At 71.6% G+C, this 106943-nt stretch carries 100 protein-coding genes and 1 pseudogene; 45 read left to right on the top strand and 56 right to left on the bottom strand.

Going from position 1 to position 106943, the window contains the following annotated elements:
- Positions 1-108 precede the first annotated feature (108 nt).
- Positions 109-1149 (bottom strand): NAD(P)-dependent alcohol dehydrogenase, encoded by a 1041-nt coding sequence (locus tag AB0C62_RS26310; RefSeq protein ID WP_362977074.1) that lies wholly within the window; start codon positions 1147-1149, stop codon positions 109-111.
- Positions 1150-1331: 182 nt separating this feature from the next.
- Between AB0C62_RS26310 and AB0C62_RS26305 the strand changes: the two genes are divergently transcribed.
- Positions 1332-2246, top strand: coding sequence for a helix-turn-helix transcriptional regulator (locus AB0C62_RS26305; RefSeq protein ID WP_362977072.1), 915 nt, complete (start codon positions 1332-1334; stop codon positions 2244-2246).
- A 42-nt stretch (positions 2247-2288) separates the two neighbouring features.
- On the opposite strand, the gene AB0C62_RS26300 is transcribed toward AB0C62_RS26305, so the two are convergent.
- From AB0C62_RS26300 to AB0C62_RS26280, 5 genes are all read right to left on the bottom strand, one after another.
- Positions 2289-3059 (bottom strand): antibiotic biosynthesis monooxygenase, encoded by a 771-nt coding sequence (locus tag AB0C62_RS26300; protein ID WP_362977070.1) that lies wholly within the window; start codon positions 3057-3059, stop codon positions 2289-2291.
- A 68-nt stretch (positions 3060-3127) separates the two neighbouring features.
- A complete protein-coding gene (locus AB0C62_RS26295) occupies positions 3128-3811 on the bottom strand; it encodes an ABC transporter ATP-binding protein (RefSeq protein ID WP_351430260.1) in 684 nt (227 codons plus the stop codon).
- A gap of 35 nt (positions 3812-3846) precedes the next feature.
- The gene (locus tag AB0C62_RS26290) at positions 3847-5337 is read right to left on the bottom strand and encodes an ABC transporter permease (protein ID WP_362977068.1); all 1491 of its coding nucleotides are present in this window, start codon (positions 5335-5337) and stop codon (positions 3847-3849) included.
- Between the two features lie 200 nt (positions 5338-5537).
- Complete coding sequence (locus AB0C62_RS26285) at positions 5538-6800, bottom strand: Ig-like domain-containing protein (RefSeq protein ID WP_362977066.1); 1263 nt, start codon at positions 6798-6800, stop codon at positions 5538-5540.
- A 223-nt stretch (positions 6801-7023) separates the two neighbouring features.
- Positions 7024-7368 (bottom strand): hypothetical protein, encoded by a 345-nt coding sequence (locus AB0C62_RS26280; RefSeq protein WP_362977064.1) that lies wholly within the window; start codon positions 7366-7368, stop codon positions 7024-7026.
- Between the two features lie 110 nt (positions 7369-7478).
- On the opposite strand from AB0C62_RS26280, the gene AB0C62_RS26275 reads away from it, so the two are divergent.
- Both AB0C62_RS26275 and AB0C62_RS26270 read left to right on the top strand, forming a co-directional pair.
- Positions 7479-7847: a hypothetical protein gene (locus tag AB0C62_RS26275; RefSeq protein WP_362977062.1), complete on the top strand. Its 369-nt coding sequence runs from the start codon at positions 7479-7481 to the stop codon at positions 7845-7847.
- 56 nt (positions 7848-7903) lie between these two features.
- The gene (locus tag AB0C62_RS26270; protein ID WP_362977060.1) at positions 7904-8656 is read left to right on the top strand and encodes a DUF2625 family protein; all 753 of its coding nucleotides are present in this window, start codon (positions 7904-7906) and stop codon (positions 8654-8656) included.
- A 418-nt stretch (positions 8657-9074) separates the two neighbouring features.
- On the opposite strand, the gene AB0C62_RS26265 is transcribed toward AB0C62_RS26270, so the two are convergent.
- The 5 genes from AB0C62_RS26265 to AB0C62_RS26245 form a co-directional block, all read right to left on the bottom strand.
- On the bottom strand, positions 9075-10823 hold the full coding sequence (locus AB0C62_RS26265) for a DEAD/DEAH box helicase (protein WP_362977058.1): 1749 nt from the start codon (positions 10821-10823) through the stop codon (positions 9075-9077).
- A 135-nt stretch (positions 10824-10958) separates the two neighbouring features.
- Positions 10959-11162 (bottom strand): cold-shock protein, encoded by a 204-nt coding sequence (locus AB0C62_RS26260; protein WP_030794464.1) that lies wholly within the window; start codon positions 11160-11162, stop codon positions 10959-10961.
- A 257-nt stretch (positions 11163-11419) separates the two neighbouring features.
- A complete protein-coding gene (gene hutH / locus AB0C62_RS26255) occupies positions 11420-12958 on the bottom strand; it encodes a histidine ammonia-lyase (RefSeq protein WP_362977096.1) in 1539 nt (512 codons plus the stop codon).
- A 103-nt stretch (positions 12959-13061) separates the two neighbouring features.
- Positions 13062-14216: a sensor domain-containing diguanylate cyclase gene (locus tag AB0C62_RS26250; RefSeq protein WP_362977056.1), complete on the bottom strand. Its 1155-nt coding sequence runs from the start codon at positions 14214-14216 to the stop codon at positions 13062-13064.
- Between the two features lie 62 nt (positions 14217-14278).
- On the bottom strand, positions 14279-15118 hold the full coding sequence (locus AB0C62_RS26245; RefSeq protein ID WP_362977054.1) for an enoyl-CoA hydratase-related protein: 840 nt from the start codon (positions 15116-15118) through the stop codon (positions 14279-14281).
- Positions 15119-15322: 204 nt separating this feature from the next.
- On the opposite strand from AB0C62_RS26245, the gene AB0C62_RS26240 reads away from it, so the two are divergent.
- Entirely contained in the window at positions 15323-16822 is a 1500-nt protein-coding gene (locus tag AB0C62_RS26240; RefSeq protein WP_362977052.1) for a hypothetical protein, read from the top strand.
- Positions 16823-16875: 53 nt separating this feature from the next.
- Here AB0C62_RS26240 and AB0C62_RS26235 read toward each other — a convergent pair whose 3' ends face one another.
- Both AB0C62_RS26235 and AB0C62_RS26230 read right to left on the bottom strand, forming a co-directional pair.
- Positions 16876-18258 (bottom strand): adenylate/guanylate cyclase domain-containing protein, encoded by a 1383-nt coding sequence (locus AB0C62_RS26235; RefSeq protein WP_362977050.1) that lies wholly within the window; start codon positions 18256-18258, stop codon positions 16876-16878.
- Between the two features lie 260 nt (positions 18259-18518).
- Complete coding sequence (locus tag AB0C62_RS26230) at positions 18519-19385, bottom strand: biotin--[acetyl-CoA-carboxylase] ligase (protein ID WP_362977048.1); 867 nt, start codon at positions 19383-19385, stop codon at positions 18519-18521.
- A 135-nt stretch (positions 19386-19520) separates the two neighbouring features.
- Here AB0C62_RS26230 and AB0C62_RS26225 point away from each other — a divergent pair, with 135 nt between their 5' ends.
- Both AB0C62_RS26225 and AB0C62_RS26220 read left to right on the top strand, forming a co-directional pair.
- Positions 19521-21113 carry an acyl-CoA carboxylase subunit beta gene (locus AB0C62_RS26225; protein WP_362977046.1) on the top strand — a complete coding sequence of 531 codons (1593 nt, stop codon included), beginning with the start codon at positions 19521-19523 and terminating at the stop codon, positions 21111-21113.
- A gap of 32 nt (positions 21114-21145) precedes the next feature.
- Entirely contained in the window at positions 21146-21355 is a 210-nt protein-coding gene (locus tag AB0C62_RS26220; RefSeq protein WP_362977043.1) for an acyl-CoA carboxylase epsilon subunit, read from the top strand.
- Here the strand turns inward: AB0C62_RS26220 and AB0C62_RS26215 are convergent.
- Positions 21352-22518, bottom strand: coding sequence for an SGNH/GDSL hydrolase family protein (locus tag AB0C62_RS26215; protein ID WP_362977041.1), 1167 nt, complete (start codon positions 22516-22518; stop codon positions 21352-21354). The genes AB0C62_RS26220 and AB0C62_RS26215 overlap by 4 nt on opposite strands.
- A gap of 174 nt (positions 22519-22692) precedes the next feature.
- On the opposite strand from AB0C62_RS26215, the gene AB0C62_RS26210 reads away from it, so the two are divergent.
- Both AB0C62_RS26210 and AB0C62_RS26205 read left to right on the top strand, forming a co-directional pair.
- A complete protein-coding gene (locus tag AB0C62_RS26210; protein ID WP_266616068.1) occupies positions 22693-22821 on the top strand; it encodes a hypothetical protein in 129 nt (42 codons plus the stop codon).
- 64 nt (positions 22822-22885) lie between these two features.
- Positions 22886-23506 (top strand): nucleoside triphosphate pyrophosphatase, encoded by a 621-nt coding sequence (locus tag AB0C62_RS26205; RefSeq protein WP_362977039.1) that lies wholly within the window; start codon positions 22886-22888, stop codon positions 23504-23506.
- A 28-nt stretch (positions 23507-23534) separates the two neighbouring features.
- Here the strand turns inward: AB0C62_RS26205 and AB0C62_RS26200 are convergent, their stop codons facing one another.
- Complete coding sequence (locus AB0C62_RS26200; RefSeq protein ID WP_362977037.1) at positions 23535-24113, bottom strand: hypothetical protein; 579 nt, start codon at positions 24111-24113, stop codon at positions 23535-23537.
- Between the two features lie 354 nt (positions 24114-24467).
- Between AB0C62_RS26200 and AB0C62_RS26195 the strand changes: the two genes are divergently transcribed.
- Both AB0C62_RS26195 and AB0C62_RS26190 read left to right on the top strand, forming a co-directional pair.
- Complete coding sequence (locus AB0C62_RS26195) at positions 24468-26240, top strand: biotin carboxylase N-terminal domain-containing protein (RefSeq protein WP_362977035.1); 1773 nt, start codon at positions 24468-24470, stop codon at positions 26238-26240.
- Positions 26241-26747: 507 nt separating this feature from the next.
- Positions 26748-27293: a helix-turn-helix domain-containing protein gene (locus AB0C62_RS26190; protein WP_362977094.1), complete on the top strand. Its 546-nt coding sequence runs from the start codon at positions 26748-26750 to the stop codon at positions 27291-27293.
- A 56-nt stretch (positions 27294-27349) separates the two neighbouring features.
- Here the strand turns inward: AB0C62_RS26190 and AB0C62_RS26185 are convergent, their stop codons facing one another.
- Both AB0C62_RS26185 and AB0C62_RS26180 read right to left on the bottom strand, forming a co-directional pair.
- Complete coding sequence (locus tag AB0C62_RS26185; RefSeq protein ID WP_362977033.1) at positions 27350-28318, bottom strand: DeoR/GlpR family DNA-binding transcription regulator; 969 nt, start codon at positions 28316-28318, stop codon at positions 27350-27352.
- Between the two features lie 167 nt (positions 28319-28485).
- Complete coding sequence (locus AB0C62_RS26180; protein WP_362977031.1) at positions 28486-29934, bottom strand: NAD(P)H-quinone dehydrogenase; 1449 nt, start codon at positions 29932-29934, stop codon at positions 28486-28488.
- A 106-nt stretch (positions 29935-30040) separates the two neighbouring features.
- Between AB0C62_RS26180 and AB0C62_RS26175 the strand changes: the two genes are divergently transcribed.
- From AB0C62_RS26175 to AB0C62_RS26165, 3 genes are all read left to right on the top strand, one after another.
- Positions 30041-30478: a gamma-glutamylcyclotransferase gene (locus AB0C62_RS26175; protein WP_164369425.1), complete on the top strand. Its 438-nt coding sequence runs from the start codon at positions 30041-30043 to the stop codon at positions 30476-30478.
- Between the two features lie 152 nt (positions 30479-30630).
- Positions 30631-31455, top strand: coding sequence for a purine-nucleoside phosphorylase (locus tag AB0C62_RS26170; RefSeq protein ID WP_362977029.1), 825 nt, complete (start codon positions 30631-30633; stop codon positions 31453-31455).
- Positions 31456-31537: 82 nt separating this feature from the next.
- Positions 31538-33169, top strand: a complete 1632-nt coding sequence (locus tag AB0C62_RS26165) for a phospho-sugar mutase (protein ID WP_362977027.1) — start codon at positions 31538-31540, stop codon at positions 33167-33169.
- Positions 33170-33321: 152 nt separating this feature from the next.
- Here the strand turns inward: AB0C62_RS26165 and AB0C62_RS26160 are convergent, their stop codons facing one another.
- Positions 33322-34002 (bottom strand): PH domain-containing protein, encoded by a 681-nt coding sequence (locus tag AB0C62_RS26160; RefSeq protein ID WP_362977025.1) that lies wholly within the window; start codon positions 34000-34002, stop codon positions 33322-33324.
- A 248-nt stretch (positions 34003-34250) separates the two neighbouring features.
- Entirely contained in the window at positions 34251-34688 is a 438-nt protein-coding gene (locus AB0C62_RS26155; RefSeq protein WP_362977023.1) for a helix-turn-helix domain-containing protein, read from the bottom strand.
- A 75-nt stretch (positions 34689-34763) separates the two neighbouring features.
- On the opposite strand from AB0C62_RS26155, the gene AB0C62_RS26150 reads away from it, so the two are divergent.
- The 4 genes from AB0C62_RS26150 to AB0C62_RS26135 all read left to right on the top strand — a co-directional run bounded on the left by AB0C62_RS26150 (position 34764) and on the right by AB0C62_RS26135 (position 39640).
- Positions 34764-35627 carry a methyltransferase domain-containing protein gene (locus tag AB0C62_RS26150; RefSeq protein WP_362977021.1) on the top strand — a complete coding sequence of 288 codons (864 nt, stop codon included), beginning with the start codon at positions 34764-34766 and terminating at the stop codon, positions 35625-35627.
- 692 nt (positions 35628-36319) lie between these two features.
- Positions 36320-37270, top strand: coding sequence for a deoxyribose-phosphate aldolase (gene deoC, locus AB0C62_RS26145; protein WP_362977092.1), 951 nt, complete (start codon positions 36320-36322; stop codon positions 37268-37270).
- 6 nt (positions 37271-37276) lie between these two features.
- Positions 37277-38734, top strand: coding sequence for an aldehyde dehydrogenase family protein (locus tag AB0C62_RS26140; protein ID WP_362977019.1), 1458 nt, complete (start codon positions 37277-37279; stop codon positions 38732-38734).
- On the top strand, positions 38735-39640 hold the full coding sequence (locus AB0C62_RS26135; protein ID WP_362977017.1) for an aldehyde dehydrogenase family protein: 906 nt from the start codon (positions 38735-38737) through the stop codon (positions 39638-39640). It begins immediately after the preceding gene.
- Positions 39641-39794: 154 nt separating this feature from the next.
- Here the strand turns inward: AB0C62_RS26135 and AB0C62_RS26130 are convergent, their stop codons facing one another.
- Positions 39795-40202: a hypothetical protein gene (locus tag AB0C62_RS26130; protein ID WP_362977015.1), complete on the bottom strand. Its 408-nt coding sequence runs from the start codon at positions 40200-40202 to the stop codon at positions 39795-39797.
- A gap of 258 nt (positions 40203-40460) precedes the next feature.
- On the opposite strand from AB0C62_RS26130, the gene AB0C62_RS26125 reads away from it, so the two are divergent.
- Positions 40461-41099, top strand: a complete 639-nt coding sequence (locus AB0C62_RS26125; RefSeq protein ID WP_362977013.1) for a uridine kinase — start codon at positions 40461-40463, stop codon at positions 41097-41099.
- A 183-nt stretch (positions 41100-41282) separates the two neighbouring features.
- Here AB0C62_RS26125 and AB0C62_RS26120 read toward each other — a convergent pair whose 3' ends face one another.
- Positions 41283-42062 (bottom strand): SigE family RNA polymerase sigma factor, encoded by a 780-nt coding sequence (locus tag AB0C62_RS26120; protein WP_164369416.1) that lies wholly within the window; start codon positions 42060-42062, stop codon positions 41283-41285.
- A 295-nt stretch (positions 42063-42357) separates the two neighbouring features.
- On the opposite strand from AB0C62_RS26120, the gene afsQ1 reads away from it, so the two are divergent.
- The 5 genes from afsQ1 (at position 42358) to AB0C62_RS26095 (ending at position 46212) form a co-directional block, all read left to right on the top strand.
- The gene (afsQ1, locus tag AB0C62_RS26115; RefSeq protein ID WP_037625670.1) at positions 42358-43035 is read left to right on the top strand and encodes a two-component system response regulator AfsQ1; all 678 of its coding nucleotides are present in this window, start codon (positions 42358-42360) and stop codon (positions 43033-43035) included.
- On the top strand, positions 43032-44618 hold the full coding sequence (locus AB0C62_RS26110; protein WP_362977011.1) for a HAMP domain-containing sensor histidine kinase: 1587 nt from the start codon (positions 43032-43034) through the stop codon (positions 44616-44618). Before afsQ1 ends, AB0C62_RS26110 begins: the two co-directional genes overlap by 4 nt.
- On the top strand, positions 44615-45280 hold the full coding sequence (locus AB0C62_RS26105) for a hypothetical protein (protein WP_362977009.1): 666 nt from the start codon (positions 44615-44617) through the stop codon (positions 45278-45280). Before AB0C62_RS26110 ends, AB0C62_RS26105 begins: the two co-directional genes overlap by 4 nt.
- Positions 45281-45344: 64 nt before the next feature.
- On the top strand, positions 45345-45896 hold the full coding sequence (locus tag AB0C62_RS26100) for a VanZ family protein (RefSeq protein ID WP_362977007.1): 552 nt from the start codon (positions 45345-45347) through the stop codon (positions 45894-45896).
- Between the two features lie 112 nt (positions 45897-46008).
- Positions 46009-46212, top strand: coding sequence for a PspC domain-containing protein (locus tag AB0C62_RS26095; RefSeq protein WP_081219053.1), 204 nt, complete (start codon positions 46009-46011; stop codon positions 46210-46212).
- Positions 46213-46342: 130 nt separating this feature from the next.
- On the opposite strand, the gene AB0C62_RS26090 is transcribed toward AB0C62_RS26095, so the two are convergent.
- Entirely contained in the window at positions 46343-46696 is a 354-nt protein-coding gene (locus AB0C62_RS26090; protein ID WP_164369414.1) for an ATP-binding protein, read from the bottom strand.
- A 135-nt stretch (positions 46697-46831) separates the two neighbouring features.
- Entirely contained in the window at positions 46832-47986 is a 1155-nt protein-coding gene (locus AB0C62_RS26085; RefSeq protein ID WP_362977005.1) for an adenosine deaminase, read from the bottom strand.
- A 113-nt stretch (positions 47987-48099) separates the two neighbouring features.
- Between AB0C62_RS26085 and AB0C62_RS26080 the strand changes: the two genes are divergently transcribed.
- Positions 48100-48861, top strand: coding sequence for a prolyl oligopeptidase family serine peptidase (locus AB0C62_RS26080; RefSeq protein WP_362977003.1), 762 nt, complete (start codon positions 48100-48102; stop codon positions 48859-48861).
- Between the two features lie 26 nt (positions 48862-48887).
- Here the strand turns inward: AB0C62_RS26080 and AB0C62_RS26075 are convergent, their stop codons facing one another.
- Entirely contained in the window at positions 48888-49850 is a 963-nt protein-coding gene (locus AB0C62_RS26075; RefSeq protein ID WP_362977001.1) for a LysR family transcriptional regulator, read from the bottom strand.
- A 62-nt stretch (positions 49851-49912) separates the two neighbouring features.
- Here AB0C62_RS26075 and AB0C62_RS26070 point away from each other — a divergent pair, with 62 nt between their 5' ends.
- Both AB0C62_RS26070 and AB0C62_RS26065 read left to right on the top strand, forming a co-directional pair.
- On the top strand, positions 49913-51199 hold the full coding sequence (locus tag AB0C62_RS26070) for an MFS transporter (RefSeq protein ID WP_362976999.1): 1287 nt from the start codon (positions 49913-49915) through the stop codon (positions 51197-51199).
- Between the two features lie 210 nt (positions 51200-51409).
- Complete coding sequence (locus tag AB0C62_RS26065; protein ID WP_362976997.1) at positions 51410-52483, top strand: sigma-70 family RNA polymerase sigma factor; 1074 nt, start codon at positions 51410-51412, stop codon at positions 52481-52483.
- A gap of 39 nt (positions 52484-52522) precedes the next feature.
- Here the strand turns inward: AB0C62_RS26065 and AB0C62_RS26060 are convergent.
- Positions 52523-52762: pseudogene (locus AB0C62_RS26060) on the bottom strand (hypothetical protein); the annotation flags it as partial.
- A gap of 167 nt (positions 52763-52929) precedes the next feature.
- On the opposite strand from AB0C62_RS26060, the gene AB0C62_RS26055 reads away from it, so the two are divergent.
- A complete protein-coding gene (locus AB0C62_RS26055) occupies positions 52930-53850 on the top strand; it encodes an AEC family transporter (RefSeq protein ID WP_362976995.1) in 921 nt (306 codons plus the stop codon).
- 34 nt (positions 53851-53884) lie between these two features.
- Here the strand turns inward: AB0C62_RS26055 and AB0C62_RS26050 are convergent, their stop codons facing one another.
- The 13 genes from AB0C62_RS26050 to AB0C62_RS25990 all read right to left on the bottom strand — a co-directional run bounded on the left by AB0C62_RS26050 (position 53885) and on the right by AB0C62_RS25990 (position 69795).
- Positions 53885-54469, bottom strand: a complete 585-nt coding sequence (locus tag AB0C62_RS26050) for a Uma2 family endonuclease (protein ID WP_362976993.1) — start codon at positions 54467-54469, stop codon at positions 53885-53887.
- 94 nt (positions 54470-54563) lie between these two features.
- Complete coding sequence (locus AB0C62_RS26045) at positions 54564-55847, bottom strand: thymidine phosphorylase (protein ID WP_362977090.1); 1284 nt, start codon at positions 55845-55847, stop codon at positions 54564-54566.
- A 79-nt stretch (positions 55848-55926) separates the two neighbouring features.
- A complete protein-coding gene (locus AB0C62_RS26040) occupies positions 55927-56340 on the bottom strand; it encodes a cytidine deaminase (protein ID WP_362976991.1) in 414 nt (137 codons plus the stop codon).
- Positions 56337-57602 (bottom strand): ABC transporter permease, encoded by a 1266-nt coding sequence (locus tag AB0C62_RS26035; protein WP_362976989.1) that lies wholly within the window; start codon positions 57600-57602, stop codon positions 56337-56339. Before AB0C62_RS26035 ends, AB0C62_RS26040 begins: the two co-directional genes overlap by 4 nt.
- Positions 57599-58720, bottom strand: a complete 1122-nt coding sequence (locus tag AB0C62_RS26030; RefSeq protein ID WP_362976987.1) for an ABC transporter permease — start codon at positions 58718-58720, stop codon at positions 57599-57601. Before AB0C62_RS26030 ends, AB0C62_RS26035 begins: the two co-directional genes overlap by 4 nt.
- Positions 58720-60411 (bottom strand): ABC transporter ATP-binding protein, encoded by a 1692-nt coding sequence (locus AB0C62_RS26025; RefSeq protein ID WP_362977088.1) that lies wholly within the window; start codon positions 60409-60411, stop codon positions 58720-58722. The genes AB0C62_RS26030 and AB0C62_RS26025 overlap by 1 nt, the downstream gene beginning before the upstream one ends.
- A 243-nt stretch (positions 60412-60654) precedes the next feature.
- Positions 60655-61704: a BMP family ABC transporter substrate-binding protein gene (locus AB0C62_RS26020; protein WP_362976985.1), complete on the bottom strand. Its 1050-nt coding sequence runs from the start codon at positions 61702-61704 to the stop codon at positions 60655-60657.
- 320 nt (positions 61705-62024) lie between these two features.
- A complete protein-coding gene (locus AB0C62_RS26015; protein WP_362976983.1) occupies positions 62025-63077 on the bottom strand; it encodes a BMP family ABC transporter substrate-binding protein in 1053 nt (350 codons plus the stop codon).
- Positions 63078-63365: 288 nt separating this feature from the next.
- A complete protein-coding gene (locus AB0C62_RS26010; RefSeq protein WP_362977086.1) occupies positions 63366-64586 on the bottom strand; it encodes a M20 family metallopeptidase in 1221 nt (406 codons plus the stop codon).
- 444 nt (positions 64587-65030) lie between these two features.
- Positions 65031-66110 carry a hypothetical protein gene (locus AB0C62_RS26005; protein ID WP_362976981.1) on the bottom strand — a complete coding sequence of 360 codons (1080 nt, stop codon included), beginning with the start codon at positions 66108-66110 and terminating at the stop codon, positions 65031-65033.
- Between the two features lie 38 nt (positions 66111-66148).
- Positions 66149-67084 (bottom strand): N-acetylneuraminate synthase family protein, encoded by a 936-nt coding sequence (locus tag AB0C62_RS26000; RefSeq protein WP_164369400.1) that lies wholly within the window; start codon positions 67082-67084, stop codon positions 66149-66151.
- 13 nt (positions 67085-67097) lie between these two features.
- A complete protein-coding gene (locus AB0C62_RS25995) occupies positions 67098-68405 on the bottom strand; it encodes an N-acylneuraminate cytidylyltransferase (RefSeq protein WP_362976979.1) in 1308 nt (435 codons plus the stop codon).
- Between the two features lie 76 nt (positions 68406-68481).
- Entirely contained in the window at positions 68482-69795 is a 1314-nt protein-coding gene (locus tag AB0C62_RS25990) for a DUF6716 putative glycosyltransferase (RefSeq protein WP_362976977.1), read from the bottom strand.
- A 198-nt stretch (positions 69796-69993) separates the two neighbouring features.
- Between AB0C62_RS25990 and AB0C62_RS25985 the strand changes: the two genes are divergently transcribed.
- The 3 genes from AB0C62_RS25985 to AB0C62_RS25975 all read left to right on the top strand — a co-directional run bounded on the left by AB0C62_RS25985 (position 69994) and on the right by AB0C62_RS25975 (position 73891).
- Entirely contained in the window at positions 69994-70974 is a 981-nt protein-coding gene (locus AB0C62_RS25985) for a glycosyltransferase family 2 protein (RefSeq protein ID WP_362976975.1), read from the top strand.
- The gene (locus AB0C62_RS25980) at positions 70971-72305 is read left to right on the top strand and encodes an alpha-2,8-polysialyltransferase family protein (protein WP_362976973.1); all 1335 of its coding nucleotides are present in this window, start codon (positions 70971-70973) and stop codon (positions 72303-72305) included. The genes AB0C62_RS25985 and AB0C62_RS25980 overlap by 4 nt, the downstream gene beginning before the upstream one ends.
- 479 nt (positions 72306-72784) lie before the next feature.
- A complete protein-coding gene (locus tag AB0C62_RS25975; RefSeq protein ID WP_362977084.1) occupies positions 72785-73891 on the top strand; it encodes an acyltransferase in 1107 nt (368 codons plus the stop codon).
- Between the two features lie 40 nt (positions 73892-73931).
- On the opposite strand, the gene AB0C62_RS25970 is transcribed toward AB0C62_RS25975, so the two are convergent.
- Positions 73932-74600: a TetR/AcrR family transcriptional regulator gene (locus AB0C62_RS25970; RefSeq protein ID WP_362976971.1), complete on the bottom strand. Its 669-nt coding sequence runs from the start codon at positions 74598-74600 to the stop codon at positions 73932-73934.
- A 39-nt stretch (positions 74601-74639) separates the two neighbouring features.
- Here AB0C62_RS25970 and AB0C62_RS25965 point away from each other — a divergent pair, with 39 nt between their 5' ends.
- Positions 74640-76106, top strand: a complete 1467-nt coding sequence (locus tag AB0C62_RS25965; protein ID WP_362976969.1) for an FAD-dependent oxidoreductase — start codon at positions 74640-74642, stop codon at positions 76104-76106.
- A 9-nt stretch (positions 76107-76115) separates the two neighbouring features.
- On the opposite strand, the gene leuE is transcribed toward AB0C62_RS25965, so the two are convergent.
- Complete coding sequence (gene leuE, locus AB0C62_RS25960) at positions 76116-76766, bottom strand: leucine efflux protein LeuE (RefSeq protein ID WP_362976967.1); 651 nt, start codon at positions 76764-76766, stop codon at positions 76116-76118.
- A 301-nt stretch (positions 76767-77067) separates the two neighbouring features.
- Here leuE and AB0C62_RS25955 point away from each other — a divergent pair, with 301 nt between their 5' ends.
- Positions 77068-77913, top strand: a complete 846-nt coding sequence (locus AB0C62_RS25955; protein WP_362976965.1) for a L,D-transpeptidase family protein — start codon at positions 77068-77070, stop codon at positions 77911-77913.
- A gap of 302 nt (positions 77914-78215) precedes the next feature.
- Here AB0C62_RS25955 and AB0C62_RS25950 read toward each other — a convergent pair whose 3' ends face one another.
- The 9 genes from AB0C62_RS25950 to AB0C62_RS25910 form a co-directional block, all read right to left on the bottom strand.
- Positions 78216-79292, bottom strand: a complete 1077-nt coding sequence (locus AB0C62_RS25950; protein ID WP_362976963.1) for a hypothetical protein — start codon at positions 79290-79292, stop codon at positions 78216-78218.
- Positions 79292-79954: an RNA polymerase sigma factor gene (locus tag AB0C62_RS25945; protein ID WP_362976961.1), complete on the bottom strand. Its 663-nt coding sequence runs from the start codon at positions 79952-79954 to the stop codon at positions 79292-79294. The genes AB0C62_RS25950 and AB0C62_RS25945 overlap by 1 nt, the downstream gene beginning before the upstream one ends.
- Before the next feature lie 419 nt (positions 79955-80373).
- Positions 80374-80811 (bottom strand): hypothetical protein, encoded by a 438-nt coding sequence (locus tag AB0C62_RS25940; RefSeq protein ID WP_362976959.1) that lies wholly within the window; start codon positions 80809-80811, stop codon positions 80374-80376.
- Between the two features lie 80 nt (positions 80812-80891).
- On the bottom strand, positions 80892-81509 hold the full coding sequence (locus AB0C62_RS25935; RefSeq protein WP_362976957.1) for an RNA polymerase sigma factor: 618 nt from the start codon (positions 81507-81509) through the stop codon (positions 80892-80894).
- Positions 81510-81669: 160 nt separating this feature from the next.
- On the bottom strand, positions 81670-82050 hold the full coding sequence (locus tag AB0C62_RS25930) for a hypothetical protein (RefSeq protein ID WP_362976955.1): 381 nt from the start codon (positions 82048-82050) through the stop codon (positions 81670-81672).
- 289 nt (positions 82051-82339) lie between these two features.
- Positions 82340-82912 (bottom strand): hypothetical protein, encoded by a 573-nt coding sequence (locus AB0C62_RS25925; RefSeq protein ID WP_362976953.1) that lies wholly within the window; start codon positions 82910-82912, stop codon positions 82340-82342.
- Between the two features lie 86 nt (positions 82913-82998).
- The gene (locus AB0C62_RS25920; RefSeq protein ID WP_362976951.1) at positions 82999-83556 is read right to left on the bottom strand and encodes a hypothetical protein; all 558 of its coding nucleotides are present in this window, start codon (positions 83554-83556) and stop codon (positions 82999-83001) included.
- A gap of 106 nt (positions 83557-83662) precedes the next feature.
- Positions 83663-84421: a DUF4328 domain-containing protein gene (locus tag AB0C62_RS25915; RefSeq protein ID WP_362976949.1), complete on the bottom strand. Its 759-nt coding sequence runs from the start codon at positions 84419-84421 to the stop codon at positions 83663-83665.
- A gap of 251 nt (positions 84422-84672) precedes the next feature.
- Positions 84673-86211, bottom strand: a complete 1539-nt coding sequence (locus AB0C62_RS25910; protein WP_362977082.1) for a glycoside hydrolase family 20 protein — start codon at positions 86209-86211, stop codon at positions 84673-84675.
- A 456-nt stretch (positions 86212-86667) separates the two neighbouring features.
- Here AB0C62_RS25910 and AB0C62_RS25905 point away from each other — a divergent pair, with 456 nt between their 5' ends.
- The 5 genes from AB0C62_RS25905 to AB0C62_RS25885 all read left to right on the top strand — a co-directional run bounded on the left by AB0C62_RS25905 (position 86668) and on the right by AB0C62_RS25885 (position 90812).
- Positions 86668-87207: a 2-oxo-4-hydroxy-4-carboxy-5-ureidoimidazoline decarboxylase gene (locus AB0C62_RS25905; RefSeq protein WP_362977080.1), complete on the top strand. Its 540-nt coding sequence runs from the start codon at positions 86668-86670 to the stop codon at positions 87205-87207.
- A 170-nt stretch (positions 87208-87377) separates the two neighbouring features.
- Positions 87378-87758 carry a succinate dehydrogenase, cytochrome b556 subunit gene (gene sdhC, locus AB0C62_RS25900; protein ID WP_121405616.1) on the top strand — a complete coding sequence of 127 codons (381 nt, stop codon included), beginning with the start codon at positions 87378-87380 and terminating at the stop codon, positions 87756-87758.
- Positions 87759-87763: 5 nt separating this feature from the next.
- Positions 87764-88255, top strand: a complete 492-nt coding sequence (locus tag AB0C62_RS25895; protein WP_362976947.1) for a succinate dehydrogenase hydrophobic membrane anchor subunit — start codon at positions 87764-87766, stop codon at positions 88253-88255.
- Between the two features lie 23 nt (positions 88256-88278).
- On the top strand, positions 88279-90033 hold the full coding sequence (gene sdhA / locus AB0C62_RS25890) for a succinate dehydrogenase flavoprotein subunit (protein ID WP_362976945.1): 1755 nt from the start codon (positions 88279-88281) through the stop codon (positions 90031-90033).
- Positions 90033-90812, top strand: a complete 780-nt coding sequence (locus AB0C62_RS25885; protein WP_362976943.1) for a succinate dehydrogenase iron-sulfur subunit — start codon at positions 90033-90035, stop codon at positions 90810-90812. Before sdhA ends, AB0C62_RS25885 begins: the two co-directional genes overlap by 1 nt.
- 63 nt (positions 90813-90875) lie before the next feature.
- Here the strand turns inward: AB0C62_RS25885 and AB0C62_RS25880 are convergent, their stop codons facing one another.
- The 3 genes from AB0C62_RS25880 to AB0C62_RS25870 form a co-directional block, all read right to left on the bottom strand.
- Entirely contained in the window at positions 90876-91139 is a 264-nt protein-coding gene (locus AB0C62_RS25880; RefSeq protein WP_362976941.1) for a TM2 domain-containing protein, read from the bottom strand.
- 225 nt (positions 91140-91364) lie between these two features.
- Entirely contained in the window at positions 91365-91772 is a 408-nt protein-coding gene (locus AB0C62_RS25875) for a DUF2752 domain-containing protein (RefSeq protein ID WP_362976939.1), read from the bottom strand.
- Positions 91765-92277, bottom strand: a complete 513-nt coding sequence (locus AB0C62_RS25870; protein WP_362976938.1) for a TM2 domain-containing protein — start codon at positions 92275-92277, stop codon at positions 91765-91767. The genes AB0C62_RS25875 and AB0C62_RS25870 overlap by 8 nt, the downstream gene beginning before the upstream one ends.
- A 306-nt stretch (positions 92278-92583) precedes the next feature.
- Here AB0C62_RS25870 and AB0C62_RS25865 point away from each other — a divergent pair, with 306 nt between their 5' ends.
- From AB0C62_RS25865 to AB0C62_RS25850, 4 genes are all read left to right on the top strand, one after another.
- Positions 92584-92994, top strand: a complete 411-nt coding sequence (locus AB0C62_RS25865) for a VOC family protein (RefSeq protein WP_362976937.1) — start codon at positions 92584-92586, stop codon at positions 92992-92994.
- A 131-nt stretch (positions 92995-93125) separates the two neighbouring features.
- Positions 93126-93533, top strand: a complete 408-nt coding sequence (locus tag AB0C62_RS25860; protein ID WP_362976935.1) for a hypothetical protein — start codon at positions 93126-93128, stop codon at positions 93531-93533.
- A 5-nt stretch (positions 93534-93538) separates the two neighbouring features.
- Positions 93539-94051 (top strand): DCC1-like thiol-disulfide oxidoreductase family protein, encoded by a 513-nt coding sequence (locus tag AB0C62_RS25855; RefSeq protein WP_362976933.1) that lies wholly within the window; start codon positions 93539-93541, stop codon positions 94049-94051.
- 51 nt (positions 94052-94102) lie between these two features.
- Positions 94103-94858, top strand: coding sequence for a TetR family transcriptional regulator (locus AB0C62_RS25850; protein ID WP_362977078.1), 756 nt, complete (start codon positions 94103-94105; stop codon positions 94856-94858).
- A 112-nt stretch (positions 94859-94970) separates the two neighbouring features.
- Here AB0C62_RS25850 and AB0C62_RS25845 read toward each other — a convergent pair whose 3' ends face one another.
- A complete protein-coding gene (locus AB0C62_RS25845) occupies positions 94971-97388 on the bottom strand; it encodes an MMPL family transporter (RefSeq protein WP_362977076.1) in 2418 nt (805 codons plus the stop codon).
- 172 nt (positions 97389-97560) lie between these two features.
- Here AB0C62_RS25845 and AB0C62_RS25840 point away from each other — a divergent pair, with 172 nt between their 5' ends.
- From AB0C62_RS25840 to AB0C62_RS25830, 3 genes are all read left to right on the top strand, one after another.
- On the top strand, positions 97561-98250 hold the full coding sequence (locus AB0C62_RS25840) for a response regulator transcription factor (RefSeq protein ID WP_081219006.1): 690 nt from the start codon (positions 97561-97563) through the stop codon (positions 98248-98250).
- Positions 98247-99701 (top strand): HAMP domain-containing sensor histidine kinase, encoded by a 1455-nt coding sequence (locus AB0C62_RS25835; RefSeq protein ID WP_362976931.1) that lies wholly within the window; start codon positions 98247-98249, stop codon positions 99699-99701. Before AB0C62_RS25840 ends, AB0C62_RS25835 begins: the two co-directional genes overlap by 4 nt.
- Positions 99702-99929: 228 nt before the next feature.
- Positions 99930-102059, top strand: a complete 2130-nt coding sequence (locus tag AB0C62_RS25830) for a sulfatase-like hydrolase/transferase (RefSeq protein WP_362976929.1) — start codon at positions 99930-99932, stop codon at positions 102057-102059.
- Positions 102060-102109: 50 nt separating this feature from the next.
- On the opposite strand, the gene AB0C62_RS25825 is transcribed toward AB0C62_RS25830, so the two are convergent.
- The 3 genes from AB0C62_RS25825 to AB0C62_RS25815 all read right to left on the bottom strand — a co-directional run bounded on the left by AB0C62_RS25825 (position 102110) and on the right by AB0C62_RS25815 (position 105447).
- Positions 102110-103666 carry an ABC transporter substrate-binding protein gene (locus AB0C62_RS25825; RefSeq protein ID WP_362976927.1) on the bottom strand — a complete coding sequence of 519 codons (1557 nt, stop codon included), beginning with the start codon at positions 103664-103666 and terminating at the stop codon, positions 102110-102112.
- A gap of 144 nt (positions 103667-103810) precedes the next feature.
- Positions 103811-105190, bottom strand: coding sequence for a metallophosphoesterase (locus AB0C62_RS25820; RefSeq protein WP_362976925.1), 1380 nt, complete (start codon positions 105188-105190; stop codon positions 103811-103813).
- A 14-nt stretch (positions 105191-105204) separates the two neighbouring features.
- Positions 105205-105447: an SCO4848 family membrane protein gene (locus AB0C62_RS25815; RefSeq protein ID WP_081219002.1), complete on the bottom strand. Its 243-nt coding sequence runs from the start codon at positions 105445-105447 to the stop codon at positions 105205-105207.
- 112 nt (positions 105448-105559) lie between these two features.
- On the opposite strand from AB0C62_RS25815, the gene AB0C62_RS25810 reads away from it, so the two are divergent.
- On the top strand, positions 105560-106828 hold the full coding sequence (locus AB0C62_RS25810) for a D-alanyl-D-alanine carboxypeptidase (protein ID WP_362976923.1): 1269 nt from the start codon (positions 105560-105562) through the stop codon (positions 106826-106828).
- Positions 106829-106943 lie beyond the last annotated feature (115 nt).

Below are 106943 nucleotides of genomic sequence, written 5' to 3'. Positions count from 1 at the left end.
GCACCCCTCGGGGCGCGGCCGGGGGGGAGGCCGGGGTGGGGCGCCCAGGCTCACGAGGGTCAGGACGAGGCACCGCACCGCGGCACCACCCGACCCGGACGACAGGCCCTAGATGGTGGCCGTGTCGATCACGAAGCGGTAGCGGACGTCACTCGCCAGCACCCGCTCGTAGGCCTCGTTGATCTCGGACGCGGCGATCAGCTCGATCTCCGCGCCGAAGCCGTGCTCGGCGCAGAAGTCCAGCATCTCCTGGGTCTCCTGGATGCCGCCGATGCCGGAGCCCGCGAGGGTCTTGCGGCCGCCGATCACGGAGAACAGGTTGAGCCGGACCGGCTCCTCGGGCGCGCCCACGTTCACGAAGGCGCCGTCCGTGCGCAGCAGGGAGAGGTAGGCGTCCAGGTCCAGCGGCGCGGAGACGGTGGAGAGGATCACGTCGAAGGTGCCGCGCAGTTCCTCGAAGGTCTTCGGGTCGCTGGTCGCGTAGTAGTGGTCGGCGCCCAGCTTCAGGCCGTCGTCCTGCTTGCGCAGCGACTGGGAGAGGACCGTGACCTCGGCGCCGAGCGCGTGCGCGATCTTGACGCCCATGTGGCCGAGACCGCCCATGCCGAGGACGGCGACCTTCTTGCCGGGGCCGGCGTTCCAGTGCTTGAGCGGGGAGTACGTGGTGATGCCGGCGCAGAGCAGCGGCGCGGCCACGTCGAGGGAGATGCCCTCGGGGATGTGCAGGGTGTACTTCTCGTCGACGACGATCTTCTCGGAGTAGCCGCCGTAGGTGGGCTCGCCGTCCTTGCCGACGGCGTTGTACGTGCCGACGTTGCCGTTGAGGCAGTACTGCTCCAGGCCCGCCCGGCAGTTCTCGCACTCGCGGCAGGAGTCGACCATGCAGCCGACGCCAACCCGGTCGCCGACCTTGAACTTGGTCACGCCGGAGCCGATCTCGGAGACGATGCCGGCGATCTCGTGGCCGGGGACCATCGGGAAGATGGCCTCGCCCCAGCCCTCACGGGCCTGGTGGATGTCGGAGTGGCAGATGCCGGCGAACTTGATGTCGATCAGGACGTCGTGCTCGCCCACCTCGCGACGCTCGATGGTGGTGCGCTCCAGCGGAGCCTTGGCGGCGGGAGCGGCGTACGCAGCGACTGTGGTCATGCCGGGATTCTCCTCGGGGGGTGGTCCGTACCGTGCCCAGCTGTCCGGTCTCTTGCATCGGGCACGGCTTCAAGCCTGCCCCATGTCTCGGGATTCACCCAGGTCACGGCTCTGCGTACGTTCGCTGGTCCTACTACTGGCGGGGTCAGGCTCCCCGGCGTACGACCGGGAATACTGGACGTATGGATGAACAGCCCTCTGTGGGGTCCGCCGGTGAGGCGGGCATGCCGCTGGACCGACGTGCCGAACTCAGCGAGTTCCTCCGCACCCGCCGGGCCCGGCTGAAGCCCCAGGACGTCGGGATGCCGGACTTCGGCCGGCACCGCCGGGTGCCCGGACTGCGCCGTGAGGAGCTGGCGCAGCTCGCCGGGGTGTCCGTGGCGTACTACACGCGCCTGGAGCAGGGCAACGGCCGGAACGTGTCGGCGGAGGTGCTGGACGCGATCGCGCGGGCGCTGCGCCTCACGGACGCCGAGCACAACCACCTCACGCACCTCGCGAAGCCCAAGCAGCACAAGAAGAAGCAGACCGCGCGTCCGCAGCAGGTGCGGGGCGCGCTGCGTCAGCTGCTGGACACGATGGACGGCGTCCCCGCGTACATCACCGGGCGGCGCTCGGACCTGCTCGGCTGGAACCGGATGGCCGCCGCCGTCTTCGGTGACTGGTCGGAGCTGCCCGCGCAGGAGCGGAACTGGGCGCGGATGGTGTTCCTGCGGCCGGAGTACCGCGATCTGTACGTGGAGTGGGAGCAGAAGGCGATCGACATCGTCTGTCATCTGCGGATGGACGCGGGCTGCCATCCCGACGACCCGCGGCTGTCGGCCCTGGTCGGCGAGCTGTCGGTGAAGAGCGAGGACTTCCGCCGGCTGTGGGCGACGCACGACGTGAAGGAGAAGAGCCACGGGGTGAAGCTGCTGCGGCATCCGCTGGTGGGTGATCTCGCTCTGCAGTACGAGTCGTTCCGGCTGGTGGACGACGCCGAGCTGGCGCTCGTCACGTACCACGCGGAGCCGGGGTCCCCGTCGGCCGAGGCGCTGCGGCTGCTGGCGTCCTGGGGCACGGACGCGACCCGCGCGGGCGCCTCCGCACCCCAGTAGACCGTCGGTCCGGCGGGCCGGCACCCGCCGCCGTCGCACCCGTCACGGCTGGTACGGGGGTGCGGCTCCCCACGTCCACGTCGGTACGGGCTGTTCTCCGGGCGCGCTCGCGTCCGGGGCGGAGAAGAGAACGGCCAGCCGCGTGCCCCACTCCACGTAGGCGAGGAAAGCGGAGCGGAACTCGGCGTCGGTGGGCAGCCCTGCGTCGTCGGCCGCGTCCTGGATGAGGTTGACCCAGCGGCGGCGCTGGACCTCGGTGATGCCCTTGCCCATGTGCCTGGCGACCATGTGGCCGTGCCCGCCCTGGGTGTCGGAGTAGTCCGTGGGACCGCCGAAGACCTCGCCGAGCCAGGCGGCTACATGGGCGGCGTGCTCGGGCGCGAGATCGGCGAAGAGTGGTGCGAGGAGGTCGTCCTTGAGGACCTTGTCGTAGAACACCTCGGTGAGGCGGGTGAACGCCTCGGTGCCGCCGGCCCAGGCGTACAGCGTGGGGACGGCGGCGCCCCGGCCGCGTACGGCCGTCGGTTTGTAGTGGCGCATCTCCTCGATGTCGCCGACGTAGGGCCGGATCTCGGCGAGGAAGTCCTGGAAGCGGTCGGACTGCCGGAAGCCCTCCAGGTGGGCCTCGGTCGACGTCCAGGTGATCCGCAGGATGAAGTTCTCGAAGTTGTCCTCGCAGCGGGCGAGTTCGTAGTCCACGCACTCGGGGGCGGCGGCCAGCTGGACCGCGGCGCGGGTGTAGGCGGCCAGGAACTGGCCGGACTGGTCCTCGGGGATCCGGTACCGGATGTATTCGACTGTCGAAACGGTCATGCCTCACACAAACACGAACGGCCGCCGGAAGCCTCGCTTCCGACGGCCCGTTCGCTGCCGGCACAGTCCTACGCCTTCGCGTTCTCCTTGACGGTGATCCTCCCCTTGCGGATCGTCGCGACGCGCGGGGCCTTCTTCGCGATCGAGGAGTCGTGCGTGACCATGATGAACGTCAACCCGTGCTCCTTCCACATGGCTTCGAGCACGTCCATGATCTCGTCGCGCATGGACTCGTCGAGGTTGCCGGTGGGCTCGTCGGCGAGCAGCACCTTCGGCTGCTTGACGAGGGCGCGGGCGATCGCCACCCGCTGCTGCTGGCCGCCCGACAGTTCTGCGGGCAGGTGGCCGAGCCGCTCGGCGAGCCCCACCGACTCCAGTGCGGCGGCGGCGCGTTCACGCCGTTCCTTCGTCTTGACGCCGAGCGGTACGAGCGCGGTCTCGACGTTCTCCTGAGCGGTGAGGGTGGGGATCAGGTTGAAGCTCTGGAAGACGAACCCGATGTTCTCGCTGCGCACCCGGGTGAGCTTGGCCTCGGACAGCTTCGCCATGTCCGTGCCGTCGAGTTCGATGCTCCCGGCGGTGGGACGGTCGAGTCCGCCGAGCATCTGGAGGAGGGTGGACTTCCCGCCACCGGTGGGGCCCTGGATGACGAGCCGGTCGCCGTCCCCGATCGTCAGGTCGATTCCGGCGAGCGCGTCGATGGTCTCCTTGCCCCGCGTATAGCGCTTGGTGACGCCTCTGAGTTCGTACATGGTGCAACTCCTGGGATACGTGAGTACGGCGGGGCTTATTCGACGCGGCGCAGGGCGTCCGCGGGGCGCAGCCGGGAGGCGCGCCAGCCGCCGAAGGCACCGGCGATCAGACCGCCGGCGACGGCCAGGGCGACCGCGACGACGATCGTGTTGACGCTGACGGGCGCGGTGAGCGCGACGTCGAGGGCCTTGGACGCGGTCTGCCGACCCGGGCCGCCGAAGCCACCGCCGCCGCCACCGCCCCCTCCGAAGCCGCCGCCTCCTCCGCCGCCGCCGAAGCCGCCTCCGCCGCCCGTGCTCCCCAGCTGTGCCTGGAGATTGGGGCTGATCTCGGTGACGACGTAGGCGCCCGCGAGACCGAGGGCGATGCCGAGGACGCCGCCGACGAGGCCGTTGACGACGGCCTCACCGACCACCTGGCGGGTGACGCGGCTCGACTTCCAGCCGAGCGCCTTGAGGGTGCCGAACTCGCGGACGCGGCGGGAGACCGCGGAGGAGGTGAGCAGTCCCGCGACCAGGAACGCGGCCACGAGCACCGCGATCGAGAGCCACTTGCCGACGTTCGAGGCGAGGTCGGAGGCGGTGGACAGGGAGCCGGAGACGGTGTCCGCGAGGTCGGCGGAGGTGGTGACCGTGGTGCCCGAGATGTTCTTCTGGATGGTGCTCTTGACGCTGGAGATCTGCTGCGAGTCCGAGGCCTTGACGTAGATCGTCGTGACCTTGTTCTTGGAGTCGCTGAGCGTCTGCGCCTGCTGGAGCGGCATGTAGAGGTTGGCGGCGGCGTCACCGCTGTCCGGCGTCGCGATGCCGATGATCGTGTACTTGACGCTCTTGACGGTGACGGTCCCGCCGACCTTGAGCTTCTTCTCCTTGGCGTAGGAGGTGTCCGCGACGACGACCTTGGCGTTCGTCTCGGAGGTCTTGAACGTACGGCCGCTGGTGATCTTCGACGACGTCAGCGGGCCCAGGGCGGGCTTGGTGACGTCGGTGCCGTAGACCGAGTAGTTGTTGACGTCGAAGTCGGCTCCGCCGCCCTTGACGGTGCCCTGCGGCGAGGGCTGGGCGCCTCCGCGCCGGTTGCCGCCCTGCTGGCCGGGGGCCTGCTGGAACTGACCGCGCGTGAACTGGCCGTTGACCCGGATGACTTGGAGGCTCAGCCCGCCGACGGCGTCCGCCACGCCCTGCTGGGTGTCGACCTTGCCGACGGTCGAGGAGGCGAGGGTCTGGAAGCCCTGGACCATGACGCGGTCGCTGCTCTGCTTCTTGTCGGAGCCGTTGTCGTTCGCGTCGAAGTTGAAGCGAGGGCGCTGGCTGGTGCTGGTGGCCGGTTCGGCCGCCTTGGTGACCGTCATGTCGGTCCCCAGCCCGTACAGCGACTGGAGGACCTTGCCCTGGGCCTTCTCCATGCCCGAGGAGACGGAGCTGACCACGATGACCAGGGCGATGCCCAGGGCGAGCCCGGAGGCGACGACGAGGGCCGCCTTTCTGCGGCGGCGCAGTTCGCGCCTCAGGTAGGTGAAGAACATGGCCGCAAGCTAGGTACGGCGCGTGATGAAGGGATAAGGCCGAAATAAAAGAACGATGAGAAGGCTGTGGTTGGGCCCGGAAACCCTTGAGAACACGGCATGCGAACGCCCCGCGGGCCTCGTCGGGGAGCGCGGAACGCCGATGCGGCGGCGACCCCGTGGGGGCCACCGCCGCATCGGCGTGTGCTGGGTGAGCGGGATCAGACGGCCGAACCGGCCTTCCAGGCCGCCCAGTCCAGGTTCCAGCCGTTGAGGCCGTTGTCCGGGGCGACCGTCTTGTCGCCGGTGTTCTTGACGACGACGACGTCACCGATCAGCGAGTTGTTGTAGAACCACGCGGCAGGCGTGTTGGGGTCGCCCGCGCCCTTCGTGTCGGACATGCCGACACAGCCGTGGCTGGTGTTGGCGGAGCCGAAGATGGACTTCGCGCCCCAGTAGTTGCCGTGGATGAAGGTGCCGGAGTTCGACAGACGCATCGCGTGCGGCACGTCCTTGATGTCGTACTCGCCCTTGCCGTCGTCGTTCTTGAAGCCGACGGTCGAGCCGTCCATCCGGGTCTCCTTGAACTTCTCGGAGATCACCATCTGGCCCTGGTACGTCTTGTTCTCGGGCGAACCGGCCGAGATCGGGATGGTCTTGATCGTCTTGCCGTCGTGCATGACCTTCATCGTCTTCGTCTGGGCGTCGACGACGGAGACCTGGTTGCGGCCGATCTTGAACGTGACCGTCTTCTGCTGCACGCCGTACACGCCGTTGGCGCCCTGGACACCGTCGAGGTTCAGCTTCAGGGTGACGGTGGAGCCGCCGGTCCAGTAGTCCTCGGGGCGGAAGTCCAGGCGGTTGGCGTTGAACCAGTGACCGACGACCTCCTGGCCACTGCTGGAGGAGACTGAGATCCCCTTCTGCACCGCGGCCTTGTTGGTGATCGCCTTGTCGAAGTTGATCGAGACCGGCATGCCGACGCCGACGGTGGAACCGTCCTCCGGCGTGAAGTTGCCGATGAAGCTGTTCGCCGGGGAGACGGTGGCGAACGACGCGTTCTCGTGGGCGACGCGGCCCGAGGAGTCGGTGGCTTCGGCGGCGATCTTGTACGTCGTCGCGCGGCTCAGCTGGGAGGTGGGCTTCCAGCTCTTCTTGTCCGCGGATATCTGACCCGCGACGGCGGTGCCGGTCGAGGTCTGCATCGTGACGGACGTGAGCGAGCCCTTGCTGACCGTGACCGCCGTGCCGTTGTTGATCGAGGCGTTGTCGGAGCCGTCCTTGGGCGTGATCTTGATCTGGGCCTCGGAGGTCTTCTTGGCCGCGGCCTCGTCGACCTTGGCCTGCGACGAAGCTCCGTCGCCGCCGTCCGATGCGCTGGCCGTGCCGTCGTCGCTGCCTCCGCTGCACGCAGAGAGCACCAGCACCCCGCCGAGCAGTGCGGACGCGGTCATCAGACCCTTGCGCCGCTTACTGTCCGTCATCACACGCTTCTCCATCGTTGCCGAATCCCGAAAAGACACGAGAGCCCCGTAAGGACTGTCAACGCTACGACCGGTTCGTCCCGTTCCACTTCCCGCGGAAGTGTGGGGCACGCCACTCCAGCCATGGGGACGGAGCGGTACGCAGGTGGCCCGTGTGTCTGCTGAGACGAAGAAACCCCGGGCGGCGGTTGCCGCCCGGGGTCTGGTAATCGCCCGAACCGCGTCAGCCGCGCACGTCTTCCTCGTCGTCCTCGTCCGCATCATCCTCGTCGAGGTCCCAATCAGGCGAATCGGGGTCGTAGTCGATGGGCTCGCTGCTCCATGACGCCTGGGCCAGTTCCGTCCCCGGTACCTCGCTGACCAGGTCGAACGGATCGACGAGATAGGCGAGGGCCTCCGCCGTGTCTTCCGTCACTGCACTCTCGGCCTGCGCCCGCTCGTCCGCCGGCATGGCCGCGTCCTCGGCGATCCGGCCGAGCGCGGCCTTGGTGACCGCGCCGGCGTCACCGATCTCCAGCACCAGTTCGACACGAAGCCGGACAAACTGTGATGTCTCAGGGGTACTCATGGGAGGGAGCGTACGGCCCGTTGGTTACGCGACTTTCCCACGACCCGCGCCTTTCATTAGCATCGCCCCACACGGCCAATTCGCCAGCGCCACAAGGGGATCGATATTTCGTGTCCGCCGCACGTCGATCGTTGCTGACCGCCACCGCAGCAGGGACCCTCCTGGGTGCCCTCTGGTTCGTCCCGTCCGCCAACGCGACCCCGGACGTGCCGTCCCCGAGCGGGTCGGCACCGGCGTCCGCGCCGGCCGGCACCGCGACGAACGGGGCCTCCACACAGTCGGACATCACCTCGGACACCACGTCGGACACCGGGTCCGGCACCGCGCAGGACACGGCCACCGACGGTGCCGGGCCCCAACTCGCCGACACCGGCGCGGTGAACACGACGCCGTACGTCGTCGGCGGCACGGTGTTCCTCGGCCTCGGGGCCGGGTTCGTGGCGTACTCCGTGCGCCGCGAGCGCACGCTCGCCCACTGACACCACGACGCCCACCGGGCAAGCCCACCGCGTTCCGGACAACCCACGGGGAAGCCATGCGAGAGCTGAGCGAGCTGACCGACGTCGAGGAGCCGGCCTGGCCACTGCTGGCCAAGGCGCTCGACGCCAGCGGCGTGTCCATGGAGGTCCTTCCCGTGGACCCCGCCCTGGGCCGCGCCGGCCTGCTCCAGCTGCAGATCACCGCCCGGTCCTGGCTGGGCGGGATGGTGCTCAACTGCGGCGGGGTGGTTCTGGACAGCGGGTGGGTGCGGATCTACGGCAGTCCGGCCGAGGACGCGTCGGCGGGACTGCCGGGAGGCTCGACGGACCTGCCCTCGCTCGCCGAGGTCAACGGCTTCCCCGAGCGGTTCGATCCGGCCTGGCGCCCCCAGGACGGCGGGCTCGTCGTGGGCCATGACGTGCTGGGCGGGGTGTTCGTCCTGAACGGCGCCGACCCGGAGTCGGTGGGGCGTCCGGGGCATCCCGGCGAGATCGTGTACTTCGCGCCGGACTCACTGAAGTGGGAGGCGCTCGAAGTCGGCCACGGGGCATGGCTCCAGTGGCTGCTGAGCGAGGGCACGGACCAGTTCTACGACACGCTGCGCTGGCCCGGCTGGCGGGCGGAGTCCGGCGCCCTCACCGGCACCCAGGGGCTGTCCGTCGTGCCGTTCCTGTGGTCGGCGGAGGCCCGCCGCGACCTCATGTCCACCAGCCGCCGCGCGGTCCCCCTCGCCGAACTCCTCAATCTTCACCGGGAGTTCGGCCTGAAACTGGACAAGGTCGACCCCGGCTTCCTCGGCGACCTCTGAGCCCACCGGAGGCGGCCCGTTCCCGTACCGGGAGCGAGGCTCGCGCCCCGTGCCTCCCGGGACCGGCCGGCGCCGTGCCGCCCGAGATCGGCGACACCGGATGAAGATCCCGGGTACCCACCCCGGCCGCCGCCGGCCGCCTCACGTCCCCGGCGGGACCGGTCGCGACGGCCGGCACGCACTGCCGATGCCGTGGCCGGCCGGTACGACGGCCGTGAGGCATCCTCGCCGCGCCCACGCGACGGCTCCGTGCGGGGACCGCTCGATCGTGGCCCGCACGGTCTCGTCCCTCACACCCCGCACGACCCTTCACCGCGAACGGGCGTCGCCCCTCGGACAGGGGCCCGGCCCGGACACGGCTGCGGCCCCGCAAGCCCGGAAGGGGGTGCGGGGCCGCAGCCCTACTGTGTGGGTCCGGTCAGGCCGCCCTGCGGCCGCCGCCGCTCTGGCCGCCGCCGCGCTGCGGGGCGCGCCCGCGGCCGGTGCCGCCGGAACGGCCGGTGCCGGCGCCGCCGCCCTCGGAGCGACGCGGCGCCGCGCCACCCTCGGCACGACGGCCACCCGCTCCGGCGCCGCCTTCGGCGCGCCGGGGTGCGGCTCCGCCGCCGCTCGTGCGACGGCCGCCACCCGTGGCGCCCGTGGCCGGGCGGCCGGCGCCGCGCTGCTGGCGCGGCTGGCCGTCCGAGCCGGTGCCCTGACGGGAGGCCGAACCGGTGCCGGCGGTGGACGGACGCCTGGCGCCGCCACCGGTGGCGCGCCGCGCCTTGGGCCGCTGCTTGGGCTGTTCGGCCTGCTGCGGGACCTCGATGACGACCGGGACGCCGGAGGGCTCGCGGGCGCCGGTGAGGCGGGCGAGTTCTTCGTCGCTGGACGTGACGCGGGCGGTGCGCGGCGTGATGCCGGCGTCCGCCATCAGCCGGGTCATCTCGCGCTTCTGCTCGGGGAGCACGAGGGTGACGACGCTGCCGGACTCTCCGGCGCGGGCGGTACGGCCGCCGCGGTGGAGGTAGTCCTTGTGGTCGGTCGGCGGGTCGACGTTGACCACGAGGTCGAGGTCGTCGATGTGGATGCCGCGGGCCGCCACGTTCGTGGCGACGAGCGCGGTGACCTCACCGTTCTTGAACTGGTCGAGCGTGCGGTTGCGCTGCGGCTGGCTGCGCCCGCCGTGCAGGGCGGAGGCCCGGACACCGCTGGCGAGGAGCCGCTTGGTGAAGCGGTCGGCGCCACGCTTGGTGTCGACGAAGAGGATGACCCGGCCGTCACGGGCGGCGATGCGCGTGGCGACGGCCTTCTTGTCGGTCTCGTCGGCGACGTGCAGCACGTGGTGCTCCATGGTGGTCACCGCGCCCGCGGACGGGTCGACGGAGTGCACCACGGGATCGGTGAGGAACATCCGGACGAGCCGGTCGATGTTCTTGTCGAGCGTGGCCGAGAACAGCAGGCGCTGGCCGCCGGGCTCGACCTGGTTGAGCAGGGCGACGACCTGGGGCATGAAGCCCATGTCGGCCATCTGGTCGGCCTCGTCGAGGACGGTGATCGCGACCTGGCCGAGCGCGCAGTCGCCGCGCTCGATGAGGTCCTTGAGCCGCCCGGGGGTGGCCACGAGGACCTCGGCGCCGCGGCGCAGCGTGCCGGCCTGACGGCCGATCGACATGCCGCCGACGGCGGTGGCCACGCGCAGGTTGACGGCGGTGGCGTACGGCGTCAGCGCGTCGTTGACCTGCTGGGCGAGTTCGCGCGTGGGGACGAGGACGAGCGCGAGGGGCTGCCTCGGCTCGGCGCGGCGGCCGGCCGTGCGGGCGAGGAGGGCGAGCCCGAAGGCGAGCGTCTTGCCGGAGCCGGTGCGTCCGCGGCCGAGCACGTCGCGCCCGGCGAGGGAGTTCGGCAGGGTGGCGCCCTGGATCGGGAAGGGCTCGGTGACGCCCTGGGCCGTGAGGGTCTTCGTCAGGGCGGCGGGCATGTCCAGAGCGTCGAAGGACTCGACGGCGGGCAGCGCTGGGGTGATGGTCTCGGGGAGCGAGAACTCCTGAGGCGGCGTCACCTTGCGGGCGGGGCCGCGGCCCGCGCCCCGGCCGGTGGCGCGGCCGGCGCTCTTCGCGGAGCCGCCGGTCTGTGCGGCGCGTGCGTTTGCCGGCCGCTTACGGACGGGACGTTCGGATCGAGTCATGCTGGATCTGGATTTCCTTCCTGGGCCCCACGGACTGCACACACAAGCGCTCACCACCTGCATGAGCTGTCACAGCGCGAGCCGGGACCCGCACCCGAAGGCGCGGGACCCGGCTCTGGAAAAGCGCGTCGCGAACTAGGCGGGGATGATGTTCTCCGCCTGCAGGCCCTTCTGGCCCTGCGTGACCTCGAAGGAGACCTTCTGGCCCTCGAGGAGCTCACGGAAGCCGGAGCTCGCGATGTTCGAGTAGTGCGCGAAGACGTCGGGGCCGCCGCCGTCCTGCTCGATGAAGCCGAAGCCCTTTTCCGAGTTGAACCACTTCACGGTGCCGGTAGCCATGTTGTTCTCCTGAACAGGTAGTGGGCCCCCATCCGGAGCATGCACCGGGTAATGCCGGAGATGCCGGTAAAACAAAACGCGCCTGCGGAGGATTCCGATCAGGCGCACAAAGTAAATGGGTACCAAAAACGTATCAATGAGACAGTAGCACACACTGATACGCGAGTGCGAGGCGGGGCGCGTGGGCCGGGCAACCGCCCGGCCGGGTGGGCCGGCCAACCGCCCGGCCCACCCTATGCCTGTCCGCCCTACGCGACCTAGGCCAGCGGCCCGGTCACCGGCTCGACCGCGGTCACGACACCGCCGGCACGCACGAACGCGTCCGCCGCCTCCAGGTCGGGGGCGAGGAAGCGGTCGGGGCCGGGACCCTGGACGCCCGCCGCGCGGACGGCGGCGATGACCGCCTGCGACGCCGGGGCCGGGGTCAGGCCGGCGCGGAGTTCGATGGCGCGGGTGGCGGCGTACAGCTCGATCGCCACGATGCGGGCCAGGTTGTTCACCGCGGTCCGCAGCTTGCGCGCGGCCGACCAGCCCATGGAGACGTGGTCCTCCTGCATGGCGGAGGAGGGGATGGAGTCGGCGGACGCCGGTACGGCGAGCCGCTTCATCTCGCTGACCAGCGCGGCCTGCGTGTACTGGGCGATCATCAGGCCCGAGTCGACGCCGGCGTCGTCCGCGAGGAACGGCGGCAGTCCGTGCGAGCGGTTCTTGTCGAGCAGCCGGTCGGTGCGGCGCTCGGCGATCGAGCCGAGGTCGGCCGCCGCGATGGCGAGGAAGTCGAGGACGTAGGCGACGGGGGCGCCGTGGAAGTTGCCGTTCGACTCGACGCGTCCGTCGGGGAGCACGACCGGGTTGTCGACAGCGGAGGCCAGCTCGCGCTCGGCGACCGTGCGGGCGTGGGCGAGGGTGTCGCGGCCGGCGCCCGCGACCTGCGGGGCACAGCGCACGGAGTAGGCGTCCTGGACGCGCGGGGCGTCGTCCTGGTGGTGGCCGGTGAGCTCCGAACCCTTCAGCACGGCCAGCATGTTGGCGGCGCTGGCACCCTGGCCGGGGTGCGGGCGGATGGCGTGCAGCTCGGGGGCGAGGACCTTGTCCGTGCCGAGCAGGGCTTCGAGGGAGAGCGCGGCGGTGACGTCGGCCGACTTGTAGAGCGTCTCCAGGTCGGCGAGGGCCATGACCAGCATGCCGAGCATGCCGTCGGTGCCGTTGAGGAGGGCGAGGCCCTCCTTCTCGCGCAGTTCGACGGGGGCGATGCCGTGGGCGGCGAGGAGTTCACCGGCCGGCCGGACCACACCGTCGGGGCCTTCGGCGTCGCCCTCCCCCATCAGGGTCAGCGCGCAGTGGGAGAGCGGTGCGAGGTCGCCGGAGCAGCCGAGCGAGCCGTACTCGTGGACGACCGGAGTGACGCCCACGTTGAGGATGTCGGCCATGGTCTGCGCGACCTCGGGCCGTACGCCGGTGTGGCCGGAGCAGACGGTCTTGAGCCGCAGGAACATCAGCGCGCGGACGACCTCGCGCTCGACGTGCGGGCCCATGCCGGCGGCGTGCGAGCGGACGATGTTGCGCTGCAGTTGGGCGCGCAGTTCCGGGCTGATGTGCCGGGAGGCCAGGGCGCCGAAGCCGGTGGAGACGCCGTAGACGGGCTCCGGCTTGGCCGCCAGCGCGTCGACGATCTCGCGGGCCGCGGCGAGGGCCGCCACCGCTTCGCCGGAGAGTTCGATCCGGGCGCCGTCGCGCGCCACGGCGAGTACGTCGGACGCGGTCACCCCGGACGTCCCCACCACCACAGTGTGCATATCCATATTCAGGAGCGTACGCAGTGAATTCGATGATGTCACTAGTGGACGGCGGGTTGACCCCTTACTCCGACGTACGTCACAACTGCCTCCCCGTGGGCCGTCAGGAGCGGGGCGGGTCGTGCCGGCCCCGGAACCTACGGCGCTCGCCCGCAGGAGGTGCGGGGGTGTCCGCGAGACGGACGACCGGATCGTCGGGACCCTCACGCCCGGCGACCACCGGCTTCGCCGCCCGGACGGCCTTCGCCCGGTACTGGGCCGCGTCCGCCAGCCGGAACAGCCGGCGCGCCGACCGTACGGGCCCGATCGGGTCCTCGGTCGAGGCGACGCCGCACGCCACCCCCTCCCCCAGCTCCAACTCGGCGGCGCGACGGCAGAGTTCGTCGGCGATCCGGACCACCTCGTCCGCGGCGGGGCCGATCGCGAGGAGGCAGAACTCGTCGCCGCCGAGCCGTGCGGCGAGGGTGCCCGGCAGCATGGCCCCGCAGAGCGAGAGCACGGACCCGAACCGTTCGAGGAGCCGGTCGCCGACGGCGTGGCCGCGGGTGTCGTTCACGCGCTTGAGCCCGTTGAGGTCGCAGACGACGAGGCTGACCACGGTTCCGTCGATCCGGTGCCGCTCGACGGCCTCGTCGAGGCGTACGTCCACGGCGCGGCGGTTGGCGAGCCCGGTCAAGGCGTCGGTGTAGGCCAGCCGCCGGGCCTCCTCCAGGCGCTCGGTCTGGGCGATCCCGGCGGCGACGACGGAGGCGAGGACGGTCGCGAAGTCGGCGTCGGAGCGGGCGAAGACGGCGGCTCCGGCCCGCCGGGCCACGTAGAGCTCGCCCCACGCCCGCCCGTGCAGCACGATCGGCGCGACGACGCAGCAGCCGCGACCGCGCCTGCGCAGTGCGGCGACCCGCTGGTGGCAGTACCCGGCGGGGCCGGCGGCCGGACCGTCGGCCGTCTCCACCCAGGCGTTGGGCTCACCCCCGCCCGCCCACCGTTCGTGCAGGAACTCGGTGATCTCGGGGAACTGGTGGACGGGATAGGCCTCGTCGTCGGGGAACTCCGCCTCGTCCGGCGCGCGGTCGCCGACGTTGACGAGGACCCGCAGCCGGCCGAGCTCGCGCTCCCAGACGGAGAGCGCGGCGAAGCTCCCGGTCAGCGCGTGACACGCGCCGAACGCCGCGGCCCGCCACGACTCACGCGGCGTGTGCGCCGCGGCCATCCCCTGCGCCAGCGTCACCACGGCCCTCAGCCGCCTGTCCTCTCCCATCACCCCAGGTTAGGGACATTTACCTATATTCGGGATATTGGTGGGGCGAACAGGGGGCCGGGCTACTCCCCGGGCCAGTCCGCTGTGCGCTTCTCGTTGAAGGCGGCGACACCCTCGGCGCGGTCGCCGGAGAAGGCGACGGAGCGCCAGGCCGCGTCCTCGACCTCCAGGCCGGCCCGCAGGTCGAGCCCGTGCCCGAGGCGCAGGGCGCGCTTGGCCGCGCGCAGCCCGACCGGCGAGTTCGCCGCGATCCGGGCGGCCAGGGCGAGCGCCTCCGTACGGTCCTGTCCCGCCTCCACCAGCTCGTCCACCAGCCCCAACTCCCGCGCCTCGGGCGCCTCCAGACGGCGGGCGGAGAAGATCAGCTCCGCGGCGCGGGCGGCACCGACCCGGCGGGGCAGCAGTTGCGTGCCGCCACCGCCGGGGATCACCCCGACGGACACCTCGGGCAGTCCCACGACCGCCGTACGGTCGGCCACGATCAGGTCGCAGGACAGCGCCAGCTCGAAACCGCCGCCCAGCGCGAACCCGTGCACGGCGGCCACGGTCGGCATCGGCAGCTCCAGGACACCGGTGTAGGCGGACCGCGCGACGGGCCGCTGCCGCACCAGCTGGGCGTCCGTGAAGGAGTTCCGCTCCTTCAGGTCGGCGCCGACACAGAAGGCGCGCTCATGGGTGGAGGTGAGCACGACCACGCGGACGTCCCGGTCGGCGGCCAGCCCGTCGCAGGCCCCCGCGATCGACCGGGCCATCTCGGTGGACACCGCGTTCATGGCCTTGGGCCGGTCGAGGACGAGCTCGGCGACGTGCCCGTGCCGCCGTACGGCGACGAACTCGCCGAACCTCCGCTCGCCCGGCTCCCCGCCCTGGTCCGCGGGTCGCTCCGCCCCTTGCTCCGCCATGACACCCTCCCGGTTAACGCGGGTTAACAATCGACGCCCCGATCTTCGCAGCCGACGCCGTCCGGCGAAACCCACCTCTTCGTCGCGCACCCCCTCGTTCGGGTGACATCGGGCCCAACTCCCGTACCCCTGAACCGGGCCGGTGCTTAACCTGCGCACCGCCACAGCGCATGCGGGGCATCGGCACACCGGGGAGGGACGGCCATGACAGACCGCGAGACGCCGCAGGCCGGCGACGCCCGCCCGGACCCGGGGGCGGTACGCAGGACACCGTCCGGAGCGAATCCGGCCGGACCGGTCCCGCCCGCGTCGAAGGCCGGCCCGACGCCCGCGCCGACGCGCGCCCGCTGGGTGCGGGCGACCTCCCTCGGGGTGGCGACGAACGCCCCGTCGTCGTTCGCCGCCGGCGCCATCGACCCCGTCGGGGCGGGCACGGTACGGGCCCCCGTGAGGACCGCCGCGGCGGCACGGCCGACGGCCGACGCCCCGGCCGTCGGGGCTGCGGACCCGGCGGACACCCGCGCCGTCCGGGACAGGCGTGCCGGGCCCGGCAGGGCGGCCAAGGTGTGGGCCACGCCGCCCCTGGCCGTGGCGCCGCGGCCCGCGCCGTCCGTTCCGGCCCGGGACGCCGGGACCGGCGGGGTTCCGGCACCGAGGGGCGCGGCGGGAGCGGCCGGGTCGACGGGCACGGCTTCCGCGACGAGGGGGGTTCCGGGCGGCGCGGCCGGTGTCCCGGCGCCTCGGTCCTCCGACGCGGGCGGGCCCGGCACCGTACGGCCGCCGAAGACCCTCGCGAAGCCCGGCGGGGCCGTCGCTCGGGACGTCGCTGCGACGACGGGAGGCCGCGCCCCGGGCGCCTCCAGGAACGTTTCCGCCGCGATGGGAGCCGCCCCGCTCGGGCGCCTCGGAGGGCGGGCCGGCGTTCCGGCGGCGGCAGGCGGACCCGCCGGGGATCAGCCCCGGGACCGGGCCGGGGCGCGGCCCGGAGCCGTACCGGCGCCGAGGACCGTACCGATGCCGGCGGGCCGGCCGGACGAGGCTCCGCGGACACCTGGCGTCGTGGCCGCGATCGGGACCGATGCCGATCTCGGTGTCGACCCGCTTCCCCCGGGTTCCGGACGGGGACGGCATCGCAGGCCCCGGCGGCGGCGGGTGCTGTTCGCCGCGGGGGGACTCGCGCTGGCGGCGGGGGTGCTGAGCCTCGCGCGGATGGCGCCGGAGTCGATGACCGGGATCGGCGGAGGCGGCGGGCCCGCGGACGCGGAGCCACGGGGCGGGACGCCCACGGCCACGGACACCGACCCGGCGGACGACGCCGTCACCACCGTGGAGGCCGTACCGCCGCCCGCGCGTCCCGGTGTCGCCACGGCGACCGCCGTGATGGGGGGCGAGAGCCCGACCCCCACCCCGGGTGCCAGCCTGATTCCCGGTCCGTCCCCGGCGGTGTCGGGCGGCGCCGCCCCGGCGGGCCACGCCGACGCCCCCGACACCGGCGGGCCGGGGGCCACCGGCATCCCCACGGACACGTCCACGACCCGGCCGCCGCAGGCGCCGGATCCCGCGCCCACCGCCACGGCCCCGCACCACACGCCGACGCAGGCCCCGACCACCCGGGCACCGGCGCCGACGCACCGGCCGGGCGTGTGCGTACCGGTCGTGGGGATCTGCGTGGACGGACTGCTGTCACCCGGGCAACGGGGGTGACCGCGCGGGCCGGCCCCGCGCGGAGCGGCGGAGGCAGAGGCGCCGGGCGAGGGCTACGCGTCGGTGTCCCGGCGGGCCAGCAGCCAGGGTTCGATGACGCCGAGGCCACGGACCGGCCGCTGCCACATGGGCTGGAGCGCGAAGCGGTACGAGGGGGGTTCCTCGCCCTCCTTCTCGGCGGCGGCCGCGGCTTCCGCGGCCTCGGCCTCGGAGGCGGGGGCGTCCCCGGTGCGGGTCAGCTCCTCCGCGAAGGCCCCGTCGACGAGGACGGCGTCGCGTGGCGCTATCGACGTGAGGCGGCTCGCCAGGTTCACGGTCGTGCCGAACACGTCGCCCATCCGGGTGGTGACCGTGCCGAAGGCGATGCCCACACGCAGCTCCGGCATCGTCTCGTCGTTCGCCATCGTCTCGATGAGCCGCAGCGCGATCTCGGCGGCCACACCGGCGTCGTCGGCGGAGTAGAGCACCTCGTCGCCGAGCGTCTTGATGAGCCGGCCGCCGTGGGCGGCGACCAGGTCCGCCGCGGTGGTCTCGAAGGCCTCGACGAGTTCGCCGAGCTCCTCCTCCTCCATGCGGCGCGTCAGCCGGGTGAACCCGACCAGGTCGGCGAAGCCGACGGCGAGACGGCGGTCGACCATCTCCTCGTCGTCGGCGGCCTGCACGACCCGGCCGGTGGCGGCGGCGAGCTGGCGGCGCCAGACGTAGACGAGGAACTCCTCCAGCTCGGGCAGCAGCAGCTCGATCAGGGGGTACGTGACCTCGGTGCGGGTCATCCCCGGTTCCGGGGGCTCGGTCAGGCCCTCCAGGAAGGAGTCGATCTGCCACTCGGCCAGACGGGCGGTGGTCTGCCCGGTGGAGCGGGCGACCTGGACGGCCATGGCCTCGCTCAGCAGGCCCGCCTCGACGAGACCGGCGAGCCGGCGCAGCGCGAGGACGTCCGCCTCGGTGAGCGCCTTGGCCTGGCCGATGTCGGCGAAGCCCATCGCCCGCCAGAAACGGGACGCCAGCTCCATGGAGACACCCGCGCTGCGGGCCGCCTGGAACGGGGTGTAGCGCCGCTCGGCGCCCAGGATGAGTCCCTCGAGGCGCAGGGCGAGGGGGTCCTCGTCGGCGTCCGGGTCGGTCGGCGCGTCCACCCGGCCGTTCGCCTCGTGCCGCGCGTCCGACCTCACCTCGGGCCGTCCGTCGGGCCTGGCCTCCGCGCGCGTGTCGGTCGGGCCGTCCTCGCGGACGCCGCTCACCTCGCCGCGGTGGCCGTCGCCACGGGGGCCGGGATCCGCGTCCGTACGGTCGTCCGGCCGGGCCTCCCGCCCGGTGCCGCCACGCGCGGCGGCCCGTGCGGAGGTCGCGTCAGTGACCGGCTCGGCGGTACGGCCCGGCTCGCCGTCCGGGGCAGGGTGAGCACCCGTGCCGGAGCCGGTGTCGTCGACGGTCACGCCTGCTGCCCTTCCGATCTGCCGAGGTCAGGTATCGACCGCGCTCAACTCTACGGCAGGTGTGCGCTGGCTCACTCCCGATGGCGCGACCCGGCCGGAGACGGTGCCCGAAGGGCCCCAACGGACCCTGTTCCGGTCCCGCCAAGCGCCCCGCACACCCTTCGTACGGCACCGGCCACCCTCGGTACCCACCTCCCCGAAGACGCGGAGAAAACGTCCACGGGACCGGAGCCCGCCGGCAGGCCCCCGTCCCGTGCCCCTCAAACGGCCCGCAGGTGGATCACGTCGCCCGCGCCGACCGGTTCCTGCACTCCGTCCTCCGTGGCGATGACGATGCGGCCGTCGCCGTCGACGGCCACCGCCTCGCCGATGATCGAGCGGCCGCCGGGCAGTTCGGCGCGGACCACGCGGCCGAGGGTGGCGCAGCCGGCCGCGTACGCCTCCTGGAGGCCGGAGGCGACGGGGTCCCCGGACGCGTCGCGCCAGCGTCCGTACCACTCCTCCAGCGAGCGCAGCACCGCTCGCAGCACGGTGTCGCGGTCGGTGGTCGTCGCGCCCGCCAGCGCGAGCGATCCGGCGCCCGGTACGGGCAACTCGTCCGCGCGGAGGGTGACGTTGATGCCGATGCCGACCACGACCGCGTCGGTTCCCGCGCGCTCGGCGAGGATGCCGCCGGCCTTGCGCTCCTCGCCGTCCACGGTGACCAGCAGGTCGTTGGGCCACTTCAGAGCGGTGTCGACGCCGGCGGTGCGGGCGAGCGCGGTGGCGACGGCGACGCCGGTGAGCAGCGGCAGCCAGCCCCAGCGCTCGACGGGGACGCCGGTGGGCTTGAGCACGACGGAGAAGAAGAGCCCGGAGCGGGCGGGCGCCGTCCAGCGGCGGTCCAGCCGGCCGCGCCCCGCGTTCTGCTCCTCGGCGACGAGGACCGCGCCCTCGTCGGCGTTCTCCTCGGTGACGAGCCCGGCCAGGTCGCTGTTGGTCGACCCGGTGCGCTGCACGACCTCCACATCGGCCCACAGGCCGTCGTCGCGGACCAGCGCCCGCCGCAGGGCTGCGCCGTTGAGCGGCGGTCGGCCCAGGTCGGACCAGCGGTTGTCGTGCGCGTCTGAAGCATCTCGCGGCGTCATGCAACCCAGCCTAGGTGTGGTAAACGCCGCACTGCCGAACGGTAGGCACAGCACTACGCTACGGATGAGTAGCAAGTCCCCCTTCTGAGCACCGCCCCTCACGTCCCCTTAGAGCAGGCAGGGAGCCGCATCCCGATGTCCGAGCCGGAAGAGCTGCACCACCCCGACATCCACACCACCGCGGGCAAACTCGCGGACCTGCAGCGCCGCATTCAGGAGGCGACGCACGCCGGCTCGGAGCGCGCCGTCGAAAAGCAGCACGCCAAGGGCAAACTGACGGCCCGTGAGCGCATCGACCTGCTGATGGACGAAGACTCCTTCGTCGAGTTCGACGAGTTCGCCCGGCACCGCTCCACCGACTTCGGCCTGGACCAGAACCGTCCCTACGGCGACGGCGTCGTCACGGGCTACGGCACGGTCGACGGCCGCCCGGTCGCCGTGTTCTCGCAGGACTTCACCGTCTTCGGCGGCGCCCTCGGCGAGGTCTACGGGCAGAAGATCATGAAGGTGATGGACTTCGCCCTGAAGACAGGCTGTCCGGTCGTCGGCATCAACGACTCGGGCGGCGCGCGGATCCAGGAAGGCGTCAGCGCGCTGGGCATGTACGGCGAGATCTTCCGCCGGAACACCCACGCGTCGGGCGTCATCCCGCAGATCAGCCTGGTCGTCGGCCCGTGCGCGGGCGGCGCGGTGTACTCCCCCGCCATCACCGACTTCACGGTCATGGTCGACCAGACCTCGCACATGTTCATCACGGGTCCCGACGTCATCAAGACGGTGACGGGCGAGGACGTCGGCTTCGAGGAACTGGGCGGCGCCCGCACCCACAACGCCGTGTCGGGCGTGGCCCATCACATGGCGGGTGACGAGAAGGACGCCGTCGAGTACGTCAAGCAGCTGCTGTCGTACCTGCCGTCCAACAACCTCAGCGAGGCGCCGGCGTTCCCGGAGGAGGCGGACCTCACGCTCACGGACGAGGACCGTGAGCTGGACACGATCGTGCCGGACAGCGCGAACCAGCCGTACGACATGCACACGGTGATCGAACACGTTCTGGACGACGCCGAGTTCTTCGAGACGCAGCCGCTGTTCGCCCCGAACATCCTGACCGGCTTCGGCCGGGTCGAGGGACGTCCCGTGGGCATCGTCGCGAACCAGCCGATGCAGTTCGCGGGCTGCCTGGACATCGACGCGAGCGAGAAGGCGGCGCGGTTCGTCCGCACCTGCGACGCGTTCAACGTGCCCGTCCTGACGTTCGTGGACGTGCCCGGCTTCCTCCCGGGTGTCGACCAGGAACACACGGGCATCATCCGGCGCGGCGCCAAGCTGATCTACGCCTACGCGGAGGCGACCGTCCCGCTGATCACGGTCATCACCCGCAAGGCCTTCGGCGGCGCGTACGACGTCATGGGCTCCAAGCACCTGGGCGCCGACCTCAACCTGGCCTGGCCGACCGCGCAGATCGCCGTGATGGGCGCGCAGGGCGCGGTGAACATCCTGCACCGCCGCACGATCGCCGCCGCCGAGGATCAGGAGGGCACCCGTGCCCGGCTGATCCAGGAGTACGAGGACGCGCTGCTGAACCCGTACACGGCGGCAGAGCGCGGTTACATCGACGGCGTGATCATGCCGTCGCAGACCCGTGCGCACGTCGTCCGCGGTCTGCGTCAGCTGCGGACCAAGCGGGCATCCCTTCCCCCGAAGAAGCACGGCAACATCCCGCTCTAGACCGCCGCAGGCCCCGACCCCTGGGAGCAGACATGACGATCAAGGTCGTACGGGGCAATCCGACCCCGGAGGAGCTGGCCGCCGCTCTGGCGGTGGTCCGCGTGCGCGCCGCGGCGGCGGCCGCCGAGCCGTCGGGCGCGCCCCGGCCGCGGGACTCCTGGTCCGACCCGGCCCGGGTCGCCGCGCACCGGCTCCCGCAGCCGGGCGTGACGGCCTGGGGGCGTACGTACTGGCCCGGCTAGGACAGGACCGCCGCGGACCCGCCCTGGAGGACCTTCGCGACGGCCTCGGCCATCACCGCGTATCCGGCGTCGCCCGGGTGCAGGTGGTCGCCGATGTCGTACGCGGGGTGCAGCCGGTCCGGGTCCGCCGGATCGGCCAGCGCGCGGTTCAGGTCGACGATCGCGTCCCATTCCGCGTGCGCCGGGTCGCGCATCCACGCGTTCACCTCGTGGGCGACCTTCGCCGCGTGCTCGCCCCAGTGGTCTGAGCCGCCGAAGGGCAGCAGGGTCGCGCCGATCACCCGGAGTCCGCGGGCGCGGGCCCGGTGGATCAACCTGCGGTGTCCCGCGATGAGTTCGTCGGTCTCGACGACCGGGGCGGGCCGATAGGTCGGCTGGTCGTCCGTCTCGCTGAAACCGATGTCGTTGACGCCCTGGAGGACGACGAGGGTGTCCACGCCCGGGTGTTCGAGGACGTCCCGGTCGAGCCGGTGGACGCCCTTCTCGCCGTACCAGGACGAGTCGTTGAGCAGCAGGTTGCCGCCGATACCGGCGTTGAGGACGGGCCGGCCGGTGCGTTCGGCGAGTTGGTCGGACCAGCGCCGGTTCGCGCCCGGCGTGGAGCCGAAGCCGTCCACGATGGAGTCCCCGAAGAGCGCGACCCCGTCCCCGCGTCCGCCCGTGTCGACCTCGACGGCGGACAGGAAGTACCAGGACTCGGTGGCCTCCGTGAAGCCGTGTCCTTCGACGTCGTACAGACGGTCCCCGGCGCCCCGGTGACTGGCCGCGAAGGCCTGTGCGTGGAAGGTGGCAGGCCCGGTCACGGCGTCGAGGTGCAGGGTGACGGTCACCGACTCCAGCCGTTCCAGGGGCAGTTCGACGGGATCGCTGACGAGGTCGGCGCGCGCCGGGACCTCGGCGTGGGCGGTCCCCGCGAAGGTGAGCCGGCGTACCGAGCCCGGCTCGACGGCGGCACCGCGGGCGGTACGTGCGACGGTGGCACCCGCTATGCGCAGGGCCGAGGCGCCGTACGCGTTGGAGAGCCGGACGCGCAGCCGGTCGCCGCCCGCGGTCAGCCGGACGGACTGGCGCAGCGACTGGCGCCAGAAGCCCTCGCGCGACCAGTTCGGGGTGAAGCCCTCCGCGGGGAGCTGGGGTGGTGCGGTCCAAGCGGTGGTGAACATGACGGTTCCCTCTCCCGAGACACCCAAAGGGGACTGGAGTTCCTTTAGCAACACCCCAGACGGTAGCAGCATCGGGACCACTAAAGGGACTCAAGACCCGTTTATGTGAGGCGTGCGCAAGTTGAGTACGCGTACTCAGGCGCCCGGCGGCGCGGTCGTCGCACGATCGAGGACATGCTGTGGTCCGACCCGGAGAACGAGCCCCCCAAGGAGCTCCGCGACATGCAGACCATGTTGCGGCGCCTGGGGGTTCTCATGGCGCTGGCCATGGTGGTCGCGATGATCGTGCTGGGGGTGCGCTGAACGCTCCGGAGCGGATGAACGACGGCCGGCGCGCGGGCCGATCGGCGCCGATACCCTGAACGGCATGACCGATCAGCCGCGCCGCCGTCTCGTGCTCGCTTCGCAGTCCCCCGCCCGGCTCAACCTGCTGCGGCAGGCCGGACTCGCCCCCGAGGTGATCGTGAGCGGGGTCGACGAGGACGCCGTCACCGCGCCCACCCCCGCCGAACTAGCCCGCGCGCTGGCCGAGGCGAAGGCATCCGTCGTGGCGGCTCACCCGGAGGTCCAGGGCGCGCTGGTGATCGGCTGCGACTCAGTGCTGGACCTGGACGGCGAGGCGCTCGGCAAGCCCGCCGACGCCGAGGAGGCGACGGCCCGCTGGAAGGCGATGCGCGGCCGGGCGGGCACCCTCCAGACGGGGCACTGCGTCTGGGACACCGCGAGCAAGCGCTGGGTGTCGGCCACGGCGTCCACCGTCGTCCGCTTCGGTGAGCCGACGGACGAGGAGATCGCCGCGTACGTCGCCTCGGGCGAACCCCTGTACGTGGCAGGCGCGTTCACGCTCGACGGGCGGTCGGCCCCGTTCATCGAGGGCATCGACGGCGACCACGGCAACGTGATCGGCATCTCGCTGCCGCTGGTGCGCAAGCTGCTCGCCGAACTGGGCGTGGGCATCACGGAGTTGTGGGCGCCGCAGGACAAGTAGGGCTCCCCGGCGGGCGGGGAGCCCCCGCTCAGGAGGCCGAGGGAGCGGGCGGCGGGACGACCGCGGGTGCCCCGTCGCCGTGCCTGCCCTCGTCGGCGCCCTTCCCCAGGTCGACGGTGCCTCCCTGGTCGGCGCCCTGCCCGGCACCGTTCTCGTGCTGGAGGCCCTCGCCACCCCCTCCGCCGCCCGGCGGTACGGCGTCGACCGGACCGGCCTCCCGGCGGTCGTACGCCAGGAGGGTGAACACGATCAGCCCGAGCACGACCATCATGAAGACGAAGGCGCCCCAGCCGACCAGACCCACCGTGAAGGCGCCCAGCAGGGCGTGCACCACCGCGGCGCTGATCAGCAGGACACGCCCGACGAGACCGGGCGCGCGGTCACGCACGCCGACCAGCAGCGCGGACACGGCGCAGGCGACGAAGTACAGGCCGAAGACCAGACCGCCGATCTTCGACGAGACCGCCATCGTGTCGGAGTCGAGCCCCGCCAAGGACATGTCCTGACGGTCCACGACCACGCCGAGGAACCAGTTGAGGAGCGCGACGCCGATCGCCTCCGCGAAGAGCACGAGCGCCGTCACCCATGCCACCGGTCTGCGCACCACCGGTCCCACCCACTTCCGCGTGCTGTTACCCCAAGTACGTTCGAGACATCCCGAACGCTACTAACGGGTAAACCCCGGGACAAGGGTTCTGCCGAGGGCAAAGAATCGTTGGGCCATTCGTAGGGACTCCACAAAGAATCGCTGTGGGCCGCAGCACGGAGCCACAGAGACCTTGGCCACATCGGAGGGCTAGGGTTCAGCCAAGGACTCCCGCGTGCTGCGGTGCGACAAGGGATTTCGCGGGTAGGGCGAGCCTCGTATCACGCTCCGTGTGGGCAAGCTCACCACAGGGGACGGGTCGAAACGTCGTGTTGGCTGTCCCTAAACTCGGCTTGTTTCAAGGAGGGAGCCATCGTGCGCAAGGTGCTCATCGCCAACCGTGGCGAAATCGCTGTCCGCGTGGCCCGGGCGTGCCGGGATGCCGGGATCGCGAGCGTTGCCGTGTATGCGGAACCGGACCGGGACGCTCTGCATGTCCGTGCGGCGGACGAGGCGTTCGCGTTGGGCGGTGACACCCCGGCCACCAGTTACCTGGACATCGCCAAGGTGCTGCAGGCCGCCAAGGACTCGGGTGCGGACGCCATCCACCCCGGATACGGATTTCTCTCCGAGAACGCCGAGTTCGCACAGGCCGTTCTCGACGCGGGCCTGATCTGGATCGGCCCGCCGCCGCAGGCCATCCGCGACCTCGGTGACAAGGTCGCCGCCCGGCACATCGCGCAGCGCGCCGGCGCCCCGTTGGTGGCCGGCACCCCGGACCCGGTGTCGGGTGCCGAGGAGGTCGTCGCGTTCGCCGAGCAGCACGGTCTGCCGATCGCCATCAAGGCCGCCTTCGGTGGTGGCGGGCGCGGCCTGAAGGTCGCCCGCACCCTCGAAGAGGTCCCCGAGCTCTACGAGTCGGCCGTCCGCGAGGCCGTCGCGGCGTTCGGCCGGGGCGAGTGCTTCGTCGAGCGCTACCTCGACAAGCCGCGGCACGTGGAGACGCAGTGCCTGGCCGACACCCACGGCAACGTGGTCGTCGTGTCGACGCGTGACTGCTCCCTCCAGCGCCGCCACCAGAAGCTGGTGGAGGAGGCCCCGGCCCCCTTCCTCTCGGACGCCCAGGTGCAGGAGCTGTACGACTCCTCGAAGGCGATCCTGAAGGAGGCCGGCTACGTCGGCGCCGGCACCGTCGAGTTCCTCGTCGGCACGGACGGCACGATCTCCTTCCTGGAGGTCAACACCCGTCTCCAGGTGGAACACCCGGTCACCGAGGAGGTCGCCGGCATCGACCTCGTCCGCGAGATGTTCCGTATCGCCGACGGCGAGGCGCTCGGTTACGGCGACCCCGAACTGCGGGGTCACTCTTTCGAGTTCCGTATCAACGGCGAGGACCCGGGCCGCAACTTCCTGCCGGCCCCCGGCACCGTCACGACCTTCGCGCCGCCGTCGGGCCCCGGTGTCCGGCTGGACGCGGGCGTCGAGTCCGGCTCGGTCATCGGCCCGGCCTGGGACTCCCTGCTCGCCAAGCTGATCGTCACCGGCGCCACGCGTGAGCAGGCGCTCCAGCGGGCCTCGCGTGCGCTCGCCGAGTTCGACGTCGAGGGCATGGCGACGGCGATCCCGTTCCACCGCGCGGTCGTCACGGACCCGGCGTTCGCTCCCGAACTCACCGGCTCCAGCGACCCGTTCACGATCCACACCCGCTGGATCGAGACCGAGTTCGTCAACGAGATCAAGCCGTTCAGCGCTCCGGCCGACGGCGAGACCGACGACGAGCCGGGCCGCGAGACGGTCGTCGTCGAGGTCGGCGGCAAGCGCCTCGAGGTCTCGCTGCCCGTCTCGCTCGGCATGTCCCTGGCCCGTACGGGTCTCGCCGCGGGCGCCAAGCCCAAGCGCCGGGCCGCGAAGAAGTCCGGCCCGGCCGCCTCGGGCGACACGCTCGCCTCTCCGATGCAGGGCACCATCGTCAAGGTGGCCGTCGAGGAGGGCCAGGAGGTCAAGGAGGGCGACCTCGTCGTCGTCCTGGAGGCCATGAAGATGGAGCAGCCGCTGAACGCGCACCGCTCCGGCACCATCAAGGGCCTGCTGGCGGAGGTCGGCTCGTCCATCACCTCGGGTGCCGCGATCTGCGAGATCAAGGACTGACCAACGCGGCTCGGGCCCCTGCCCGACCCGCCCCCACTGTGCCCGGCACCCGCTCCTGCGGCCCGCCGGGCGCAGTGCGTCGTGGGGCAAAGCCCCGAGAACGCCGGGGACCGCCCAGAGTCACGAGGAACCGCTCGACAAACCCCCACCGGCGGCCGGCGAAACCCACCACCGGGCGCAGGCCCGTGGGGCAAGGCCCCGACAACGCCGGGGACCGTCCAGGGGCGCGGGGAACCGCGCGACAAACCCCCACCGGCGGACGGCGGACCAACAACCGAGAGCAGGCCCGGGGGCGAAGCCCAGAAGACACCGGGTACCGCCCGAGCCCACCCGGTGGACAACCGGTGGCATCCTGGGGACCGGCCGGGCGAGGGAGTCGGCCCCGGCGAAAGAGGCAAGATGGCAGCGACGGTGAGTGCGACCGCACAGGAGCGAGCCAACACGTCCGACCCCGCCCGGGACGCGAACCCGGGGCCGCGACACCCCGACTCGGAACCGCCGCGCGCCATGCGCGCGGACGCCCGCCGCAACTACGAACGCCTGGTGACAGAGGCCCGGTCCACGTTCGCCGAACACGGCACGGACGCGTCCCTGGAGGACGTGGCCCGACGAGCGGGCGTCGGCATCGGCACGCTCTACCGCCACTTCCCGAACCGGCACGCACTGCTGAGCGCGGTCTTCGAGGAGGCCGTGAGCGACCTGCTGAGCCGCTCACGCGAACTGCTGGAGGCCCCGCAGCCGTGCACCGCCCTGGTGGACTGGCTGCGCGCGATCGTCACGCACGCGAGTGAGTACCGCGGGCTCGCGCGCGCCCTCATGACGGCGGCGCGGGACGACGGTTCACATCTGGCCCGGTGCAGCGGCCCGATGCGGGAGGCGGGCAGCGCCCTGCTGCTCCGCGCCCAGGAGTCGGGCGCCGTACGCGCCGATGTGTCGATCGGTGACCTCCTCCAGCTGACCAACGCGATCGCGCTGGCGGCGGAGGAAACCCCGGACGACGCCGGACTGGCCGACCGTCTGCTGAACCTGACACTGCGTGGTCTGAAGCCATGAGCCGGACGGGGCGCGACAGCTGCCCCGCTGTCCGTTCCACGGACCGCCGACACCGCTCAGCGGCGTCGAAGGTCGGCCACCCGTGCCCTTTCGGCCGGGGGCTGGTCCCCCATCACCGTCGCGCTGCGTAGTTGTGGTCCCGAGCCCGGTACGACCTGGCCTCGGCGCGGACCCGGGAGGGGGACGTCCCGGCGTTGCTGGCGCCCCGCCGGGAGGGGGTCCCCTCCCGCTCCGCCCGATGCCGATGACCCGGCCACCGCGATCTGTACGCCCTGATCGGCCAGGGCCTGCAGTTCGGTGGCCGCGCGGTCGTCATGCGCGGGCGGCTCGTCCGTGACCAGACGGGTGATCAGGTCGGTCGGCACGGTCTGGAACATGGTGTCCGCGCCGAGCTTCGTGTGGTCGGCGAGGACCACCACCTCCGCGGCCGCCTGGACCAGAGCACGGTCCACGGACGCCGAGAGCATGTTGGACGTGGAGAGCCCGCGCTCGGCGGTCAGACCGCTCCCGGAGAGGAACGCCCGGGAGACGCGCAGCCCTTGGAGGGACTGCTCGGCACCCGATCCGACCAGGGCGTAGTTGGAACCGCGCAGCGTGCCGCCGGTCATGACGACCTCGACACGGTTGGCATGGGCCAACGCCTGGGCCACCAGCAGGGAGTTGGTGACGACGGTCAGGCCGGGGATGCGCGCGAGCCGGCGGGCCAGCTCCTGGGTGGTGGTGCCCGCCCCCACCACGATGGCCTCGCCCTCTTCGACGAGACCCGCGGCAAGATCGGCGATGGCCGTCTTCTCGGCGGTCGCGAGATGTGATTTCTGCGGAAAGCCGGACTCTCGCGTGAACCCGCCCGGCAATACCGCACCGCCGTGCCGGCGGTCGAGGAGTCCTTCTGCCTCCAGTGCGCGCACGTCCCGCCGTACGGTCACTTCGGAGGTCTGGACGACGCGGGCGAGCTCACGGAGCGACACGGCCCCATTCGCTCGCACCATTTCGAGGATCAATTGGCGACGTTCTGCAGCGAACACGAAACTGACAGTAACCCCAACGACCGTCTGCTTTCAGCAGTTTGCGCCGAATAACAGAAGTTGTTCGCATGGCAGGACACGAAGTGGTATACGCGCCTAATCGGTCCGCCTATGCCGCGGGAATGGGCCCCGACTCCCTGTGACCAGCGAAGAGTCGCCCGGCGGGGTCAGCCCTCGCCCGCCGTCTTCCGGGTGTGCAACTGCCGGGCGACCTCGGCGATCGAGCCCGACAGGGACGGATACACGGTGAAGGCGTTCGCGATCTGTTCGACCGTCAGATTGTTGTCGACCGCGATCGAGATGGGGTGGATCAGTTCCGAGGCCCGCGGGGCGACGACCACACCGCCGACCACGATGCCCGTGCCGGGGCGGCAGAAGATCTTGACGAAGCCGTCACGGATGCCCTGCATCTTGGCGCGCGGGTTGCGCAGCAGCGGCAGCTTGACGCCCCGGGCGTCGATCTTGCCCGCGTCGACGTCCGCCTGCGAGTAGCCGACCGTGGCGATCTCGGGGTCGGTGAAGACGTTCGACGACACCGTCTTCAGGTTCAGCGGGGCCACCGCGTCGCCGAGGAAGTGGTACATCGCGATCCGGCCCTGCATGGCGGCGACGGACGCGAGGGCGAAGACGCCGGTCACGTCGCCGGCCGCGTACACGCCGGGGGCGGTGGTGCGGGAGACCTTGTCGGTCCAGATGTGCCCGGAGTCGCGGACCTTGACGCCGGCCTCCTCCAGGCCCATCCCGCTGCTGTTCGGGATGGCGCCGACCGCCATCAGGCAGTGCGTGCCGCTGATCACGCGGCCGTCGGAGAGGGTGACCTCGACGCGGTCGCCGACCCGCTTGGCGGACTCGGCGCGGGAGCGGGCCATCACGTTCATGCCGCGGCGGCGGAAGACGTCCTCCAGGACGGCGGCGGCGTCGGGGTCCTCGCCGGGCAGCACGCGGTCGCGGCTGGAGACGAGGGTGACGCGGGAGCCGAGCGCCTGGTAGGCGCCGGCGAACTCGGCGCCGGTGACACCGGAGCCGACCACGATGAGCTCCTCGGGCAGCTCGTCGAGGTCGTAGACCTGCGTCCAGTTCAGGATGCGCTCGCCGTCGGGCTGCGCGTCGGGCAGTTCGCGGGGGTGACCGCCGGTGGCGATGAGGACGGCGTCGGCGGTGAGGGTCTCCTCGTTGCCGTCGGCGGCGCGCACGACGACCTTGCGGGAGCCGTCCAGGGCCTGCATGCCCTCCAGCCGGCCGCGGCCGCGCAGCACGCGGGCGCCGGCCCGGGTCACCGAGGCCGTGATGTCGTGCGACTGGGCGAGCGCGAGGCGCTTCACGCGGCGGTTGACCTTGCCGAGGTCCACGCCGACCACCCGGGCCGCCTGCTCCTCGGGCGGGGTGTCGTCGGCGACGATGATGCCCAGCTCCTCGTACGAGGAGTCGAAGGTCGTCATCACCTCGGCCGTGGCGATCAGAGTCTTCGACGGCACGCAGTCGGTGAGCACCGACGCCCCGCCCAGACCGTCGCAGTCGACGACGGTCACCTCCGCGCCGAGTTGCGCTGCCACCAGCGCAGCTTCATATCCGCCGGGTCCGCCACCGATGATCACGATCCGAGTCACGTACTCCATTGTCCCGCACGCTTCAAGGTGCTTCCGCCCAGGGGGTCCCGGTGCGGGCATCCGGGCCACTTTGTTACGCGAGAGACGTACGTTTCGCTGCCGTACCCTCGACCCCATGTCGCTCTACGCCGCGTACGCCGGCAATCTCGACCCGCGGCTCATGACGCGCCGCGCCCCGCATTCGCCGCTGCGCGCCACGGGCTGGCTGAACGGCTGGCGGCTGACGTTCGGCGGCGAGCACATGGGCTGGGAGGGCGCGCTGGCGACGATCGTCGAGGCTCCGCGGTCCCAGGTCTTCGTGGCGCTGTACGACATCGCGCCGCTCGACGAGGACTCCATGGACCGCTGGGAGGGCGTCGGCCTCGACGTCTACCGGCGGATGCGCGTACGGGTGCACACGCTGGAGGGCGAGGAGCCCGCCTGGGTGTACGTACTGAACGGATACGAGGGCGGACTCCCCTCGGCGCGCTACCTGGGGGAGCTCGCGGACGCCGCGGAGTCCGCGGGAGCGCCGCACGACTACGTCATGGAGATCCGCAAGCGCCCCTGCTGAGCGCGCCGCTGTCCCCGACGTCTCTCCGAACACCGGGCACTCCTGCTGGAGCCTCCCTCCCCTGTTTTCGTCGGAAACGACAAGACAACGATCGCAAGACCGTGAGCTCTGTCATCTACGCGCGTAGGCCCAGACCGGCTACCCTCATGCGCGTGAACGCATCTCTTCTTCCGGACGACATCCAGGGCGACCCTCATGCCGCCGCTGACGCCGCCGCCACGCGCCTGCGCGAGCTGACCGGCGCCGACACCCATGACGTCGCCCTCGTGATGGGCTCCGGCTGGGCTCCGGCCTCGGACGCCCTCGGCACCCCCGAGGCCGAGTTCCAGGTCACCGAGCTGCCCGGCTTCCCGGCCCCGGCCGTCGAGGGTCACGGCGGCAAGGTCCGCTCGTACGTGATCGGTGACAAGCGCGCCCTGGTCTTCCTCGGCCGCACCCACTTCTACGAGGGCCGCGGGGTCGCCGCCGTCGCGCACGGCGTCCGTACCGCCGTCGCCGCCGGCTGCAAGACCATCGTGCTGACCAACGGCTGCGGCGGCCTGCGCGAGGGCATGCGCCCCGGCCAGCCGGTGCTCATCAGCGACCACATCAACCTGACGGCCACCTCGCCGATCATCGGCGCGAACTTCGTCGACCTCACCGACCTGTACTCGCCGCGGCTGCGCGCGCTGTGCAAGGAGGTCGACTCCTCGCTCGAAGAGGGCGTCTACGCCCAGTTCCCCGGCCCGCACTACGAGACGCCGGCCGAGATCCGGATGGCCCGGGTCATCGGCGCGGACCTGGTGGGCATGTCGACCACCCTCGAAGCCATCGCCGCGCGCGAGGCGGGCGCCGAGGTCCTCGGCATCTCGCTCGTCACCAACCTCGCCGCCGGTATGACGGGCGAGCCCCTCAACCACGAGGAAGTCCTCCAGGCGGGCCGCGACTCGGCCGTGCGCATGGGGGAACTCCTGACCCAGGTGCTGGACCGCCTCTAGGCGGCGGGAGGTCCGTCCCCGGCCCCGGGGGCGGAACGACCGGGCAGACGGAACCGTACGACCGAAGAGAGGTGCACCCGAGGTGCAGGACGAACTCATCGCGCGGGCCAAGGCGTGGCTGGCCGAGGACCCCGACGCGGAGACCCGTGAGGAACTCGCCAAGCTCGTCGACGCCGAGGACGTCACCGAGCTCGCCGCCCGCTTCGCCGGGACCCTGCAGTTCGGCACCGCGGGCCTGCGCGGTGAACTCGGCGCCGGGCCGATGCGGATGAACCGCTCCGTGGTCATCAGGGCGGCGGCGGGACTCGCCGCGTACCTGAAGGCCAGGGGCGAGACCGGCGGGCTCGTCGTGATCGGCTACGACGCCCGTCACAAGTCCGCCGACTTCGCCCGGGACACCGCGGCCGTGATGACCGGCGCCGGGCTGCGCGCCGCCGTCCTGCCCCGGCCGCTGCCCACCCCCGTCCTCGCCTACGCCATACGCCACCTCGGCGCGGTCGCGGGCGTGGAGGTCACCGCCAGCCACAACCCGCCCCGCGACAACGGCTACAAGGTGTACCTGGGCGACGGCTCGCAGATCGTGCCGCCGGCCGACGCGGAGATCGCCGCCGAGATCGACGCGGTGCGGGCGCTCGCCGACGTGCCGCGCCCCGAGTCCGGCTGGGAGATCCTCGACGAGGGCGTCCTGGACGCCTATCTGGCCCGTACGGACGCCGTCCTGGCCGCGGGGTCGCCGCGCACCGCGCGCACCGTCTACACGCCGATGCACGGCGTCGGCAAGGATGTGCTCCTCGCGGCGTTCGCGCGGGCCGGCTTCCCGGAGCCGGTGCTCGTGGCGGAACAGGCCGAGCCCGACCCGGACTTCCCGACGGTCGCCTTCCCCAACCCGGAGGAGCCGGGCGCGATGGACCTGGCCTTCGCGCAGGCCCGCGCGAGCGGCCCGGACATCATCGTCGCCAACGACCCCGACGCCGACCGCTGCGCCGTGGCCGTCCCCGCCGGCGGGGACTGGCGGATGCTGCGCGGTGACGAGGTCGGCGCGCTGCTCGCCGAGCACCTGGTCCGGCGCGGCGCGCGCGGCACGTTCGCCGAGTCGATCGTCTCCTCCTCGCTGCTGGGCCGGATCGCCGAGGGCGCGGGCCTGCCGTACGAGGAGACCCTCACCGGCTTCAAGTGGATCGCCCGCGTCGACGGTCTGCGCTACGGCTACGAGGAGGCGCTCGGTTACTGCGTCGACCCCGAGGGCGTGCGCGACAAGGACGGCATCACCGCCGCCCTGCTCATCACCGAGCTGGCCTCCGAGCTGAAGGAACAGGGCAGGACCCTGCTCGATCTGCTCGACGACCTCGCCGTCGCCCACGGACTGCACGCCACCGACCAGCTCTCGGTGCGCGTGGAGGACCTGGCGGTCATCGCGGACGCCATGCGCCGCCTGCGCGAGCAGCCGCCCACCGAGCTGGCGGGCCTCGCGATCACGAAGGCCGAGGACCTGTCCGAGGGCACGGAGCTGCTGCCGCCCACCGACGGACTGCGCTACACGCTGGACGGCGCCCGGGTCATCGTCCGCCCGAGCGGCACGGAGCCCAAGCTGAAGTGCTACCTGGAGGTCGTGGTGCCCGTCGGCACCCACGCCGACCTCCCGACGGGCCACGCGAAGGCCGCCGAGCTGCTCGCCACGATCAAGCGGGACCTGTCGACGGCGGCCGGCATCTGACAGCGGGGCACCGGCCCGGTTCCGGGTATCCGTACGCCGAAGGGGGCGCCGCGTTCCAGGACGCGGCGCCCCCTTCGTGCTGCCCGGAGAGACGGGACGCTGGACGGACGCCTGCCGGGGGACGGACGAGAGCGGCCCGGCGCCAGGTGGGCTCAGCCCGTGGCGATCAGGATGGCCAGGACGACCGCGCCCGCGATCGCGGGGCCGATCACCTCGTACGCCCAGCGCACCGTGACCTCGCCCTGCGCCTCGGGCTCGTGCGCCCGCGCCTCGGCCAGCCCGCGCAGGTCGTCCATGACCTGGTCGGTCTGCGACCGGGTCGGCGCGTCGGCGACGGCACCGCGGCCGAACGGCGACGGACGGCCCATCGCGGCCATGCGCCCCTCGACGCCACGGCTCCCGGTGGCGGCCTGCCCCTGGTGCTTGGCGACCTTCTTGCGGGCGCGCAGCGACACCGGCACGGCCCAGAGCTGGAACTTGGCGCCGTCGGTGTCGACGACCTCGTTCGAGTAGGAGGAGCGCAGCGAGGCGACCTTGCTCCACGGGAGCACGATCACGCGGAGCGGGTTGCGGATGCGCAGCCGGTCCTCGTTCGCGTAGACCGCGGGGCGCAGCGTGAAGGCGGCCACCAGCGGGACGACCAGGATCAGCGCGGCGAGAGCCAGCCAGGGGGTGCGGCCGGTTCCGGAGACCAGGGCGTCGACGCCGAGCCAGCCGGCGATGAACAGCAGCAGGGCGCCGCCCGTGATCCCGGCGGGCGACCGGTAGATCCGGTCCTTGGCCTCGGGTCGCGAGGCGTCCGGGAGAGGTGACTGGTGGTCCGGGGTGCTCATGGCCCCGATTGTGCCCGACGAGCGCCGCGCGCTTGAGCTCGGTGGGGTCTCACTATGGTCGCGAACTCTTCTCTCCCGCTTGCCGTGCCGGACGGGTCCACCGCCCGCCCCACCTCGGCCCGGAGCCGTCTCGGCCGTGACCGGAAGGCCGGACTCGTCTGGGTTCGGAGCCGGTCCCGGGGTGTCCGACGTCACGCGACGAGGTGCTCGTGACGTCCCGAGACGGCGGCGGCGAGGCGGTGCGTCCGTCAGGGCCGCGGCGTCCTCCTCCGGGGCACCGCCGGCGCGGGGGCGGTGCCGGTGGCGGCGCTGCGCAGGATGCGCCGGAACGTGGGGCACTCCAGATGGCTCGGGGCCGGGCAGACGGCGGCGTGTCGCAGGGAGTCGCTGAGGACGCGGAGTTCACGGATCGTCCGGTCCAGTTCGTCGGCCTTGTCGGCGAGCATCCCGCGGTCGATGCGCGGCCGCCCGTCGGGGGCGAACATCCGGGCGATCTCGTCGAGCGAGAAGCCGGCGGAGCGCCCGAGCGCGATCAGTGCCAGCCGCTCCAGCACGCCGGGGTCGAACTGCCGGCGCAGGCCACGCCGGCCCGTGGAGGCGATCAGCCCCTTCTCCTCGTAGTAGCGCAGGGTGGAGGCGGGCACGGCGGCGCGGCGCGCCACTTCGGCGATGTCCAGGTCCGGCATCCTCTTGACCTCAAGTCGACTTGAAGTAGGACGGTGTCATCTCCCTGCCCGTGAGGGCAAACACAGGAGGCGGTCATGGAAGCCAAGGGCAAGCCGGACGACGAGCAGGCGGCGCGCTGGAACGGTCCTTCGGGCAACGCCTGGGCCGAGGCCCAGGACGTGGTGGACGCGTTGTACCGGCCGTTGCAGGACCTGCTCGTCGAGGCGGTCCCGGAGGGGCGCGGGGGCAGGGTGCTCGACGTCGGCTGCGGCACGGGCGGCACGACGGTGGCCGTCGCGCGGCGGCTGGGGCCCGAGGGGCACTGTGTGGGCGTGGACATCTCCGGGCCGATGCTGGACGCGGCCCGGGCACGCGCCGAGCGGGAGGGCGTACCGGTCTCGTTCGTCCGCGCCGACGCGCAGGACCACGCCTTCGAGGCCGGGGACTTCGACACGGTCGTCTCCCGCTTCGGGGTGATGTTCTTCGAGGACTCGGTACGGGCCTTCGCGAACCTGCGCCGGGCCGCGCGGGCCGGGGCGGGACTGCGGTTCATCGCCTGGCGCGACATGGAGGAGAACCCGTTCATGACGACGGCCGAACGGGCCGCGGCGCCGCTCCTGCCCGACCTTCCGGAGCGGCAGCCCGACGCGCCGGGCCAGTTCGCCTTCGCGGACGCGGACCGGGTCCGCCGCCTGCTGGAGGAGGGCGGCTGGGAGGACATCGACATCCGGCCCGTCGACGCGACCTGCGTGCTCCCCGCCGAGAAGCTGGTGTGGTGGTTCACCCGTTTCGGTCCGGTCGGCACTGCCCTGCGCGCGGCGGACGAGCCGACCCGCGAGCGGGTCGTCGAGACGGTCCGCCCGGCCTTCGCCCCGTTCGTCCACGCCGACGAGATCCGCTTCACGGCCGCCTGCTGGCAGATCGACGCGCGGGCCCCGGGTGGAACGCCCGCGATCTGACCCACCGGTGCGGGGACCGGGCTGACCCCACTTCCCGGGGCCTGCCTTGTCCGGGACGTCCGGGGCCTGCCGCGTCCGGGCGCCGCCCACGGAACGGGGAACCCCGAGCCCCCGAGGTGGGGGGACGGCACGGGCCTGCCCCGGGACAGGGCCCGGCAGCAGGCCCTGGGAGCGGACGCCCCGCGTCGCCCGCCCCGCGTCGCCCGCCCGCCCGTCCACAGGCGCGCCCTCGGATCCGCCGCCGCGCCAGGTCCCCACGCCTCCGCTCCGACTCCGAACCCGGCTCCGGCTCCGGGGGGGCGGTTCCCCTTCGCCCGGCAGGCACGCCCTCGCACCGCCCGCGGAACGGGGCGCCCCGGTGGACGGCACGGACCCGCCCCACGGGCGGGCCCAGCAGCCGGCCCCGGAGGAACAGCGCCCCGCGCTGCCCCGGAGCAACAGCGCCCCGCGCCACCCCACCCCTTCGGGGTGCCCTCGGAGCCGCCTCCCCGCCAGGCCCCCCGACTCCTGCCGGGCGGGCCCCGCTCGTCCGGCAGGCACGCCCGCCGGACGGCCCAGGAGAAGCACCCGCCCCGAAGGGGCGCCCTCGGCCGACCCGTAGGGGTCCACCGGCGCCCGGGTGACCGCCCGCCCCGATCCCGTCCCCGGGGCTGTACAGCCGCTACGCGCGTAGATATGCTCGTCTGGTGACCATGCCCACCTCTGCACCCGCTGCCCTCGCCGACGTGACCGCGTCCGACAGCACTCTGCGCCGCTTCCTCCACGGGCTGCCCGGCGTGGACGCGGTCGGCCTGGAGGCGCGCGCCGCCTCGCTCGGCACCCGTTCCATCAAGACCACCGCGAAGGCGTACGCGATCGACCTCGCCATCTCGATGGTCGACCTGACGACGCTGGAAGGCGCGGACACCCCGGGCAAGGTCCGGGCGCTCGGCGCCAAGGCGGTGCTCCCGGACCCGACGGACCGCACCGCGCCCAGCACCGCCGCGGTCTGTGTCTACCCCGACATGGTGGCCGTCGCGAAGGAGGCCGTCGCCGGTTCCGGCGTACTGGTCGCCTCCGTCGCCACCGCGTTCCCGGCCGGCCGTGCCGCGCTCGACGTGAAGCTGGCCGACGTGCGGGACGCGGTCGCCGCGGGCGCCGACGAGATCGACATGGTCATCGACCGCGGGGCGTTCCTCGCGGGCCACTACCTGAAGGTGTACGACGAGATCGTCGCCGTGAAGGAGGCCTCCGGCGCCGCCCGCCTGAAGGTCATCTTCGAGACCGGCGAGCTGTCGACGTACGACAACATCCGCCGTGCGAGCTGGCTCGGCATGCTGGCCGGGGCCGACTTCATCAAGACGTCCACCGGCAAGGTCGCGGTGAACGCGACGCCCGCGAACACGCTGCTCATGCTGGAGGCCGTCCGCGACTTCCGCGCCCAGACCGGGGTGCAGGTCGGCGTGAAGCCGGCCGGCGGCATCCGCACCACCAAGGACGCGATCAAGTTCCTCGTGCTGGTGAACGAGACGGCGGGCGAGGACTGGCTGGACAACCACTGGTTCCGCTTCGGCGCGTCCTCCCTCCTGAACGACCTGCTGATGCAGCGTCAGAAGCTGGCCACCGGCCGCTACTCCGGCCCCGACTACGTGACGGTGGACTGATCCATCATGGCTTCCGCATTCGAATACGCCCCGGCGCCCGAGTCCCGCTCCGTCGTCGACATCGCCCCGTCCTACGGCCTGTTCATCGACGGTGAGTTCACCGAGGCCGCCGACGGCAAGGTCTTCAAGACCGTCTCCCCCGCCTCCGAGGAGGTGCTCTCCGAGATCGCCCAGGCGGGCGAGGCGGACGTGGACCGCGCGGTGAAGGCGGCCCGCAAGGCGTTCGTGAAGTGGTCGGCGCTGCCGGGCTCCGAGCGCGCCAAGTACCTGTTCCGCATCGCCCGGATCATCCAGGAGCGCAGCCGCGAGCTGGCCGTCCTGGAGACGCTGGACAACGGCAAGCCGATCAAGGAGACCCGCGACGCGGACCTCCCCCTGGTCGCCGCGCACTTCTTCTACTACGCGGGCTGGGCGGACAAGCTCGACCACGCCGGTCTCGGCGCGAACCCGCGCCCGCTGGGCGTGGCCGGCCAGGTCATCCCGTGGAACTTCCCGCTGCTGATGCTGGCGTGGAAGATCGCCCCGGCGCTGGCCGCCGGCAACACGGTGGTGCTGAAGCCCGCCGAGACCACGCCGCTCTCGGCGCTGTTCTTCGCGGACATCTGCCGCCAGGCGGGCCTGCCCAGGGGCGTCGTCAACATCCTTCCCGGGTACGGCGACGCGGGCGCGGCCCTCGTCGCGCACCCGGACGTGGACAAGGTGGCGTTCACCGGTTCCACCGCCGTCGGCAAGGCGATCGCCCGGCAGGTCGCGGGCTCGCACAAGAAGGTCACGCTCGAACTGGGCGGCAAGGGCGCGAACATCGTCTTCGACGACGCCCCGATCGACCAGGCCGTCGAGGGCATCGTCACCGGCATCTTCTTCAACCAGGGCCAGGTCTGCTGCGCGGGCTCGCGGCTGCTGGTCCAGGAGTCGATCCACGACGAGCTGCTCGACTCGCTCAAGCGCCGGCTGTCGACGCTGCGCCTCGGCGACCCGCTGGACAAGAACACCGACATCGGCGCGATCAACTCCGCCGAACAGCTCGCCCGGATCACCTCGCTCGTCGAGCAGGGCGAGGCCGAGGGCGCCGAGCGCTGGTCCCCGGCCTGCGAACTCCCCTCGTCCGGCTACTGGTTCGCCCCGACGCTCTTCACGAACGTCACGCAGGCGCACACCGTCGCCCGCGACGAGATCTTCGGCCCGGTGCTGTCCGTCCTCACGTTCCGCACCCCGGACGAGGCGGTCACCAAGGCCAACAACACGCAGTACGGCCTGTCGGCGGGCATCTGGACCGAGAAGGGCTCCCGCATCCTCGCCGTCGCGAGCAAGCTGCGCGCGGGCGTGATCTGGTCCAACACGTTCAACAAGTTCGACCCCACCTCGCCGTTCGGCGGATACAAGGAGTCGGGCTACGGCCGCGAGGGCGGCCGGCACGGCCTGGAGGCGTACCTCGCCCCGTCGAGCCAGGAGGGCGAGCGATAAATGAGCGCAGTCGAGAAGTCCGAGCAGCAGCGTCTGAGCGTGTTCAAGACCTACAAGCTGTACGTGGGCGGCAAGTTCCCGCGTTCCGAGAGCGGCCGGGTGTACGAGGTGACCGACGCGAAGAGCAAGTGGCTGGCCAACGCCCCGCAGTCCTCGCGCAAGGACGCCCGGGACGCGGTCGTCGCCGCGCGCAAGGCGTTCGGCGGCTGGTCCGGCGCCACGGCGTACAACCGCGGCCAGGTCCTCTACCGCGTCGCGGAGATGCTGGAGGGCCGCCGAGAGCAGTTCGCCCGCGAGGTGGCGGAGGCCGAGGGCCTGTCGAAGTCGAAGGCGGCGGCGGTCGTCGACGCGGCGATCGACCGGTGGGTCTGGTACGCGGGCTGGACGGACAAGATCGCCCAGGTCGTGGGCGGCGGGAACCCGGTGGCGGGACCGTTCTTCAACGTGTCGTCCCCGGAGCCGACAGGCGTCGTCACCGTCCTCGCGCCCCAGGACTCCTCGTTCCTCGGTCTGGTCTCGGTGATCGCCCCGGTGATCGCCACCGGCAACACGGTGATCGTGATCGCGAGCGAGAAGTCCCCGCTCCCGGCGCTGTCGCTGGGTGAGGTGCTGGCCACCTCGGACGTGCCCGGCGGTGTCGTGAACATCCTGTCCGGCAGGACCGCGGAGATCGCGGCCCCGCTGGCCGCGCACCAGGACGTGAACGCGATCGACCTGGCCGGAGCGGACGAGGAACTGGCCAAGGAGCTGGAGATCGCCGCCGCGGACAACCTGAAGCGCGTCGTCCGTCCACAGGCTGTGGATTACGCGCGCACTCCCGGAACCGAGCGTCTGACCGCCTTCCTGGAGACGAAGACGGTCTGGCACCCGACGGGCGCGCTGGGCGTCTCGGGTTCCTCGTACTGAGTTCCCGCTGAGCCGCGCCCGCCGGTGCGGTCACACTTCCGGAGCCCCGATCCGTGTCCCTGGGGCTCCGGGCAACGGAGAGCCGCGCTCCCCCTCCGTCCGGGGGGAGCGCGGCTCTTCTCCTGTCCGCCGGGCCGCCGGGGGCGGCCTCAGGTCAGTGCAGCAGCCCGGTCACCTGGCCGAGCACCGGGATGCTGCCGACCGACGGGGCCTGCGCCAGCGGTCCCGTCAGGGTCTTGGAGGACAGCGGCTTGAAATCGGCGAGCTGGGTTCCGACGCCGTTGTCGAGGGGGTCGACGCCCGTGCCCGCCAGCGGGTTGGGCTTGAGTCCCTCGACGGGGCCCGTGACATAGCCCACGGTTCCGGTCAGCGCCTGGAGTCCGGCCTGCGGGTCGATGTTGCCGAGCGAGGTGGGCCGGGTGCGCAGTACGTCCACGGCGGGGGCCGAGTCCGCGACGGCCGGGGAGGCCGCGGCGGCACCGGCGGCGACCACACCGACCGCCGCGGCGATCCGCGCGGTCGTACGGGCCAGGGAGGTCGGCTGGGCTGCGTGTCGCACCATCAGGGTTTTCCTCTTTGACTAGCGGAGAGCGGGAGTTCTCTGGCGGAGAGCAACGGAAGTGACACGCAGAGTAGTTGACGGGGCTCCCGTCGCGGGCTGTCCGGGCGACGGATTAGCCCCTGCGGGTCAACAGGCATATGACCGCCAGTCGGTGAAGAAGCCCGGTACCCGTCGGCCCGGGCGCCGGCGCCGGGGATAATGTCCGGGAGCCGCGCCGTCGCGCGGCGCCGCCGGACCTGTCACAGAAGGTGCAGAGAATTGGGCTCCCACCCCCCGATACCCACCCGCGTGGTGCTGCTCTGCGGTCCCTCCGGCTCCGGGAAGTCCCTTCTCGCAGCCGACTCCGGGCTCCCCGTGCTGCGTCTCGACGACTTCTACAAGGAAGCCACGGACCCGACGCTGCCCCAGGTCGAGGGCAGCGAGGACATCGACTGGGACCACCCGCTGTCCTGGGACGCCGACACCGCGGTCGCCGCCATCGAGGAACTGTGCCGCACGGGACGTACGGACATCCCCGTGTACGACATCTCGCTGAGCGCCCGGACCGGCGCCGAGACCCTGCGCATGGAGCGCACCCCGCTGTTCATCGCGGAGGGGATCTTCGCCGCCGAGATCGTCGAGCGCTGCCGTGAACTGGGCGTCCTCGCCGACGCGCTGTGCCTGTCACGGGGCGCGGTGACCACGTTCCGGCGCCGCTTCGTGCGGGACCTCAGGGAGGGCCGCAAGTCGGTGCCGTTCCTGTTGCGCCGCGGCTGGCGGTTGATGCGCACGGAGCGTTCCATCGTGGCCCGTCAGGCGGCCCTGGGCGCGCACCCCTGCGACAAGGCCGAGGCACTCGGCCGGCTGACGGCCGCCGCGGCCGGGCGCCGGGCGCCCTCGCACCGCACGGCCGCCTAGGCACCACGGTCCCGGCCCCCTCGCGCGCAGGACAACGAAAAGAGGCCCAGGCGGACCCCCATCCGCCTGGACCTTCTTCGTTTCCCCCGTGGTCCCCCGTGACCCCGTTGGATCCCCCCACGACCGTCGTCGGCTCCCCCCGGAACCGACGCCCCCCGGTCTGTTACCGCTCCCCCCGGACCTTCAGGCGACAAGCTCCCCGAAGGACTCCTCCTCGTCACGGCCGAAGCTGAGGACCTCGTCCTCACGCATCCGGCGCAGCGAGCGCCAGATGCTGGACTTCACCGTGCCGACACTGATGTCGAGGATCTCCGCGATCTCCGGGTCGGTGCGGCCCTCGTAGTAACGGAGGACCAGCATCGTGCGCTGGAGTTCGGGCAGCCGGGCCAGCGCCTGCCACAGGACGGCGCGCAGTTCGGTGCCGCGCATCGCGTCCGTGTCGCCGGGCGTCTCCGGCAGTTCCTCGGTCGGGTACTCGTTCAGCTTGCGGCGGCGCCACGCGCTGATGTGCAGGTTCGTCATGGTGCGGCGGAGGTAGCCCCCGACCGCGGCCTTGTCGGTGATCCGGTCCCAGGCCCGGTACGTCGAGAACAGCGCGCTCTGCAGCAGGTCCTCGGCCTCGAAGCGGTCACCGGTCAGGTGGTAGGCGGTTGCGTACAGGGAGGCGCGGCGCTCCTGGACGTAAGCGGTGAACTCCGCTTCCGACAGCGAGTGACGCTCCCCCGAGACCTCCCCGTACGCGGCTCCCCCGTGAGCCTTCCCCCCGGTCGTGCCCACGGCGGTGGCCGCCGTGGTGTTCTCCCCCGTGCGGGCGTCAACCACCTTCATGTGCACGGTGTGCTGACGCCCGGCGCCGCGATCGCACCCCCGCCCGATCACGGCGCCGGACTTCTCCGCAGCCCGGTTGACGTCGTGGAGCCGCGTGACAACCGCGCCAGTAATGGTGCTGTGCAGTGTGTTCATCTCGCGCCCCCCGTCGTGGAGTACCGGTGCTTCGGTCGTTCTGTGGTGCGTCCTGCCTTGTGACGAAAAGCTTGCCCGGGCCACTTCATGGCCGTGTCCGCCGACTGTCACAGACCTGTCACAGGGGTTCCGCGCGGGCGCAGCACAGGCCGGTCACGGAGAAGAGCGGTACGACTACGCAGACGGATCCGTGAAGCCGTCGGCCCGTCCGCCACGGGGCAGGTATCGGGGAGGAGAGGAGTGGGAGCGCTCCAACGGTCGATACCCGGCCATGACATGGGCCAGAATGACGTCCGTGCCTTCCCTGTTGCTGATCGAGGACGACGACGCCATCCGTACGGCCCTGGAGCTCTCTTTGACGCGCCAGGGACACCGTGTGGCCACCGCTGCCACCGGAGAGGACGGTCTGAAGCTGTTGCGCGAGCAGCGGCCGGACCTGATCGTGCTGGACGTGATGCTGCCCGGCATCGACGGCTTCGAGGTGTGCCGGCGCATCCGGCGCACCGACCAGCTGCCGATCATCCTGCTGACCGCGCGCAGCGACGACATCGACGTCGTGGTCGGACTGGAGTCCGGAGCCGACGACTACGTGGTCAAGCCGGTGCAGGGACGGGTGCTCGACGCCCGGATCCGTGCCGTGCTGCGCCGTGGCGAGCGGGAGGCGAACGACTCGGCGTCGTTCGGCTCGCTGGTCATCGACCGGGCCGCGATGACGGTCACGAAGAACGGTGAGGACCTGCAACTGACGCCCACCGAGCTGCGGTTGCTCCTGGAGCTGAGCCGCAGGCCCGGACAGGCGCTGTCCCGCCAGCAGTTGCTGCGGCTGGTGTGGGAGCACGACTACCTGGGCGACTCACGCCTGGTCGACGCCTGTGTGCAGCGGCTGCGCGCCAAGGTGGAGGACGTGCCCTCGTCGCCCACCCTGATCCGTACCGTGCGGGGCGTCGGCTACCGGCTGGACAATCCTCAGTGACGAACCCGCACGACAAGCTCCGCGGCTGGGCCGCGGCACGCAAGGCGCTGCTGTCCGGCCTGCGCTTCACGAGTCTGCGGCTGCGTCTGGTCGTGGTGTTCGGGCTCGTGGCGCTCACCGCCGCGGTCTCGGCGTCGGGCATCGCGTACTGGCTGAACCGCGAGGCCGTCCTGACGCGTACGCAGGACGCCGTGCTGCGCGACTTCCAGCAGGAGATGCGCAACCACGCGAGCATGCTGCCCGTGCACCCCGCGCAGGACGAACTCCAGCGCACCGCCGGGCAGATGGCGAACAGCAGTCAGCGGTTCAGCGTGCTGCTGGTCGCCGAGGACGAGACCGGGAAGACGGTCGTCGGCAACTCCGAGCTGGACACCTTCACCCTGGAGGACGTGCCCGCGTCCCTCCAGAAGGCGGTGGACAAGAAGCAGTCGCTCTCCTCGAACAACAAGTCGGCGTACCACCTGTACTGGCAGCGGGTCACGGACCACGACAAGCCGTACCTGGTGGGTGGCGCGCGGGTGATCGGCGGCACCACGACCGGTTACATGCTCAAGTCGCTGGAGCCGGAGGCGAAGGACCTCAACTCGCTGGCCTGGTCGCTGGGGATCGCGACGGGCCTGGCCCTGATCGGCTCGGCACTGCTCGCCCAGGCCGCCGCGACCACGGTCCTCAAGCCGGTGCACCGGCTGGGCATCGCGGCCCGCCGGCTCGGCGAGGGCAAGCTGGACACCCGCCTGCGGGTCTCCGGCACGGACGAACTCGCCGATCTGTCGCGGACGTTCAACCACACGGCGGAGGCGCTGGAGAAACGCGTGGCGGACATGAGCGCGCGGGACGAGGCGTCCCGGCGCTTCGTCGCCGACATGTCCCACGAACTGCGGACCCCGCTGACGGCGATCACCGCCGTGACGGAGATCCTCGAAGAGGAACTGGACGCGGAGACCGGCAGCGTGGACCCGATGATCGAGCCGGCCGTCCGGCTGGTCGTCAGCGAGACCCGGCGCCTCGGCGACCTCGTGGAGAACCTCATGGAGGTGACCCGCTTCGACGCGGGCACCGCCCGGCTCGTCCTGGACTACGTGGACATCGCCGACCAGATCACCGCGTGCATCGACGCGCGGGCCTGGCTGGACGCGGTCGAGCTGGACGCCGAGCGCGGCATCATGGCGCGGGTCGACCCGCGCCGCCTCGACGTGATCCTCGCGAACCTGATCGGCAACGCGCTCAAGCACGGCGGCTCGCCGGTCCGGGTGGCGGTACGGGTGGAGGGCGAGCAGTTGGTCATCGCGGTGCGGGACCACGGTCCCGGCATCCCCGAGGACGTCCTGCCGCACGTCTTCGACCGGTTCTACAAGGCCAGCGCGTCCCGGCCGCGATCCGAGGGCAGCGGTCTCGGCCTGTCCATCGCGCTGGAGAACGCGCACATCCACGGCGGCGGCATCACCGCTGCGAACTCCCCCGAGGGCGGGGCGGTGTTCACCCTGCGGCTGCCGCACGACGCGTCGCAGCTTCTCGATGACGGGCCGGGCGAGCAGTCCAAGGACCCCGCGCACGGCAACGGCACGGAAGGCACCTCCGGATGACCCCCGCACCCGTCCCCGCCCACCACCACGGCCCGCGTCGCGCCCGGCGGACCCTGCCGGGACGGGCGCGGCCCTGGCTGGCGCTGCCGCTGCTGGCCGCGCTGCTCACGGGGTGCGGGATCCGGGCCACGCAGGTCCCCACCGACTTCGGGCCCGCTCCGTCCCGTGTTCCCTGCGCGCTGTCCGGCCAGGACACGGCCACCCCCTCCTCGGGCGGGGTGCCCGTCCAGGTCTTCCTGATCTGCTCGGCGCAACTGGTCACCGTCGACCGGTCGGTGCGCATCCCGGACGGCACGGCCGAGGCGGCGCGGCGCGTCCTGGTGGCCCAGGCGCTGCTCGACGAACTCGCCGAGACACCGTCGACGCCGGAACAGCAGGCCCGGTACTCCACGGACGTACGCGGCGGCATGACGGTCGGCGGGCCGCGCGGCCGGGACCCGGAGGACACCCTGCGGCTGAGCACCTCCCCCGCGGACCTCACCCCGACGGCCCTCGCGCAGATCGTCTGCACGTTCTCCGACTCGGCCGCGGCGCGGGACGACGGCACCGTCGTCCTCGGCGGTCCGGCGCCCGACGCGCTGCGCACGTACACCTGCACGCCCGAGGTGCGTTCCTCGCCGGGCACCGAGTCCCCCGGGTCGACGGCGGTCGAGGACTCGTGAGGCGGGCCGGGGCGAAAATCCCGGCCCCGGAACCGATCGTGCCGGACCCCGCGTCTTGGGGTGCGTGCAGCGTCTTGGTTCAGACGGCGGAAATGCCGTCACCCGCGTCCGTGTGGCAGGAGGTGTCCTCCTCGTCGCACACCTCGCCCTCGTCGCCTGGATCACTCTGCGCCCGCTGGACGTCCCCTGGGTGAGTGCCGCCAATCTGCGGCCGTTCGCGGGCATCAGAGCCGACCTCGCACTCGACCCGGAGACGGCGGTCCGGCGGATCGCCGCGGGGCTCGGACTGCTCGCCCCGCTGGGGCTGCTGCTGCCGCTGGCGGGTGGCAGGCTCGCGGTCTCGACGCTGGGCTCGCTGCTGCGGACGATCGCCGCGGGCGCCCTGCTGTCGCTGGGCATAGAACTGCTGCAGACCGGGGTTCCCGGCCAGGTCGTCGACATCGACTCGATCCTGCTGAACACCCTCGGGGTCGCCCTCGCGCACCTCGCGGTCGTACCCGCCGTGCGCGCCGGGATCCGTCGCCGGGCGGAGACACGGCACCGGGCGACCGTCCTCCGGGAGGACCCCGCTCAGGGTCTGACCCCGACGATTCCCAGGGTCGGCATCGCTCCGTAGAGCGACGCTTCGCCCCCCTTCGTCCCCGTACCGTCGAAGACATCGGTGAACGCGCCGATGACGACGGAGACCGGCCCGCCGGTCCTCCACGACGGTTCGCGAAGGAGCCACCATGACCGCCCTTGCCCGCCCCACGAACGGCCGCATGATCGGCGGAGTCTGTGCTGCGCTGGCACGGCGCTTCGGCACCTCCGCGACCACGATGCGTGTCATCTTCGTGGTGTCCTGCCTGCTCCCCGGCCCGCAGTTCCTGCTCTACATCGCGCTGTGGATCCTCTTCCCCTCCGAGGACAAGGCCTCCCGCACCGCCTGGTGACCCGGGCGGCACCCGGCCTTTTCACGGCGAACGCCGGTGGGGCGCACCCTCGTCGGGTGCGCCCCACCGGCGTTCGCGCAGCAGAAAGACCCCGGGCGGCGGGGAAGGGGGCCGGATCTGCCGGGGGGGGTCAGCCCAGCGGAATCCCGTTCACGGGCAGGCCGTGCGTGGGCAGGCCCTGCACCGGCAGGCCACCCAGCAGTCCGGCCACCGGCGCGGCGGGCCCGTCGGCGAGCAGTCGCGCGGCGGCGGGCTGCGCGGCGGCGACACCCGCGCCGAGCGCGTTCTGACCCTGGGCGAGCGCCTCACCGGCACCGGGCAGCGCCTTGGCGACGTTCTCGGCGGGCAGCGTCCGGGTGACGGTGTCCAGCGCCGAGGAGGCGTCCGGCACGGCCGGGGCGGCGTTCGCGGCGCCCGCGCCGGCGGCGGCGAATGCGGCACCGAGAGCGGCGACACCGAGGGTCTTGGCAGCAGACTGCTTCATGTTGAATGCGTCCTTGGAGACGGGGATGTGAGCGGTCCAGAACCGTAAACACGCAAACCCGCCGTCCGCAAACATCGAAAAGCGGCCGAGTCATGGAGAAGAAGTGAAGACCCGGCCGTTTTCCATCCGCGCCGATCAGGCCCGATCTTCGGGAGAACCGCTGGTCGAGGCGGTCTGCTGGAACAGCCATTCGGACTTGAGTTCTGCATATCCGGGCTTGATCACGTCATTGATCATGGCAAGTCGTTCATCGAAAGGAATGAATGCTGACTTCATAGCATTGACCGAGAACCACTGCATGTCGTCGAGTGAATAACCGAACGCTTCGACCAGGTGCTCGAATTCCCGGCTCATGCTCGTGCCGGACATCAGCCTGTTGTCCGTGTTGACCGTGGCCCGGAAGTGCAGCCGCCGCAGCAGCCCGATCGGGTGCTCGGCGTACGAGGCGGCGGCGCCGGTCTGGAGGTTGGAGCTCGGGCACAGCTCCAGCGGGATGCGCTTGTCCCGGACGTAGGAGGCGAGACGGCCGAGCTCCACCGAGCCGTCCTCGCGCACCTGGATGTCGTCGATGATGCGGACGCCGTGGCCGAGCCGGTCGGCGCCGCACCACTGGAGGGCCTGCCAGATGGACGGCAGCCCGAACGCCTCACCGGCATGGATCGTGAAGTGGTTGTTCTCCCGCTTCAGGTACTCGAAGGCGTCCAGGTGCCGGGTGGGCGGGAACCCGGCCTCGGCGCCCGCGATGTCGAAGCCGACGACACCCAGATCGCGGTAGCGGTTGGCGAGTTCGGCGATCTCCAGGGCGCGGGCCGCGTGCCGCATCGCGGTGAGCAGCGCGCCCACCCGGATGCGACGGCCGTTCTCCCGGGCCAGCCGCTCCCCTTCCCGGAAGCCCTCGTTGACCGCCTCGACGACCTCTTCGAGGCTGAGCCCGCCCTCCAGGTGCTGTTCGGGCGCGTACCGCACCTCGGCGTACACGACGCCGTCCTCGGCGAGGTCCTCTGCGCACTCGCGGGCCACCCGCACCAGCGCCTCGCGGGTCTGCATGACGGCGCAGGTGTGGGCGAAGGTCTCCAGGTACCGCTCCAGCGAACCGGAGTCGGCGGCCTCGCGGAACCAGAGGCCGAGCTTGTCGGCATCGGTCTCGGGGAGGTTCGAGTAGCCCGATTCCTGGGCGAGTTCGACGATCGTCCCGGGGCGCAGGCCCCCGTCGAGATGATCGTGCAGCAGGACCTTGGGCGCCCGGCGGATCTGTTCCGAGCTCGGGGTGTTCCGGATCTGGCTCGTCATTTTCGCACTGTAGCCCCTACGCGCGTAGATCTCCTGTCGCACAGATCCGTCGATACGTAACGGTGACCGTGCGGACGGGTGGCGTACACCGATGCTTCTGACACTGTTCTGTCATGGCACAGCAAGCGACGCCGGTTCGCATGGCCCGGCTGGGGAGGGCGCTCGGCCCGGAGCCGACGGCGGTCAGCGGAGTTGTTCTGCTGCTGCCGGGCGGCGAGGAGACCTCGTCCCGCAGACCCTCCCCCATGATGGCGGCGGCCTCCGTCCGCGCGCTGGGCCGCAGGCTGGCCCGCGCCGGACGGACGGAAGGCCTGGTCACGCACGTGGTGCACTACCGGGTCCGCGGCTGGAACGGCGGCGAGGCCGATCTGGCGAGCGACGCGTCCTGGGCCGCGGACGAGGTCGTGCGCCGCTACGGGGACGTCCCGGTGTGTCTGGCCGGCATCGACATGGGCGCCCGGGCCGCTCTGCGCGCGGGCGGGCACACCGCCGTCAACTCCGTGCTGGCGCTGGCCCCCTGGCTGCCGGAGGAGGATGTCGCCGCACCACACGAACCGGTGAAACAGCTGGCCGGTCGCCGGGTGCTGATCGTGCACGGCACCAACGACGAGCGCACCGACCCGGAGTTGTCCTTCCGGCTCGCGGCACGCGCGAAGAAGGCCAACCGCGACATCTGCCGCTTCGAGGTCCACTCGGACGGGCACGCGCTGCACCAGCACCGGCACGAAGTCCACTCCCTGGCCGAGGACTTCGTCATGGGGTCGCTGTTCGGCCACTCGTTCTCCCGGCCCGTCGAGGACGCCTTCGCCGCCCCGCCACCGCTGGGCCTGCGGATGCCGCTCGCGGCGGGCTTCGGACAGTCGCTCCGTCGCTAGGGCCCGTCGCACGACGTGCGGCAGGGTCAGTCGGGCAGCAGGCGGCCTCTGCGGGACAGCAGGAACTTCTTGAACGCGGCCACCGGCGGGGTGTCCGGGTGCCCGTCGAGCCAGGCGACGCCGATCTCACGGACGGCCCGCGGCGCGGTGACCGTCAGCTCCACAACTCCCGGGCGGGCGACGGCCGGTGGCGGCAGCAGGGCGACGCCGAGGCCGGCGGCGACGAGGCCCCGCAGGGTCTCCGCCTCCTCGCCCTCGAAGGCGATGCGCGGCCGGAACCCGGCCTCCTGGCAGAGGTCGTCGGTGATCCGGCGCATCCCGTAGCCGGGTTCCAGGGTCACGAAGCTCTCGTCGGCCGCCTCGGCGAGGCGGACGCGCCTGCGGCCGGCCAGCGGATGATCGGCCGGCACGACGAGCCGCAGCTTCTGCTCGTCGAGACGGCGGCCCACCAGGTCGGGCGCGTCCGGCACCGGCGAGGTGAGGCAGAGGTCCAGTTCGCCGGAGCGCAGCCGCTCCAGCATCGCCTCCCCGTAGTTCTGCACGAGGCTGAAGCGCACCCGCGGATGGTCGGCGCGGAAGGCCCGGATCAGGCCGGGCACGGTCTCGGAGCCCATGGTGTGCAGGAAGCCGAAGGCGACCTTGCCGCTCGCCGGGTCGGCGTCCGCGCGGACCTCGTCGGCGGCCCGCTCGATCTCCGCGAGGGCACGCTCCACGGAGGACAGGAAGGTGCGGCCCGCGGGGGTCAGCGACAGCGTTCGGCCGCGACGGGCGAACAGGTCGACGCCCAGGTCCTGTTCGAGGCGGACCAACGACCGGGAGAGCGTGGACTGGGGGACCTGCATCTCCTGCGCGGCGCGGGTGACGTGCTCGGTGCGGGCGACGCCGGCGAAGTGCGCGAGCCGCGGGGCGAGCACGGCGGCCATGCTTCCGATGTCTTCTGTGTCACTGAACGGTGACAGGTGAGCTTCTGACCTCTGCTGATGCGCCATGGGAACGATTATGGCGATTCCATGCATTGGACGGATGAACGACGGGTCCCTACGTTCGAGGCATGCCTTCCGCCAGTACCGGGGCGTCCACCACGGTGGCCGCCACCCCGCTCGTCCGCGACACCGACACCACCGATTCCCGTATGGCCCCCGGCGGCCCCGGCTACCGCCGGATGAGCTTCGCGCTCTTCCTCGCGGGTGTCGCCACCTTCGCGCTCCTCTACTCCACGCAGGCCCTGCTCCCGCTCGTCTCCGCGGACTTCGCGGTGAGCGCGAGCGAGGCGAGCTGGACGGTGTCGGCGGCGACCGGCGGACTGGCCCTGTTCGTCCTGCCGATGAGCGCCCTCTCGGAGCGCTTCGGACGCCGTGCGGTGATGACGGCGTCCCTGGCGGTGGCGGTGACCGTCGGTCTCCTCGTGCCCTTCGCACCGTCGATCGGCGCGCTGGTCGCGTTGCGGGCGGTGCAGGGCGCGGCCCTCGCGGGTCTCCCGGCCTCGGCGACGGCGTATCTCGCGGAGGAGGTCCGCCCCAAGGCGCTGATCACCGCGATCGGCCTGTTCGTCGCGGGCAACAGCGTCGGCGGGATGAGCGGCCGGGTGATCACCGGCTGGGTCGCCCAGGAGTGGGGCTGGCGGGTGGCCGTCGGCGTGATCGGGCTGATCGCCGTGGCCTGCGCGGTCGCCTTCCGGATGCTGCTGCCCGCGCCCCGGCACTTCACGCGGGGCTCGCTGCGGCCCCGGGTGCTGGCCCGCACGGTGCGCGACCACCTCGCGAACCCGCTGCTGCGCCGGCTGTACGCGATCGGCGCGCTGTTCATGATGGTGTTCGGCGGGGTCTACACGGTCATCGGCTACCGCCTGACCGAGTCGCCCTTCTCGCTCCCCCAGGGCATCGTCGGTTCGATCTTCCTGGTCTACCTGGTCGGCACGGTGTCCGCGTCGACGGCGGGCCGGCTCGTCGGCCGGGTGGGCCGCCGCGGCTCCCTGTATCTGGCGGGCGGGACCACGACGGCCGGGCTGCTGCTCTCCCTCGGGGACTCGCTGGTCCTGGTCCTGCCGGGCCTCGTGCTGATCACGGCGGGCTTCTTCGCGGGCCACGCGGTCGCCTCCTCGTCGGTGAGTCACACCGCGCAGCACGGCCGGGCGCAGGCGTCGGCCCTCTACCAGTCCGCGTACTACATCGGCTCCAGCGCGGGGAGCACGCTCGGCGCGGTCGCCTTCCACGCCGGGGGCTGGGCGGGCACGGTCCTCATGGGGCTGCTCGCGGTGCTCGGCGTCGTCTCGATCACCCTGGCCGGCTCGCACGCGGCACGCGCCGCGGCCCGCCGGACGCCTGTGCCGGCCCACTGAGATTCCGCCGCGCGACCGGCTCTCGCGCGCCGAGAGCCGGCGGCGCGCCGGTTCGCGCCCGCGGACGCGGAGAAATCGCTCTCCGGCACCACCCCTTCGACCTGCGGGTTTCCCCGCTCCGCACGCCATTGTCAGTGGGCTGCGGTAGCTTCCGAAGTGCCGGCGCAATGACGCGCGGGACGGGAAACAGGCCACAGGGGTGGGTTGGCTATGAGCGAGGGCACGGCGACGACGGCAGACCTGGACGTCCGGCTGGAGCAGCACCGGGTCGAGCTGACCGGGTACTGCTACCGGATGCTCGGCTCCTCCTTCGAGGCCGAGGACGCGGTGCAGGACACGATGGTCCGCGCCTGGCGCAGTTACGACAAGTTCGAGGGCCGCTCCTCGATGCGGTCCTGGCTGTACCGCATCGCGACGAACGTCTGCCTGGACATGCTCAACGCGGGCAACCGCAGGGCACGCCCGATGGACCTCACCGGCCCGTCACCGCTCGCCCAGGCGGCGCTCACCCCCCGCGCGGACAACACCTGGCTGGAGCCGATGCCCGACGCCCGTGTGCTGCCCACGACCGGTGACCCGGCGGAGGCCGCGGTCGCCAAGGAGTCGGTGCGCCTCGCCTTCATGGCGGCGCTCCAGCAGCTCCCGCCGAAGCAGCGCGCCGTGCTCATCCTGCGCGAGGTCCTCGCGTGGCGGGCGAGCGAGGTCGCCGAGCTGCTCGGCACGACGGTCGCGTCGGTCAACAGCGCGCTCCAGCGGGCCCGCGCCACCCTCGCCGAGAGCGAGGGGGAGGGTGCGGACGCCGTCACCTCGGACCCCCTCGACGAGGAGCAGCAGAAGCTCCTGGAGCGCTATGTGGCGGCGTTCGAGGGCTATGACATGACGGCGCTGACGGCGCTCCTCCACGAGGACGCGATCATGACGATGCCGCCGTTCGACCTGTGGCTGCGCGGCACGTCGGACATCACCGGTTTCATGACGACGCTGGGCGCCGCGTGCGCGAACTCGCGGCTCATCCCGGTCGAGGTGAACGGCCTGCCGGGCTTCGCGCACTACAAGCCGGACGAGGAATCCGGTGGGTACGTCCCCTGGGCGGTGCAGGCGCTGGAGATCTCAAAGGGCCGCATCACCGGGTTCCACTGCTTCCTCGACACCGCGCGCTGGTTCCCGCTGTTCGGGCTGCCCCCGCACCTGGACGGACCCGAGGAGGTCGCGGCACTCGCGGCCTCCGGAGGGCGGGGCGGCGCCGGTGGAGGTGTCGAAGCGGAGGCCGACCAGGTCGAGTAGGGCGCGCAGGGCGGGGTCGGGGTCCTTCAGCCGTATCCGGCCCCCGGCCCGCCGGGCTGTGAGCTCCAGCCGGGCCAGCGCGTCGACGACGGCGAGTCCGGGCGGTCCGAGGCCCGCGACATCGCAGACCACGACGCCGCCCCCGGCCGCCTCCAGGCGGGCGCGGACGTCGTCGCAGAGCCGGGGCACCTCGTCACGGGTGACGAGTCCTGGCAGCACGAGTACGGCGGGTGTCGCGGAATCCACAGTCAGTAGACCGTCCGGAGGCTCGGAACTCATCGCGGGCTGGACGGCCCGTCCCGGCGGCCAGCGGCGACGGTGCTCCGGTGCGTCCCGCGCAGATCACATTGACCTGCGCCCAGCCTTCCCCGTTGGGTTGGGTGTATGTCCCACGAACCGGTGCCTCCCGCGATACCCGACGGCCTTCTCCTCGCGAAGGAGGCTCCGTGCAGGGGGTGTTGACGGGGTTCGCCGTGATCGCCGTGGTCATCGGCGTCGGGTACGTGATCGGACGGCGCGGCTGTCTCGGGGACAACGGGCGCGAGGTGCTGACGAAGCTCGCCTTCCATGTGGCCTCGCCCGCGCTGCTGTTCACGACGCTCGCGCAGGCCGACCTGTCGGTCGTCTTCTCCGCCCGGCTGCTGGTGACGGCGATGAGCACGGCCGCGGCGGCCGGGGTGTTTGTCGTGGTGGGGGTCGTACGCCGCTGGGGTCTGGGCCGGACGACGATCGGCGCGCTCTGCTCCAGCTACGTCAACTCCGGCAACCTCGGTATCCCGATCGCGGTGTACGTGCTGGGCGACGCCTCGCTGGTGGCGCCCGTGCTGCTGTTCCAGCAGATCATGGTGACGCCGATCGCCCTGACCGTGCTCGACCTCTCCGGGGAGGGCGACAAGGGCCCGCTGTGGCGGCGGCTGATCACCCCGCTGCGCAACCCCATCGCGGTCGGGTCGCTGAGCGGTGTCGTGGTGTCGGCGACGGGTCTGCGGGTGCCGGGGCCGGTTCTCGATCCGTTGCAGCTGATCGGCGGGATGTCGGTGCCCGCCGTGCTGCTGGCCTTCGGGATCTCGCTGTGCGGCAGCAGTCTGCCCGGCCGGGGCGCCGACCGCTCCCCGGTGCTGCTGTCCGTGGCGCTGAAGGCGGTGGGCCAGCCGATGGCCGCGTGGGCGCTGGCCGTCGGCGTGTTCGGACTGCACGGCGCCCCACTGCTCGACGTGGTGGTCACCTCGGCCCTGCCCGCCGCACAGAACCTGTTCACGTACGCCTCGCGCTACCGGGTGGGCGAGACACTGGCCCGCGAGTCGGTCCTGCTCTCGACGGTCGCGGCGGTCCCGGTGCTCGTGGTGGTGGCGGCGGTCCTGGGGTGAGCCGGGGTGCCCGCCGGGCGCCCGCGCAGTCCGCTCAGTTCGCGGGGAAGTCGCTGGTCTCGATGACGAGGTCGAACGGCGTGGGCAGTTTGATGGGTTCGCCGAACTTGACGGAGCTGAGGGGCCGGTAGACCTCGCCCTTCGGGTCTCCGAAGAGTGTCACGACGGGACCGTCGGGCGCCCACGGGTCGACGAGGAGGTACAGCGGAATGCCTGCGGCAGCGTATGCGGCGGGCTCGCTGACGCGATCGTGACGGGCGTCGGACTTCGAGGTGACCTCCACGACCAGTTCTGCCATCGCCGCCGGAATGTGGGTGTCCGTGCTGGCGCACATCGGGACCGGCCCCACCACGATGTCCGGGATGAGCATGCCCAGGCGGGACGGCACGGCGATGGCCAGGGTCTGGACGACCTCCCAGTCCTCGGGGATCACCGAGTAGAGGCGACGGTGGATACGAGCCGCAATCACGTTGTGACGTGCGGCGGGAGCAGGTGACACGGTGATGATCCCCTCGATGATCTCCACCTTGCTGCCCTCGGGCCATTCCATCTCCTCCCAGAACCGGACGAGGTCGTCCCAGCTCTGATCGGGGTCCTGGCTCACGGTGAGTGCGCTCATGGCGGTCTCCTTCGGTGCGTCACCGACTGCAGCATGCCGAACGGGACCGGTGGAGGTCCACCGGTCCCGTTCACCCGAATGAGGAAACCGCAGGTCAGGCGATACGTTCCAGCACCACGGGGGACGCCTTGAAGTCCGTGCCCGCCGCGGCGATGTCGTACGAGCCCTCGGTCGCCTGGAGCGCGTAGTCGAAGCGGTCCGGGGTGTCCGTGTGGAGGGTGAAGAGGGGCTGGCCCGCGGTCACCGTGTCGCCGGGCTTGGCGTGCAGCTCGACGCCGGCGCCGGCCTGCACCGGGTCCTCCTTGCGGGCGCGTCCGGCACCGAGGCGCCAGGCGGCGATGCCGATGTCGTACGCGTCGAGGCGGGTCAGCACACCGGAGGCCGGGGCCGTCACGACGTGCTGCTCGCGGGCGACGGGCAGCGCGGCGTCCGGGTCACCGCCCTGTGCGGCGATCATGCGGCGCCACACGTCCATCGCGGAGCCGTCGGCGAGCGCCTTGGCCGGGTCGGCGTCCTTCACGCCGGCCGCGTCGAGCATCTCGCGCGCCAGGGCGATGGTGAGCTCGACGACGTCGGCGGGGCCACCGCCGGCGAGGACCTCGACCGACTCGCGGACCTCCAGCGCGTTGCCCGCGGTGAGGCCGAGCGGCGTGGACATGTCGGTGAGGAGCGCGACCGTCTTCACGCCGTGGTCGGTGCCGAGGCCGACCATCGTGGAGGCGAGTTCGCGGGCGTCCTCGATGGTCTTCATGAAGGCGCCGGAGCCGACCTTCACGTCGAGGACCAGCGAGCCGGTGCCCTCGGCGATCTTCTTGGACATGATCGAGGAGGCGATCAGCGGGATCGCCTCCACGGTGCCGGTGACGTCGCGCAGCGCGTAGAGCTTCTTGTCGGCCGGGGCGAGTCCGTCACCGGCGGCGCAGATGACCGCGCCGGTGGTGTCGAGGACGTGCAGCATCTCCTCGTTGGACAGCAGGGCGCGCCAGCCCGGGATCGCCTCCAGCTTGTCCAGGGTGCCGCCGGTGTGGCCGAGGCCGCGCCCGGAGAGCTGCGGCACGGCCGCGCCGCACGCGGCGACGAGCGGGGCCAGCGGCAGGGTGATCTTGTCGCCGACGCCGCCGGTGGAGTGCTTGTCGGCGGTGGGGCGGGACAGGGACGAGAAGTCCATGCGCTCGCCCGAGGCGATCATCGCGGCCGTCCAGCGGGCGATCTCACGGCGGTTCATGCCGTTGAGCAGGATCGCCATGTTGAGGGCGGCCATCTGGTAGTCGGCGACCTCGCCGCGGGTGTACGCGTCGATGACCCAGTCGATCTGCGCATCGCTGAGTTCGGCACGGTCCCGCTTGGTGCGGATGACGGAGACGGCGTCCATGGACATGGCGGACATGGCTTTCCTTCCGAAAGATGAGCGGCCCCTCCCTGCGACGGTCGGTCACGGAGGGAGGGGCCGCACGGCGTTACTGGCTGAGATGTCCCGGCCCGAAGGCCTGCGGCAGCATCTCGGAGAGGGGCAGGAGTCCGGCCGGCGTCTCCAGCACGAGGTCGGGTCCGCCGAACTCGAACAGGAGCTGACGGCAGCGTCCGCACGGGACGAGGACCTCGCCCCGCCCGTCGACGCACGTGAAGTGCGTCAGCCGGCCGCCGCCGGTGTTGCGCAGCTCGGAGACCAGGCCGCACTCGGCGCACAGCGAGAGGCCGTAGGAGGCGTTCTCGACGTTGCAGCCGGAGACGGTGCGGCCGTCGTCGACGCGGGCGGCGGCGCCGACCGGGTAGCCCGAGTAGGGGGCGTACGCACGGTTCATCGCCGCGCGGGCCACCTCCCGCAACTCGTCCCAGTCGACGTGCGCGGAGTCCGCTTCGGCGGTGGTCACTTGCCCTGCCCCTTGCGGTACGGCAGGCCGTCCGCCTTCGGCATGCGCAGGCGCTGGGCCGAGAGGGAGAGGACGAGCAGCGTGATGACGTACGGAGTGGCGGAGACGATCTGGTTCGGCACCTCGTCGGTCAGGGAGTACCAGAGGAAGACGAGGACCCCGACGACGACGGTGACGACCGCGGAGACGTACTTCTTCTTCACGGCCAGCCAGATCGCGCCGATGAGGAGCAGGATCGCGCCGAGCAGCAGCAGGGCGTGGACGTTCTCCGAGCCGCCGCGCAGGTTGAGGCTGTCGGTGTAGCCGAACAGGCCCGCGCCGAGGGCGAGGCCGCCGGGCATCCAGTTGCCGAAGATCATCGCGGCGAGACCGATGTAGCCGCGGCCGCTGGTCTGGCCCTCCAGGTAGAAGGGGTTGGCGACGATGGAGAGGAAGACGCCGCCGAGGCCGGCCAGACCGCCGGAGATGATCACGGCGAGGTACTTGTACTTGTAGACGTTCACGCCGAGCGACTCGGCCGCGACCGGGTTCTCACCGCAGGACCGCAGGCGCAGCCCGAACGAGGTGCGCCACAGGATCCACCAGGTCCCGGGGATCAGCGCGATGGCGATCAGGGTCAGCCAGGACACGTTGGTGACCAGGCCGCCGAGCAGACCGGCGATGTCCGAGATGAAGAACCAGCCCTTGGAGTTCAGGGTGGTCAGCCAGTCGGAGAGCCCTGGCACCGTGAAGTGGCCGAGGGAGTCGACCGGCGGGGACTGCTTAGCCGAACCGCCCTGGACGCCCTCGAAGGCGAGCGGGGAGAGGTAGCGGGTGGCGCCGAGCGCCAGGATGTTGATGGCCACACCCGAGACGATGTGGTTGACGTTGAAGGTGACCGTGATGATCGCGTGCAGCAGGCCGCCGAGGCAGCCGCCGATGATGCCGACCAGGACACCGGTCCACGGGCCCCACTGGTAGCCGGCCCAGGCGCCGAACCAGGTGCCGAGGATCATCATGCCCTCGAGGCCGATGTTGACGACGCCGGAGCGCTCGGCCCACAGACCGCCGAGACCGGCGAGGCCGATCGGGACGGCCAGCTGCAGGGCGGTCGACATCTGGCTGACGTTGGTGATGCCGTCGGCGCCGGTGATGATGCGGACGATCGAGGTCAGCGCCAGGCCGCCCGCGATGACCAGCAGGAGGACGGGAAGCGACATCCGGCGGCCGGTGGGAGCCGCGGGCTGCAGCGTGGGCTGGTTGACGTCGGTTGCGGTGGTCATCGGCCAGCCACCTCCTTCTGGGTGTTGTCGGTGGCGAGGGCGTGGCCCGCGGCGAGTTCCGCGCCGACGCGGCGCTGCTGGCGGCGCAGACCCCACTCGCGCACGGACTCGTAGGAGACGACGACGGCGATCACGATCAGGCCCTGCATGATGACCGCGATCTCCTTGTCGTACCCGTGGAAGTCGAGTTCGGGAGACGCCTTGTCGAGCCAGGCCCACAGCAGGGCCGCGAAGGCGATGCCGACGGGGCTGTTGCGGCCGAGGAGCGCGATGCCGATGCCGAGGAAGCCGATACCGGTCGGGAAGTTGAGGCTGTACGTGTGGGTGTCGCCGAGGAGGATCGGCAGGCCCGCGAGGCCGGCGATGCCGCCGGAGACGAGCATGGCGGTGAGCACCATGCGCTTGGGGTCGACACCGCTGGCCGCGGCGGCGGACTCGGAGGCGCCGGAGGCGCGCAGGTCGAAGCCGAAGCGGGTGCGGTTGAGGACGATCCAGTAGCCGATGCCGAGGACGGCGGCGAGGATGACGAGGCCGTAGATCTCACCCGACTCGCCCATGTCGAACCCGGGGACCCAGCCGGACTTGTGCATCTCGCCGGTGGTGTTGTTGTTGCCGAGCTTGACGCCGAAGACGTCGGGCAGCCACAGGTAGGCGATGACGGAGGTCGCGATCGCGTTGAGCATGATCGTCGCGACGACCTCGCTGACCCCGCGCGTCACCTTGAGGACACCGGCGATGCCGGCCCAGAAGGCGCCGGTGCAGACGGCGGTCAGGATCAGCAGCGGCACCTGGAGGGCGGCCGGCAGCGCGACGTGCGCGCCGACGATCGCGGCCATCATGGCGGCGAGCTGGTACTGGCCGTCGACACCGATGTTGAACAGGTTCATCCGGAAGCCGATGGCCACCGCCAGCGCCGCGATGTAGTACAGCGACGCCTGGTTGATGATCAGGACCTGGATGTCGGAGAACGTCGCCTGCTCGAACATGATCGAGTACGGCTCGAACGGGCTCTTGCCCGAGGCGAGCAGCACGACCGAGGTCAGTGCCACGGCGACGACGAGCGCGATGACCGGCCCGGCCACCCCGAGGAGCAGGCGCTCCTTGTCGAACTTCTTCATCAGCGGGCCTCGTCTTCCGGGGCGTCTGCCGGAGTGTCGGTGTGCTCGTCGAGCTCGGCCGCTTCGGCGAGCTCCTCGTTCTCCAGGTGGCCGGAGGCGGCGCCGGTCATGGCCGAGCCGAGCTCCTCCGGGGTGATGGTGGCGGGGTCGGCGTCGGCGACCAGCTTGCCGTTGTAGATCACCCGGAGGGTGTCGGACAGGCCGATCAGCTCGTCCAGGTCGGCGGAGATCAGCAGGACGGCGAGGCCCTCACGGCGTGCCGCGCGGATCTGGTCCCAGATCTGCGCCTGCGCGCCGACGTCCACACCGCGGGTGGGGTGGGCGGCGATCAGGAACTTCGGCTTGTGGCTCATCTCGCGGCCGACGATCAGCTTCTGCTGGTTGCCGCCGGACAGCGAGGCCGCGGTGACGTCGATGCCGGGGGTGCGCACGTCGTACTGCTCGACGATGCGGCGGGTGTCCTTCTGCGCGCCCTTGATGTCGAGCCAGATGCCCTTGGCGTTGGGCTTCTCGGTGACGTGGCCGAGGATGCGGTTCTCCCACAGCGGCGCTTCCAGGAGGAGGCCGTGGCGGTGGCGGTCCTCGGGGATGTAGCCGATGCCGCCCTCGCGGCGCTTGCGCGTCGACCAGGAGGTGATGTCGTCGCCGGTGAAGCGGATGACACCCGAGTCGGCGGCCTTGAGGCCGATCAGCGCGTCGATGAGCTCGGTCTGGCCGTTGCCCTCGACACCGGCGATGCCCATCACCTCACCGGCGTGGATGGTGAAGGAGACGTGGTCGAGGACGAGGCGGACGGTGCCGCGCTCCACCTCGTCCATGAGCAGGCTCGCCGAGCCCTTGCCGAGCGACACGGAGCCCTTGGCGAGGACGGTCAGGTCCTCGACCTGGATGACGGCCTTGTCGGTGACGGTCGACTCGGAGGTCTCGGGGGTGGGCAGCTCGCTGCCGACCATCAGCTCGGCGAGCTGACGCGGGCTCGTCTCGGAGGGGACGGCGGTGCCGACCGTCGTACCGCGCCGGATGACGGTGATGTCGTCGGCGACGGAGAGGACCTCGCCCAGCTTGTGCGAGATGAAGATGACCGACAGGCCCTCGGACTTGAGCTCGCGGAGGTTGTCGAAGAGCGCGTCGACCTCCTGCGGCACGAGGACCGCGGTCGGCTCGTCCAGGATCAGGATGCGGGCGCCGCGGTAGAGGACCTTGAGGATCTCCACGCGCTGGCGGTCGGCGACGCCGAGTTCCTCGACGAGGACGTCGGGGCGGACGCCGAGACCGTAGCGCTCGGAGAGCTCCACGATCTTGCGGCGGGCCTTGCCGCCGATGCCGTACAGCTTCTCGCTGCCGAGGACGACGTTCTCGAGGACCGTGAGGTTGTCGGCCAGCATGAAGTGCTGGTGGACCATGCCGATGCCGCGGACGATGGCGTCGGCGGGCGAGGAGAAGGTGACCTGCTCGCCGTCGACCGCGATGGTGCCCTCGTCCGGCTTCTGCATGCCGTAGAGGATCTTCATCAGCGTCGACTTGCCGGCGCCGTTCTCGCCGACCAGGGCGTGCACGGTGCCCTTGCGGACGCTGAGGTGGATGTCGTGGTTGGCCACGACGCCCGGGAACCGCTTGGTGATCCCGGCGAGTTCGACGGCGGTCGCCTGACCGTCGACCGCGTCGGCCGGAGGGCTGCTGGACGCGTTGATGGCGCACTCTCCTGAGGGAAAGGGGGTCGTCTACGCGCGTAGCGCCCCTACGGCAACGAAAGGGGCCACGCGCCGCGAGAACGGGATACGGGGAGCCAGACTCCTCGTATCCCGTTGAGCGGACGTAACCCCACGGTTACCAAGCGGGTCCGGGGCGGTACGGGCACCTTCCCGTGTCCGACGACACGGAGGCGTACCCGCACCTTCCCGGGACCGCATTGGCTGCTCCTGAGGTCTTGCTCGTCAGCTGGACTTGACCTTGATCTCGCCGCTGATGATCTTCTCCTGGGCCGCCTTGACGGCGTCCTGGATCGCGCTGTTGCTCTTGAACTCCGGGTTGGAGTCGGCCAGACCGACCTCACCCGACTTCAGATCGCCCCGTACGATACCGCTCTCCGGCTTACCGTCCTTGACCGACTTAGCCACGTTGTAGACCGCCTTGGCGACGTCCTTGGTGGCCGAGGTCAGGATGGAGCCCTTGTACTTGGCGAGGGCTTCCTGCTGGTACTGGTCGGAGTCGACACCGATCGCCCAGACCTTCTTGGCGGAGGCGGCCTCGATGACACCCTGACCGGACAGACCGGCCGCCGCGTAGACGACGTCGGCCTTCTTCTCTATCTGGCCCTCGGCGGCCGTCTTGCCCTTGTCGGGGCTGGAGAAGCCACCCTCCTGGGCCGTCTGGGTCAGGTACTGGGAGAGGACCTTCACGCCGGGCTTGGTGTCCTTGACACCCTGCTCGAAGCCGGCCTCGAACTTGTGGATCAGCGGAACGTCCACGCCGCCCACGAAGCCCACGGTGTTGGTCTTGGTGGCCTTGGCGGCCGCGACACCGGCGAGGTACGAGGCCTCCTGCTCGGAGAAGACCAGGTCCGCGACGTTCTTCGCCGTGACGGTGGAGTCGTCGACGATGCCGAAGGTGGTCTTCGGGTACTTCGCGGCGGCGGCCTTGACGGCCGGACCGTAGGCGTAACCGATGCCGACGACCGGGTTGTAGCCCTGCTTGGCCAGCGAGACGAGGCGCTGCTCCTTGTCCGCGTCCGTCTCGCCGTCGGTGGGCTCGACGTCGGCGGTCTTGTACTTGAACTCGGCCTTCGCCTGCTTCAGACCCTCGTACGCGGCGTCGTTGAAGGACTGGTCGCCCTTGCCACCGACGTCGTACGCGATGGCGAGGCCCTTGTCGCCCTTGCTGTCCGAGGACGAGCTGGAGGTCGAGGTGCCGCCACAGGCGGAGAGGGCGAGGGCGAGAGAGGCGGTCGCAGTACCTGCGAGCGCGATGCGGGTAACCCGGCGCATTCGTTGTGCTCCTGTCGTACAAGCGCCTGACGGTTCAGCTTCGGCGCTGGCTTCGCCGCAGATTAACGCGCGTAGACCAACTAGAAAACCCCTTCTGTCCACCTTGTTATGCGGCTGTGCCCGACGCCACCCGCCGAGGGGCCCCGGGCTTGCCGACCGCAAAGACACGGTGGCTTTGGGTGACCCCGGTAACGGACGACGGAGCGGGCGGGCACCTGGGGTGCCCGCCCGCTCCGTGACGTCGCGTCCGTGTCCGTGTCCGGGTACCGGGTGAGGGCGGCGGGTCCGGCCCGCGGCGACTCGTCCGACGCCCGGAACGACTACTCGGTCTTGACCTTGATGGTGCCGTCGACGATGGCCGCCTTGGCCTTGGCCACCGCGTCGGTGAGACCGGGGATCTCCGCCATCTTCGGGTTGCTGTCGGCGAGGCCGACACCGTTCACCTTGAGGTCGAAGGTCTGCGTGCCCGTCAGCGGCTTGCCGTCGTGCACCGACTTGGCCAGCGTGTAGACCGAACCGCCGACGTCCTTGAGCGCGGAGGTCAGGATGGCGTCCTTGTACTTGGCGAGCGCCCCCTGCTTGTACTGGTCGGAGTCGACGCCGATGGCGTACTTGCCGGCCTTCGACGCGGCCTCGATGACACCCTGCCCGGAGAGGCCGGCGGCGGCGTAGATGACGTCGGCGCCCTTCTCCAGCTGGCCCTCGGCGGCGGCCTTGCCCTTGTCGGGGCTGGAGAAGCCACCTTCCTCGGCGGTCTGCGTCAGGTACTGGGAGAGGACCTTCACGCTCGGCTTGGTGTCCTTGACGCCCTGCGTGTAGCCGGCCTCGAACTTGTGGATCAGGGGAACGTCCACGCCGCCCACGAAGCCCACGGTGTTGGACTTGGTGGCCTTGGCGGCCGCGACACCGGCGAGGTACGAGGCCTCCTGCTCGGAGAAGACCAGGGAGGCGACGTTCTTGCCCTCCACGACCGAGTCGACGATGCCGAAGGTGGTCTTCGGGTACTTCTTGGCGACGGCCTCCAGAGCGGGACCGTAGGCGAAGCCGATGCCGACGACCGGGTTGTAGCCCTGCTTGGCGAGCGACGACAGGCGCTGCTCCTTGTCGGCGTCCGTCTCACCGTCGGTGGGCTCGATGTCGGCCGTCTTGTAGCCGAACTCCTTCTTGGCCTTCTCCAGGCCGGAGAACGCCGCGTCGTTGAAGGACTGGTCGCCCTTGCCGCCGACGTCGTACGCGATGGCGAGGCCCTTGGCGTCCTTGCTGCTGTCGCTGCTGCTGTCGCTGTCGTTGCTGGTGCCGCCGCAGGCCGTGGCGGCGAGTGCGAGCGACGCGACCCCCACCGCGACGCGGGTCAGGCTGGCTATCCGACGCATCTGAAGCTCCCCATTCTCCAAAGCCCCGCAGTGGGTGCTGAGTTCGGCGCACATTAACGCGCGTAGACCATCCAGGGAACGGGGTTCCGCGTGGCCGTTATCCATTCGTGCCGATGGCCGGTTACGTCCTTGTGAACCACGGGACCGAAAGGTGCGTTTGGGGATGCAGCACCCACGGTCCGACGGTTGACATGTGACCGGCCGCCACGCGCTGTCACGTGGCGGGACACCACGCTACGTCGGGGGCCCGAAGGGCGCGACCGGAGTCGCCGGACGCGCCCGCCGGCCTCAGACCAGCTCGTCCAGCAGGGCCGCCGCGGTGAACATCTCGACGCCGACCGTGATCGCGTGCTCGTCCGCGTCGAAGTCGCCCCGGTGCAGGTCGCGGGTGCTGCGGTCGCCCGGTGTGCGGACCCCGAGGCGGGCCATCGCGCCCGGCACGTGCTCCAGGTACCAGGAGAAGTCCTCGCCGCCGAGGCTCTGCTCCGTGTCCTCGATGGACTGCGCACCGCGCCGGGCGGTCATCGCGTCGCGGAGCAGGTCCGTGACGGCCGGGTCGTTCACCACCGGCGGGACGCCACGGATGTAGTTGATCTCGGACTTGGCCCGGTAGAGGTTGGCGATCTCGTCGATGGCCGCGTGCACGAGGTCGGGCGCGGCCCGCCAGGCGTCGAGATCCAGGCAGCGCACGGTTCCGGACAGCTCGGCGTGCTGCGGGATCACGTTGCAGGCGTGGCCCGACTCGATGCGTCCCCAGGTCACCGCGAGGCCGCTGCGGGCGTCCACGCGCTTGCCGACGAGCGCCGGCACGTCGGTGACCACGCGCGCGGCGGCGGTGACGAGGTCCGTGGTCAGGTGGGGGCGTGCGGTGTGGCCGCCCGCGCCGTCGAGGGACACTTCGAGCCGGTCGCAGGCCGAGGTGATGGCGCCGTGCCGCAGCCCGATGCGCCCCGCGTCGACCTTCGGGTCGCAGTGCACGCCGACGATCCGGCCCACGCCGTCGAGGACCCCCGAGTCGATCGCGTCCGGGGCTCCGCCGGGCAGCACCTCCTCGGCGGGCTGGAAGATCAGCCGCACGGGACGGGGCAGCAGGCCCTGGGCGTGCAGGTCGGCGAGGACCAGGCCGGCACCGAGCACGACCGTGGTGTGGACGTCGTGACCGCAGGCGTGGGCGCGGTCGGGGACCGTGGATCGATACGCGCAGTCACTCTTCGTGTCCGGGATGGGGAGCGCGTCGATGTCGGCGCGCAGCGCCAGCCGGGGACGTACGTCGTCCGGGTCTCCGATGTCACAGATGAGGCCGGTCCCGATGGCGAGGACGCGCGGCGCGAGGCCCGCCTGCTCCAGGCGCGCCTTGATCGCCGCGGTGGTGCGGAACTCCTGGTTGCCGAGCTCGGGGTGCATGTGCAAGTCGCGTCGGAACGCCACGAGTTCGGCGCGCAGTGCCTCGGGCAGCGCGCCGGGGAGCAACGGTTCCCCGGGGAGATCGGCCTCGGACTCTCGGGTCATCAGTTGGTTCACCCTTTGAAGGGTAGGGCGATCGGGCGGCCAACTAACCCACGATCAACAAAAGTTCAGCCCGTTAGGGGAAGAAAAACTGGCCGCGCCGCGCATGGCTGTCTTCGGGGATGGGTAAACTCGCCCGGCTTTTCGGGCGTTTGGATCTTGGACGGGGCTGGTGACCGGCTGTGATCCGACTCGGCCGGGGGTCGCCCGCCGATCCGTACGGAGAACACCCGGCGTGCCCGGGTCCCTTCCCGTACCTGTTCTCCACGGTCTCACACGAGCGCGACCGATTTCCGGAGGCGTGGTCGAGGCACCCTCGCGCCGTCACCCTGTGTCACATGGGTGCGCGGGAGGGTGACGGACGTGAGGAGCCCGGCGCGGTGGGCGCCGGGCTCGTGGTGACGTGCTGTGCGGACGGGGGGCCGGGCCCCGGTCCGGAGCGGAGGGCTAGACGGCGGACACCGCCGAGAGGCGGTGGACGTCGCGGGCCGTTCCCGTGACTCCCGAGAGGAAGCCCTGAGCGCGGGGCGAGGCGTTCTCCGTGAGCCAGCTCGGGTCGATGTCGCAGACCGCGACCCGCACGTCGGTGCCGACCAGGGCCAGCGGCAGCGTGTGCACGACCGTCGACGGGAAGCTCAGGATGGTCCGCCCTATGGGACCGCGGCGGGCGATCAGTTCCAGCGGCAGGTCGGGGCGGACGATCTCCAGGCCCGTCTCCACCGCCAGCCGGTGCAGTTTGTCGGTGCTCTCACGGCGGTGCGCGAAGTAGCGGGTGGCGCCGTGCGCCTTGGCCAGCCCGCGGACCGCGTCCAGGTAGCGGTCCGGGTCGACCACGCCGGTCTCGACGAGCGAGGTGCCGACCAGGTCCGCGCCCTTGGTGATGCGCGGCGGCCCGAACCGGGAGCGGGTCCAGGAGAAGTCGTTGGCGGTGATCCGGACGCCGTCCGGTGCCGAGGTGATCGGCATCGAGGAGAAGACCTCGACGCTGCGCCGGTCGTTCGGCGTGAGCTTGCGGCGGGCCGCGCCGGACACGGGAGCGAAGAGCACGTCCCGGGGGCCGGGCCGGCCCCCGCGCCGGTGCCAGCGCACCAGGCGTTCACCGCCCGCGAGTTGGGCGACGAACTCCATGGTGGCCGTGCCGTCGTCGACCACGACCAGGTCCTGCGCCCGGGTGATGGTCAGCAGGAGCTGGACATACCGGGAGAACGGGTCTCCCATGACGATCCGCCGGGCGCGGCGCAGCATGGGCGCCAGTCCCCCGATGGTGTGGAAGGGGGCCGTGGTGCCGCCGCGCGCCTCCTCCCAGCGGACCGTGTGACCCTCGTCGCGGGCCAGCTCCGCCATGCGGCGGAGCTGACCGCGGGTCATCGGGTCGTTGGGAGAGAGGACGACGAGGGTGAACCCCGCGCCGGGTGCCGCGGCGTCGTGGGCCTGGGTGTGCGCCCACTCCAGCACGTTCAGGAGCTGTACCGGGCTCTCGACGAAGGCGAGAGTGTGGGAGCCGATGGATCCGGTGCGGGGGCTCATCGTCGTACGACCGTCCCGTCGTAAGGAGTTCAGGGCGTTCAGACCGAGACGGGCTCGCCCGCGGCCGCGGCGATCTCGGCCTCGGCGACGACGCCCGGGACACGGCGCAGCTTCTTCATCGGGCCGAGCTCCGACTCGTAGACCTTCTTGACGCCGTCGCCGAGGGAGGCCTCGATGGTGCGGATGTCGCGGACGAGGCGGGTGAGGCCCTGCGGCTCGACGGAGGCGGCCTGGTCGGAGCCCCACATCGCGCGGTCGAGGGTGATGTGACGCTCGACGAAGGTGGCGCCGAGGGCGACCGCGGCGAGGGTGGTCTGCAGGCCCGTCTCGTGACCGGAGTAGCCGATCGGGACGTTCGGGAACTCGGCCTGGAGGGTGTTGATGACGCGGAGGTTGAGCTCCTCGGCCTGCGCCGGGTAGGTCGACGTGGCGTGGCACATCAGGATGTTGTCGCTGCCGAGGACCTCGACCGCGTGCCGGATCTGCTTCGGCGTCGACATGCCGGTGGAGAGGATGACCGTGCGGCCGGTGCCGCGCAGGGCGCGGAGCAGCTCGTCGTCGGTCAGCGAGGCCGAGGCGACCTTGTGGGCCGGGACGTCGAACTTCTCCAGGAAGGCGACGGCCTCGGTGTCCCACGGGGAGGCGAACCAGTCGATGTTCTTGCTCTTGGCGTACTCGTCGATCTGGCGGTACTCGTCCTCACCGAACTCCACACGGTGGCGGTAGTCGATGTAGGTCATGCGGCCCCAGGGGGTGTCGCGCTCGATGTCCCACTGGTCGCGCGGGGTGCAGATCTCCGGGGTGCGCTTCTGGAACTTGACGGCGTCGCAGCCGGCTTCGGCGGCCGCGTCGATGAGCTTGAAGGCGTTCTCCAGCTCACCGTTGTGGTTGATGCCGATCTCACCCACGACGTAGACGGGGTGGCCCGGGCCGGCGGTCTTCGAACCGAAGCTGCGCAGACGGGAGTTGCTCATGGTGAAACGTTCCTTACTTGTCGAGGGAGTCGAGAGAAGGGCCGAGGATCCAGCTGGCGATCTCTCGGATCGCGCCGTCGCCACCAGGGACGGTGGTGACCGCGCGTGCGGCGCCGCGCACGACGTCGTGGGCGCTCGCGACCGCCACCGGCCAGCCCACGAGGGCGAAGCAGGGGAGGTCGTTGACGTCGTTGCCGACGTAGAGCACGCGCTCAGGCGCGATGCCCTGCTCCTCGCACCACTGCTTCAGTGCGAGGTCTTTCCGGTCGATGCCGTGCAGGACCGGGATCTTGAGCTTCCGGGCCCGGGCGGCGACGACCGGATTCTGTTCCGTGGACAGGATCAGCATCGTCAGTCCGCTGTTGCGGAGGGCGGCGATACCGAGTCCGTCCCCGCGGTGCACGGAGACGAACTCCCGTCCGTCGGAGTCGATCAGCACCCTGTCGTCGGTCTGGGTGCCGTCGAAGTCGAGGACGACCGCGTCGATGTCTTCGGCGGTCGGGAGCGAGCCGGGCCTGTTCGCGTCGAAGAGCGGCGCGAGGGCCCGGGCGCGGGCGAGGTCGTGCGGGTCGTCGATCTCCAGCACGCGGGCCGGGTCGGTGCGCACGAGTTCGGTGCGGCCGAAGAAGCGGTGGCGGGCCACGCGGAAGCCGGTGGCCTCCATGGCGTAGACGGCACCGGTCTCCAGCAGGTCCTGGGGGCGGTCCTGGCGGCGCGGCCGGAAGGACTTGTCGTGGTTGATGCCGTAGCCGCCGCTGGTGACGGTGTCGGCGACGAGGGTGTCGGTGCCGCCCCCGACAGCCGTGCGGCCGTTGTCGGCGGCCACCGGGGCGGCGGGCTCGTCGTCGGCGTCCCGCCACACGAAGCCGTGGAAGGGCGCCACGGTCAGGGCGGTGTCCGCGCCGTCCGCGAGGATCGCGTTCACGACGCCGTCCACGTCCTCGCGGATGATGAACGGGCTGGTGCACTGGACGAGCAGCACCACGTCGACCGGGGCGCCGTGCAGCGCCTCGTGGGCGTCCATGGCGTGCAGGACGGCGGCCTCGGAGGTGGCGGTGTCGCCGGCGATGGCGGCGGGCCGCAGCACGACCTCGGCGCCGGCCTGGCGGGCGGCGGCCGCGATGGCCTGGTCGTCGGTGGAGACCACGACGTCGGTCACGAGGCGGGCGGCGCGGCACTCGCGCACCGCGCGGGCCACCAGCGGTACGCCGCCGACCGGGAGGAGGTTCTTCGCGGGCACGCCCTTGGAGCCGCCGCGCGCGGGGATCACCGCGAGCACGCGGCGCACCGGCGCGGGGTGGCCCGCTTCCGAGTTGGTCATGCGCTGTTCTCCTTGACGAGGGAGGCGAGAGAGGCGTGGGGGGCGGGGCGCCGGGCGCCGCCGGTTTCCGGGGCGGTCACAGGTCGCCCATCCGCCGGATCACCGGGGCGACGCGCTGGACGCCGTGGCGGTAGGCGCCGCGGGCGGCCCGGCGCACGATCTGCCGTACGGGGCTGGGCTCCCGGTCCGCCGCGGGGGCGCCGGGCAGCGGGCTGCCGTCCGGGCCGAGGTGGTGGCGGGCGAGGATGCCGGGCAGGTAGCCGGGCGCGGTGACGGGCGTGTAGTAGGGGGCGAGCGGCGGCAGCCTGTCCGCCTCGACCAGCTCGGTGATGCGGGTCCGGGCGGCGTCGAAGGCGGTCTCGTACGAGCCGTCGGCCGCCACGCCCTGCCGGGCGACCCAGGCCGCGTCGGGCGCCGGGCGGTGCCCCTCGTCGAGCTGGTCCCAGGAGGCGAGGCAGCCGGAGCCCACGAAGTGGTGGTTGCCGAGCGCCTCGCGCACCCCGAGGTCGCTGAGGACGACGGTGGGGATGCGGCGGTGCAGGGACTCCAGGGCGGCCGTCGAGCTGATGGTGACCAGCAGGTCGGTGCGGTCGAGGACGTCGCCCATGTGTCCGTAGACCAGGCGGAAGTTGGCCGGCGGGTCCGCCTTCTGCACCAGCTTCTGGTAGGGCAGTTCCTCGATGTGCGTGGTGTGTTCGCCCGGCTTGGAGCGCAGCTTGAGCAGGACCTCGCGGTCCGGGTGGAGCCGTGCGTGCCGGATCAGCCGGTCGAGCAGGTACGTACGGTCCCTGCGGTTCTCCGGTACGGAGGGCTGGGCGGCGAAGACGACCGTGTAGGGGTCGTTCCCGGCGTACGCGGCCCCGCCGAGGAAGGGCAGCGCGACCTCGGTCACCGACCCCGAGTCGGCGCCGACCCCCTCGTACACGTCCCGGAAACGGTCGGCGTCCTGGCGGGAGTTGGCGAGGACCAGGTCCGCGCCGTGCCGCAGCAGCAGTCCGTCGGCGAGCTTCTCGTAGACGATGCCGACATAGCCGGTGACGACCACCGGCCGCTTCGTCCGTCCGTCCCACGCGCGGGCCAGGCCGTGCAGCACCGCCTGGACGGCACCGCCGACCAGAGCGAGGACGACCACGTCGTAGGAGTGGTCCTCCTTGCCCAGCTCGCGCAGGAACTCGACGGCGGTGACCTCGCGGAGGGAGTCCGCGCGGACGCCTACTTCTTCGAGCTGGCGGGCGGTCGGGGTGGCACGGCCGCGCAGGAGGAATCCGTCGAGGCGGACGTCCGACTCGGCCGGGGCGATGCGGGTCGCGGTGAGCGAACCCCATTTCCACCGGGTGTCGGAATCCGCGAGGACGGCCACCCGCAGGGACTTCGTGGTACTTGCTGGCACGTCCTAGACGCTAGGAAGCCATTTCGAGGAGCGGCCCAACCCGAATGCAACAAACGGTTAACAGCACACCGACGAATGGCGAATCAGCCCGCGAACGACCCGGAAAACGACGTGGTTCACAGTTCCGCCACGCGTCGTTCACCTCGTATCCCACCAACGGTCAAGACGAATGCCGGGCCGCCCCCTAACGTCACAGGGGTGGTCAAGCTCTCCGTCATCGTGCCGTTCTACAACGTGCAGCAATACGCGCCAGACACTCTGAAGAGCCTGCGCGCGAACGCGCGACAGGACTTCGAATTCATTCTCGTCGACGACTGTTCGCGCGACGAGACACCGGACATTCTCGCGCGCGCGGAGCGCGAGCTCCCGGGCGCGGTGTATGTCAGACACGAGAAGAACGGAGGACTGGCCACCGCGCGCAACACAGGGATCGACCGAGCGCGTGGCGAGTACCTCACGTTCCTCGACGGGGACGACTGGCTCGCCCCCGGTTACTACGAACAACTCCTGTCCTCCATCGAGGACCTGGGCTGCGACTTCGTGCGGACGGACCATGTCCAGTGCACGGCGCGGGCCCGCACGGTGCACCGTGTCCCGCACGGCCGCCGCGGAGTCGTCCTGAACCCGCGCGACGCCATCCTCCCCGCCGACCGGTCCACCTCCGTCGACTACGCCTACGCCTGGGCGGGCATCTACCACCGCCGGCTCGTCGACCGCGGACTGCTCCACTTCACCGACGGGCTGCGCACGGCCGAGGACCGGCCGTGGATCTGGAAGCTGCACCGGGAGGCCGAATCCTTCGCCACGGTCGGGTTGTTGGGCGTCTTCTACCGGCGCGGTGTCGCCTCCTCGCTCACCCAGATCGGTGATGTGCGGCAACTCGATTTCATTCGCGCGTTCGACCAGGTGGTGGCCGAGACCGCGGAGGACCGGGACGCGGACAAACTCCTGCCGAAAGCCGTGCGCACCTATTGCGCGATCATTTCCCATCACCTGGGATCCATCGAAAGGTTCGAGCCGGCGGTGGCACGGAAATTGAAGTCCATGAGTGCCGTCACGCTGCGGCGCATGCCGCAGGACGTGCTCGACGAGGCCCTCGACTCCATGGACGTCCAGCGCGCCACACGGTTGCGCCGACTGCGCCGACGGCCCGCGGCCGGCGCGGGGGTGGCCGCGTGACCACCCAGATCTTCATGGCGTCCACCCTGTACGGAACGGCCACGCTCGCCGCGGCCCTCGACACCGACGGCTTCGGGCCCGCCGACCGGCGCATCCTGCTCGTCTCGAACAACGCGGCGACACCCGAGACGACGCCCGGCGTCGACGAGATGCCCGGCTTCGAGCAGCTGCGCGGCCGCTTCGACGACGTCATCTCCTGGAACGAGACCATCTCGCCTTTCCACCCCGGCGGTTGGGCCCCGCGCCCGGACGACGTACCGCTGTGGGAGCGGCACCTGCGGCTCGCCTGGAACCTCGGCGACGACGACGTCGAGCTGGCCGTGGAGTCGATCCAGGTCAACCCCGCGCTCGGCATCTCCCAGATCTTCATGGGAGCGCCCGTCACCGTCTACGCCGACGGCCTGATGAGCTACGGACCCACTCGCAACAAGATCGACCCGCTGGTCGGCACCCGGGTGACCCGGCTGCTGCACCTGGATCTGGTCCCCGGCCTCACACCCCTGCTGCTCACCGAGTTCGGCGTCGAGCCGGAGATCGTGCCCACGGACGCGTTCGTGAAGGTGCTCGCCCAGCTCGTGGACACCGGCGACGCGCTGCCCGCGCTGGACGAACCGGCGCTGCTGCTCGGCCAGTACCTCTCCGCGCTCGGCATCCTCACCGCCGAGGAGGAGGAGGACCTCCACGTGCGGATGCTGAAGGGCGCGATCGACCTCGGCCACACCCGCGTGGTGTTCAAGCCGCACCCGACGGCGCCCGCCCGCTGGTCGCGTCTGCTGGAGCGGGAGGCGGAGCGGCTCGGGGCGGACCTCACGGTGGTCGACACCCCGGTCCTCGCCGAGGTCCTCTACCAGCGCATGCGACCCGCCCTGGTCGTCGGCTGCTTCTCGACGGCACTGCTCACGGCGTCCGCGCTGTACGGGCTGCCGGTCGCCCGGGTGGGCACCGGCTCGCTGCTGGACCGCCTCACCCCGTACGAGAACAGCAACCGCGTTCCCGTGACGATCGTCGACGCGCTGCTGCCCGAGCTGTCGGACCGGCCGGCCGTGACGGGGCAGCACCCCGGCATGGCCGTCGCGGACCTGACGAAGCTCCTGCGGGCCGTGGGTTTCGCGATGCAGCCGAAGATCTACCCCGATCTGCGTCCGGCGGCCGAGAGCTATCTGACACGGCAACTGGACCAGCACACCTGGCGCTACTTCAAGCGCAAGCGCCTCACCTCGCTGGCCCTGCCGGGCGCGGTCCCGGCGCAGCTCGCGTTCATCCCGCGCAACGCGACGGTGCGCCGGGTCGCCCGGCGGGCCCGCTCGCTGAAGCGGGCCGTGGGGCGCTGAGCGCGGGCCGTGGGGCGCTGAGCGCGGGCCGTGGGGCGCTGAGGCGCCGGGCGCGCCCACCCGGCCCCCGGGGCCGGAGGCCGTCACGGAGTCCCTGACGGATGCCCGGAGCGGCCGGGAAGGCACCGCGGTGCGGTGATGGAGGAGCGGGGAGCGGGAACGGTCGGAGACGACCGGGCCTCGCTCCCCGCTCTCCCGTTTCACAGCCCTTTCCGGACTGCCGCCCGGCCCCGACGCGTGTTCGGCGGCACTCTTGCGCGCGGGGGCGATTTGTGACGATTCGGAAGAGTTGTCAACGCCGGGGTATCGCACAGGTGAACGCCTGTGGGCAGGACGACGAACCGGCCTCGCCACGGCGCAAGCATCCCCGACTATCGGACTAACGTGCTGTGGGCCAGCCCAGTCCCATGGAGGGGAACCCTGTGATCGACACGCCCGAGGAGGCCCGCGGGACGTCAACCGGCACCGTGGTCCGCACGGTGCTGCCTCCTGTCGAGACGTCTCCCGCGCCCAAGCCCGCGGCCCGCCGGGAGAACCGGCTGCGCGCCCTGGACGGGCTGCGACTGATCGCGGCCCTGATGGTGGCGTGCTACCACTACGGCGGCCGGGACGGCGAGGTCACGCAGGCCTGGGGCACCTCACCGAAGCACCAGTTCCCCACCCTGCACCAGCTGTTCGCCTACGGCTGCCTCGGTGTGCAGGTCTTCTTCGTGATCAGCGGCTTCGTCATCTGCATGAGCGGCTGGGGGCGGCCCCTGCGGTCCTTCTTCGCCTCCCGCGCCTCCCGGCTGCTGCCGGCGTACTGGGCCGCCATCATCATCGTGACCGCCGTGTTCGCCCTGCCCGCCGTCGCGTACAAGGCGGTCGCGCCGAGCGACGCGCTGCTCAACCTGACGATGCTCCAGCAGCCGCTGGGCGTCGACCGGGTGCTGGGCGTCTGCTGGACCCTGTGGGCGGAGGTCCGCTTCTACGCCCTGTTCGCGCTGTGCATCGTGCTGCCCGGGGCGAACCGGCGGCGCGTGATCCTGTTCTGCGCGGGCTGGACCCTGGCCGCGGCTGTCGCGCAGGGCGTGAACGAGCCGCTCCTGAACATGGTCCTGATGCCCGAGTACGCCCCGTACTTCATCGGCGGTGTCGGCCTCTACCTCGTCCACCGCGACCGCCGGGACGCGTACGCCTGGGGCATCGTCGGGGTGAGCTGGCTGATCGGCCAGCACTACGCCGTCGACCGCCTGTGGCACGCCCCGAACCCGCAGTTCTTCTCCGACCGCTCGGCCCTCGGCATCATCCTCGTCGTCACCTTCGGCTACGTCGCCGTCGCCGCGATCGCGCTGGGCTGGCTGAACCGGGCCAACTGGCGCTGGCTGACGGTCGCGGGCGCGCTGACCTACCCGTTCTACCTCGTGCACGAACACCTGGGCTGGGTCGCCATCGAGGCCTATCACCGCACCCTGCACCTGCCGTCCTACGCCACCTTCCTGGCGACGGTCGCCACGATGCTGCTCCTGGCCTGGCTGCTGAACCGCTTCGTGGAGAACCGGCTCACTCCGAAGCTGCGCTCCGCCCTGGCGAAACCGCGGGTGTAGTGGGGCGGCCGGCGGCGTCGGCCGGCCCGCCGGCTCGGGCTCAGGCGATCCCGTAGAGCGCGTCGATGCCCGCCACGACCAGCTCCAGGCCCTCCTCGAAGTGCCGTTCGTAGTTCTCGAAGATCTCCGCGCCCGCCGCCGCCGACAGGGGGAACTCGGCCATGCGGCGGGCTCGTTCCTGTACGTCGTAGCCCTCGCGCCGCTCGCCCGGCAGGGGCTGGACACCCTGCTCCTCGGTGACGTAGCCGAGTGTGTAGAGGTACGCGGTGGTGGTCGCGCGGACCGCCTGGTCGAGGGTGAAGCCCGCGTCGGTGAAGAGCCTCAGCGTGCGCTCCATCTCGACCGCGTGCACGGTGCCGTTGAAACGTGATCCGCTGAAGACCTTCGCGCCGTCGCGGTAACTCAGCAGGGCCGCGCGCAGTCCGCGGTTGGCGGCGAGCAGCCGTTCCCGCCAGCCGCCCTGCGGGTCCTCCCCCACGTCCGCGACCATCCGGCGGTACATCTCGGTGGCCATCTCGTCGAGCAGTTCCTGCTTGTTCTTGAAGTGCCAGTAGAGCGCGGGCGCCTGGACGTCCAGCTCCTTGGCGATCGCCCGCAGGGTCAGGCCGTCGAGGCCCGTCGTGTTGAGCAGCCGCAGGGCGGTCTCGACGACCTGCTTCTTGTCCAGCTTGGGGGTGCGCTGGGTCCTCGGGGTTCTCTGGGTGGCCACGCTTGACAGTTTAACGCCGTTAAGGGCATGCTCCGACGCATGGAACTTAACAGCGTTAAGGAGATGGTGGACGTGCACACCGACGTGGACACCGTGGACGTACTCGTCATCGGCGCGGGCCCGACCGGCCTCGCCCTCGGCGCGGATCTCGCCCGGCGCGGGGTGGACGCCCTGGTCGTCGAGCGGGCCGGCGCGCTGTTCCCCGGCTCACGCGGCAAGGGGATCCAGCCGCGCACCATGGAGGTCTTCGACGACCTCGGCGTGCTCGACGCGATCCGCGCGGCGGGCGGCGAGTACCCGGTGGGGATGGTCTGGCAGGACGGCCGTCGGGCCGGCGAGCACCAGATGTTCGACCCGGCCGACACGACCGACGACTCGCCGTACTCGACACCGTGGATGGTGCCGCAGTGGCGTACGCAGGAGATCCTCTTCGCGCGCCTGGAGGAACTCGGCGGGCGGGTCGCCTTCGGCCGTGAGGTCGTCGGGGTCGAGGAGACCGACGGCGCCGGCGTGACCGTGGAGTTCGCCTCCGGGGCGCCGGTCCGCGCCCGGTACGTCGTCGCCGCGGACGGGGGCCGCTCCGTCGTGCGGCGCGCGCTCGGGATCGCCATGACCGGGGAGACCGTCGACCCGAACCCCATGCTCGTCGCGGACGTCCGGATCACCGGCCTCGACCGCGACAACTGGCACGTCTTCCCGCCGCGCGCGGACACCGGCGGTTTCCTGGCGATCTGCCCGCTGGCCGGTACCGAGGACTTCCAGGTCGTGGCGCAGTTCCCGGAGGGCACGGACGTCGACCTGTCCCTGGAGGGCATCCGAAGGACGGTCGCCGCGCGTTCCCACCTCGCGCCCGAGGACGTGACCGAGGTGCGCTGGGCCTCGGACTTCCGGCCGCGCGCCGCTCTCGCGGACCGCTTCCGGGCGGGCCGGGTCTTCCTCGCCGGGGACGCTGCCCACGTCCACTCGCCGGCCGGTGGGCAGGGGCTCAACACCAGCGTCCAGGACGCCTACAACCTGGGCTGGAAGCTGGGCGCGGTACTGAGCGGCGCGGCACCGGCCGCCCTCCTCGACACCTACGAGGCGGAACGGCGGCCCGTCGCCGCCGACATGCTCGGCCTGTCGACGCGGGTGCACCGCGGCGAGACCCGACGCGGTGCGGCGACCCGTCAGCTCGGCCTCGGCTACCGCGACTCGTCCCTCGCGGTCGAGACCCGCCCGGAGCTGCCGGACGAGGCGCTGCGCGCCGGTGACCGTGCCCCCGACGCGACGGTCGGCGGAGTCCGCCTCTTCGACGTGTTCCGGGGACCGCACTGGACGCTGCTGACGGTCGGCACGGACGAGGAACCGCCGGGGCTCCCGGGCGTTCGCACGGCACGGGTCGACGCGTACGAGAGGTACGGCACCGGCGTCTTCCTCGTCCGCCCCGACGGCTATGTCGGCTGGGCCGGCGGCACGACGAGGACCCTGCCGGAGTACGCGGCCACGGTGGGCCTGGCCACCGGCTGAGGGCCGGGCTCAGGCGCTGGCGAGCGTGAGCTTGACCGCGAAGCCGAGGAAGAGGGCGCCGGCCGCGGTGGTGGCGCCGGCGGAGAGGCGCTTGCGGCGGCGGAAGGCCGCCGCGAGCCGCGTACCGCTGAAGATCAGCGCGGTCAGGTAGAGGAAGCTCGCGAGTTGGGCGAAGGCGCCGAGGACGACGAAGGAGAGCGCCGGGTAGGCGTATCCGGGGTCGACGAACTGCACGAAGAAGGCGACGAAGAAGAGGATCGCCTTCGGGTTGAACAGGCTGATCACGACCGCTCGCCGGAACGGCCGCTCCCCGGCCACCGGCTCGGTCTGCGCGCTCTGGACGGCGGGCTCCCGACGGGCCCGCCACATCGCCCACGCGGCCCGCAGCATCCCGATCGCCAGCCACGACAGATAGCCGGCGCCCGCGTACTTCACGATCCCGAAGAGCAGCTCGTTCGCCTGCAGCAGCGACGCGACACCGGCCGCCGAGAGCGTCATCAGCACGGTGTCCCCGCACCAGACGCCCGCGGCGGCCTTGTACCCGGTACGGACACCCTTCCGGGCCGCGACCGACAGCACGTACAACGAGTTCGGTCCCGGCAACAGGACAATCAGCACAAGCCCCGCCAGATAGGTGGGGAGATCGATGACACCAAGCATGAAAGTGAGTGTCGCACGCACCTACGACACCTCACCGCCCTGTCTCAGGACTCCGTAGGGGTCACTCCCCATGAACGTGACCGGGGGCGTGCGGAGTCCGCTCCCACTCACCCATACGGAGGAATCGCCCAGGTCGGAACGTCCTCGACCGCATGTGCGTCCGTGGGGGCGGGGGGTTCTCGTGTTCGCTGCCCCCATGCCGCCTGGTTCGTGGCCGGTCGCCCGCGGGGAGCATCTCAGGGGGCACGGGGCGAGAGGGGGGCCTGATGTGCACGACAGGACGGCTGGAACAGAGGTCCGGATGCGTACCACAGGGATGAAGAGACGGCTGGCCGCGCTGGTGGCGTTGGCGGCGCTGAGCGGCTGCACGGCGCAGGGTGTGGACGCGTCGGGCAAGACCGCGGCGCCCGTGCGGATCGACGGTTCGCTCGCCCCCGGGAAGGGCGACGACGACAAGCCGACGACCGGTGCCAAGGGCAGGGCCGGCACCCCGGCCGCCTCGGAGGGGGTCCCCGCCAAGGTCCTCTGGTCGAGCGGCGACCGGGGTGACGACATCCGTTCGGCGCAGGCCCGGCTGCACCAGGTCGCCTGGCTGATCACCGCGCCGACAGGGACGTACGACGACCGTACGGTCGCGGCGGTCAAGGGGTTCCAGAGCAAGCGCGGGCTGCCGAGCACCGGGCAGCTGGACGCCGTCACCTGGCAGCGGCTGAAGAAGATGACGCACGATCCGGCCGACTGGGAGCTGTATCCGTACGGCGGGCAGCCGGCCGCGAAGCCCGATCCGCGCTGCCTGACGGGCCGGGTGCTGTGCGTCAGCAAGACCAGCCGCACCCTGCGCTGGATGGTCGACGGCAGGACCGTCTCGGAGATGGACGTCCGGTTCGGCTCGCAGTACACCCCGACCCGCGAGGGCGTGTTCACCGTCTACTTCAAGTCACGCCACCACGTGTCGACGCTCTACCACACGTCCATGCCGTACGCGATGTTCTTCAGCGGCGGTCAGGCCGTGCACTACTCCTCGGACTTCGCCGCGCGCGGCTACTACGGCGCCTCGCACGGCTGCGTCAACGTCCGTGACGAGAGCAAGGTGTCGGCCCTGTTCGCGCAGGTCCGGACGGGCGACAAGGTCGTCGTCTACTGGTGACGGAGCACTGCGGGGGCGAGACGGGAAAACGTATGGGGCGCGGGCGGGACCGGGGGAACGTGTCCCGCCCGCGCCAGGTGCACGGAGCCGTGGGTACGGGGGGAACCCCGGCTCCGTGCGACGGCCGATGACCAGTCGGCTCACCCACTACTGCGTCACGGCGGCCGAAAACGTCACACCCGGCCGGAGAAGAAGTTCAAGGAAAAACGAAACTGCAGGTCAGCGACGTACGGCCCGGCCGGACGGCTGCCGGACGTCCGGGAGCGGCACCCCGAGTGGCACGCGGTGCGGGCCCCCGCGCCTCACGGAGAGGGGGCGGGCAGCGGCGTCGCCACAGGCCGGGGGGCCGGGGACTTCCCGGGCCTGACCGGCAGCCGCCGCGCCAGACCGGGGTGCCCGGGCTGCACGGGGGCGACGACGCCACCGTTGCCCCGGGGGTCGTTTCCGCGCCCTATGTGGTGTCCGTCGTCGTCGCCCTGGTCGCCGCGATCGTCCCGGCCGCCCTGGTCGGACCCCGGGCCCGAGCCCTGTTTGCCGTCGTCCCCGGTGCTCTTGCCGTCACCGGCGCCGGCCCGGCGGCCGAGCAGCCCCGCGCAGTACAGCTTGATCCGGCGGCCGCTTCCCGCCGCGTGCTCCAGGAGCTGCCGGCGTCCCCCGTCGAGGTCCTTGCCGTCGAGGACGTCACGGCAGTACGTACGCGCCCGGTTCAACCACGCGGGGGTGCGCTCGGTGCTCTCGGTGGCGTCGTCGCCGGGACGGCCCGACGCGTCACCGGTGTCCGGCCGCGCGGTCGTCGGGGAGTCGCCGGACGGCCGGTCCGAGGGGCCGTCGGGAGTCGGCACCACGGAACCGATGCCTCCGGAGACGGTGGGCCCCGGTGAGCCGAGCGGCCGCTCGGGAGTCCGGATCGCCGTGACCGAGGCGGCGGGGTCCGGGTGTTGGCGGGTGAACGGCGTCGGCAGCGCTCCGGTTCCGGCCGCGACGGCGACCCCGCCGACCATCCCGGCGGCCAGCACGGCGGCGAGCCCGATCCGGGTGGGGCGCCCCCATCGCGTACGCCGTCCGTGCCTGGCCGGGCCGCCGATCCGTACGAGACCGGCGTCGGTGGCATGGGATCGGGAGCACGGGAGATCGCGCCGGCCGAGCGGGGCGACGGCGCCCTCGCCGTTCTCGCGCGTCTTGCGGAAAGCGGCCAACGCGGCTGCCTCGCCGGGGAGTTCCTCGCTGCTCGGTGCGGGTTCGGCGATCAGCGCGTCGAGTACCCCGGCGAGCCGCTCCACCTGCTCGCGCGTGCCCGCGTCGACGGCTTCCAGCGGCTCTGCGCGCAGCAGACGCTCCGCGGCGTCGGCGTCCAGCCACCTGTACTGCTCGTCGGCCATCACATGTCCTTCTGCGTCCGCGAACGCGTATGCGTCACACCGGCGGACGTCACCGCGCGGGTGCGCGATCCTCTTTGCTGGGGAACGGCGTCGAGCGCGCCGACGGATTCCGCATCCGCGTCGAGCAGCTCCGCGAGCCGCTTCAGACCGCGGTGCGCCGCCGTGCGGACGGCGCCCGGGCGCTTGCCCAGGGTCTCGGCCGCGGTCTTGGCGTCGAGGCCGACCACGACCCGCAGGACGACGGCCTCCGCCTGGTCCTGGGGGAGCTGGGCGATGAGCGAGAGGGTGCTGTCGGTGGCCAGCGACTCGATGGCCTCGGTCGCGGTGTCGGACTCGGCGGGCCGGCCGGCCAGTTCGGTCTCGTCGCCGGCCGTCGCCGGGCGGCGTCCGCGCATCCGTATGTGGTCGAGGGCCCGGTTGCGGGCTATGCGCGCCGCCCAGCCGCGGAACCGGTCCGCGTCCCCGCTGAACCGCTCCAGGTCACGGGCGATCTGGAGCCAGGCCTCGGACGTGACGTCCTCCGCGTCCGGCTCCCCGACCAGCGTCCGTACGTAGCCGAGCAGCCGTGGGTGCACGGCGCGGTACACAGTCCGGAACGCGGTCTCGTCCCCGTCCTGCGCAGCACGCACCGCGGCGGTCAGCTCCGCGTCGTCCCCCAGCACCCCCGCGCCCCTCTTTGCGCCCCGTCCGGTGCCGCTCTCGCGGACCGGTTTCTCGCCGTCGTGCTTCCTCGATGAATGGTCGCGGTCCCGGGTTCCCCGTGGTTCTGGTCACAGGTCCCACGCGGCCCGCGGTCTCCGGTCCTCGTGGTCACGGTCCCGTTGGTCCTCCGCACCCGGCGCGAATGGAACGTTACGGCCTGAAACAGCTCCCCGTCCATGTTCGTACAACGTGCAACTACCTGGTGACGGAGCGAGGTGTGACACAAAACGCAGTCGCGGCGCTGTACTGAGTACGGGCCGCCGCGCGGCCCGTGCCGCGCGACGGTCGGGGCCTCTCCTGTGGGGGGTGGCGGCCCCGGCCGTTGCCATCGGCACCACACCTCGGCACATGCACCGGCTCCGCCCGGCCCGCCCGTGGCTCAATCCGTACGGTCCCCGGCCTGCCGTGGAACCCCGGCCGCCCCCGTCGCTCCGGCCGCCGTCCCGCTCGTCTCCGTCGTCACCGCCGCCGCTTCCACCCGGGCCGTCCCCGTGTCCGGCACCCCCGCGTCCGACGGGTCCCGTTCGGCGTTTCCCCTGCTCCCGGTCGCGGCCGCACTCCTCCGGCGGCGCCAGTCGTCCCGTCGGCGGGTGGGCGCCGCGTGCGCTCCGCCGTCCCGGGCGGCACGGAAGGCGGCGACGGCGTGCGCCTCCGCCTCGCCGTCGTCCGCGAGAGCGCGCATCGCGGCGGCGAGCAGCGACCCGACGGCGGCCCGTACGCCGAGGGCGACACCACGGCCGCCTCCGCGGACCGCGCCGGTGGCCCGGCGGCCGGGGGATCCGCCGTCGCCGCGCCGTTCACTCCTGCCGGGCCCCACGGGCTCCACAGTTTCCCTGGGTTCCCCAGGCACTCCGTCCGGTCCCATGCCGGTTCCCTCTCAGCCCGCCGCTCCGAGGTTCATCCCGAATCCCCCAGCGTCGGGGGCGCCTCGTCCGTCACACCCTCGGCCGCGAGCAGGCGCGCGAGCCGCTTCAGACCCCGGTGGGCGGAGGTGCGCACCGCGCCCGGGCGTTTGCCGAGCACCCGCGCCGCGGCCGGTCCGTCGAGGCCGACGACGACCCGCAGCAGCACCGCCTCGGCCTGGTCGCGCGGCAGCCCCGCGACCAGTTCCAGCGCGTACTCCGTGGACAGCGTCTCCAACGCCTCGTCATGAGTGCTGTGCCTGCCGGGCAGTTCCAGCACGTCCTGCTCGATGGGCGTGCCCCGGGGCCGCGCCTTCAGCCGCCGCAGATGGTCCAGCGCGCGGTGCCGGGCGATGGTCGCGGTCCAGCCGCGGAACCCGGCGCCGTCACCGCGGAACCGCCCCAGGTCCCGGGCGATCTCCAGCCAGGCCTCGGACGCCACGTCCTCCGCGTCGTCCCCGACGATCCCGCGCAGGTATCCCAGCAGTCCGGGCTGCACCATCCGGTACGCGACGGCGAAGGCGGCCTCGTCCCCCTCCTGCGCCCGCGCGACGGCCACGCCCAGTTCCGCGTCGTACGGCCGCGCGCGGCGGGGTTCCCCTCCCTGGCCCAACACTGTCCTCGTTCACGCCGAGTTCGCCCGAGTGTGCTCTGCCGACGCGGCCGACCGCGCCGACACCCTCATGGTCATCAGCGCCGGTCCCCACGGAAATGTCACAGCACGTCAGCTGCCCCGGGCCCTTCCCTCGGCGGCGCGTACGCCGGGTCGGCGGCTACCGCGTGGCCTCCCGGCACAGCAGGCGCAGGGAGCCGTCGCCCGCGTAGGCGCGGCGGGCCTCGTCGATCGGGTCCCAGAGGCGGCCGTCGGGGGTGCGCAGCCAGTGTTCGCCACCGGTCTCCCACCACTCGGCGCCCGTGCGGCGGGCGACGACCTCGCCGGCGTACGCGCCGAACCCGCGCAGCACGCTCTCGACGGCGGCGTACGGCGCCCCCTCCCGGCGTATCTCCTCGATCATGCGGTCGACCCGCCACAGACTCTGCGCGGAGTAGTCGAGGCGCAGTCGGGCGCCCTCACGCATGGTCGCGACCGAGTCGGCAGCCCAGCGAACGGGCTTCGTCGCAGCTGAAGGCCTGGTTGTCTGAGTAGCGTTCACATTCGGTAGAGCGTGGCGGCGGCCGGATTCGTCACCCGGATCGGCAGGGGTTCGCGACACCGTCCCAGGACCGCCATCTCCACCCCAGGACAGTCACAGGAACCCCCCGGCCGCACAGGTTTGGCGCCCGCCCGCCGGGGCCGTCTCCCACCGACCTGGCGTCGGCGGGCCCGGCCCCGCGCCGAGCCGCGCGGGGCCGGGCCCGCCGAGGTCCGGTCGCGGCCGGGACCGCCGGGCCGGGGGTTTCCCTGTCCGCCGGCGGTCCTGGGCCACCTGCCTTCCGCGTGTCCTACGCGCGTCCCCGCGCCCTGCGCGAGACCACCGCCCGCAGGACGCGCCGGGCCTCGACCGACGTGTCCAGCACGAACCGCAGTCCGCTCGTGCCGTGTTCGGCGAGGAGTTCCAGGACGGCGGTCTGGCGGCGCAGTTCGGCGGCGACGAGCGGGGACAGCCCCTCGGTGCGGCCCTCCTCGCGCACCGTCGGCCAGGACGTGGTGTCGTCCGCGTGGTCGAGACGTCGATGCGCCCGCAGCGCCGTCAGCGAGCAGGCGTCCGCCCAGGCGCGCAGCTCCCCCTCCGAGGGCCGCGCGGGAACGGTGTCGAGCATCAGGCGGGTGAGGACGGCCGCGTGGTCCTCGTCGGTGACGGGCGGCTCGGGCACCCCCGCGTCCAGCTTGACGCGCGCCTGCTCCAGACGTGTGCCCCACTCCGCCCAGGCATCCGCCTCCGCGAGGCACGCCCACAGGGGGCGCAGGACGTCGTCATCACCGCCAAGGAGCGGAACGCACCGATCCAAACAAGCCAGACCGCTCGCTGCCAGACTTCTCTCGTCGGCCTGAGCGATCAGTTCCACCAGACTCATCACGACTCCCTCGAAATGCCTCAACAGGGCGCCCTCGCTTTACGGAGCCCGCACTTCCCCTTACTGCGTGCAACGGTCCAGGAGTGTCACAGTGGCACCACACCGAGCCGGTCGAGGAGCCGGAAGAACAGGTTTTCGGCCATCTCCCCCGACTCCGCCACGGGACTGTCCGGCTCACCTCCAGGGCCCCCCGACTCCGTCACCGGCTCCGCCTCCAGGACGGCGAGCAGCGCGCCGGCGGTCACCGCGTGCCCCGCCTCGGCGGCCCAGGCGACCGCCCGTCCGGCCGCGTCGGCGGGCTCCAGGAAGTAGTCGTCGACGCCGAGTCCGCTGTCGCCGCCGGCGAGATGGCCGGCCATGACGTTCCGGGCCAGGCAGGTGCTCCACGCGTCGCCGGACGGCGCCGCCGCCTCGACCGCGACGCAGGCGCTGTCCATCACGTACCCGAAGAGCGCGGGCGCGCCGGTCTCGCGGGCGAGCACCTTCATGCTCCCGATCCCGGCCCCCGCGCCCGGGTACTCCCAGACCTGCCAGCCGCCGGGCGCCGTCGTCCGGGAGAGCAGGCCGGGCACCCCGGCCAGCGCGGCGGTCCGGGCGAGCGGCTGCTCGCTTCTGCCCACGACGAAATAGCCCCAATACCCCATACCGGTTCCCCCCGGGTGTCTCGGTTCGGCGGCTGGGGCCGAATACACCACAGGGGTGCCGGGGTTGACCAGAGAAAGGGACGAACCGGTGCCCGTCGGACGCCTGTCAGACGGCGTACGCGGCAGGCCCCTGGAGCGCCTTCAGGTGCTGCATGCGCGTCAGCCTCAGCACGACGAGGATCGCCAGTGCGGCGGCCACGATGTCGACGACGTCGCTGAACAGGACCTGGGCGGCGGCGTCGTGGATCTCCCCGGCGGTGCCGGCCTTGCTGTACGAACTGCCGGTCACCCGGTCGGCGAGCAGCACGAGGACCCAGAAGGTCCACCAGACGTTGACGAGGGCGTGGCCGCTCCGGGACCCGGCGGGAACGCTCGCGTCCCAGATGTCCAGCGTCACGCGGCGCGGGAACCAGAAGTTCACCACGGGGAGGAACCATCCCCAGCCGGCCCACGTCCGGGACTTGCTGTGCCCGTGCGGGCTGAACACCTCGGCGTTGACCCGGACCCGCAGGAACCAGATCAGGAAGACGACGACGGACCCCACCATCGCGGCCGACTGGGCGTAGCCCGATGTCGTGACCAGGGTGTCCGCGTCCGCGGCCCGCTCCTGGACGCCGTCGCCGAGGTCGCCGCCGGCGAGGGCCCCGGACACGTCGTACATCGTCCAGTCCGCCCAGACCGCGAAGAGGTCGGCGGCGATCACCAGCGCGAGCATCGCGACGGCCGCTCGGCCGAGGCCCACCGGTGAGCGCAGCCAGGCCGGCCCGTTCGGGGACGGCAGCGGCGGCAGCGGCGGCAGCGTCCGCGCCGCGGGCATCGGCGAGACGGGCCTCGGCGGCACGGAGTGCGACGGCGGCATGGTCATGAGAACCCCCCGGTGCACGGCACAGCGGGGTGCCGACACGACAAGCCGGGCGCGCCCCTCCCCAGGGTCACGCCCGGCACACGAATACGTATCCGGAAGATACGGTTCAGCAGAGCCGGGCGTCCAGCCGTATACGGCCGTCCCGCACGGCGCCGACACCCGCCGGGACCAGCGCTTTCGACGGACATCGGCGGGCCGCGACCCGCTCGGTCCGGCGTAGCGCGCGCCCTCCGGCCGCTCAGCCCGGCCGCTCAGCCCAGCCGCTTCGCGAGCGCCGAGAACTCCGTCCACGACAGCTCGGGCCTGCCCGGGTCCCACAGCTTCTGGACCGTGGCCCGCAGCGGCATGCGGATGCCGGCGGCGATCTGGTCCTGGGTCTGCGAGTTCGCGAGGTCGCACCAGACGGCGAAGGATCCGCCGAGGATCTGGGGGTCGTACGTCGCGGGGACCGCCGCCGTGCCGCGCAGGACGAGCGGCGTCCACTGCTCGTAGATGCGCTGTCCGGTCGGGTAGACGAAGGTCTGCGGCTCGCCGAGGACGTAGTAGAGGAACTCGTCGTTGTAGTTGATGACCTTGCGACCGGCCGACAGGTACTCGACGGGGGGCCGGGCCCCGATCTCCTTGCCGGTCCAGTACGCCACCTGGAGGTCGCCGTCCGCCTTGACGGTGCCGCCGCGGAAGAAGCCGTCGTTCCAGGCGCGCGCCGTCCGGTCGTGCCCCTGCACCACGGCGGCGCGGTCGTTCAGCCAGCCGGTCGCGAGGTCGGCGACGCTCGCGCCCGCGCCGTACTTGTCGCGCGCGGCGGAGGCGAGCTGCGGGAAGGACGCGGCCGGGTTGGACACGGTCAGGGCCTGGTACTCGTCGCCGCCGATGTGCCAGTAGGCGCCGGGGAAGAGGTCCGCGTACTCGTTGAGCAGGTCGTCGACGAGGTCGGCCGCGGCCGGCTTGGAGATGTCGACGGCGCCGCGCGTGGCCGCCCCGGACACGTTGCGCAGCTGGAGGTCGGGGTGTGCGGCGATGACCGCGCCGAGGTGTCCGGGCGAGTCGATCTCGGGGACGACGGTGATGTGCCGGCTCGCGGCGAGGGCGACGATCCGGCGGACCTCGGCCTTGCTCAGATGCTCCTTCGACACGATCTCGGGGTGCGTGTCGGACTGGATGCGGAAGCCCTGGTCGTCGGAGAAGTGCAGGCCGAGCTGGTTGAACTTCAGGTCGCCGAGCTCGCGCACCCGGTCCTCGATCCAGCCCGCCGTGAAGTGCTTGCGGGCGATGTCGAGCATGAACCCGCGCTGCGGCTTCGCGGGCCGGTCGTCGACCACACCCTCCGGGGCGGTGCCGCCGCCGTGCACCTCCTGCTTGAGGGTGCGCGTGCCGTAGAAGACGCCCGCCTCGGCGGGCCCCTTGATCGTGACCCGGTGGTTCCTGACGTCGAGGGTGTACGACTCCGGGCCCGCGGTGCCGTCGTTCAGGCCCAGTTCGACGTCGCCGTCCTTCGGATCGTCCTGGCCGGCGTACGTCAGTCTGAGTTCCCCGGCGAGCAGCTTGCCCTCGTCGGCGAGACCGGCGTCGTCCACGACGACGCGGCCACCGGAGGCGGGTCGCCAGCCGGGACCGCGAGCCGCGGTGTGCTCCCGTACGGCGGGAATGGTGCGCGGCGCCTTCGAGAGGGGGTAGCTCCTGGTCGGCGAGGGGCTGGCGCTGGGCGACACGCCGGCGGTCGCGGCCTTGGAGGCGTCGCCCGCCCCGGCCGGTTCCCCGCTGCCGCCGCCCGGCCAGACGACCACGGCCACCGCGACGACGCCGGCGACCGCGAGACCGCCCGCGGCGATCTGGGCGCGACCCCGCCACCATGCCTGCCGCCGCGGCGCACGCCGCCTGCCTCCACTCACGCCGCCAGCCTCATCCCGTCATCGGGGCCACTCCCCCAAAAGATCCACTCCTCCGACCAGGTGTACTCCTCCATCGGGGTGTCCACCTCCCCACTCCACCGCGAACTCTGCCCCGGCCGCCACCGGTACCGTCCACCGGACGCTCCGAAACTCTCCCGTCCGGGTGAAATTCGGGCATCCGTCGGACAGCTCTTGCCACACCTCGATAGCGTGAGCGGCACAGCTTTCACTTCTCCCCCTGTCGAAACACACGTATCGCGCGCACGTCACGCTCACGGGACGTCGCCCCTCTCCCTCCACCGCCGAGGATCCACGCTGACGTCGCACCGTCTCCCACGCCTCCCCGGCCAGGTCGCCCTGCCCGAACAGAAGAGCGCGCCGCCGTCCCCGGGCCGCCTCGACGGGTTCAACTCCGCGCCGGCCGAAGCGGTCACCCGGGCCCTGCTCACCTGCTGCCGCAGCCTGCGCTGGGCGCACCGGCTGGCCGCCCACCGGCCCTACCCGGATCTCGCCGCGCTGCTCGCCGCGTCCGACGAGGCGGCGTACGACCTGACCCCGGCGGACCTGGCCGAGGCCCTGGCCGGCGAGTCGCTGACGCTGCTCCCGGAGGGCGCGTACTCCGCCGCCCACACCGCGCTGAGCGCCGCGCACGCCGCCTACGAGAGTCGATTCGGGCATGTGTTCGTCATCTGTCTGGACGGCTTCGCCCCGGGCGAGGCGCTCGACCAGGTGCTCGCGGGCATCCGGTCCCGGCTGACGAACGATCCCGAGGAGGAGCGGGTCACCACCGCCGAGGAGCTGCGGCGACTGGCCCGCGGCCGGCTCTCCCGCCTCGCCCTTCAGTTCGCGGCCCCGGACGGTTCCCGGCCGGACCACGCCGACGCCGGGCGCCCGTAATAGCCCGAACGTGGCTGATTGATTGCCAGTTTGATCACATTGATAGGGCCGCTGTAAGCGTTCCGACAACACGTCGCTACGATGGCCGGGGCCGGTGGACCGTACCCGGCCGGGCCCGTCCGACACAGAAGCCGGCGCGGCCCCAATCCCCGCTCCCGGAGGGTTCTTCCGTGCCGGCTGGAACGCTGTACCGCGGCCGGGAAGGAATGTGGTCCTGGGTGGCTCATCGAGTCACCGGCGTCCTCATCTTCTTCTTCCTGTTCGTACACGTGCTGGACACCGCTCTCGTCCGTGTGTCCCCCGAGGACTACGACAAGGTCGTGTCCACGTACAAGACCCCGATCGTCGCGCTGCTGGAGTACGGCCTCGTCGCCGCCATCCTCTTCCACGCGCTGAACGGCCTGCGTGTCATCGCCGTCGACTTCTGGTCGAAGGGCCCGCGCTACCAGAAGCAGATGCTCTGGTCCGTCGTCGGTATCTGGGTCGTGCTGATGGCCGGGGCGCTCTACCCCGTGCTCGGGCACGCATTCCGCGAAGTCTTCGGGAGCTGACGCAGATGTCCACTACTGACACCGCCGCTTCCGGCATCGGCCCCGTCGAAGGTTCCGGAGAGTTCTCGGCGTACAGCGTCGACAACCCGGCCCCGTTCATCGAGGCCCCCCGCAAGCGCACCAAGAAGACCCCGAAGTCCACCCGTGGCAACTTCGAGATGTACGGCTGGCTCTTCATGCGCCTGTCCGGCATCGTCCTGGTCGTCCTGGTCATCGGCCACCTGCTCATCCAGCTCGTCCTGGACGGCGGCGTCTCCAAGATCGGCTTCGCCTTCGTGGCCGGCCGGTGGGCGAACCCCTGGTGGCAGGTCTGGGACCTGGCCATGCTGTGGCTCGCCATGCTGCACGGCGCCAACGGCCTGCGTACCGTCATCAACGACTACGCGGAGCGCGCGAACACGCGCCTGTGGCTGAAGGGCCTGCTCTACACCGCCACGGTGTTCACGATCCTGCTGGGCACGCTGGTGATCTTCACCTTCGACCCGAACATCCGCTAGGCACGGGGCTGAGGCAACCACTCATGAAGATCCACAAGTACGACACCGTCATCGTCGGCGCCGGCGGCGCCGGTATGCGCGCCGCCATCGAGTCGACGAAGCGCAGCCGCACCGCCGTGCTGACGAAGCTCTACCCCACCCGCTCCCACACGGGCGCGGCGCAGGGCGGCATGGCCGCCGCGCTCGCCAACGTGGAGGAGGACAACTGGGAGTGGCACACCTTCGACACGGTCAAGGGCGGTGACTACCTGGTCGACCAGGACGCCGCCGAGATCCTGGCGAAGGAGGCCATCGACTCGGTCCTCGACCTGGAGAAGATGGGCCTGCCGTTCAACCGGACGCCCGACGGGACGATCGACCAGCGCCGCTTCGGCGGTCACTCCCGCAACCACGGCGAGGCCCCGGTGCGCCGGTCCTGCTACGCCGCGGACCGCACCGGCCACATGATCCTCCAGACGCTGTACCAGAACTGCGTCAAGGAGGGCGTGGAGTTCTTCAACGAGTTCTACGTCCTCGACCAGCTGCTCACCGAGGTCGACGGCGTCAAGCACTCGGCGGGCGTCGTCGCCTACGAGCTGGCGACCGGCGAGATCCACGTCTTCCAGGCGAAGTCCGTGATCTACGCCTCCGGCGGCACCGGCAAGTTCTTCAAGGTGACCTCCAACGCGCACACGCTGACCGGCGACGGCCAGGCCGCCGTCTACCGTCGCGGGCTGCCGCTGGAGGACATGGAGTTCTTCCAGTTCCACCCGACCGGCATCTGGCGCATGGGCATCCTGCTGACGGAGGGCGCCCGCGGTGAGGGCGGCATCCTCCGCAACAAGGACGGCGAGCGCTTCATGGAGAAGTACGCGCCGGTCATGAAGGACCTCGCGTCCCGTGACGTCGTCTCGCGCTCCATCTACACGGAGATCCGTGAGGGCCGCGGCTGCGGTCCCGAGGGCGACCACGTCTACCTCGACCTCACGCACCTCCCGCCGGAGCAGCTGGACGCCAAGCTGCCCGACATCACGGAGTTCGCGCGCACCTACCTCGGCATCGAGCCCTACACGGACCCGATCCCGATCCAGCCCACCGCGCACTACGCCATGGGCGGCATCCCCACGAACGTCCAGGGTGAGGTCCTCTCGGACAACACCACGGTCGTTCCGGGCCTGTACGCCGCCGGTGAGGTCGCCTGTGTCTCCGTGCACGGCGCCAACCGTCTCGGCACCAACTCGCTGCTGGACATCAACGTCTTCGGACGCCGCGCCGGTATCGCCGCCGCGGAGTACGCGGAGAAGACGGGCTACGTCGAGCTGCCCGAGGACCCGGCCTCCAAGGTCGTGGCCCAGGTCGAGCGTCTGCGCGACTCCACGGGCACCGAGCGGGTCGCCGCGATCCGCCTGGAGCTCCAGGAGTGCATGGACGCCAACGTGATGGTGTTCCGCACCGAGCAGACGATCAAGACGGCGGTCGAGAAGATCGCGGAGCTGCGCGAGCGCTACCTGAACGTCTCGATCCAGGACAAGGGCCGGCGGTTCAACACGGACCTCCTCGAAGCCATCGAGCTGGGCAACCTGCTCGACCTGGCGGAGGTCATGGCCGTGTCCGCACTCGCGCGCAAGGAGTCCCGCGGCGGTCACTACCGCGAGGACTACCCGAGCCGCGACGACGTCAACTTCATGCGCCACACCATGGCGTACCGCGAGGTCGGCGACGACGGCACCGAGTCCATCCGTCTCGACTACAAGCCGGTCGTCCAGACCCGCTACCAGCCGATGGAGCGTAAGTACTGATGGCTACTCCCACCCTGGACAAGGCGGACGCGGCCGGCACGCCCGAGCCCGGTTTCGCCGACTCCCCGTACATCACCGCCACGTTCCGCATCCGCCGGTTCAACCCGGAGGTCTCGGCCGAGGCGGTCTGGGAAGACTTCCAGCTGGAGATCGACCCCAAGGAGCGTGTCCTCGACGCGCTGCACAAGATCAAGTGGGACCAGGACGGCACGCTCACGTTCCGTCGGTCCTGCGCGCACGGCATCTGCGGCTCGGACGCCATGCGGATCAACGGCAAGAACCGCCTGGCCTGCAAGACGCTGATCAAGGACCTGAACCCCGCGAAGCCGATCACGGTCGAGGCCATCAAGGGCCTGACGGTGCTGAAGGACCTCGTGGTCGACATGGACCCGTTCTTCCAGGCCTACCGCGACGTGATGCCGTTCCTCATCACGAAGGACACCAACGAGCCGACGCGCGAGCGCCTGCAGTCGGCCGAGGACCGCGAGCGGTTCGACGACACCACCAAGTGCATCCTGTGCGCGGCGTGCACGTCGTCCTGCCCGGTGTTCTGGAACGACGGCCAGTACTTCGGTCCGGCCGCCATCGTGAACGCCCACCGCTTCATCTTCGACTCGCGTGACGAGGCCGGCGAGCAGCGGCTGGAGATCCTGAACGACAAGGACGGTGTGTGGCGTTGCCGCACGACGTTCAACTGCACGGACGCCTGCCCCCGAGGCATCGAGGTCACGAAGGCGATCCAGGAGGTCAAGCGCGCGCTGATCACGCGTCGCTTCTGACCGCTCCGCGCACGGCCGAAGGGCCCCGCTCCCCATTCGGGAGCGGGGCCCTTCCGCATGCCGTCAGCCGCGCAGGACGCGGCCCTGCTTGTCGGTGCGGTCGTTGCTCGTGAAGAACAGGATCGCGTCGACCAGGGCCCAGATGCCGAGTCCGCCGCAGGTGAAGAGCTGGGCGATGGCGACACCGGTGGAGCCGACGTAGAAGCGGCCGGCACCGAAGCCGCCCAGGAACAGCTGGAGAACTCCGGCGATCACCTTGGACTTGTCGGAGTAGGGACGGCCCTGCGGGTCGTAGCCGTAGGGCGCGTCAGGGGTGGGGACGGTCATGAGTACTGCTCCTGGATGACGGAAGGCGGCCGGAGCGGTTCGCTCCGGTGAGCGCCCAGGAGGGGTCCCATCGCAGAGATCGCCCATGGATGGCGTGCACGTCGTCCCCCCTGTGCCGTCGGAGCGTACGGAGATTCATGCACTTAATGGGAGAGAAATTGATCAATCTTGCCCATTCCGTGATCATGATCCGTTCGCTGCCGGGCGAGGTGCACCGCGCCCCGGCTAGAAGACGTTGCGGAGCACCGTCCAGGCCACCGCGGTCAGAAGCACCAACGCCTGGGTACTCGGCTTCAGTTCGGGGTGCCAACGACGTCCGCGCAGACCCTGGACCATCCAGCACGCCAGCAGGGTGAGGGCGAACGGCGCGGCGAGGAGCAGCATCCGGTTGTCGTGCCAGGCGGCGGCGAAGTGACCGTGCATCAGGTCGTAGACCATGCGCGTGCCGCCGCAGGCGGGGCAGAGCAGGCCGGTGAGATACCGGAACGGGCAGCCGGGCAGCAGATGCCCCGGCTCGTGCGGATCGGTGACGTACAGATAACCGGCCCCGGCCGTCCCGGCGGCGAGCACCGCGAGAGGTGCCGCCGCCGGGTGCCGCAGCGCGACCAGGCGCGCCGCGACGGAGTCAGCCACGCAGGACCCGGCCGTCGGAGTCGGTGGCGCTGTTGCCGACGAGCAGCATGATGCCGTCGATCAGGGCCCAGACACCCAGGCCGCCGCAGGTGAGGAGCTGGGCTATGCCGATGCCGACGTTGCCCATGTAGAAGCGCCCGATACCGAGGCTGCCCAGGGCGAGCTGGAGGACACCGGCGACGATCTTCGACTTCTCGGAGTACGGGCGGCCGTAGGGGTCGTAGCCGTACGGGGCGTTCGGGTCACCGGTGTAGGTGCCGGGCGGGACCGCACCGCCCGGGTAGCCGCCCTGCCCCGGGTAACCGCCCGGCCCCGCGTAGCCGCCGGGCCCGGGGTAGCCGTACTGGCCCGGGTTGCCGTACGGGCCCTGCTGGGCGTACGGGCCGGCCTGCTGCCCGGCGTCGTAGGGGCCGGTGCCGCCGGGCGGGGTCGCTCCGGCGTTCGGGTAGCCGTAGCCGGGCGGCTGGTTCGGGGGCTGCGGCGGCTGGTGCGGCTGGTCGGTCAAGGCGCTGACTCCTGGTGTGCCCGCACGCGACGGCGCGGGACTGGGGTTCGAAGGGCGACGATCGGTCAGGCCATCTTGCAGGAGGAGGCCCACGGCGGAGAAGTGGGCCCGCCCCGAGGACTCCGGGCCCCCGCCGGACCGGCAGACGAGGATCGTCGAACCGGTCGAGGATCGTCGGACCGGTGATCCGCCGGTCCCCGCCCTGCCGTCGGCGGCGTCGGCGTGGATCGCCTCAACGGGTGATCACATGTTCGGCGCCCGGTCCGGCCCGCGATGACCGCCCCCACCGCTGCCTAATCTGATGGCATGTCAGATGACGTGTCATACGAGCTGCTCGGGCTCGACAACGTACTGCTGCCCGTCGGGAACCTCGGCGAGGCGGTGAGCTTCTACGAGCGGGCCGGTTTCCCGCTGGCCTTCCGCCTCGACGAGGCCGGGATCGCCCTGCTGAAGATCGGCAAGGAGACGCCCGGGGTGCTGCTGCGCCTGGACGACGAGCTGAGCCACCGGCCGCCGCCGTGGGCGTCGCCGCGACTGTGGCTGGAGGTGCGCGACGCCCGCTCCGCGGCCCGCGCCCTGGCGGCGGCGGGCATCCCTCCGCTCGACGAGCCCTTCTCCGTGGCCACCGGCTGGACCGTCGAGTTCGCCGACCCCTGGGGCAACGTCATCGGCCTGACGGACTACACCAAGCGTCCGGAACTCGCGCGCAGGGCCTGAGAGTCGGGACGGCGGAACGCGTCCGGGCTCCGGCGCAGGAGTCAGTCCCGGATCCCACTTGAACATGTTCAAAAGCAGGTCTACATTCATCCCTGACAGCGTTTTGAACGCGTTCAAGAAGGGGTGGGGACATGGACCTCACAGTCGTCGCGTACGTCATCTACCTGCTCGTCAGCATCGCGCTGACGGTCTGGGTGGCCCGCACGCTGAGCACCAACGGGCGGATCTTCCTGTCGGACGTCCTGCACGGGAACGAGAAGCTCGCCGACGCCGTCAACCACCTGCTGGTGGTGGGCTTCTACCTGGTCAACCTGGGCTTCGTCGCGCTCTACCTGCACCAGAGCGACGACATCTCCAACGCCCGCGAGATCTTCGAGGCCCTCTCGACCAAGCTGGGCGTCGTCCTGCTGGTCCTCGGCGTCATGCACCTGGGCAACGTGTACGTACTCAACAAGATCCGCCGCCGGGGCGTCATGGAGCGGGAGCAGATCCCGCCGGTGCAGCCGACCGACTGGGCCGCGCCCGCGGCCGGGATGTGAGACCGGTGACCGGCACCCAGGCCGGCCCGGGCCGGGACGCCCCGCGCGTCCCGGTCCGCGGGCTCACCGTCCTCCACGACCCTCGCTGCTCGCTGTGCGCCTTCCTGACCAACTGGCTCGCCCGGCAGCCGCAGCTGGTCCCCCTGCGTTTCGTGCCGGTCGGTTCCGAAGAGGCCCGGCGCCGCTTCCCCGGGCTCGACCACCGCGCGACCCTGAGCGAGATCACCGTCGTGGGGGACGCCGGACAGGTCTACCAGGGGGCGCCCGCCTGGATCGTCACCCTGTGGGCGCTGCGCGAGTACCGGTCGCTGGCCCACCGGCTGAGCACCCCCACCGGGGCGAAGTTCGCCCGGGGCGCCGTCCTCGCCGCCGCCAAGTGGCGCGAGGCGCAGCGGTCCGAGCGGTGGGGCGGCGGGGCCTACCACTGGGGCGACGGGTGGAGCTACGACCCGGCGGCGGGCTGGACGTACGCGCCGCCCTGCGACAGCGGCGGCTGTTCCCCCGCTCCCACTGGTTAGGCTCGTCCCGTGCCAGCACCGACAGACAGCCCCGTCCCCAGCGAGTCCTCCGTGCCCTCCGCCTCCCCGGCCCCAGCGGGCAAGGACGCGGGCAGGAGCCCCGGCAAGAGCGAGCAGACCCGGGCCCTCATCCTGGAGACGGCGATGCGGCTGTTCCAGGAGCGGGGCTACGACAAGACGACCATGCGGGCCATCGCCCAGGAGGCCGGGGTCTCGGTCGGGAACGCGTACTACTACTTCGCCGGCAAGGAGCACCTGATCCAGGGCTTCTACGACCGGATCGCGAGCGAGCACCAGGAGGCCGTCCGCGAGGTGCTGGACCGCGAGACCGACCTGGAGGCCCGACTGGGCGGTGTGCTGAAGGTGTGGCTGGACATCGCCACGCCGTTCCACGAGTTCGCGGTGCAGTTCTTCAAGAACGCCGCGGACCCGGACAGCCCGCTCAGCCCCTTCTCCCCCGAGTCGGAGCACGCGCGCGCGGAGGCCATCAGCGTCCACAAGGAGGTGCTGGCCGGGGCGAGGACGAAGGTGCCCGAGGAACTGCGCGAGATCCTCCCGGAGCTGATGTGGCTCTCCCAGATGGGGCTCGTCCTGTACTGGGTCTTCGACCGTACGGAGGGCCGCGAGCGCAGCTACCGGCTCGCCGAGCGCGGTGCGCGACTGACCGCGCGCGGCGTCTCACTGGCCCGGTTCCGGCTGCTGCGCCCCCTCGTCCACGAGGTGCACGAGCTGTTCACGGACTTCCTGCCGGGGATGACGAAGGCGCTGCCGGACCCGGCGAAGAAGCAGGGCAAGAAGGAGACCTGAGGACCTGAGGACCGACCGGAGGGTGATCCCAGGGACTGCCTGGGCAGAGGCGTAAGGGGCGCCCGTCCATGGCGGGAGCCCCTTACCCACTCGGTTCGCGCGTGCCGCGGCCTCAGTTGACCGCGTCGGCGTCCACCTCGCCCGCCGTCAGCTCCACGTCGTGCACCAGCGGCTGGTCGGCCACCACGACGTGCCGGGCCCGCGCCCCGTACGAACGGGCCGTCGCCGACAGCAGATACGTGCCCGGCGCCGGGACCGAGACGATGTACGAACCGTCGGCCAGCGAGGTCACGCGGTCGAGCTGACGGCCGCCCTTGGACAGCAGGGTGAGGACCGCGCCGTCGACGGGCACACCCTCCGCGTCGCGGACGAGACCGTGGACGACGGTCGCGCCGCCCTCGGCGGGGGCGGGCTCCTCGGCGGCCGGGGCCTCGGCCGGTTCGACCGCCAGGTGCGGCAGCCGCTTCTCCAGCCCCGCGGGCAGCCACCAGTTGGAGTCGCCGAGCAGGTGCATCGCGGCCGGCACCAGGGCCGTCCGCAGGATGAAGGCGTCGAGCGCGACGGCCGCGGCGAGCCCGACGCCCGCCATCGCGGCTCCCGAGTCGCCGCTCAGGACGAACGCCAGGAAGACGCAGACCATGATCAGCGCGGCGGAGTTGATGACCCGGCTGGTCTCGGCCAGACCGACCCGCACCGCCCGGGCGTTGTCCTTGGTGTGCACCCATTCCTCGTGCATGCGGCTCACCAGGAACACCTGGTAGTCCATGGAGAGTCCGAAGAGGAGCGAGAGCATGATCACGGGCAGGAAGGCGTTGATCGGGCCCTCCTTGCCGAGGCCGAGGAGTTCCAGGCCCCAGCCCCACTGGAAGACCGCGGTGAGGACACCGAAGGACGCGGCGGCGGCGATCAGGTTCATCAGCGCGGCCGTCAGCGGGACCACCAGCGACCGGAAGGCGACCAGCAGGAGCAGGAAGCCGAGGCCGATGATCGTGGCGACGAAGTACGGCAGCCGGTCACCGGTGATCGTGGCGAAGTCCTTCGACACGGCGGTGACACCGCCGACGTGCGCCGTCGCGCCCGCGTCCGGGATGACCCGGTCCCGCAGGGTGTCGATGAGCTCGTCCGTCTTCTGCGACTGCGGTGACGTCGTCGGTACGACCTGGACGACCGTCACACCGTGCGCGGGCGGCAGCGCGGCGACCCGGGCCACGCCGGCCGTACCGTCGATGCCCTTCACCAGGGCGTCCGTGTCACCGGCGGTCACCACCACCTGCAAGGGGCCGTTGAAGCCGGGCCCGAAGCCCTCCGCGAGCAGGTCGTAGGCCTTCCTGGTGGTGGTCGAGGCGTCGTCGTTGCCCTGGTCGGTGGCGCCGAGGCGCAGCGACAGGACGGGGATCGCGAGGATCGCCATGACGACCACGGCGACGGCGGCGATCGTCTTGGGTCGGCGCTGCACGGTCGAGGACCAGCGGGCCGCGGCGCCGCTCGTCCGCTCCGGCTCGGGGCCCCGTTCGGCGAGCCGGCGCCGCTGGCGGCGGCTGAGCACCCGTACGCCGAGCAGGCCCAACAGCGCGGGCAGCAGGGTGGTGGCCGCGAGGACGCTGAAGACGACGGTGAGGGACGTCCCGATGACCACGCCGTCCAGGAAGCGCAGGTTCGTCACGAGCATGCCCGCGAGCGCGATGCACACCGTGCCACCCGCGAACAGCACCGCCCGGCCCGAGGTGTTGAGCGCGGTGACCGCCGACTCCTCCGGTTCCATGCCGCGCAGGATGCCCCGCCGGTGCCGGGTCACGATGAACAGCGCGTAGTCGATGCCGACGCCGAGGCCGATCAGGGTCGCCAACAGCGGTGCCAGGTCCGGGATGTCGGTGCTGTGGCTGAGCAACTGGGTGGAGAACAGGCCCGTGCCGACGCCGAAGACGGCGATGCCGATGGGCAGCAGCATCGCGAAGAGCGAGCCGAACGCGAGGAAGAGGACGACGGCCGCGGCCAGGATGCCGACCATCTCGGCGAGCCCGGTGGGCGGTTCCTGCACCCGCTGGATCGCCTGACCGCCCAACTCGACCTGGAGACCGTCCCGTCCGGCGTCCCGGGCGGTGTCGAGGACGTCCTGGACCAGCTCCTTGGGTACCGCGTTCGCCTGCTCGGTGAAGGTGACCTGGGCGTACGCGATGTCGCCGCTGCGGCTGATCTGCGCCGCGCCCCGCTCCCCCTCGTACGGTCCCGCGACGGCGCCGACGCCCTTCATGCCGGCGATCTCGTCCAGCGCGGGCTGGATCCGGGAACGGACGGACGCGTCTCTGACCGTCCCCTCGTCGACCTTCCACACCACCGTGTCGGTGTCCCCGGCGCTCTCCGGGAAGGCCTTCTCCATCTGGTCGTACGCGCGCTTGGAGTCCGTGTTCGGGAGGGAGAACACATTCGCGTAGTCCGTGCCCGCGGTGGTCGCCGCGAAGCCCAGACCGAACAGTGCGCCCACCCACAGCAACAGGACCACCAGCCGATGCCGATAGCACCAACGTGCCAATGCCGCCACGCTCAACGCTCCTTGTCCGATGGGTCGATCGGTCGGTCCCCCAGGTCCTGCGCACCAGCATCGACGGCGCCGCGCACCCCGGGACACGACGCGCCCATGACTCTCAAGGAACTCCAAAGGGGGAACCGCCCCCGCCGTCGACGGCCCCGCCGATACTGGGGAGATGAGCGCACACGAGGGATCCACCGTCCTCGTCGTCGAGGACGAGCCGAGCATCGCCGACGTCCTCACCATCGCGCTGCGCTACCACCGGTTCGAGGTGATGGCGGCCGGGACCGTCCGCGAGGCCCTCGAACTCGCCGAGCGCACCCGCCCCGACGCGGCCCTGCTCGACATCATGCTGCCGGATGGCGACGGCCGGGCCCTCGGCCGCGAACTGCGGGCGCGCCGCCCCGGACTGGCCATCGTGTTCCTCACCGCGCGGGACGCGCCCGCCGAGATCGTCGGCGCGCTCGGCTTCGGCGACGACTACATCACCAAGCCGTTCAACATCGACGAGGTCGTCGCCCGCATCACCGCCGTGCTGCGCCGGACGCGGCCCGACGACGTCCTGCCGCAGCGCCCGCCCCTGCGGTACGGCGATCTGGAGCTGGACGAGACGACCTACCGCGTGCACCGCGCGGGCACCACCGTCGAGCTCACCCCCACCGAGTACGCCCTGCTGCGCTTCCTCGTCCGCAACGGCGGGAGGATCGTGCCCAAGGAGCAACTCCTGCGCCACGTCTGGCAGTACGAGCACCCGGCCGAGTCCACCGTCGTGGAGACGTACATCAGCTATCTGCGGCGCAAGCTCGAACCGCTGGGGCCACCGGTGATCCAGACCCGGCGGGGCGTCGGGTACGGACTCGCGTGAGGCCGCCCGCCCTGGCCGCGCTCCCCCGACCGCGCTGCCGGCACGGCGTCCACTCGCTCCGAGGCCAGCTCACCCTCGCGAACGTCGCGCTCCTCGCCCTCGGCATCGTGACGGCGACCGCGGTGAGCCTGATGGGCATGCGGCACTACCTGCTCGACCAGGTGGACGCCCAACTGGTCAAGACCCGCGAGTCGCTGGGCGTCTCCCGACTCACCATGAGCCAGATCGACTCGCTGACCGCTCTGACGTTCGTCCGGGACCGGATCGGCCCCGCCGTTGACGAGTCGCCCAAGCCCGACTCCCTCTTCGCCGCCGTCGACCGGCGGGGCCGGGCCGTCGAGGTGGCCGGCTTCGAACCCACGGACACACAGCGCGCGTTCGCCGCCGCCGTGGACGAACCCGGCGCGCTCGCCCGCGACAGCGACCCGCACGACATCACCGTCCACGGCGCCGACTACCGGGCGACCGGGGCCCGCCTCGCCGACGGCACGTACGTCCTGTTCGCCACCTCGACCGACGGACTGCACAAGGGCATCGCCAAGGCCCTCAAGCTCGATCTGACCGTCGGCAGCCTGCTGTTGGCGCTCCTCGCCTGCCTCACCATGTTCAGCGTGCGCCGCAGGATGCTGCCCCTGGAGGCCATGGTGGAGACCTCGTCGGCCATCGCCGACGGCGACCTCACCCGGCGCGTGCCCTCCAGCCACCGCCCGACCCAGGAGGTCGAACAGCTGCGGCTCGCCCTCAACTCCATGCTCCAGCAGGTCGAGTCGGCCCACCGGACCCGCGAACGCAGCACCGCCCAGCTGCGCCGGTTCGTCGGCGACGCCTCGCACGAGCTGCGCACCCCGCTGGCGGCGATACGCGGATACCTCCAGCTGTACGACAAGGGAATGCTCACCGACCCCGTCGAGCGCAGGCGCGCCTGGGACCGGATGAACGGCGAGGCCGACCGCATGGGCCGCCTCGTCGACGAACTCCTCACGCTGGCCCGCCTCGACCAGCGCCCCGAACTGCGCTTCCGGAGCGTCGACCTGAGCCGGCTGGTGCGGGACGCCGCCGAGGACCTGCGCGCCCAGCAGCCCGAACGTCCGGTGACCGTGGACGCCGACGGCACCCTGCTCGTCCAGGCCGACGAGTCCGGGCTGCGGCAGGTGCTGGGCAACCTCGTGGGCAACGTACGCACCCACACCCCCGCCGACGTGCCGGTGCGGATCGGGCTGGAGCGCGCGGACGGTGTCGTACGGCTGTGTGTCGCGGACAAGGGTCCGGGGCTCGCCGAGGAGGACGCGACGCGCGTCTTCGACCGCTTCTTCCGGGCAGGTGGCGGCGCGGGCAGCGGGCTCGGCCTGGCCATCGTGGACGGCGTGGTGACGGCCCACGGGGGCAGCGTCGCCGTGCGGACGGCACCCGGCGAGGGTCTCGACGTGACGGTGACCCTGCCGGTGCGGTGAGGCGGCCGTGTCCGCGGGCGCCCCGGCCCGGCCCGCACGACGCGCCCGCCGAGGCTGAGACGCCTCTCCGGTACTGCTGTGACCTGCGGGAACGGACTTGGGCAGATGCTGACCCGGGCGATTGAACACCGGCCCGCACGGTCCCGTACACCACGACGAAGGCGGCATCGGTCTCCACGCCCCGGTCCGTCACGCCACCACCGCGCCGCGCACGGAAGGACCGCCGGGTTGTCGTTCACATCGAGCTCTCGACAGCTGCCGAACACGGACGAGACGCCGCCGGGCGACGCCCCCGGCTCCGAGCGGGCCGCTCCGGCCGCCGAGGGTCGGCAGGCCACCGGCACCGCGCAGGACGCGACCGCCCCGCGGTCCGAGCGCGCCCCGACCGATGCGGAGCCGGAGCCGGTCGCGCCCGCGCCGGGGGGCGAGGACGAGCGGGGCGCGCCCGCGCCGGGCTCCGGGAAGAGCGCGGCCCCCCCGGTACCTGAGGAGCGCGGCGACGTCTCCGGCGGCGACGCGGTCCCGGCCGGGACCGGTGCCGGGTCGTCCTCCGAGGAGGACGAAGGCGAGGAACCGGGTTCGGTTCCCGTGGCCCCGTCGGCCGGAGGCGAGGTCGAGGAAGTGAGCCCGGACCCGGATGCGGGCCCTGCGGCCTCCTCGGTCGGAGGTGTCGGAGATGTGGGAGAGGGCGCTCCCCCGACGGGGCCGGTGGGCGGGTGGCGGGGGCGCTATCCCGTCGCCGCGAGCGTCCTCGCGTGGACGGTGACCGGTCTCGCCGCCGTGCTCGTGCTGTTCGCGCTGCTCATGCCCGGCAAGGCGGACCAGTTCCACCCGGCACAGTTCCTGCGCGTGCCGGTGGAGGCCGTGTTCGGCGCGGCCCTGGTGCTGGTTCTGCCGCGCCGGCCGCGGATCGCCGTCGCGGTGGTCGCCGGGCTCGCCCTCGGCGTCCTGACCGTGCTGAACCTCCTCGACGTCGGCTTCAACGAATACCTGGGCCGGGGCTTCAACGTGGTCCTCGACTGGGCGCTGTTCAGCGACGCGCAGGCCTACCTCCAGGACACGTTCGGCGGGGGCGGGGCGCTCGGCATCGCGGTGCTGGCCGTGGTGCTCGTGATCGCGATCCTGGCGCTCGTCACGCTGTCGGTGGTCCGGCTGGGCAACCTGGTGGCCCGCAACTCCGAGGTGGCGACGCGCGCCACGCTGGTGGCTGCGATCGTCTGGGTGACGTGCGCGGCGCTCGGCGTGCAGTTCACCGGTGTGCCCATCGCCTCCGAGCATGTCGCGCTGGCCGTCCAGGACCGGGCCCAGCGGGTCCGCGACACGATCCGGGACGAGGCCGAGTTCGCGAGGATCGCGAAGAAGGACACCTTCGCGAACACGCCGCCGGACCAGCTCCTCCCGGACCTGCGCGGCAAGGACATGATGATCACCTTCATCGAGAGCTACGGCCGCAGCGCCATCGAGGACCCGGTGATGGCTCCGGGCGTCGACGCGACCCTGACCGCGGAGAACAAGAAACTCACCGGGGCCGGGTTCGCGGCGAAGAGCGGCTGGCTCACGTCGGCGACGTACGGCGGCAGCAGCTGGCTCGGCCACTCGACGTTCCTGTCGGGCCTGTGGATCAACAACCAGCAGCGCTACCGCACCGTCACCGCGGGCGATCACCTGACGCTCCCCGGCGCCTTCGAGAAGACCGGCGACTGGGACACCGTCGGCGTGATGCCGGGTGTCCAGAAGGCGTGGCCCGAGCAGAAGTTCTACGGCATCGACAAGCTCTACGACTCCCGCGACCTCGGCTACAAGGGACCGAAGTTCAGCTGGTCCACGATGCCCGACCAGTACGCGCTGACCGCGTTCGAGCGTCTCGTGCACGGCAGGAAGCACGACAAGCCGCTCATGTCGACGATCATCCTGACGTCGAGTCACCAGCCGTGGGCGCCCATCCCGAAGACGGTCCCGCAGGACCAGGTCGGCGACGGCTCGGTCTACGACGCGATCGAGAAGGCCGGCAAGAGGCCCGGGGACATCATCACCAGCTCGCAGAAGTCGAAGGAGGAGTACGGCAAGTCCATCCAGTACTCGGTGACGAGCCTCATCGACTACCTGGTGAAGTACGGCGACAAGAACACCGTCCTGATCTTCCTCGGCGACCACCAGCCGATCGCCCGGGTCAGCGGCGACCATGCGAGCCGCGACGTGCCCGTCTCGATCGTCGCCAAGGACCCGAAGGTGCTCGACCGGATCTCCGACTGGGGCTGGACGGACGGCCTCCAGCCCGAGCACAACGCGCCGGTCTGGAAGATGAGCGCGTTCCGCGACCGCTTCCTGACGGCGTACGGATCGACTCCGCACGTCTGACGGCCGTCCCGTGGCGCCCCCGGCGGCGCCACGGGTGCCTGGCGGGGCCGTCAGATCCAGACCAGCCTCCAGAGCCGGAACACGCCGGTGCCGTCGGACAGGTACTGGCCGCCGCCGACGTCCTCGCTGCTGAGGACGTAGTCCTTGCGCTGCCACAGCGGGATCAGCGGAACGTCCTGCGCGACGGACTCCTGGAGGCGCCGGAACGAGTCGGTCGTCCTGCTGCGGTCCTTCTCCTGTTGGGTCTCCCGGATCAGCCGGTCGACGTCCTTGCTGCTGTACCCGTTCTTCATGGAGTTGCCGGTGCCGACGAGGGGCGCGCCGAAGGTGTCGGGGTCGGGGTAGTCGGCGACCCAGCCGACCGCCCAGGCGTCCAGGGAGCCCTCGGCGTACCGCTTCTGGAAGTCCGTCCACTCGTAGCCCTTGGTCGTCACCTTGAACAGTCCGCCCGCCTCCAGCTGCTGCTTGAGCTCGGCGGCCTCCTCGCCCGCGGCGCCCCGGCCCTCGGCGTATCCGTAGGTGAACCGCACGGGCAGCGTGACCCCGGCCTCGGTCAGCAGGGCGCGCGCCTTCTTGGCGTCCGGTTTCGGGTAGGCGTCGAAGAAGGACGTCGAGTGGCCCGTGATCCCCGCCGGGATCAGCCCGTACAGCGCCTCGGTGGTGCCCTTGTAGGTCCGGTCGACGAGCTGCTCGCGGTCGATCAGCGAGGCGACAGCCTGCCGGACCCGCGCGTCGTGCAGCGGCGAGGACGCGCGGACGTTCAGGACGAGGTTGCGGGTCTCGGCGCTCTCCGCCTCCGTGACCCGCTGCTTCGGGTCGCTCGGCGAGAGACCGGCGAGCATGGCGGGCGGCAGCTGGCGTGCCGCGACGTCGAACTTCTTCGCCTTCCAGGCGGCCTGCAGGGCCTGCGAGTCGGGGTAGTAGCTCAGGACGACGGGCCTGCCGGGGTCCTTGACGGCCCCTTCGTAACGGGAGTTGGGCGCGAGGACGGCCCGCAGGTTCTTCGCGTACTTCTTCAGCGTGTACGGGCCGGTGCCGTCCGCGTCGGTGCCGGTGCGCAGGGCGCGCTTGGGGTAGCGGGTGTGGTCCACGATCGAGCCCGCACCGGTCGCCACCTTGAACGGGAAGGTCGCGTCGGGCGAGGACAGGTGGAAGGTGACCGTCTGCCCGCTCGCGTCCACCGTGCCGAGCGTCGACAGCAGGGAGGCGGGCCCCACCTCGGAGTTGATGCGCTTGACCCGCTCGAAGGAGAACTTCACGTCCTCGGCCGTCATTCTGCGTCCGCTCGGGAACGCCACGTCGTCGCGGAGCGTGCAGCGATAGGTCCGCAGCCCGGAACCCGAGAACGCGCAGCTCTTCGCGGCGTCCGGTACGGGTTCGGCGCCGCCGGGCTCGAACGTCAGCAGCGACTGGAACAGGTTGCTGAACAGCGCCCAGGACCCGGCGTCGTAGGCGCCGGCCGGGTCGAGCGAGGTGACGGCGTCCGTCGTGCCGACCGTGATGGTGCGGTCGGTGTTCTCCTTCTTCGGCAGTAACTGCCAGCCCGCCACACCCACCCCCGCCAGGACGAGTAGTACGGCGAGAACTCTTACGCGAACCGATCGCATCGGTGCCCTCCCCAAGGCCCACCGCAGGCCACTCCCCTGGTGACGCGGATCACCTAATCACAGGAGTTTCAGGAGGGGAGGCGGTTTCGGGAGAGTGTTCGACAACGATGCGGACAGCCTCGCCGGACGCCTCACAGCGGGCTCTCAGGCTTCTCGCGAGGCCAGCTCCACGACCGTGATGTCCGAGGGCGCGCCCACCCTGGTCGGCGGCCCCCAGGCGCCCGCTCCCCGGGAGACGTAGAGCTGGGTGTCGCCGTAGCGCTCCATCCCCGCGACGGTCGGGTTGGCCGCGGCCGCGACGAGGTTCCCGGGCCACAGTTGTCCGCCGTGGGTGTGTCCGGACAGCTGGAGGTCGACGCCGTGGCGCACGGCGTCGTGGATCTGCACCGGCTGGTGGGCGAGCAGGACGCAGGCCCGCGCGGTGTCCCGGCCGCCGAGGGCCCTGCCGAAGTCGGGACCGTGTCCCTCGCTCTCGCCCTGTACGTCGTTGACGCCGGCGAGGTCGAATCCGGCCAGCTCGGTGCGCGCGTTCTCCAGGGGGTGGATGCCCAGCTCCCGTACCTCCCGGACCCACTGCGCGGCTCCGGAGAAGTACTCGTGGTTCCCGGTGACGAAGTAGGCGCCGTGCCGGGCCCGCAGCCCGGCGAGCGGGGCGGCCGCGGGGCCGAGGTTCTTGACGCTGCCGTCGACCAGGTCGCCGACGACGGCGATCAGGTCCGGCTGCGTGGAGTTGATGGTGTCGACGACCTTCTGCGCGAAGCCGCGTCCGAGCACCGGTCCGAGGTGGATGTCGCTCACGACGGCGATCCGGTAGCCGTGGGCGGACCGCGGCAGTTTGGCGAGCGGCACGGTGACCCGCTTCACCGCGGGCCCGCGCAGCACGCCGTACGTGCCGTATCCGACGGTCCCCACCGCGGCGGCGGCGACGGCACCGCCCACGACGCGCGAGACGAACAGGCGGCGCGACGGAGCCGAGAGGGGCCCGCCCACGGGGGCCGCCGTGTCCGCCGGTGCCACCGATGCCACCGGCTCTCGCGGCTCTCGCGGCTCTTCGGGAGCGGCGGGCCCAGCGGGCTCGGCCGGCTTCGTCGCGGCCGGTTCCGTCGACTCCGACGCGCCCGGGGTGCGGGACGGTCCGGCGGTCGTGGCGTGGGCCACGGAGTCGGAGTCGGCTTCCGTTCCGGTGGCGTGTCGTGTCGCGGCGCGGCGGTCGAGGGCCCGTCGGAGGAGAGGCCGTACGAGCTCGCCCACCAGCAGCGCGAGCAGCAGGTACAGCGCCAGGGCCATCCACAGGAACCCGGGCCAGCCCAGCGTCCGCTGCAGCCAGAAGGGGGCGCCGGCGCGCTCGCTCACCACGGCGCCGAGCATCAGCAGCGGTCCGGCGACGAAGATCGCGGCGCCCACACGGCGGGCCGTTCCGGGGCCGGTCGTGGTGTCCCGCACCAGCCGGCGCCAGGCGTACCAGTGGAACCCCCCGAGCACGGCCAGCGCGGCCACGCCCACCAGCACGAACACGATGACCATGGCGCCCGTTCCTGTTACGACGTCCGGCGCGCGGCGCGTACGCCGCGCAACCCGATGACCCCGACGACCGTCCCCAAGACAAAGGAGACGACGGCCAGCGTCAGATGCACCCAGAAGTAGGCCGTCGGATCACCCGCGTCGTCGAACGCGAGCCCGCTGCCGTCCTTGTACAGGTTCTTGATGAAAGTGACCCAAATGACCCAACTCCACACCCCGAACGCGAGCAGGAACCAGGAGATGGGGCGGCTGAGCTTCATGGGTTCAGTATCGCCGTCGCCGACCGTGACCCGGCGCCGGGGTGTGAAGGGCGCGGACACCTCCCCGGACGGCGGTGGGACTTCCCGCCCTCGGCCCTGTAATTTCTCGACCGTGCCCGACTCGAAAAAGACCATCAAGCGATCTCTGTTGGTCACTTCAGCCACCTTGTTGACCCTGTCCCTCACCGCGCCCGCGTTCGCGGACGCCGACGCGAGCCCCGAGGCCTCCCCGTCGGCCTCGCCGTCCGCCACTCCCCCGGCGAACATGTCGACCGTCGGCGGCGCACAGCTCGGCCTCCCCGGGAGCCAGGTGAACCTCGGCAGCGGTGTGCCGGTGCTGCCCAAGGACGTCACCGCCCGCTCCTGGATCGTCGCCGACGCGGAGTCCGGTGACGTCCTCGCCTCGCACAACGCGCACTGGCGGCTGCCCCCGGCGAGCACGCTGAAGATGCTGTTCGCCGACACGCTGCTGCCCAAGTTCCCGAAGAGCACCGCGCACAAGGTGGTCTCCTCCGACCTGGCGGGCATCGGCTCGGGCTCCAGCATGGTGGGGATAAAGGAGAACGAGACCTACTCGGTCCACGACCTGTGGCTCGGTGTCTTCCTGCGCTCCGGCAACGACGCCGTGCACGTGCTGTCCGCGATGAACGGGGGCGTCGACCAGACGGTCCGGGACATGCAGGAGCACGCCGACGACCTCCAGGCGCTCGACACGAACGTGGTGAGCCCGGACGGCTACGACGCGAGCCGCCAGGTGTCGTCGGCCTACGACCTGACGCTGTTCGCCCGTTCGGGTCTGCAGAAGAAGGACTTCCGGGAGTACTGCTCGACGGTGCGCGCGAAGTTCCCCGGGGGGACGGCCAAGAACGCGAAGGGCCGGACGACCCGCGAGTCCTTCGAGATCCAGAACACCAACCGGCTGCTGACGGGTGACAGCGATGTCACCACGTACCAGGGCATCGCCGGGGTGAAGAACGGCAACACGACCAACGCGGGCGCCACGTTCACCGGGGTCGCCGAGCGGGACGGCAAGGTGCTGCTCGTCACGGTCATGAACCCGGAGAAGAGCGAGCACAACGAGGTCTACAAGGAGGCGGCGCGACTCCTTGACTGGGGCTTCCAGGCCTCGGGCAAGGCCCGGCCGGTGGGTGAACTCGTGCCGCCCAAGGGCGTCGACACCTCCGCGCAGCCGGGCGCGACGGCCTCGGCCGGCGCCACCCCCGACGCCTCGAAGAAGCCCGTGACGGCCTCCTCCGCCTCCGCGAAGGGCGGTTCGAGCGGGGTCGGCATCGCGCTCGCCATCACGGGCGGCGTCCTCGTCCTGCTCGCCGCGGGCGTCTACCTCGTGAACCGTCGCTGGCCCGGCCGTTCCAAGAGCTGACGCGTCGGCACCGCCGACCTGCCGGGCAAGGAGAAGTCCCGGCGCCCCCTCGCTCCGCCGACGCCCGGCGTCGGTCGGCGTCCTAGCGTGCCAGTCGAGCCGGCCGCCGGTACCC

It is taken from the genome of Streptomyces sp. NPDC048643 (genome assembly GCF_040650615.1).
GTDB lineage: Bacteria > Actinomycetota > Actinomycetes > Streptomycetales > Streptomycetaceae > Streptomyces.
Note: the sequence above shows the minus strand (reverse complement) of the source record. Positions and strands in the feature narration are given on the sequence as shown.

Excerpts from the sequence above, each read along its gene's own strand:
- AB0C62_RS25895 (WP_362976947.1), top strand. The coding sequence starts at position 87,764 with ATGTCCACTACTGACACCGCCGCTTCCGGCATCGGCCCCGTCGAAGGT.
- AB0C62_RS25965 (WP_362976969.1), top strand. The coding sequence starts at position 74,640 with ATGGAACTTAACAGCGTTAAGGAGATGGTGGACGTGCACACCGACGTG.
- AB0C62_RS26205 (WP_362977039.1), top strand. The coding sequence starts at position 22,886 with ATGACCGATCAGCCGCGCCGCCGTCTCGTGCTCGCTTCGCAGTCCCCC.
- AB0C62_RS26105 (WP_362977009.1), top strand. The coding sequence starts at position 44,615 with ATGACCCCCGCACCCGTCCCCGCCCACCACCACGGCCCGCGTCGCGCC.
- AB0C62_RS26280 (WP_362977064.1), bottom strand. The coding sequence starts at position 7,368 with ATGAGTACCCCTGAGACATCACAGTTTGTCCGGCTTCGTGTCGAACTG.
- AB0C62_RS26120 (WP_164369416.1), bottom strand. The coding sequence starts at position 42,062 with ATGAACACACTGCACAGCACCATTACTGGCGCGGTTGTCACGCGGCTC.
- hutH (WP_362977096.1), bottom strand. The coding sequence starts at position 12,958 with ATGCACACTGTGGTGGTGGGGACGTCCGGGGTGACCGCGTCCGACGTA.
- AB0C62_RS26210 (WP_266616068.1), top strand. The coding sequence starts at position 22,693 with ATGCTGTGGTCCGACCCGGAGAACGAGCCCCCCAAGGAGCTCCGCGAC.
- AB0C62_RS25885 (WP_362976943.1), top strand. The coding sequence starts at position 90,033 with ATGGCTACTCCCACCCTGGACAAGGCGGACGCGGCCGGCACGCCCGAG.
- AB0C62_RS26285 (WP_362977066.1), bottom strand. The coding sequence starts at position 6,800 with ATGACGGACAGTAAGCGGCGCAAGGGTCTGATGACCGCGTCCGCACTG.
- AB0C62_RS26180 (WP_362977031.1), bottom strand. The coding sequence starts at position 29,934 with ATGGAGTACGTGACTCGGATCGTGATCATCGGTGGCGGACCCGGCGGA.
- AB0C62_RS26095 (WP_081219053.1), top strand. The coding sequence starts at position 46,009 with ATGACCGCCCTTGCCCGCCCCACGAACGGCCGCATGATCGGCGGAGTC.
- AB0C62_RS26065 (WP_362976997.1), top strand. The coding sequence starts at position 51,410 with ATGAGCGAGGGCACGGCGACGACGGCAGACCTGGACGTCCGGCTGGAG.
- AB0C62_RS26260 (WP_030794464.1), bottom strand. The coding sequence starts at position 11,162 with ATGGCTACCGGCACCGTGAAGTGGTTCAACTCGGAAAAGGGCTTCGGC.
- AB0C62_RS26190 (WP_362977094.1), top strand. The coding sequence starts at position 26,748 with ATGCGCGCGGACGCCCGCCGCAACTACGAACGCCTGGTGACAGAGGCC.
- AB0C62_RS26250 (WP_362977056.1), bottom strand. The coding sequence starts at position 14,216 with ATGGGAGAGGACAGGCGGCTGAGGGCCGTGGTGACGCTGGCGCAGGGG.
- AB0C62_RS25860 (WP_362976935.1), top strand. The coding sequence starts at position 93,126 with ATGGACCTCACAGTCGTCGCGTACGTCATCTACCTGCTCGTCAGCATC.
- AB0C62_RS25925 (WP_362976953.1), bottom strand. The coding sequence starts at position 82,912 with ATGAGTCTGGTGGAACTGATCGCTCAGGCCGACGAGAGAAGTCTGGCA.
- AB0C62_RS26080 (WP_362977003.1), top strand. The coding sequence starts at position 48,100 with ATGGCACAGCAAGCGACGCCGGTTCGCATGGCCCGGCTGGGGAGGGCG.
- AB0C62_RS25825 (WP_362976927.1), bottom strand. The coding sequence starts at position 103,666 with ATGCGATCGGTTCGCGTAAGAGTTCTCGCCGTACTACTCGTCCTGGCG.
- AB0C62_RS26220 (WP_362977043.1), top strand. The coding sequence starts at position 21,146 with ATGACGATCAAGGTCGTACGGGGCAATCCGACCCCGGAGGAGCTGGCC.
- AB0C62_RS26155 (WP_362977023.1), bottom strand. The coding sequence starts at position 34,688 with ATGCCGGACCTGGACATCGCCGAAGTGGCGCGCCGCGCCGCCGTGCCC.
- AB0C62_RS26175 (WP_164369425.1), top strand. The coding sequence starts at position 30,041 with ATGTCGCTCTACGCCGCGTACGCCGGCAATCTCGACCCGCGGCTCATG.
- AB0C62_RS25920 (WP_362976951.1), bottom strand. The coding sequence starts at position 83,556 with ATGGGGTATTGGGGCTATTTCGTCGTGGGCAGAAGCGAGCAGCCGCTC.
- leuE (WP_362976967.1), bottom strand. The coding sequence starts at position 76,766 with ATGCTTGGTGTCATCGATCTCCCCACCTATCTGGCGGGGCTTGTGCTG.
- AB0C62_RS26000 (WP_164369400.1), bottom strand. The coding sequence starts at position 67,084 with ATGAGCAACTCCCGTCTGCGCAGCTTCGGTTCGAAGACCGCCGGCCCG.
- AB0C62_RS26290 (WP_362977068.1), bottom strand. The coding sequence starts at position 5,337 with ATGTTCTTCACCTACCTGAGGCGCGAACTGCGCCGCCGCAGAAAGGCG.
- AB0C62_RS26035 (WP_362976989.1), bottom strand. The coding sequence starts at position 57,602 with ATGACCACCGCAACCGACGTCAACCAGCCCACGCTGCAGCCCGCGGCT.
- AB0C62_RS26230 (WP_362977048.1), bottom strand. The coding sequence starts at position 19,385 with ATGACGCCGCGAGATGCTTCAGACGCGCACGACAACCGCTGGTCCGAC.
- AB0C62_RS26150 (WP_362977021.1), top strand. The coding sequence starts at position 34,764 with ATGGAAGCCAAGGGCAAGCCGGACGACGAGCAGGCGGCGCGCTGGAAC.
- AB0C62_RS26050 (WP_362976993.1), bottom strand. The coding sequence starts at position 54,469 with ATGAGCGCACTCACCGTGAGCCAGGACCCCGATCAGAGCTGGGACGAC.
- AB0C62_RS25950 (WP_362976963.1), bottom strand. The coding sequence starts at position 79,292 with ATGGCCGACGAGCAGTACAGGTGGCTGGACGCCGACGCCGCGGAGCGT.
- AB0C62_RS26130 (WP_362977015.1), bottom strand. The coding sequence starts at position 40,202 with ATGGTGCGACACGCAGCCCAGCCGACCTCCCTGGCCCGTACGACCGCG.
- AB0C62_RS25995 (WP_362976979.1), bottom strand. The coding sequence starts at position 68,405 with ATGACCAACTCGGAAGCGGGCCACCCCGCGCCGGTGCGCCGCGTGCTC.
- AB0C62_RS26020 (WP_362976985.1), bottom strand. The coding sequence starts at position 61,704 with ATGCGCCGGGTTACCCGCATCGCGCTCGCAGGTACTGCGACCGCCTCT.
- AB0C62_RS26070 (WP_362976999.1), top strand. The coding sequence starts at position 49,913 with ATGCCTTCCGCCAGTACCGGGGCGTCCACCACGGTGGCCGCCACCCCG.
- AB0C62_RS26300 (WP_362977070.1), bottom strand. The coding sequence starts at position 3,059 with ATGACCGTTTCGACAGTCGAATACATCCGGTACCGGATCCCCGAGGAC.
- AB0C62_RS26075 (WP_362977001.1), bottom strand. The coding sequence starts at position 49,850 with ATGGCGCATCAGCAGAGGTCAGAAGCTCACCTGTCACCGTTCAGTGAC.
- AB0C62_RS25815 (WP_081219002.1), bottom strand. The coding sequence starts at position 105,447 with ATGAAGCTCAGCCGCCCCATCTCCTGGTTCCTGCTCGCGTTCGGGGTG.
- AB0C62_RS26085 (WP_362977005.1), bottom strand. The coding sequence starts at position 47,986 with ATGACGAGCCAGATCCGGAACACCCCGAGCTCGGAACAGATCCGCCGG.
- AB0C62_RS26090 (WP_164369414.1), bottom strand. The coding sequence starts at position 46,696 with ATGAAGCAGTCTGCTGCCAAGACCCTCGGTGTCGCCGCTCTCGGTGCC.
- AB0C62_RS26240 (WP_362977052.1), top strand. The coding sequence starts at position 15,323 with ATGACAGACCGCGAGACGCCGCAGGCCGGCGACGCCCGCCCGGACCCG.
- deoC (WP_362977092.1), top strand. The coding sequence starts at position 36,320 with ATGCCCACCTCTGCACCCGCTGCCCTCGCCGACGTGACCGCGTCCGAC.
- AB0C62_RS26265 (WP_362977058.1), bottom strand. The coding sequence starts at position 10,823 with ATGACTCGATCCGAACGTCCCGTCCGTAAGCGGCCGGCAAACGCACGC.
- AB0C62_RS25915 (WP_362976949.1), bottom strand. The coding sequence starts at position 84,421 with ATGACCATGCCGCCGTCGCACTCCGTGCCGCCGAGGCCCGTCTCGCCG.
- AB0C62_RS26225 (WP_362977046.1), top strand. The coding sequence starts at position 19,521 with ATGTCCGAGCCGGAAGAGCTGCACCACCCCGACATCCACACCACCGCG.
- AB0C62_RS26160 (WP_362977025.1), bottom strand. The coding sequence starts at position 34,002 with ATGAGCACCCCGGACCACCAGTCACCTCTCCCGGACGCCTCGCGACCC.
- AB0C62_RS26005 (WP_362976981.1), bottom strand. The coding sequence starts at position 66,110 with ATGAGCCCCCGCACCGGATCCATCGGCTCCCACACTCTCGCCTTCGTC.
- sdhA (WP_362976945.1), top strand. The coding sequence starts at position 88,279 with ATGAAGATCCACAAGTACGACACCGTCATCGTCGGCGCCGGCGGCGCC.
- AB0C62_RS26215 (WP_362977041.1), bottom strand. The coding sequence starts at position 22,518 with ATGTTCACCACCGCTTGGACCGCACCACCCCAGCTCCCCGCGGAGGGC.
- AB0C62_RS26305 (WP_362977072.1), top strand. The coding sequence starts at position 1,332 with ATGGATGAACAGCCCTCTGTGGGGTCCGCCGGTGAGGCGGGCATGCCG.
- AB0C62_RS26140 (WP_362977019.1), top strand. The coding sequence starts at position 37,277 with ATGGCTTCCGCATTCGAATACGCCCCGGCGCCCGAGTCCCGCTCCGTC.
- AB0C62_RS26135 (WP_362977017.1), top strand. The coding sequence starts at position 38,735 with ATGAGCGCAGTCGAGAAGTCCGAGCAGCAGCGTCTGAGCGTGTTCAAG.
- AB0C62_RS26245 (WP_362977054.1), bottom strand. The coding sequence starts at position 15,118 with ATGGCGGAGCAAGGGGCGGAGCGACCCGCGGACCAGGGCGGGGAGCCG.
- AB0C62_RS26295 (WP_351430260.1), bottom strand. The coding sequence starts at position 3,811 with ATGTACGAACTCAGAGGCGTCACCAAGCGCTATACGCGGGGCAAGGAG.
- AB0C62_RS26045 (WP_362977090.1), bottom strand. The coding sequence starts at position 55,847 with ATGTCCATGGACGCCGTCTCCGTCATCCGCACCAAGCGGGACCGTGCC.
- AB0C62_RS26270 (WP_362977060.1), top strand. The coding sequence starts at position 7,904 with ATGCGAGAGCTGAGCGAGCTGACCGACGTCGAGGAGCCGGCCTGGCCA.
- AB0C62_RS26010 (WP_362977086.1), bottom strand. The coding sequence starts at position 64,586 with ATGACCCGAGAGTCCGAGGCCGATCTCCCCGGGGAACCGTTGCTCCCC.
- AB0C62_RS25865 (WP_362976937.1), top strand. The coding sequence starts at position 92,584 with ATGTCAGATGACGTGTCATACGAGCTGCTCGGGCTCGACAACGTACTG.
- AB0C62_RS26015 (WP_362976983.1), bottom strand. The coding sequence starts at position 63,077 with ATGCGTCGGATAGCCAGCCTGACCCGCGTCGCGGTGGGGGTCGCGTCG.
- AB0C62_RS25955 (WP_362976965.1), top strand. The coding sequence starts at position 77,068 with ATGCGTACCACAGGGATGAAGAGACGGCTGGCCGCGCTGGTGGCGTTG.
- AB0C62_RS25880 (WP_362976941.1), bottom strand. The coding sequence starts at position 91,139 with ATGACCGTCCCCACCCCTGACGCGCCCTACGGCTACGACCCGCAGGGC.
- AB0C62_RS25840 (WP_081219006.1), top strand. The coding sequence starts at position 97,561 with ATGAGCGCACACGAGGGATCCACCGTCCTCGTCGTCGAGGACGAGCCG.
- AB0C62_RS26310 (WP_362977074.1), bottom strand. The coding sequence starts at position 1,149 with ATGACCACAGTCGCTGCGTACGCCGCTCCCGCCGCCAAGGCTCCGCTG.
- AB0C62_RS25820 (WP_362976925.1), bottom strand. The coding sequence starts at position 105,190 with ATGGTCATCGTGTTCGTGCTGGTGGGCGTGGCCGCGCTGGCCGTGCTC.
- AB0C62_RS26030 (WP_362976987.1), bottom strand. The coding sequence starts at position 58,720 with ATGAAGAAGTTCGACAAGGAGCGCCTGCTCCTCGGGGTGGCCGGGCCG.